Genomic DNA, 115,343 nt, shown 5'->3' on the forward strand with positions numbered 1-115,343 from the left:
GTCGCCGACCATGCGGCCAGGACGGGTTCGGGCACAAGCGCCTCGATGACGAGTAATTGTCAAGACCTGTGGATCGGTGGGTTACTGGGGTTGCCCCCGTTTGACGGACATCGATTAAGCGGCTTGGGCCGCGGTGGTGTTGCGGTGTTCGAAGGCTACCGGGCTGATGAATCCGAGGGCGCTGTGGCGCCGGCGGCGGTTGTACAGGGTCTCGATCCACTCGCTCACACCGCGGATCGCGGCGGCACGGGTGCCGAACTCGTGTCGGTTGAAATACTCGGTCTTCAGCGTGGCCCAGAAGCTCTCTTGTTGGGCGTTGTCCCAGCACACTCCGGTACGGCCGACCGATAGCCGCACGCCGAGCCCGGCGGCGGCGTCGTGCAGCTGCTGGGAGGTGTACTGGCAGCCCCGGTCAGCGTGCAGGATCACCCCACGGTCGAAGCCCTCGCGGAAGGTGACCGCGCGCCGCAGGGCTTGCTCGACGAGGTCGGTGTGCAGGTTGTTGCTGAAGGCGTAGCCCAACACGCGGCGCGAACAGCCGTCACGGACCGCGCACAAGTACAGCCACCCCTCACCAGTGGGCAAGTACGTGATGTCCGAGGTCCACACCTTGTTGAGTGCGCCGGTGTCGAAGCGCCGCCCGACCAGGTCCGGGATCGCGTGCGGTGAGGGACCACTGATCGTGGTCACCGGCGTCCACGGCCGCGGACTGACCCCTCGGATCCCTTCGGCGCGCATCGCTTTGGCCACCGTCTTCGTCGAGACCTTCTCGCCGGCGGCGCGTAGCTGCGCGGTGATCCGCGGGGCGCCGTAAACCCCGTCTGATTCCTCGTGCGCGGCAAGAACCAGGGCGCGGACCTGGCGCCAACGCCGCTCCCGCGGCCCCGGCTCGGTCCCATGCCGGGTGGCCCAGTCGTAATAGCCCGAACGGGACACACCCAGCAGCTCACACATCCGCGCCACGCTCGGACGCTGCGCGGCGGGCTGGGCCTTCTCCACGTGGATCAACGCGAACGCGGCGTCGGGTTCGACGCGTTCTCCGTCGCGAAGAAGGCCGCTGCTTTTTTCAAGAACTCCCGATCCATCCGCAACTGCGCATTCTCCGCACGCAGCCGCTCCAGCTCGGCCCGCTCGTTGATGTCTACCGCCGCCGGCGGGTCATCCACCCGGGCTCGCTCCGCAGCAACCCACCGGCCCAGCAGTTGCTCGCCCACCCCGATCTCCTGCGCGACCGCGCGGATCGTGCGGCCGGTGTCGATCACCAGATGCGCGGCATCACGCCGGTACTGCGGCGTGAACTTCTTCCTGGCTGCACCCATGACAGCATCCTCTCCCGCCAGGTCACCCTGACCAGTCCGGATGTCCGTCAAACGGGGTCAAGCCCACCACCAGATGCGCGGCATCACGCCGGTACTGCGGCGTGAACTTCTTCCTGGCTGCACCCATGACAGCATCCTCTCCCGCCAGGTCACCCTGACCAGTCCGGATGTCCGTCAAACGGGGTCAAGCCCACAGGGTGAAGACGCCTGTTTCGGCTGGGTGGGGGTAGCGCTCGGCGTCCGAGTCGTCGGTGCCGGCACACAGAAGCGCCGGGACCGATCGTGTCGGTCCCGGCGCTTCCGCTGGTCGAGTCGTCGTCAGTCGACCCGGCCCTCGGGTGCCAGGGACTCCGGAGGCACGTCCGGTGCGTCGGAGCTGCGGATCAGCGCGACGACCGAGACGGCCAGGCCGCCCCACACGAGGACGATGGCGAGGATGAGGAACGTGATGGCGATGGGGGTCATCGGTCGCCTTCCTTCTCGTGCTGGGTGCGGTCGTGGGCGCCGTGGCTTCCGTGGAAGCGCGGTGGGCGGGCGATCTCGGGGTCGGTGCCGGCGTGGTAGCCCTGGTCGGTGTGGGTGCCGAGCGGGTGGCCGTAGCGGTCCTCATCCGGCGGGAGCACCGAGTGCACGGGCAGGCCTTCGCCGCCGTCGTCGTACTCGGAGCGGGCGTCGACGTCGGTCTTCCACGGGATGAGCGCGAGCACGAACGCGAGCACGACCATGACCCCGACGGTTCCCCACCCGAACGTGTTGGTGAAGGAGGCCGGGTAGTCGCCGCCGCCGTAGCCCTCGGTGAGCAGCTCGCGCACGGTCGCGACGAGCATGACGACGAGCATGATCGGGGTGACGACGCCGACGAGCACCCGCCACCATGCGCCGATGGGGAGGCTCGAGATGCCGTTGAGGTGGCGTTCGAGCACCTTGAGCTTGCGCAGCACGTAGGTGACGAGCAGCGTCATGACGATCGCGGAGGTGACGATGCCGATCTCGTTGACCCACTTGTCGACGACGTCGAGCATGTTGAGGCCGTTGGTGGTCGAGAAGAACAGCACCGACAGCACCGTGGTGATGCCGCCGACGATCGCGACGGAGGCGTTACGGCTGAGGTCGAGCTTCTCCTGGAACGCGGCGGTGACGACCTCGAGCAGCGAGATGATCGAGGTGAGCCCGGCGAGGACGAGGGAGAGGAAGAACAGGACGCCGAAGATCTCGCCGCCGGGCATCTCGTTGATGAGCGCGGGGAACGTCATGAACGACAGGCCGACGCCCGTGATGCCCTCGAGTCTGTCGATGGTCGTGCCCTCGGCGTGGGCCATGAAGCCGAGGGTGGCGAACACGCCGATGCCGGCGAGGATTTCGAAGCTCGAGTTGGCGAACGCGGCGACGAGGCCGGTGCCGCCGAGGTTGGCGCGACGCGGCAGGTAGCTGGCGTAGGTGAGCATGATGCCGAACGCGATGGACAGCGAGAAGAAGATCTGGCTGTAGGCGGCGATCCACACGCCCGGGTCGCCCAGCGCCGTGAAGTCGGGGGTGAAGAACGCGTTGAGGCCCTCGACGGCGCCCGGCAGGGTGAGGCCGCGGATGACGAGTCCGACGAAGAGAACGACGAGCAGCGGCAGGAACACCTTGTTCGCCTTCTCCAGGCCCTTCTGCACGCCGCCGGCCATGATGATCAGCACGACGATCCACACGACCACCAGGGGCACGAGCACGCCGGGCACGAAGTCGAACGACACGGCCGGGGCGCCCACCTGCAGGTAGTCCTTGACGAGGAACGAGACCGGGTCGGCGCCCCACGCCTTGTTCACCGAGAAGTACACGTAGGAGGCGGCCCAGGCGATGATCGCGGCGTAGTAGATCGTGATGACGAACGCGATGAGCACCTGGAACCAGCCGAGGGCCTCGGCCTTGCGGTTGAGCCGGCGGAACACGGCGGGCGCGGAGCCGCGGTAGCGGTGCCCGAGCGCGTAGTCGAGGAACAGGATCGGGATACCCGCGGTCAGCAGTGCGACGAGGTACGGGATGAGGAACGCGCCGCCGCCGTTGCTGTACGCGACACCGGGAAAGCGCCAGATGTTGCCGAGGCCGACGGCGGAGCCGATGGCGGCGAGGAGGAATCCGAGCTGGCCGGACCACTGTTCGCGGGGCTTGCCGGCCGTGGGTGGGCTGGCTGGGGGGTTGCCTGGACTGCTCATGGAACCTTCTTTCGCGGGCCGAGGGCTCTTCGGGTGTGACGGCGTCGACGCGGGGTGGGTGCGTCGACGCGGTGGTCGGGGCCCGGCGGTGTCACCGTCGTGGCCTTGCGGCCCTCACCGTATGTGTGACGGGGGTCATGTGGGCGGATTTTGCACGGGACGATCCAGATCCGTTCGGTGAGCGGCACGTCCGGACGACGAACGGTCCCCACGTAGGATCGGCGTATGAAGGTGCTCTCTGCCGTCGCCTGGCCGTATGCCAACGGCCCTCGTCATATCGGTCACGTCGCGGGCTTCGGGGTGCCCTCCGACGTCTTCAGCCGGTACATGCGCATGGCGGGCCACGACGTGCTCATGGTGAGCGGCACCGACGAGCACGGCACCCCAATTCTCGTGGCGGCCGACGAGCGCGGCGTGACCCCGATGGAACTCGCCGACGAGAACAACCGCATCATCGTCGAGGACCTCGTGGGTCTGGGGCTCTCCTACGACCTGTTCACCCGCACGACCACGCGCAATCACTACGCGGTCGTGCAGGAGTTGTTCCGCGCCGTGCACGCCAACGGCTACATGATCGAGCAGACCACCCACGGCGCGATCTCTCCGTCGACGGGCCGCACGCTGCCCGACCGTTACATCGAGGGCACGTGCCCGATCTGCGGTGCGACCGACGCCCGCGGCGACCAGTGCGACACGTGCGGCAACCAGCTCGACCCCACCGACCTCATCGACCCGAGGTCGCGCATCAACGGCGAGACCCCGCAGTTCGTCGAGTCGCAGCACTTCTTCCTCGACCTGCCGGCGCTGGCCGACGCGCTGTCGGCGTGGCTCGGCGAGCGGGAGGCAACCGGCACGTGGCGCACCAACGTCATCCGGTTCAGCCGGGGCCTGCTCAAGGACATGCGGCCACGGGCGATGACGCGTGACATCGACTGGGGCATCCCGATCCCACTGGAGGGCTGGAGCGAGGAGCCCACCAAGCGCCTCTACGTGTGGTTCGACGCGGTCATCGGGTACCTGTCGGCGTCGATCGAGTGGGCGCGACGCACCGGGGAGCCGGAGCGCTGGCGGGAGTGGTGGAACGACCCGGAGGCGGTGTCGTACTACTTCCAGGGCAAGGACAACATCACGTTCCACTCCCAGATCTGGCCGGCCGAGCTGCTCGGTTCGATGGGGCGGGGTGACAAGGGGGGCGAACCCAGCGTCTTCGGGGAGCTCGACCTGCCCACCGAGGTCGTGGCCAGTGAGTTCATGACGATGGAGGGCAGGCAGTTCTCCTCCTCGCGGGGCGTGGTCATCTACGTGCGCGACATGCTCGAGCGCTATCAGCCCGATGCGCTGCGCTACTTCATCAGCGCGGCCGGGCCCGAGACGCAGGATTCCGACTTCACGTGGTCGGAGTTCGTCACGCGCACCAACTCCGAGCTGGTCGCGGGGTGGGGCAACCTCGTCAACCGCACGGCGGCGATGATCGCGAAGAACGTCGGCGAGATCCCTCCCCTGGGGCAGACCGAGCCCATCGACGACGAGATCCTCGCGGCGGTGCGCGACGGCTTCGGCACGGTCGGGAATCTCATCGAGCGGCACCGCCAGCGGCAAGCCCTCGGTGAGGCGATGCGGCTGGTCGGCGAGGTCAACGCGTACGTCTCGCGCACCGAGCCCTTCAAGCTCAAGGGCGACGACCAGCGCGAACGGCTCCTGACGATCCTCCACGTGCTCGCGCAGTGCGTCAGCGACCTCAACCTCATGCTCAGCCCGTTCCTGCCGCACGCGTCCAACCGCGTCGATGCGGTACTCGGTGGCGACGGCACGCTCACGCCGATGCCCCGCATCGAGGAGGTCGAGGACATCGACGCGGGCGACCTGCGTCTCGTCGGCGGTGAGGGAATGGTGCCGCCGGTGCGCAGCTACCCGATCATCACGGGGGAGTACTCCGACTTTCCGCGCTGGGAGTCGACCCCGGTGCGGGTCGGGACGCCCATCGCCAAGCCGGCCGGCGTGTTCACCAAGCTCGACCCCGAGCTCGTCGACCAGGAGCTGGCCCGGATGGCCGGCGGGTCGACCGACGCGTCATGAGCCCCACCGACCAGGGCAACAGATCGGCGCCCGCCCGACCCGATCCGTTGCCCCTGCCCGTCGTCGACAACCACGCGCACCTCGACATCCGCCGTGACGACGATCTGGCGAGCGACGGGCTCGACCTCGCCGCGCACGTCGAGCGGCTCGTCAAGGACGCGCGGGCCGTGGGCGTCGACCGCATCGTGCAGATCGGGTGCGACATCGAGAGCGCCGAACTCACCGCCGAACTCGTCGACGTGCATCCGGCCTTGTTGGGCGGAGTCGCGTTGCACCCCAACGAGGCTCCGCTGCACGCCGAGCGCGGCGACCTGGACGAGGCGTTCGCGGTCATCGAGCGTCTCGTGGAGCACCCGCGCATCCGGGTCGTGGGCGAGACGGGGCTCGACTACTACCGCACGGAGCCCGAGGGTCGCGGTGCGCAGCAGGACTCGTTCCGCCGCCACATCGACCTCGCCAAGCGCACCGGCAAGGTGCTGCAGATTCACGATCGCGACGCCCACGACGACGTGCTGCGCATCCTCGCCGAGGAGGGGGCTCCCGCCAAGACCGTCATGCACTGCTTCTCGGGTGACATGGCGATGGCCCGCGAATGCGTCGAGCGCGGCTACTACCTGAGCTTCGCCGGCACGGTCACGTTCAAGAGCGCCCGCGAACTGCGCAACGCACTGTCGGTGGTGCCGCCGTCGCAGCTCCTCGTCGAGACCGACACCCCCTACCTCACGCCCACTCCGTACCGCGGCGGCGTCAACGCCCCGATGCTGGTGGCGCTCACGGTGCGCACGATGGCCGACGTGCTCACGATGTCGGTCGCCGACCTGTGCCGCACGATCTCGGCGACGTCAGAGGACGTCTACGGGCCGTGGTGAGCGACGACACCGGCCCTGCGGACCCCACCGGCGCCGCGTCGATCGGTGCGGACCCTGGCGCGGATTCCAGTGCAGGGCAAGAGGATTCGAGGACCTGCCCGACCGGGCGCCTGCTCTCGGCGCGAGACGTGCGTGAGATCGGCGCCGTCCTCGGCCTGCGGCCCACCAAGCAGTGGGGGCAGAACTTCGTCGTCGACGCGAACACCGTGCGGCGCATCGTGCGGCTCGCGGGGGTCGGGCCGGAGGATGTCGTCGTCGAGGTGGGGCCAGGGCTGGGATCGTTGACGCTGGCGCTGCTGCCGAACGTGTCGCGGGTCGTCGCCGTCGAGGTCGACCCGCTGCTCGCGGCGCGCCTGCCGCAGACGGTGGTCGACTTCGCGCCCGCGCTCGCGGGCCGCCTCGAGGTCGTCCACGACGACGCGATGACGGTCACGTCGCTGCCCGGCCCGGCCCCGACCGCGCTGGTCGCGAACCTGCCGTACAACGTGTCGGTGCCGGTCATCCTGCGCTTTCTCGAGCTGTTCCCCAGCATCCGGCGGGTGCTCGTCATGGTGCAGCTCGAGGTCGCCGAACGGCTCTGTGCCGCACCCGGATCCAAGATCTACGGCGTGCCGAGCGTCAAGACGGCCTGGTACGGAACGGCGCGGCTCGTCGGCACCGTCGGCCGGTCGGTGTTCTGGCCGGCGCCCAACGTCGACTCCGGGCTCGTCGAGATCGTGCGCCACGACGAGCCGCGCAGCGACGACGCCTCTCGTCGGCGGGTTTTCGCCGTCGTCGACGCGGCGTTCGCCCAACGGCGCAAGACGTTGCGCGCCGCGCTCGCGGGCCTGGCCGGGGGCGCGCCGGCCGCCGAGGAGGCGCTCGTCGCGGCGGGCATCGACCCGCGGACGCGCGGCGAGCAGCTCGATGTGGACGCCTTCATCCGCATCGCCGCCCACCTCACGCCCGCCTGAGGTCGAGCGGCCCGATCGGGGCTCGAGTGCCCGAAACGGACTCGGACGGAGCCGGCCTGGCCCGATTCGACGGACGGCCATGAGCAGACCGGGTCGAACGACGATCTAGGGTGAGGCCATGATCTCCGCGTCCGAAGGCACGTCCGGCATCTCGGTGCGGGTGCCGGCGAAGATCAACCTCGAACTGCGGGTCGGCCCGCTTCGCCACGACGGCTACCACGACCTCGCGACGGTGTTCCATGCCGTCGACCTCGTCGACCACATCACGGTGCGGCCGGCGCAGGACTGGCGGATCACGGTCGAGGGCACCGACGCCCACCTCGTCCCCACCGACGACTCCAACCTCGCGCTCGCCGCGGCCAAGATGCTCGCGGGCACCCATGCGCAGCAGGCGTATCCGGTGCACGTGCACATCTGCAAGCAGATCCCCGTCGCCGGTGGCATGGCGGGCGGATCCGCCGACGCGGCCGGCGCGCTCGTCGCCTGCGATGCGTTGTGGGGGCTCGGGCTCGGGCTCGGGGTCGACGGTCTGCACGAGTACGCGGCCCGACTCGGCAGCGACGTCAACTTCGCGCTGGTCGGGGGTACGGCGATCGGCTCCGGGCGGGGGGAGAACGTCGTGCCGGCGCTCACCGCGGGACAGTACGAATGGGTCGTGGTCCAGGCCGAGGGCGGGTTGTCGACGCCCGCGGTGTTCCGCGAGCTCGACCGCCTGCGGGAGGACCGACCCGTCGACGCGCCGCAGCCGACCGCGGAGATGCTCGGCGCCCTGCGTGCCGGCGACATCGACTCCCTCGCGGCGTGCCTGAACAACGATCTCGAGGAGCCCGCGTTCTCCCTGCGCCCCGAACTCGCCGAGGTGCGCGACGCGGGCCTCATGCTCGGAGCGGCCGGGGGACTGGTCTCCGGCTCGGGCCCGACGATCGTCTTCCTCGCCCGAGACCGACACGCCGCGAACGATCTCGCGGCCGCCCTCGTCAACTCCGGTGCGGCCACCCGCGTGCACACGGCCACCGGGCCCGTGCCGGGGGCGCAGGTCGTGGAGTGGGAGGATCGCCCCTGACGCCGTGACTCTCCGGCGTCATGACGTGACGTGAAGGGGATCGATGGCGGCGCATCTGCTCGGGGCCGAGGGGCTGCACCTGGAGTATCCGACGAAGGTCGTGTTCGACGACCTCACCCTCGGGATCGAGGAGGGGGATCGGATCGGCATCGTCGGGCGCAACGGCGACGGCAAGTCGAGCCTGCTCGGCATGCTCTCGGGGCGCATCCAGCCCCAGGCCGGTCGGGTGACCCGTCGCAGCGGCGTGCGTGTCGGCGTGCTCGACCAGCGCGACGATCTCGATCCCGACGCCACGGTGGGCGCGGCGATCGTCGGGGAGCGCGCCGAGCACGAGTGGGCAGGTGACGCCCGCATCCGCGACGTCATCGACGGACTCGTCGCCGACGTGCCGTGGGACGCACGGATCGGCCAGCTCAGCGGTGGCCAGCGTCGACGCGTCGCCCTCGCCGCCCTGCTCGTCGAGGAGTGGGACATCGTCGCGCTCGACGAGCCCACCAACCACCTCGACGTCGAGGGCATCGCCTGGCTCGCGGAGCACGTCAAGCGACGCTGGCCCAAGAACGCCGGCGGGCTGCTCGTCATCACCCACGACCGGTGGTTCCTCGACGAGGTATGCACCGAGACGTGGGAGGTGCACGACGGCATCGTCGAGCCCTTCGAGGGTGGCTACGCCGCCTACGTGCTGCAGCGCGTCGAACGCGACCGCATCGCCGCCGCAACGGAATCCAAGCGCCAGAACCTCATGCGCAAGGAGCTCGCGTGGCTGCGCCGGGGTGCCCCGGCGCGTACGAGCAAGCCGAAGTTCCGCATCGAGGCCGCCAACCAGCTCATCGCCGACGTCCCGCCCGTGCGCAACCCCATCGAGCTCCAACGCATGGCGGTCGCGCGGTTGGGCAAGGACGTCGTCGACATCGAGAACGCGTCGGTGAGCTACGGCGACAAGGAGGTCCTGCGCGACATCACCTGGCGCATCGGCCCTGGTGAGCGCACGGGGATCCTCGGCGCGAACGGCGCGGGCAAGTCGACCCTGCTCGGCCTGGTGACCGGCGCGGTCGAGCCGAGCAGTGGCCGGGTCAAGCGCGGCAAGACCGTGCGCATCGGGATGCTCGACCAGCAGTTCTCCCAACTCGCGGACATCGGCGGCGAGCGGGTGCGTGAGGTGCTCGCGCGTGAGAAGGCGACGTTCACGATCGACGGCAAGGACCACACGCCCGCGCAGCTTCTCGAGCGCCTCGGGTTCGACCGCGCCCATCTGTCGGCTCGGGTCGACGATCTCTCCGGAGGCCAGAAGCGCCGCTTGCAGTTGCTCCTGCTGCTGCTCGCCGAGCCCAACGTGATCGTCCTCGACGAGCCGACCAACGACGTCGACGCCGACATGCTCGCCGCCACCGAGGACCTGCTCGACTCCTGGCCCGCGACCCTCATCGTCGTCTCCCACGATCGCTACCTGCTCGAACGCGTCACCGACCAGCAGTACGCGATCCTCGACGGCCGGCTCCGGCACGTGCCCGGCGGTGTCGAGGAGTATCTGCGGCTGCGCGCGGCGCAGCAGTCCAGGTCGTCGATGTCCGCCGCCCGCGCCGACGCCGATGCGGCGACCCCGGCCGAAGGTGGTGGTGTCTCCGCGGCCGAACGACGCGCGGCCCAGAAGGAGATGGGCGCCGTCGAACGACGGATGACGAAGGTCTCGGCGGCCATCGAGAAGCTGCATCAGCGCATGGCCGAGCACGATCAGAGCGATTTCGAAGGCCTGCGGACTTATTCAGAGGAGCTGCGGACGCTCGAGGACGAGCTCGCCGCGCTGGAGGAGCAGTGGCTGGAGCTCTCCGAACTCGTGGAGTGACCGGAGAGGCGGGACGTCGCAGATGAGCCGACATCTCGGCCGGCCGCGAAGCCGACTCCTCGGCCAGGCACCTCGGCGCAATACGGGCGCGTATTCCCGCCTATTGCAGGGTCGCTACGCGTTCGAGCGCATCGATGTCGAGAATCGTGACGTCACGACGTCCGCGGAGTTCGATGACACCGGATGTGGAGAGAGCGGCAAGGCGCCGGCTCAGTGTTTCCGGCGTGGTGCCCAGGTAGGCGGCGATCTCCTGCTTCGCGATCGGCAGCCGCACGGTCGGCACGCCGTCTCGCATGCTCGCGGGCAGGTCCAACAAGTACGCGGCGACGCGGGCGCTGACGTCGCTGGAGGTGATCGCGGCCAGCAGTCGCTCGACGGAGGAGAGCCGGTCGGACAGAGTCCGCAGAATCCGCATACTGATGTCGGGGTACTCGCGCAGCAGGGTGGCAAGATCGGCGTGATCGAAGACGCACATCTGACTGTCTTCGAGCGCGGTGACGAGCTCGCTGGGGCGATGGCCGGTGAGGAACGCCCGTTCTCCGACGACGTCGCCGTCGGTCACCGTGCGCAGAATCTGTTCTTGGCCGTTGGCGGCTGTGAGGCTCACCTTGAGCTGCCCGCTGTGCATGACCAGCAGACGCGACACCGAGTCCCCGGGGCCGTAGACGATCTCGCCCTTCTCCACACGCAGCGGGCGGACGAACTCCACGACGTGCAATTGCTGAGCCTGGGTGAGTCCTTGGAATATCGGGACGCGAGTGACACACAAATCGTCCTCGGGCATGCCGCCAGGCTACCGGAACCGGCAGCGACGGCACCGTGGATGACGCCGAGACAGGATTCTCGGCACTCGTGATCCGCACTTGACCTGCGTCAAGGAGTTCTGAGCGGCGCGAACCTAGCGTGAGGGTTGTCAAGAGGGAAAACCCATCACGAAAGGAAATTCACAATGACGACGTCCGCCACCACCCGCACTGTCCTGCGAGCCGAGGGATTCTCTTGCCCCTCCTGTGTGGCCAAGATCGAGAAGCAGGTCGGCCGCCTCAAGGGCGTCGAGAGCGTGAAGGTTCACTTCGCCTCCGCCCGCATCGAGGTCGACCACGACGCCGAACGCGTCTCCGCGGACGACCTTGTCGCCGCCGTCGCCAAGGCCGGCTATAAGGCCGCCCCCTCGGCGTTCTGAAAACAACGCCACACCCCGGCCATGGCGTTCCCCAATTAGCGCCACGGCCGGGGCGTATTCCATCTCGCCCCACGGCGTCGGTCCACCGACACGAATCCCAGAAAGGTCGTCATCGGAAATGAAGAAACTCCCAAGATGGATTCATGGGAACTGGCCGGTTCCCGTCTTATCGGGCGTGCTCATCGCCATCTCGTTCGCCATCCAGTGGCTGGGCGCAGGGGCGGCCGACATCAGCGTCGGCCCTCGATGGTGGGTCGACGCCGGCGATCACGCCACCCACACCGGCGGTGCCTTCACCCTCGGAGACGCCTTCATGCTGGCTGCCGCCGTCGTGGCCGGTTACGGGATCGCGGTGAAGGCCGTTCGAGCGCTGATCGTCAGGGTCATCGGTATCGACCTGCTCGTGTCTGTCGCCGCGATCGGCGCGATCGTCATCGGCAACTTCTGGGAGGCCGCCGCGGTGACGTTCCTGTTCGCGATCGGGCACGCGCTGGAAGCCGCCACCCTGAACAAGACACGCTCGGCACTGGCCGAGCTCGTCGCCGTGGCCCCGGACTCCGCGATCGTCGTTCGCGACGGCGGGCAACAGGAGATCCCTGCCTCTCAGGTGAGGATGGGCGAGATCGTCCTGGTGAAGAACGGCGCGAAGGTGCCGGTCGACGGCCAGGTCGTCGCCGGCACCGGGGCCCTCGACGAAGCCTCCATCACCGGTGAATCGATCCCGGTGGAGAAGACCGAGGGGAGCCAGGTTTTCGCCGGGACGGTCTCCCGCGGCGGTTTCCTGCAGGTGTCGGCCACCGGCATCGGCGCGGACACCACCCTGGCCCGCATCATCCACCGCGTGGAGGAGGCCCAGGACGCCAAGGCGAAGACTCAGGCCTTCATGGACCGCTTCTCCCGCTGGTACACACCGGCCGTGATGGTGCTGGCACTCGTGGCCGGGCTGGTCACCGGTGACGTGGTCCTGGCCCTGACCTTGCTGGTCATCGGCTGTCCTGGCGCCATGGTGATCTCCATTCCGGTCGCGATCGTGGCCGGTATCGGGCGCGCGGCCCGCAACGGCATCCTCATCAAGGGCGGGGAGTTCCTCGAGACCTCGGCGAAGATATCCGCTGTTGCCGTGGACAAGACCGGCACCCTCACCGAGGGTCGGCCCCGCCTGACGGATGTCGTGGTCCTGGACCCCGCGCTGGAACGGACCGAGGTGCTGCGCTGGGCAGCGGCCGCCGAGGCCGGCTCCGAGCACCCGCTGGCCCGTCCCATCCTGGAGACGGCCGAAGCCGAGGGAGTCGGCCCGCGGGGTGTCCCCGGCACCGTCACGCCGGTCCCTGGCAAGGGCATCGTGTCCGAGGTCGGTGGCCGTCTCGTGCTGATCGGCAACCCGCCGCTGCTGGAGCAGTACGGCATTGCCGAGGCCGCCGCCGAAGCGGCCCAGGCGGCTGAGGATCTGGCCGCCGAGGGCAAGACGCCCATGATCGTCGCGGTCGACCAGAGGGTCATCGGTGTCGTCGCCGTCGCCGATCAGACCCGCCGGGATGCGCCCGAGATGGTCGCCCGCCTGCATCGGGCAGGCGTCGAGAAGGTGGTCATGCTCACCGGCGACACCCGGCTGGTGGCCGAGGCCGTCGGAAAGGCCACCGGGATCGATGAGATCCACGCCTCCCTGCTGCCCGAGGACAAGCTGGACGCGGTCACCCGTCTCCAGCGTCAGGGTCACACGATTGCCATGGTGGGCGACGGCGTCAACGACGCCCCGGCTCTGGCCACCGCGGACATCGGCGTGGCGATGGGCGCGGCCGGTTCTGCCGTGGCCGTGGAGACCGCGGACATCGCCCTCATGGGAGACAACCTCCTCAAACTGCCGGAGGGCATCGGCCTGGCCAAGCGGACCGTGTCGGTGATGCGACAGAACATCTCGATCGCCCTGATCACCGTGGTTCTGCTGCTTGCAGGGGTCTTCGCCGGCGGAGTCACCATGTCGATCGGCATGCTCGTCCACGAAGCCTCCGTGCTGGTGGTGATCGCCAACGCGATGCGACTGCTGCGCAACACCTCAGACTCCACAGCCATGCCGAGGGCGGGGCGGACCATCGCACCGACAACCGAGCCGGTGCCCGTCTGACCTCACCGAATGACAGCGGGGCCGCGGCCCTGGCTGATTCGAAGAACGCCGACCATCGAGATCACGACACGAACCGAGGCCGATCATGAGCGGAAGGAATCGGCCTCGGTCTCGTGCGAGGGGTCGTTCGCGAGGGTCAGCCGGACTCGAGGGGAATGAGCAGATGACGCAGGGCGTCGGCCAGGCCGGCACGCTCGCCCGTCTCGACGTGGGCGAGGATCTGCTGCTCGTGGCTCATCAGCGCGCGCAGGGCGTCGTCGACGGCGGCCGCGCCCGGCTCGAGCAGGCGCACCTTGACCCCGCGGCGGTCGTGCGGATCCGGGCGGCGTTCGACGAAGCCCCGCGCAGCCAGACGGTCGATGCGGTTGGTCATCGTGCCGCTGGTCGAGAGCGTCTGTTGGACGAGTGCGCCGGGGGAGAGTTCGTACGGCTGCCCGGCGCGGCGCAGCGCGGAGAGGACGTCGAACTCCCAACCCTCGAGCCCGCGGGTCGAGAACGCCTCGGCGCGGGCGCGTTCCAGGTGGCGCGCGAGACGCGTGACCCGTGAGAGCACCTGCATCGGCGCGACGTCGAGCTCGGGAAGTTCCCGACCCCACGCGGCGACGATGCGGTCGACCTCGTCATCGGACGCCGGTGGCACGCGTGGTCCTTCCTTCCAGACCGTCGGGTTGCCCCAGCAGTCTACGGGCGAGGCCCGCGTCTCGAACCGACGACACGAAGGGAGAACCGGACAGACGAAAGGCCCGGGTCCGATCGGATCGGACCCGGGCCTTCCAGGGGGCGGCGTCAGTCGTGCGCGGTGACGCCGGCGTCCATGCGGTAGTCCTTGGACTCCACCATGAGGTAGCAGCAGATCACCGAGATCGTCGAGAGCACGGCGAGCATGATGCCGACGTTGATGCTCTGCCCCTCGGCGACGAACCGGGCCGCGATCAGCGGCGGGATCGCGCCGCCGAGCACGCCCGCGAGGTTGTAGCCGAGGCCCGCGCCGGTGTAGCGGTAGCGGGCCTTGAACATCTCCGGCAGTGCGGCGCCCGCGGGACCGTACGCGACGCCGAAGATGACCAGCGTGCCGAGGAGCCCGACCACGTAGAGCGCGGTGATGCCCGAGTCGAGCATGGGGAACAGCAGCAGCGACCAGATCACCGCCATCGCGCAGGAGATCATGATGACGCGCCGACGGCCGATGCGGTCCGACCACATCGCCGACGCCGCGATCGACAGGCCGAAGAGGATCGCCGAGAGCGCACCCATCGTCAGCACGAACGGCATCGAGTAGCCGAGCTGCTTGGTGGCGTAGCTCGTGAGGAACGACGTGCCCATGTAGAACAGCGAGAACAGCGAGGCGAGGGCGCCGCCGGCGATGAGGATCTGCTTCCACTGGTCGCGGATCGCGTCGAGGAACGGCAGCTTGCGATCCGGGTCCTGCCCGAGGTTCTGCTCGGCCTGCTTGAAGACCGGCGTCTCGTCGACGGCGAGGCGGATCCACAGGCCGATGATGACGAGCAGGGCCGACATGAGGAACGGGATGCGCCAGCCGATCGTCATGAAGAAGCTGTCGACATCCGCCTTGTTCCCCTGCGTGAACAGCAGGAACGTCAGCGAGGAGAGGAAGAACGCGAACGCCGGGCCGAGCTGCGGCCACATCGCCATCATGCCGCGCTTGCCCGCGGGGGCGTATTCCGCGGTGAGCAGGGTCGCGCCGGCCCATTCGCCGCCGACGGCGAATCCCTGGAAGAAGCGGGCGGCCACGAGCAGCGTCGGCGCCCAGATGCCGATCCCGTTCGGGACCATCCCGAACACGCCCGTGGAGTAGCCGGGCAGAAGGCCGATGCCGACCGTCGCGATACCCATGATGAGCAGCGTCCATACCAGAGTGCGCTTGCGGCCGATGCGGTCACCGTAGTGGCCGAAGACGATCGCACCGACCGGCCGTGCGAAGAACGCGACCGCGAACGTCGCGAACGACTGCAGTGTCGCGGTGTTCGGGTCCGACTTGGCGAAGAAGATCGTGGGGAACACCAGCGCCGCTGCCGTTCCGAAGATGAAGAAGTCGTAGAACTCGATCGTCGTACCGATGGAGCTCGCCGCCGCCACGCGCTTGAGCGAGACCTTTCGCTCGGGAACAGGAGCCGCGTCCTTCTCCCAGTCGAATAGTTCGTTCGGGTTCTCCGCCCCGAGCACCGATTCAGACACCGCTGTCGCATCCCTTCTCTGGAGTGCTCGCGACGTCGTTGTCGCGACCGGCCGCCGTCGCCGCCCGGGTGCACCTGATGTCCACAACGATCAGCGAGAACGCGAACGGCGGGTAGAGGGCTGTCTTCCACCGGCACGTTTGGTGCGACGGCCAGATCGCCGGTTCGAGGAACGGTCGCCCGGTGACGACGAACGGTCGTCCGAGACCGCGTGGTCGCGCGCTACGGCGGCTCCAAGCTTCACGGCCGCGTCGATGAGGACGACGTCGGCAGTGCGCCGCTGGCGTCGAATCCGGGAAACGGCGGCTGTCTCGGCGGCTCGGGAGCGGAGGTGACGGGGGTCAGTCGGTCTTCGTCCCCAGGGTGGGCCGGGGCTCGATGCCCGTGAGGCCGTTCCACGCGAGGTTGACGAGGTGGGAGGCGACCTCGTCCTTCTTGAACTTCGGGGAGTCGAGCCACCACTGCCCGGTGAGCGCCACCATGCCGACGAGCATCTGCGCGTAGATCGGCGCGGTCTTGGGGTCGAGCCCGGAGGCCTTGAACTGGGCGGCGAGGATGTGCTCGACCTGGCTCGCGACGTCGCTGATGAGCGAGGCGAACGAGCCGGTCGACTGCCCGGTGGGCGAATCACGCACGAGGATGCGGAACCCCTCGCTGGAGTTCTCCACGTAATCCAGCAGCGCGAGCGCGGCGCGTTCGACCAGGGCCCGGGCGTGCGTGCGTTCGTCGAGGGCTCCGGTGATCGCGTCGAGCAGCGTGCGGATCTCACGGTCGACGACGACCGCGTACAACCCCTCCTTGCCGCCGAAGTGCTCGTACACGACCGGCTTGGAGACTCCGGCGCGGGCAGCGATCTCCTCGACGGTGGTGGCCTCGAACCCCTTGTCGGCGAACAGGGTGCGCCCGATGACGATGAGCTGCTCGCGCCGCTGCTTGCCTGTCATGCGGGTGCGGGTGCTCCCGCTCGTCCTGCTGCTGCTCACTGACGTCTCTCCTCACCCGCGTGCCCCGACGGCGGCCGGCCTCGAATCCGCCGGCCGCTCGGCCCCCATCATGCCGTGTCCGATGGAACGGACCGGCGACCTCCCGAGACTCGCTGACGCGCCGGCACACGCCGCGATGGTTTCGAGACGGCCGCAGGCCTCCATGCTCGACCGAGGATCGGGTGAGTACGTCTCCCGTGGGTCGAGGAGACGCTGCGCACCGAAGCGGGCCCTGCGGTGTCGCGAAACCACCACTCCCAGGCCGCTTGCTGCTCGCCCTCGCTCAGGGGAGGGCCACGTCGATGCCCATGCGGTCGCGCAGTTCCTCGGGGGTGGTGCCGAAGGTCTCGCGGATCCTCGCACGCCCGTTCTCGATGAGGAACACACCGTCGGCGGTGTAGACGCGGCTCACGCACGCCAGGCCGGTGGGCGGGAAGGTGAGTTCGGGGACGATCTTGCAGCTGCCGTCCTTGGCGAACAGCGTCATCATCACCCACGTCTGGCGGGCTCCGATGGCGAGGTCCATGGCGCCGCCGACGGCGGGAATCGCGTCCGGTGCGCCGGTGGACCAGTTGGCGAGATCGCCGCCGGTGGACACCTGGAAGGCGCCCATGACGCAGACGTCGAGGTGACCGCCACGCATCATCCCGAAGGAGTCGCCGTGGTGGAAGTAGGAGGCCCCGGGGAGTTCGGTGACGGGGATTTTGCCCGCGTTGATGAGGTCCACGTCGATCTCGTCACCCTTGGCCTCGGGGCCCATGCCGAGCATGCCGTTCTCGGTGTGCAGGGTGACGTCCTGCTCGCGGCGCAGGTAGTTGGATACCGAGGTCGGTTGCCCGATACCGAGATTGACGAACGAGCCGGGCTCGATGTCGCCGGCGACCAGCCGCGCGAGCTCGGCTTTGGACAACGGGGCGTTCATGGCGGGGGTTGCCATGGCTCAGGCCTCCTTCGGCGTGGCCGGGGCGGGGATCTCCACGACGGTGTCGACGAAGATGCCGGGGGTGATGACGGCCTCGGGGTCGATGGCGCCGGTCTCGACGACCTCGGTGACCTGCACGACGGCGTGTTCGGCGGCCGTGCACATGATGGGGCCGAAGTTGCGGGCCGTCTTGCGGTACAGAAGGTTTCCGCGCCGATCCGACCGCAGCGCCTTGACCAGGGCGACGTCGCCGACGATGGGGGACTCCAGTACGTAGCCTCGGCCCTCGATGATGCGGGTCTCCTTGCCCTCGGCGAGTGGCGTGCCATAGGCGGTGGGGGTGAAGAACCCACCGATGCCCGCGCCGCCGGCTCGGATCCGCTCGGCCAGTGTGCCTTGGGGCACCACCTCGAGCTCGACCTTGCCCGCGCGGTAGGCCGCGTCGAAGTGGTGGCTGTCGTGCTGGCGCGGAAAGCTGCAGATCATCTTGGCGACCTTGCCGGCGGCGATGAGCGCGGCGAGACCCTCGTCACCGTTGCCGGCGTTGTTGTTGACGACGGTGAGGCCGGACACGTCACGCGCGAGGAGGGCCTCGATCAGCTCGACGGGCTGGCCCGCCTTGCCGAAGCCACCGATGAGGACGGTGTCACCGTCCTTGACGAGCGCAACCGCCTCCGCGGCGGATTCGGCGAACTTCGGGCTCATGCGGATGCCTCCTGCCGGGGCGTGGTGGATGCGACGTTCTCGAGGACGACGGCCAGGCCTTGCCCGACGCCGATGCAGATGGCGGCCACACCCCACCGCCCGCCCTCGGCGACGAGTCGACGCGCCAGGGTGCCCAGCACGCGGGCCCCGGAGGCACCGAGGGGGTGGCCGATGGCGACCGCGCCGCCCCAGGCGTTGACGCGGTCCGGGTCGACGTCCCAGGCGTCGATGCACGCCAGGGACTGGGCCGCGAAGGCCTCGTTGAGTTCGACGGCATCGACGTCGGACCACGTGATCCCGGCCCGGCGCACGGCCGTGTTCGCGGCCTCCACGGGGGCGTAACCGAAGTACTGGGGTTCGTTCGCCGCCGCGCCCCGGCCGGCGATCCGGGCGAGGGGCGCCACCCCGAGGCGCTGCGCACCGCGCTCACTTCCGAGCCAGGCGGCGCTCGCTCCGTCGGACAGCGGCGAGGCGTTTCCTGCGGTGACGGTGCCGTCGGGACGGAAGACGGGTCTGAGACCGGCGAGCGTCTCCGGTGTGCTGTCGGCGCGGACGCCCTCGTCGCGTGTCAGCGGTTCGCCCTTGCGGGGTGCCGGGCCGGCGACGACGAGATCGTCGTAGCGGCCTTGCGACCAGGCCTGCGCGGCGAGCCGGTGGGACCGGGCGGCGAACTCGTCCTGCCGTTCACGACTCACGCCGTACTTCTCGGCGAGCTGTTCGGTGGCTTCGCCGAGCGAGACGGTCCACTCCTTCGGCATGTGCTCGTTCACCAGACGCCACCCGAGGGCGGTGTTGACGGCCTCGAGGTTGGCGGCGGGGTAGGGGCGCTCGGTCTTGGGCAGCACCCAGGGCGCGCGGCTCATCGACTCCACACCACCGACGAGGACGAGGTCCGCGTCGCCGCAAGCGATCTGGCGCGAGGCGATCATCGAGGCGTCGAGGCTGGACCCGCACAGACGGTTCACCGTGGTGCCCGAGATCTCCACGGGCAGGCCGGCGAGGAGGGTGGCCATGCGGGCCACGTTGCGGTTCTCCTCGCCGGCGCCGTTGGCGTTGCCGAAGATCACCTCGTCGATGTGGCGGGGGTCGAGATCGCCCGCGCGTCGCACGGATTCGCGCACGATGTGGGCTGCGAGGTCGTCGGGGCGAATGCTCGCCAGCGATCCACCGAACTTGCCGAACGGGATCCGGACGGCGTCGAGCACATAGGCCTCGGTCATCGGTCTTCCTTCCGTGCTTCGAGGGGGTCGGAGGCACCCGCGCGAGCGATGAGCTCGCGCAGGACGCGGGCGGTCGCCAGGGGGGCCTCGGTCGGCGCCAGGTGGGCGACACCGGGGAGGGTGACGCTGCGAGCGTTCGGAGCGGCCCGCGCGATGGTGTCGGCCATCTCGGGCGGGGCGACCTGGTCGTGTTCGCCCGCCACCGCGACCGTGGTGGTGACGATGTCGCCCAGCCGGTCGGTCACGTCGTGCGCGGCGAGCGCCTCACAGCATCGGGCGTAGGACTCGTCGTCGACCTCGAGGAGGTCCGCGAGGAGGGCGTCGGCGACCTCGGATCGGGACTCGGTGAAACCGGGGGCGAACCATCGCTGCCGCGACCCGTCGACGACGGCGCCGGTCCCCTCGCGCCGGATGAGCTCCGCGCGCTCGCGCCAGCCCTGCGGTGTGCCGAGCTTGGCGCCCGAGCAGAACACCGCGAGGGCGGAGAACTCGCGCGGGTGGCGCAGGCCGATCTCCAGGCTCGTCGCCCCACCCAGGGACACCCCGGCGTGATAGGCGCCTGCCGTGGTTCCGCCGAGCTCTCGCGTGGTGTGTTCGGTGAGCTCGACGACGGCGTCGGCCAGGTCGCCCACGGTGAAGGCCTCGGTCGTGGCCGGCGAGCGACCGTGGCCGGGCAGATCCCACGTCACGAGGTACGCGACATCGGACAGGAGGGGGACCACGGGCGACCACAGACGCTCGGCGCGCGTGCCGAGCGACGGCCCGAGCATGAGCAGGGGGAAGGCGCCGTGGCCGGTCGGCGTGGCCGATGTGGCGGGGGTGGCGAGGACGGTGGCGGTCAGGGTCGGCGACATCGGCATCTTCCTGGAGGGACGTGGACGGCGGCAGGGGTGTCGGGGGATGGGCAGCGGTGACCCGACACGGGCAGGTCGGTCGCGCGGGCACCGGTCGACTAACCTGGGTTGGCGCGCGCCTGCGAGGGCGGCGATCCCCGGTTGGTCTGCTGGCAGGGCCCGCCTGACTTTGAATCAGGACAAGCGACGTAGGTTCGATTCCTACCCGGGGAGCCTCATCGAGCCGGATCAGCCCTGGTCGGCGTGGATGTCGCTGGGGTGGGTGGCCAGCGGGGTGATGTCCATGGTCATGAAGGGGAACAGCGGCAGGTTCCACAGGATCTCGTGAAGACGCTCGTTGTCCTTCACATCGAAGATCGAGATGTTGGAGTACTTGCCGGCGCAGCGCCAGATGCTGACCCACTCACCCGCTCGCTGCAGCTCCTGGGAGTAGGCCTTCTCCTTGGCGAGGGTCTCGGCCTTGCGGTCGGGATCCATGTCGTGGGGAAGGGCGACGTCCATCTTGACGGCGAACAACACGGGGGTACCTGCACTTTCGGGTATCGGGTCGCGAGTCGTGGCGGGAGGTGCCGACCGGGCCCACGCCAGGGGGCGACGGACCCGGTCGGGGTGGATCAGGAGGCGGGGTCGAGCACGAAGTCGTAGTCGACGACTTTGCCCGCGCTGCCGTCGGCCGGTTTCGGGTCGAGCATGAGCTCGGGCTTGACCGCCGAGGCGATGTCGTCGCCGTTGTGCGGGTCGCCCGGGAAGTACAGCTGGGCGGTGAGCTGCTCGTGGCCCTGTGCACCCACCTTGAGGTGCAGGTGGGCCGGACGCCAGGCGTGCCATCCGGCGGCGGCGATGAGCTTGCCGCAGGCGCCGTCGGTCGGGATCTGGTAGGGGGCGGGCAGTACCGTGTCGATCTGGAAGCGGCCCTCCTCGTCGGCCGTGAAGGTGCCGCGCAGGTTCCACTCCGGTAGGCCCGGGGCGTACTGGCTGTAGAAGCCGTCGGCGTCCGCGTGCCACAGCTCGACCTTGGCGCCGCCGAGCGGGGAGCCGTCGGTGGAGCGAACCTGGCCCTGGAAGCGAAGGGCCTCGCCCTTCTCGTCCGCACGCATGGAGATCGTCGCGTGCGAGCCCATCTCGGGGGAGTCCGGCACGTAGTAGGGACCTTCGATGGTGCCCTTGTTGCCGGTGCGGTGAGAGGTGTTGATCTCCTCGATGACGTGCTCGAACCACACGTCGAGGAAGAGCGGCCACTCGCCGTCCTCACCCACGCTGATCAGCCAGTCCTTGAGGATGCGGTACTCGTCGTAGGTCATCTTGTGCCGGCGGGCGACCTCGTGGATCGCCTGCAGCGCCTCGTTGGCCATCGCACTGACGCGCTCCGGCGGCACCTGGAGGGCCGAACCCTGGCGGGTCTTGCGGAAGGCGGCGGTGGCGTTGGCGCCCGAGTCGGCCGCGCGGGCTGCGAGCTTCTCGTTCTGGACGGTCATGTCTCCTCCTTCCGGTCGCGACGGTGCGACCGGTCGATGGGTGCGGCGTGGTCGCCGCCCGGTGCGGATGACCCCAGCGGATGCTGTGGTCGGTCGGATCAGATGTCGATGCGGTAGTGGGCGAGCTTGTCCTCGTCGATGACGAGCCCGAGTCCGGGCCCGGTGCGGACGGGCAGGACGCCGCCGGAGATGGTGAGCGGTTCGGCCAACAGGTCGTCGCTCATGTCGAGGAAGTTGCTGAGTTCTCCTGCGCGACGGCTGGTGTGTTCGTGCGCGGCTCCGAAGGTGACGGAGCACGCCGTGCCGATCTGGCCGTCGATCTGGTTGCCCATGACGACCTCCACCCCCATGCCCTCGCACTGGTGGAGGATCCGCTGGGAGGTGGTGAAACCGGTGCGTGCGGTCTTGATGCTGATGGCGTCGGCCGACCCACCGAGCAGTTCGCGGGTCACCTCGCCGGGGGTGGTCGCGCTCTCGTCGGCGATGACCGGCACGGGGCTGGTGCGGGTATGCCGCCGTCGGCCGAGGACGTCGTCGGCCGGACACAGTTCCTCGGCGAACAGCAGGTCCAGGTCGGCCATCTGGCGCATGGCCCGTTCGGCGTCGGCCGGGCTCCAGCCGCGGTTGCCGTCGACGTAGAGCTCGACCTCGTCGGAGAACGCCTCGCGCAGGGCGCGACAGACGGCGACGTCCAGGGTGAAGGGGGCGCGGCCGACCTTGATCTTGAAGGTCGAGATGCCGTAGGTCTCCCGCATGCGGGTTGCCTCGGCCACCATGGCCTGTGGTTCGTCGAACCCGAGCATGTGGCTGACGCGCATGCCCGTGCCGTATCCACCGAGGAGTTCGGTGACCGACACGCCGAGACGCTGCCCGATGGCGTCCCACAAGGCCATGTCGATGGCCGCTTTCGCCGCAGGGTTGCCCACGGTGCGGTGGAGGCGGGCGTGGATGGCTTCGCGGGCGAGGGCCGAGGTGCCGATGATCTGGTCGGCGAAGATGCCGTCGACGACCGCGATGATCGAGCCCTGGGTCTCGCCGTAGGTGAACGGCCGGGGCGGGGCCTCCGCCGTCCCGACGATGCCGCCGGCGGTGTGCACGCGCACCAGCACATGGTCGGCGACGTGCACCGCGCCGCTGGCGAATGCGAGGGGCTTGGCGTAGGGGATCGAGAAGGGGATCGCCTCGATCGCGATGATCTCGAGGTCACCCGCGACGTCACGACGCTCGTCGCGATCGCCGTCGGTGAGGGACTGCGCGGCCCCGGGACTCTCGGCGGTGGTGCCATGGAGGGCGGTCACGGCGTCTCCTTCGGTCGGGGGTCGGGTGTGCCGAGGAGACGTGTTCGTCCTCGAACACGTGCCACGCTAATCGCGCTGATTGATACGAACAAATACTTATTCTGAGTGAATTGATCGCAGCAACGTCTGAATCTATGGCGCGTCGGACGCGTCTCCGGCGACGAGTGCGGTGATCCGATCGACGACCCGCTGGGTGGAGGCGGAGGCGCCCGGGCGCCACGCCACGGCGAGTTCGACCGTCGGCGCCTTCGCGATCTCGCGGAACTCCACGCCTTCGAGCCGCAGTCGCCGCGAGGAGGCGGGCAGCGCGGTCACGCCGATGCCGGCGGCCACGAACACGAGCAGCGTCGAGGTCTGCGCGACCTGGGCGACCTGCCGGGGGCTGAACCCTCGGGCCTGGCACGCGGTGAGCACCGTGTCGTACAGGACCGAGCGGTGCTGGGAGGGGTAGGTGACGAAGGGTTCGTCTCGGAGGTCTTCGAGGTCGATGACGTCGTCGGCGGTGAGCGGGTGGGCCGCCGGGAGGGCCGCGATCAGGGGCTCGCTGCGCAAGGCTCGGGCGAGCAGGCCGCGGGTGTCGGCGGGGGTGCGCATGAGGGCGATGTCGACGGTGCCGTCGCGCAGCGACGTCATGAGATCGGGGGTCAGCATCTCGCCGGTGAACTCGAAATCGATGTCGGGGAACTCCTCGCGCAGGCGACGGGCCAGCGACGGCAGGAGCGCGTACGTCACCGAGCCCACGACGCCGAGCACCACTCGGCCCACCTCGCCGGCCGCGACCCGGGTGGCCTCGCGGTTGGCCGCTTCGACGTCGGCGAGGATGGCGTGGGCCCGCTCGAGATACCGCTCGCCGGCCGGGGTGAGCGCCACCCGGCGGGTGGTGCGTTCGAGCAGTTCGACGCCGAGGTCCTCTTCGAGCCGGCGGATGGCCTGGCTGAGCGGAGGTTGGGCCATGTGCAGGCGCTGGGCCGCCCGCCCGAAATGGCATTCCTCGGCCACGGCGACGAAGTAGCGCAGCTGTCGCAGATCCATACCGTAAGCGTATTGCTTGCCGCCTGGTCACGTCTTATTGCTCGTCAAAGCGGCTGATTGAGACCTGTAGCGTCTCAAGACGGCGGGATGAATCTACTGAAAATCTTGCACCCTGGGTCATCGCTAGGCATTTGCCCAGTGTGGCGGAGGGCGTCTGCCTGGCAGGGTCGGGGCAACTCGACCGCTTCACCGCACTCGGGCCGAACACAGAACGCACTCAACGAGGAGTCGCCATGACCGGCACGCTGGATGTCGCACGCAAGGTTCTCGCCGACGCCGTCGTCGACGACAAGGACGCGGGGGTGTACCGGACGAACCGCCGCATCTTCACGGACGAAGAGATCTTCGAACTCGAGATGAAGTACATCTTCGAGGGCAACTGGATCTACCTGGCCCACGAGAGCCAGATGGCCAACCCCGGGGACTATTTCACGACCTACATCGGCCGGCAGCCGATCGTCATCACCCGGGACAAGGACGGCGAGCTGCACTGCCTCATCAACGCCTGCGCCCACCGCGGCGCGATGATCTGCCGCCGCAAGACCGACAACCGGTCCACCCTCACCTGCCCCTTCCACGGCTGGACGTTCCGCAACGACGGCACTCTGCTCAAGGTCAAGGACCCCGAGGGGGCGGGCTATCCCGACAGCTTCGACGTGGACGGCTCGCACAACCTCACCAAGGTCGCGAAGTTCGCCAACTACCGCGGGTTCCTCTTCGGCAGCCTCAACCCGGACTCGCCCGAGCTCGAGGAACACCTCGGCGACACGACGAAGGTCATCGACATGCTCGTCGACCAGTCACCCGAGGGCCTGGAGGTGCTGCGCGGCTCCTCGACCTACACCTACGACGGCAACTGGAAGGTGCAGGCCGAGAACGGCGCCGACGGTTATCACGTGACCGCCACGCACTGGAACTACGCGGCGACCACCTCGCGCCGGAACACCGGCGAGTCCAAGAACACGACCAAGACGGTCGACGCGGGCACCTGGGGCAAGTCCGGCGGTGGCTACTGGAGCTACCCCAACGGGCACCTCTGCCTGTGGACGTGGGCCGGCAACCCGCAGGACCGCCCGCTCTGGGACCAGATGGACCGCCTCAAGGACAAGTACGGTGACGCCAAGGGCGAGTTCATGGTCAAGGGGTCGCGCAACCTGTGCCTCTACCCGAACGTCTACCTGATGGACCAGTTCAGCACGCAGATCCGGCACTTCCGCCCGATCGCGCCGGACAAGACCGAGGTGACGATCTACTGCATCGCCCCCAAGGGCGAGTCCGACGAGTCGCGTGCGTGGCGCATCCGCCAGTACGAGGACTTCTTCAACGCCTCCGGCATGGCGACCCCCGACGACCTGGAGGAGTTCCGCTCCTGCCAGCTCACCTTCCGTGCTCAGGCCGCGCCGTGGAACGACATGTCCCGTGGCGCCGAGCACTGGTTGACCGGCCCCGACGAGGTGGCCAGGTCCCTCGACATGGAGAACGTCATCTCCGCCGGCGCCAAGAACGAGGACGAGGGCCTCTATCCCGTCCAGCACGGCTACTGGCTCGAGACCATGCGCAAGGCCGTGGAGGCCGAGGAGGCCCATCGGGCCGATCAGCCCGGTGACCTGACCGCCGACGCGAGCGCATGAGGAGGAGGACCACATCATGACGACCACCACCGAACGTCCCGCCGCCTCCACGGCCGGCAACGCCACGATCGACCAGCACACCATCGAGCAGTTCCTCTACCGAGAGGCGCGCTACCTCGACGACCGCGAGTTCGAGAAGTGGCTGACCTGCTACGCCGACGACGTCGTGTTCTGGATGCCGTGCTGGACCGACGACGACCAGCTCACCCAGGACCCGCAGCGGGAGATGTCGCTCATCTACTACCCGAACAAGGGTGGCCTCGAGGACCGCGTCTTCCGTATTCGCACCGAGCGCAGCTCGGCGACCTCGATCCCCGAGCCGCGGACGAGCCACAACATCACCAACGTGGAGGTCATCGAGCGCAGCGGCGACATCGTCAGCGTGCGGTTCAACTGGCACACGATGTACTTCCGCTACAACACGGTCGATCCCTACTACGGCACGTCGTTCTACACGATCGACTTCTCCGGGGAATCCCCGCTGATCCGGCGCAAGACCGTCGTCCTCAAGAACGACTACATCCACCACGTCGTCGACGTGTACCACATCTGAGGACCCCCTCGCGTCAGGAGTGATCATGAGTCATCAGGTCGCCCTGTCCTTCGAGGACGGGGTCACGAAGTTCATCACCTGTGCGGAGGGCCAGACCGTCGCGGACGCGTCCTACCGCTCGCGCATCAACATCCCGCTGGACTGCCGCGACGGGGCCTGCGGAACGTGCAAGGCGTTCTGCGAGGCGGGCGAGTACGACCCCGGGTTCTACATCGAGGACGCCCTCACCGAGGACGAGGCGGAGTCGGGCTACTGCCTGCCGTGTCAGATGAAACCGACCAGCGATCTCGTGCTGCAGATCGCCTCGACGTCGGCGGTGGCCAAGACACGCGCCGCCACGTTCACCGGCACTCTCACGGGGCTGGAGAGGCTGTCGCCGACGACGTTCGCGCTCACGGTGACCACGCCCGACCGCGACGAGCTCGCGTTCCTGCCGGGCCAGTACATCAACTTCTCGGTGCCCGGCACCCAGGAGACCCGCTCGTACTCGTTCAGCAACGGGCCGGACGAGGATGAGCTCACTTTTCTCGTGAAGATCACCCCTGGTGGGGTGATGTCGACGTACCTGACCGAGCGGGCGGCCGAGGGGGACGAGGTCACGTTCACCGGCCCGAACGGTAGCTTCTTCCTGCGCGAGGGCGAGCGGCCGTTGCTGCTGCTCGCCGGCGGGACCGGTCTGGCGCCGATCCTGTCCATCCTGCGGCGTCTGGTCTCGCAGGAGAGCACCCGCCCGGTGCACCTCATCTACGGCGCGACCACCGACGACGACGTCATCGAGCTGGAGACCATTGAGGAGCTCGGCTCGAAGCTCGAGTCGTTCACGTGGGACTACTGCGTCGCTGACAAGGGGAGCTCGGCGCGGAACATCGGCTACGTCACGGCCCTCATCGCGTCCGAGCACCTGCACGACGGTCAGGGCACGGTGTACCTGTGCGGCCCCCCGGCGATGGTCGAGGCGGTGCGCACGCACTTCTCCGACAACGGCATGGAGCCGGGCGGCTTCTACTACGAGAAGTTCGCGCTCTCCGGGGCCGCCGCTTCGACGTCCACCTCGGTCACCGCGGACGAGCAGGCGGCTGTCGACGACACGGACACCGTCGAGAGTGCCGGCGCGGAGCAGCAGGCCGACCAGGTGACGTCGCAGGCGCCGGATTCGTCGGCGCCGATCGTCCGAGCCGGGGGCGAGTCAGAGCTGACGGTGTTCGAGCGCGCCTCGGGCATCGCGGGTCAGGACCTCTTCGGAGAGATCGACATGGAGCCGCTGGGCGCTCCGGCCGGTGACGCCGAGCTCGAGACGGCCGACACCGCCTCCCGTATCGCCGGCCAGGCGTTCGGCGAGCGGTTCGATGCCGAGAGCGACGACGTCGTGGGGCGCGGCTCGGTGCCCGGTGGCACTGCGTTGCTCCTGCACGACGACGGCACCTCCGTGACCGGGCAGGTGTTCGCGGTACCCACCGCGGACGTCGACCCGCTCGTCGAGCCCTCGCCCCGGGTCGCGGCGGCGCCCACGCCGGTGAGCGGACGTCCTGCGGCGATCGGCGCGGGCGGCTACGAGATCGGCGAGGAGCACCCGGACATCACCAAGTCCGACGCGGTGTTCGACGCCCGCCAGGCGCTGGAACTCGGTGCCGTCGAGCTGACCGTCGGACGCCTGTCGTCGTCCCAGCTCGCTGGGTACCGGCTGCTCGCCGACGCGACCCTGCCCTACGTCGAGGGCGAGCGCTTCGTCGACCCCGCCGCCTACACCGAGACCAACGCCGCGTTCCACGAGTACCTGTTCACACTCACCGGCAACGAACACCTGCTGCAGGCCTACCAGGCGCTCGGGGTCAAGGGGCACATGGCCGAGGTGCTGCGCAACGCGACGTGGTGCGACCCCGAGGTCGCCCACGACCACGTCAAGATCGTCGAGGCGTTCGAGGGCGGTGACCGCGAGCGGGTTCGCGCTCTCGTCATCGAGCATGCGCAGCGCAGCAAGACGACGATGCGCCGCGCGATGGCCGATGCCGGTCTCCGGGTGACGCCCGCGTTCATCACGCCCGGTCGGTTCGAGGGCAAGGTCGTCCTCGTCACCGGTGCCGCTCAGGGGATCGGCGAGGTCACGGCGCGACGCATCAGCGCCGAAGGTGGCCGCGTCGTCCTCGCCGACCGCAGCGAGCTCGTGGACGGCCTGGCCGAAGAACTGCGCAGCGCGGCCCGGCAAGCGACGTCCGTCGTCGGCGACCTCGAGACCTACGAGGGGGCGCAGGCGGCCGTGGCCGCCGCCGTCGATCAGTTCGGGCGGCTCGACGTGGCCATCCACACCGTGGGTGGGACGATCTGGGCCAAGCCGTTCCACGAGTACCCCGCCGATCAGATCGAGGCGGAGATCAACCGGTCCCTGTACCCGACGCTGTGGGGCTGCCGCGCCGCCTCCGAGCAGATGGTCAAGCAGGGCCAGGGCGTCATCGTCAACGTGTCATCGGTGGCCACCCGCGGTGTGCACCGGGTGCCGTACTCGGCCGCCAAGGGCGGGGTCAACGCGATCACGGCGTCGCTGGCGCTGGAACTCGCACCGCACGGGATCCGCGTGGTCGCCACGGCTCCCGGCGGCACCGACGCGCCCGCGCGGCGCATCCCGCGCGGGCCCGCCCCCGAGGGAGAGCAGGAACTCGACTGGTACCAGGCGATCGTCGACCAGACCGTGTCGTCCTCGCTGCTCAAGCGTTACGGCACGCTCGACGAGCAGGCCTCTGCCCTGTGCTTCGTCGCCTCCGACGAGGCCAGCTACATCACCGGCACGGTGCTCCCGGTCGCCGGTGGAGATCTCGGCTGACGAGACCCCGTCCTCGGCTCGGGTCACCTCGATCCGGTCCCTTCCGCTCCGGCTTCGGTGACGAGTCGCGGCGGCGCCCGCCACGGGCACACCACCTCCCTCGCCCCATTCCCTCACAGAGGCGGCGGCCCGCACCCTCCGGCGGCGGCCTCATCAGCTCACAACCCTTCTCCCGACAAGGAATCCCGCATGTCCTCTTCGCCCGCCCGGGGCAGCGTCGCCCCGGACGACCGCACACGGGCCTCAACGGTCCGGTGGGTGGTCACCATCTGCGCCCTCGCCATGCTCTTCGACGGTTACGACCTGGTGGTGTACGGCACCGTCGTGCCCCTCTTCCTGCGCGATCCGAGCCAACTCGGCCGGGTCACGCCCGAACTCGCCGGCCAGCTCGGCAGCTATGCGCTCGTCGGGGTGCTGGTGGGTGCGCTGATCGCCGGCGCCGTCTCCGACATCATCGGCCGCCGCCGGCTCATGATCGTGAACATCGCCTGGTTCTCGATCGGCATGGGGCTCACGACCTTCGCGACGAGCGCCCTGGCCTTCGGCATCCTGCGGTTCCTCACCGGCATCGGCGTCGGTGCCCTCGTGGCCACGGCCGGGGCCATCGTGGCCGAGTTCGCTCCGCCGGGCCGCCGCCACGTGTACAACGCGATCGTCTACTGCGGCGTGCCGGCCGGTGGTGTCATGGCGTCGCTGCTGGCTCTGGCCGTCCGCGACCAGTTCGGGTGGCGTCCGCTGTTCTGGTTCGGTGCGCTGCCGTTCCTGTTCCTGCTGCCGATGGCGATCGCCAAGCTGCCGGAGTCGCCGCTGTGGCTGCAGTCCCGCGGTCGCGTCGAGGAGGCCCGTGCCGCCGCGCAGCGCACCGGTGTCCCGTTGGTCGAGCACGCTCAGGCCGGCGTCTCGGCGGGCCCGGGCGAGCGCGCCGGGTTCGGTGCCCTCGTCGGCAAGCAGTACTTCCTGCCCACCGTCTTCCTCGGGCTCATGAGCTTCTCGGGGTTGCTGCTCACCTACGGACTCAACACCTGGCTGCCGGAGATCATGGGCCAGAACGGCTTCGGCCCGAGCTACTCGTTGGTGTTCCTCCTCGTGCTCAACCTCGGAGCGATCGTCGGCGCGGTGAGCGCGTCGAGCTTCGCCGAGCGCGTCGGTCCGCAGTGGGTGATCTCGGGGACCTTCGTCATGGCCGCCGTCGCCCTCGTCGCGCTGCCGCTCGGCTTCCCGTTTCCCGTCCTGCTCGCCCTGGTCGCAGTGGCCGGTGTCGGCACGATCGGCACGCAGGTGCTCGTGTACGGCTTCGTCGCCAACTTCTACGAGTCCCGGGCGCGGGGTGCCGGTGTGGCGTGGTGCGCCGGGTTCGGTCGCCTGGGCGGCATCGTCGGCCCGCTCGTGGGTGGAATGCTCATGGGTGCCGGCATCGGGATCGGCCAGGCGTTCCAGCTCTTCGCGGTCGCTGCCGTGTTCGGTGCGATCGTCACCGCGCTGCCCCGGCCGGCACGCCGGGCCGAGCAGTCCGCCGTGGTCGACCCGGACGCCGGAGCCGTCCCGCTGGGGCCGGCGGGCGAGCAGCCCGCGCTCGAGATGCCGGCTGACAGGCTCGCGCCGACCTCGACCACCGTGGGCATGACCGACCCGGGCGCTACCGTGACGCGATGATCTTCGATGTCGCCGAGACCCTCATCGGCCGGCGTCGCGAACTCGACGACATCGTCGCTCGGCTCGTCGACCCCTGCGGTCCCTCGGTCGTCCTGATCGAGGGGCCGCAGGGCGCGGGCAAGACGGCGCTGGTGAACACGGCGCTGAGGATGATCACCGGCGCCACACCGGAGGGGATCGTCAAGGTGGTCGGGCAAGACGTCGATCTCGCACACCCCCACTCGGTGCTCGCGCGATGGCTGCCCGATCTCGACCCCGACGCGAGCGTGGACACCGTCGCCCGTGCGCTCGTGGAGGCGTGGGGCCGGCCGCAGCCTCGCGTCGTCCTCGTCGAGGCCGGGCACTCCGTGCATCCGACGACGCTCGCCGCGGTCCAGGCCGCGGCACTGCTCACTCCCACCACCCGGGTCGTCGTCGCCGCGCGGCCCGAGCCGCGGATCGACCTCCCCGACGTCCACCGCATCGGCCTCGAAGGCCTGTCGGTGGCGCACACCGGCGACCTGGTCCGCGCCCATGTCGCGTGGGCCGGTGAGACGGCCGTCCGGGCTGCGCACACTCTCACCGGGGGTGTGCCCGGTGACGTCCTCGACCTGATCCGTGAATCGCCTCGGCCGGTGTGGAGAGACCGTCACCCGGCCTTCCGACCCACCCGGCGGCACCGCGACCGGATCGCCGGAGTGCGGGACACCGTCCGACCCGAGGCGTGGGCGCTCCTGCAGGCGGTGGCCGTCCTCGGGGAGCGTGCGGACCTCTCGCAGGCGGCGCACCTCGCCGGCGTGGATCCGGCCGCGATCGACGACCTCATCCTCGCCGGGGCCGTCACGGCCGGCAGTGTCCGCGGACGCACGACGGTCGCGTTCACCCACCCCATGTACGGCCTGGCGGTCACCGACCTCACGGGCCCGACGGGTGTCCGCGAGCAGCACCGCCGAGCCGCCGGGCACGTCACCGACCCCGGTGCGCGTCTGCGTCACCTCGTGGAGGCGAGCCTCCGTCCCGACGCCGGCCTGGCCGTGGAGTTGGCCGCGCATGCGAAGGCGCGAGGAGCGGTCGGTGAATGGGATCAGGCGGCGCAGGCCTACGCCGACGCCGCGCGAGTGGCGGTGGGCAGCGACCGCGCCCGGCATCTCACCTCGGCCGTCGACGCGTTCGTGGGCGCCGGCCGCCTGCCGGAGGCGGAGGAGTTGGTGGCCGAGCTGGAGAGTTTTCCGCGGTCCGCGTGTACCGACGCCATCCTGGGCTACCTGTCGATCCTGCGCGGGCGGCGTCACGACGCCCGCACGTGGTTGTCGCGGGCCTGGACGGAGGTCGGCGAACCGCATTCCGGGGGCGCCGACCCGGACCTGGCCGCGCTGGTGTGCACTCGAATGGTCCTGCACAACCTCGCGCTCGGCGACGGTCGAGCCCTCCTCGACTGGGCCGATCGCTGTGCGGAACTCGCACCCGGGTCGGTGCACGCCACCGAGGCCGCCGCGATCCGAGGACTCGGCTACGGCGCGCTCGGTCGCTGGACGGAGGCCCTCACCGCCGTCGAGTCCGTGGCCAACCGAACCGACGCGATCGCCCAGGCCCAGCGCGTGACGATGGGGCACGGGTGGCTCGCCCTGGCCATGGACGACCCGCTCGCCGCGCGCACCGCCTTGGAGAGCGCGATGTCGAACGACTACTCCTTCGGGTCGGTGCGGATCACTCTGTGGGCGCAGGCGTGGCTGGCGCGCACCCTGTTCGTCCTGGGGAGATGGGACGAGTGCCTGGAGGTGACGCACCGGGCCGCCGGCACCGTGGAACGCACGGGCCACGAACTCCTCCGCCCGTTGGTGCACTGGCCGGCAGCCGTCGTGCACGCCTACCGCGGCGACGACGACCGGTCCCGCATGCACCTGGACGCCGGACTCGCCGCCGATCACGACTACACGGTCATGCTCCTGCCCTCGGCCCTGGCCCACGCCCAGGTCGCCGAATGTCGCGGTGACCACGCCGCCGTCACGCGCGCGTTGCAGCCGGTGGCGCACGCCTTCGCCGCCCATCCCGAGCGAGATCCCGGCTTCTGGCCGTGGGTCGACGTCTACGCCGACGCCCTGGTGATGACCGATCGCCCCGAGGAGGCCCGGGAGGTCCTCGAGGCGGCCCTGGAGGTCGCCACCCGGCAGGGCCGTCGGAGCGCGATCGCCCGCAGCGAGATCGTCCTCGGCCGACTCCACGGCATGCGGGGCGACATCGACGCCGCCGTCGATGCCTTCGCCCGCGCCGACACGCTGCTGCGCGCCCTGCCCATGCCCGTCGAACGGGCGCGCCTGCGGTTCGTCCACGGCCAGACCCTCCGGCGGGCCGGCAGACGACGAGAAGCCGAGGAGATGACGCGGGCAGCCCGCGACGCCTTCGCCGCGCTGGGCGCGCAGACGTACATCGCCCGCTGCGACCGCGAACTCAAGGCCGCTGGAACAGGCGCCACCGGGCCGGGACCGCGCGGCGCCGCCGCGAGCGGGCAGCTCACTCCCCAGGAGACGGCCGTCGTCGACCTCGTCGCCGCCGGGCGCACCAACAAGGAGGTCGCCGGTGAGCTGTACATCTCCGTCAAGACCGTCCAGTACCACCTGACCCGCGTCTACGGAAAGCTCGGCCTGCGCTCCCGCTCCGAGCTGGCCGCCCACGTCGCCGCCGAGCGCGCCGACGAGGGCGCGGGCGCCGACCCTTGCCCTGAGGGGGACTCGTGACCTCGACCCGCAGTTCGGAACAGCGATCACGCCTGCTCCCGGCCGCCGCGCACCTCGAACGGCCCGGTACGCGACCGGCGAGCCCGGCGGACCTGCGAAGCGACATCGGTCCGACGTACATCGCCAACGCCGTCGTCGCGCTCGTGTTCGCCGCCACCGGCCCACTCGCGGTCATCCTCGCGAGCAGTTCGGCCGGCAACCTCAGCCCGGCGCAACTGAGCTCGTGGATCTTCGCCGTCTTCTTCCTCAACGGCCTGCTCACCGTCGTGGCGAGCATCGTCTACCGGCAACCGCTGGGCTTCTTCTGGACGATCCCCGGCACCGTCGTCGTCGGCACCTCGCTGCGGCACCTGCCGTGGAGCGACGTGCTCGGGGCGTTCGTCGTCACAGCCGTGTTCATCCTCCTGCTCGGCCTGACCGGCTGGGTGGGCAAGGTCATGCGCCTGCTCCCGATGCCCATCGTCATGGCGATGGTGGCGGGCGTGTTCCTCAGCTTCGGTCTGGGCCTGGTCGATTCGATCCAGAGCGCGCCGTGGGTCGCGCTGCCGATGGTGCTGGCGTTCGTCGCCCTGAGCGTCCCCGGGCCGCTGGGTCGCTTTCTGCCGCCGGTCCTCGGCACGCTCGTCGTCGGGGTGGCGGCGGTGTTGCTCACCGGAGGGCTCAGCACCGAGATCACCCCTGGGCTCGCGCAACCGGTGCTGCAGACGCCGACGTTCTCCCTGGCCGCGCTCACCGAACTCGTCCTGCCCCTGGCGATCACGGTCATCGTCGTGCAGAACGGTCAGGGCGTGGCGGTGCTCACCAACGCCGGCCACCGCCCCCCGGTCAACGTCGCCACCGTGCTGTGCGGCCTCGTCTCGCTGCCGGCCGCCGCTCTCGGTGCCGTCTCCACCTGCCTGACCGGGCCGACCAACGCCCTTCTCGTCGCCTCGGGGGAGCGCCGACGCCAGTACACGGCGGCCGTGACGTGCGGCGTGCTCGCGATGGTCGTCGGCCTCGCCGCCCCCACCCTGGTGACGTTCATGCTGGCGATGCCGCCGGCGTGGATCGCCGTCCTCGGTGGGGTGGCCATGCTCAAGGCACTGCAGGGTGCCTTCGTCGCGGCCTTCGCCGCACGGCACACCCTGGGCGCCCTCGTGGCGTTCCTCGTCACCGTCGCCGACCTCACGGTGTTCGGGATCGGGGGAGCGTTCTGGGGCGTGATCACCGGCTACCTCGTCTCCCGCGTCCTCGAGCCCGGCGACTTCGAGACCGCTCCGGCCGACCGATGACGATCGGCGACGATCGTGGCGCGCGTCGCCGGACGGCCGGTCGACGGCGTGTGCGGCCGGGGCCAGGTGGCGGGCTAGCATGGCACCCGGTCGCCGGGATCCGCCGCGATCGCCGTTGACGAGCATCTCTCTGGGAGTTTGCGTGAGTCCCACCCGCCCCGCCGCCGTCGTCGTCCTCGCTGCGGGCGCCGGAACCCGGATGAAGTCCGACCTGCCCAAGGTCCTGCATCCGCTGGCCGGCCGTTCCCTGCTCGCACACGCGCTCGTCGCGGCCCAGGCGTGTGATCCTGCGCACCTCGCCGTGGTCGTCCGCCACCAGCGTCAGGCCGTCGCCTCCCACGTCGAACAGCACTTTCCGCAGGCGGTCGTCGCCGACCAGGACGACATCCCCGGCACCGGCCGCGCCACCGAGTGCGGTCTCGACGCGCTGCCGAGCGACCTGGCGGGCACGGTGCTCGTCACGTACGGCGACGTGCCGATGCTCACCGGCGAGACGCTGCAGGCGATCGTCGCCGCGCACGACGCCGGCGGCAACGGGGTCACGGTCATGACGGCGCGCGTCGACGACCCGACGGGCTACGGCCGCATCCTGCGCGACGAGAGCGGTGACGTCGTCGGCATCGTCGAGCAGAAGGACGCCACCGACCAGCAGCGCGCGATCCGCGAGATCAACTCCGGCATCTACGCCTTCGACGGCGTGCTGTTGCGCGAGTCCCTCGCCGAGGTCGGCACCGACAACCGGCAGGGCGAGAAGTACCTCACCGACGTGCTCGGCATCGCGCGCCGGAAGGGTCGCCGCGTCGCCGCCTACGTGTGTGACGACCTCTGGCAGACCGAGGGCGTCAACGACCGCGTGCAGCTCGCGCGCATGGGGGAGGAGATGAACCGCCGCATCCTCGAGCGCTGGATGCGCGAGGGCGTCACGGTCGTCGACCCGGCGACCACGCAGGTCGACGCCGAGGTCTCCTTCGGCCGTGACTGCCGGCTGCTGCCCGGCACCCAGGTGCTCGGTGCCTCCACGATCGGCGCCAAGGTCGAGATCGGCCCCGACACCACGCTCGAGGACGTCGAGGTCGGCGACGACGTGCGCCTCGTGCGCACCCACGCGCGCCTCACCGAGGTCGGCGCCGGCGCAGACGTCGGCCCGTTCGTCCACCTGCGGCCCGGCTCCACGGTCGACGCGGCGGCCGACGTTCCCCCCTTCACCGACCTCGCCGCCACGGAGGACCTGCGATGACCGGTATCAAACGCACCACCGAGAAGAACCTCATGGTGCTCTCGGGCCGGGCCCACCCCGCGCTCGCCGAGGAGGTCGCCTCCGGGCTCGGCATCGGCCTCGTGCCCACGACCGCCTACGAGTTCGCCAACAGCGAGATCTACGTGCGCTTCGAGGAGTCGGTGCGTGGCTCCGACGCGTTCGTCATCCAGAGTCACACCGCTCCGATCAACGAGTGGATCATGGAGCACCTCATCATGGTCGACGCGCTCAAGCGGGCGTCGGCCAAGCGCATCACCGTGGTCTGCCCGTTCTACGGCTACGCCCGCCAGGACAAGAAGCACCGCGGCCGCGAACCGATCTCGGCCCGTCTCATGGCCGATCTGTTCAAGGCCGCCGGGGCCGACCGCCTCATCTGCGTCGATCTGCACACCGCCCAGATCCAGGGCTTCTTCGACGGGCCGGTCGATCACCTGCAGGCGCTGCCCATCCTCTCGGACTACGTCTCCGAGCACTACGGCGACGAGGACCTCGCGATCGTCTCGCCCGACGCGGGCCGCATCAAGGTGGCCGAGCAGTGGAGCAAGCGGCTCGACGACGCCCCGCTCGCGTTCATCCACAAGACCCGCGACATCAACGCACCCAACCAGAGCAAGGCCAACCGGGTCGTCGGCGAGGTCGCGGGCAAGACATGCATCCTCGTGGACGACATGATCGACTCCGGCGGCACGATCTGCCAGGCGGCAGACGCACTCATGGAGGACGGGGCGAACTCCGTCGTCATCGCCGCCACCCACCCGATCTTCTCGGGCCCGGCCATCGAACGGCTGCGCGACTCCTCGGCGCGTGAGGTCATCGTCACCAACACCCTGCCCATCCCCGAGGAGAAGCGGTTCGACAAGCTCACGGTGCTCTCGATCGCCCCCCTCATCAGCCAGGCCATCCACGAGGTCTTCGAGGACGGCTCGGTGACGAGTCTGTTCGAACCGTCGCACTGACGCGCCTCGCTCCTCACCTGGCCGAATCCGCCGGTCGCCTCTGGGCGGCCGGCGGATTTCTCTGGACCGTGCGTGTCTTTGTAGGATGAGGGCGTTGCCTCGGCGAGGGCCGTGACACGAGAGGATCCCCGACCGCTTGCGGTATCGGGCCGGTCGTCACTTTCGTCCACGTGCCGTGATCGACGCGGCGGCGCTCCGCGTTCACGCGTGTGCCGTCTCTTCGTGCCGCGCCCCGCGTCGAGGCCGCCGCATCCGTGACCCGCATCCCCGCTCTGCGGGATGCCCCGCCTCCCGAGGAGTTCTCGTGTCCGACAACGCCACGATCGCCGCCGCCATCCGCACCGAGTTCGGCAAGGGCGCCGCCCGCCGCATCCGCCGCGACCACAAGATCCCCGCCGTGCTCTACGGCTCGGGCACCGACCCCGTGCACCTCACCCTGCCGGGCCACGAGACGATGCTCGCGGTCAAGGTCAGCAACGCCCTTCTCGACCTCGAGATCGAGGGCGGCAAGCGGCAGCTCGCGCTCGTCAAGGACGTGCAGCGCGACCCGATCAAGCCGATCATCGAGCACGTCGACCTCGTCGTCGTGCGCCGCGGCGAGAAGGTGACCGTCGAGGTCGCCGTCACCGTCACCGGTGAGGCCGCACCCGAGACCGTCGTCACCACCGAGAACAGCGTTCTCGAGATCGAGGCCGAGGCCACGAACATCCCGGAGAACTTCGAGGTCTCCGTCGAGGGCGCCGCGGCCGGTACGCAGATCCTCGCCTCCGAGGTCACGCTGCCGGCGGGCGTCACGCTCGTCAGCGACCCGGAGCTGCTCGTCGTCAACGTCACGCAGGCCATCTCCGCCGAGGCCCTCGAGGCCGAGCTCGAGGCCGCCGAGGCCGACGCCGGCATCGAGAAGGAGGAGAGCGAGGAGGAGGTCGCCGAGGGCGCCGAGGCCGAGTCCGCCGAGGGCGAGGCCGCTCCCGCCGAGGGCGAGGAGGAGTCCTCCGACAAGGAGTGACGTCGCGCGCCCAGGCATCGCCCAGGCCTGGACCCATGACGGCGGGCCCGTTCCGGTTTCGGAGCGGGCCCGCCGTCGTCTGTGCACGCGGCCTCCCGTCCCGCTCGCACAGGCGTTTTCACCCTGGGATCGGAACGCCTGTCCGAGCGGGCCGAGGAGTCGCCCGTAGGCTGCGGGCATGGACACGTGGTTGCTGGTGGGGTTGGGAAACCCCGGGCCCTCCTACGCGGGCAATCGTCACAACGTCGGTGCGATGGTCGTCGACGAGCTCGCTCGCCGCGGGGGTGCGTCACTGTCGCGACACAAGACCAGGTCCCAGGTGGCGGAGTTCCGTCTCGGCATCCTCCCCGGTGGGATGCCGGGGCCCAAGGTGGTCGTCGCGGCGCCGCAGTCCTACATGAACGAGTCCGGCGGGCCGGTGAGCGCGCTGTTGCAGTACTACTCCCTCACGCCCGACCACCTCGTCGTCGTGCACGACGAGCTCGACATCCCGTTCGACGACGTGCGCCTCAAGAAGGGTGGGGGCGAGGGCGGCCACAACGGGCTGCGATCGATCACCAAGAGCATCGGCACGCGTGACTACCTGCGTGTTCGCGTGGGTGTCGGTCGGCCGCCCGGTCGGATGGATCCGGCCGACCACGTGCTGCGCGACTTCTCGGCCAGCGAACGCAAGGTGCTGCCGTTCGTCGTCGACACGGCGGCAGACGCGGCCGAGTCCGTCGTTCTCGACGGCCTTCTCGCAGCTCAGCAGCGTTTTCATTCCTGATCACGGGCCCACGACAAGGCTCCGGCCGTGGAGCGGTGGGCCTCTCATCCGGTCTCGATCGACCAGTATTTCCGCACTCTTCGCACCTCGGACATTTCTGCGCCGCAAATCGGATGAATCCGCACATACGTACTTGGACGGTTGGCCGATTCGCGTGTCGTCTGTAACAATTCGTGATGTGCGGGTTGTCGGCATCGGCTGGTGCGGTGCCCGTCGAGGGGGCCGGCGGGGGGCCGACGTTCCTTCTCGAGTGGCGACGACGTTCGACCGCACAGACCGACCGACGTCGTCCGGACCTCACCATCTCCCGACCTGTCGAAGGGATCCACAGTGACCTCCGAGTCGCGCGTTCGCGCCCAGCGAGTCCGACACGGCAAGCGTCCCGACCGAGTGTCGGTGCCGCCGAGTGATCTGCCGTTCGCTCCTACCCTCGGTGCCACCGCGGCGCGGGTGCCCTCGACTCCCTCCTGGGTCGCCAAGTACCTCGCGCGGGTGATCTCCTGCGACGTGGCGGTGGGCGTGTTGGCGGCGATCCTCGCCGCGACGCTGCGCTTCGGCGAGGCCGTGCAGTGGCAGTACCTGCTCGTCAGCCTTCTCGTTCCCCCGGTGTGGGTGTTGGCGCTCGCGATGTCGAACGCGTACGAACGCCGTTATCTCGGGGTGAGCGTGGAGGAGTACCGCGCCGTCACCCGTGCGGTCATCGGCATGCTCGCCGTGCTGGCGGTGTCGGCGTTCATCCTCAACGTGCTGCTCGCCCGCCTGTACGTGCTCATCCTGTTGCCGGTGCTGTTCGTCGGTGGTCTGCTCACCCGTTTCGTCATGCGCCGGTGGCTGACCGGGCGTCGCATGCGCGGCGATCTCATGCAGCGCACGGTCGTCGTCGGCCGCGCCGACGCGGTGGCCTCTCTCGTCCGCAGCATCAAGAGCGAGCCCGCACAGGGGCTCATGCCGGTCTCGGTGTGCGCGTCGGGTCTCGACGGGGACTGGAACATGGTGCCGTCCATCGAGGGCGTCGCGGTCGCGGGCCGGCCCCGTGATGCGGTGGCCGTCGCCGACCGTGCCGGCGCCGAGGTCGTCGCCGTCGCCTCCCACCCCGACCTCGCCGGCAAGTCGCTGCGGCGGCTCGCGTGGGCGCTGGAGGAGCGCGGCATCGAGCTCATCGTCAGCCCCGGTCTGCTCGACGTCGCTGGCCCGCGGCTGTCGATCCGGCCCTCGTCGGACCTCTCGCTGCTGCACATCGAGCGCCCGGCGGCCGGCACGCGCACCATCCTGTTCAAGCAGTTGATGGACCGTACCCTCGCCGCGCTACTCGTGCTCGCGCTCTCGCCGATCCTCATCGTGGCCGCGCTGGCGATCAAGCTCACCGATCCCGGCCCGGTGTTCTTCCGGCAGAAGCGGGTCGGCATCCGCGGCGAGGTGTTCGAGATCTACAAGTTCCGCACGATGGTCGTCGACGCCGAGGCGCGGTTGGCCGCGCTACAGGCGCGCAGCGACGGCAACGGCGTGCTGTTCAAGATGCAGAACGATCCGCGCGTCACCAAGGTCGGCGCGTTCCTGCGTCGGTACTCCATCGACGAACTGCCGCAGTTGTTCAACGTCATCAACGGCGACATGTCGCTCGTCGGTCCTCGCCCGCCGCTGCCGGCCGAGGTCGAGCAGTACGAGCCCGACGCCCTGCGCCGCCTGCACGTGCGCCCCGGCATGACGGGCCTGTGGCAGGTGAGCGGCCGCAGTGATCTGAGTTGGGAGGAGTCCCTGCGCCTCGACCTGCGCTACGTCGACAACTGGTCGCCCATCGGCGACCTGCGCATCCTTCTTCGCACCTTCCACGCCGTCATCCGTGGATCCGGGGCCTACTGACCCGTCGCGCCGGGCGGGGCTGGTTCAATGCTGCCCACGACACCGGTTCGCCGTCCGGATCAGCATGCCGGGGTGAACCGCAGGAGCGTCGAGGGGGGAGCGCGATGAGTGCGGGCCGATACGCCGGATCGGTCGAGGCCGCTGCGCGGTTGCGCGCCCTCGTGCCGGGCGGTGCTCACACCTACGCCAAGGGGCCCGACCAGTACCCGCTCGACTGTGCACCGATCATCGCTCGTGGGCGGGGCGCGCGGGTCTGGGACGTCGACGGCAACGAGTACATCGAGTACGGCTCGGGACTGCGCTCGGTCATCCTCGGCCACGCCCACCCCCGGGTCACCGAGGCGGTGTGCGAGCAGATCCGCCTCGGCACGAACTTCGTGCGTCCGGCCATGCTGGAACTCGAGGCCGCCGAGGCGTTCCTGGCGGCGGTGCCCACGATGGAGATGGTGAAGTTCGCGAAGAACGGCTCCGACGTGACGACCGCGGCGGTCAAGCTCGCGCGCGCCCAGACCGGTCGCGACGTCGTCGCGGTCTGCACCGACCAGCCGTTCTTCTCCACCGACGACTGGTTCATCGGCACGACGGCGATGGACGCAGGCATCCCGCGTGCGATCCGCGAGCTCACGGTCGGGTTTCCGTACGGCGATCTCGGCGCAGTGCGGGCGTTGTTCGAGGCGCATCCCGGCCGCATCGCATGTCTCGTGCTCGAGGCGGAGTCCGGTGCCCTCGTCCCGCCGGAGAACTACCTGCGCGATCTCGTCGACCTGGCCCACGAGCACGGCGCCCTGGTCGTCGTCGACGAGATGATCACCGGGTTCCGGTGGGCGCTCGAGGGCGCCCACGCCCTCGCCGGAGCCGTTCCAGACCTCTGCACGTTCGGCAAGGGCATCGGCAACGGCTACGCCGTCTCGGCACTCGCCGGACGCCGTGAGGTGATGGAACTCGGCGGGCTCGACACCGACGACGACCGCGTCTTCCTCCTGTCGACGACCCACGGCGCGGAGTCGGCCGGCCTCGCCGCGCTCATGGCGACGATCGAGGTGCACCGGGCCGAGGGAGTCTCCGAGCGCATCGCTGCCAACGGTCGCGCGTTGCGGGAGGCGTTGACACCGGTCATCGAGGACGCCGGACTCGCCGAGCACCTCAAGATCCTCGGTCGCGACTGCAACCTCGTGTTCGCCACCCTCGACGGCGACCATCTGCCCTCGCAGCCGTTCCGCACCCTGTTCATGCGGCAGCTCATCCTTCACGGCGTCGTGGGCCCGTCGTTCGTGTGCAGCGCGGCGCTCACGGAGGCCGACATCGCGCAGACGGTGGAGGCGGTCAGGGCCGCTGCGCCCGTCTACACCGCTGCCCTCGAACGTGGCGACGCGAGCGCCGACCTCGGAGGTCCGTCGGTCAAGCCGGTGTTTCGCAGGCGGGCGTGAGGCGGTGGCGAGGCGAGTCGTGGGTCGACCGACTCGTCGGAGCATGCGCCCGCCCTACGGCGGGTAAGAACGCGGCCGGAGGAGCGGAGTTGTGACGAGCGCGCGAGGGCGATGGCGAGCGATGGTCCCACCGGCGTGGGTGGTTCGGGCGCGCCGTTTTCGCGCCGTGGCCGCCTCCCGTCACGAGGAGTGGCTCGCGGAGGGACTCGGCTCGGGCCGAGGCGGCGAGGTCCTCGTTCGCCCGATCCGGCGTGAGGACGCCGAAGCGTGGATGCGGGCGATGCGCGCCAACCACGATCGGATGGGGCGGTGGTGGTCACTCGGATCCGATCCTGAGCGGGTGGCCGACCGCATCGCGTTCGAAGAGCACCTGCGGCAGTGGACGCTCCGGCTCCGTCGGGGCACGGGTGCGTGCCTCGCTCTGGTCGGACCCGCGGGACTCATCGGGGAGCTCCACCTCTGGCACCTACGACGTGGCGGCCGCACCTGCGAGATCGGGCTGTGGCTCGCACCGGACCAACCGCGGGAGGTGACGCGCGGCGCCGCCGCCGGCTTGGGGTTCGTCTTCGACCGGCTGTTCGACGTGCTCGATCTCGGGCGCATCGATGCGCCGGTGGCGGTCGCCAACCCGCTGCCACGACCGTTCCTGAGGTTGGGCGGGTTCGCGCACGACGCGACGATCCCGCAATGGCGCGAGGTGCAGGGAGAGCTGGTCGACTACGACCTCTTCGGTCTCACCGCGCAACGGTGGGCCGCAGCCCGTCCGGGGGCGTGGCGCACCATGGGCCCATGGCAGGCGCTGTGAGTTGAGCCGGCGACGCGCATGGGTTGTACCGAAACATCGGTCGGCGGTGGTGCCTCTTCAGCTCGAGCCCACGACACGCACGTGCGGCAGCGGCACGACGAACGTCGTCTCGAGACCGGAACGGCGCAGCTGTGCGATGACCTCGTCCGCGATGTCCCAGGTGAGGATGACGACCTCGTCCGGAGAACGGTCGACGAGATCCTGCGGGCCGACGATCGGCACCCCGACACCGGGGATGCGGCGGCCGTGCTTGGCGGGGGAGAGGTCGGCGGTGTACGGCAAGAGGTCGGGACCGATGCCGGTGGCGCCGAGCAACGTGCACGACTTCGAGCCCGCTCCGTACGCGGCAACTGTGTGGCCCGCGCCCTTCGCGTCCTCGAGGTGACGAACGAGCTCGGCGCGCACGCTCGCCGTCAGCTCTCGCAGGCGCTCGTACCCCTGTGGCGTGGTCGCGCCGGCGTCGATCTCGTCGTCGAGGATCTGCCGAACGGCGTCGTTCGGTGCGCCTCCCCGACGGGCGGCCACGAGGAGGCACCCGCCGAACACGTCCTCGGCCCACGCGTCCACGACGGTGAGGCCGTGCCGCTCGCAGGCCGCCGACCAGGAGTGCAGCGAGAAGTACAGCGGGTGCCCGTGGCGCACGGTGTCGAACTGCCCGCCCGTGAGTTGCCTTAGAGCGTGGTGGAACTCGATGACGAGCATCCCGCCGTCGGCGAGAGCGGCGACCCGCTCGGCGAGGTCGGCGTCAGGAGTCTCGGAGTGGATGATCGACTGGTTGTCGATGACGACGTCGGCCTCCCGCGTGACCTCCTGGGCGCCCCGCGCTGTCCACGCACCGATCCACGAGCCGCCGTGATGGCTGGAGAACTCCCGCACCCGGGGTCGTTCCGGCAGATCGAGCCGATCGAGGATGCGCTCGGTCACCTCGTGCGCGTGTCGGCGCAGGGTCTCGCTCTCGACAGCGCGGGCGACCTCTTCGGGTGGCGAGACGTGGTCGAGTTGGACGAGACGGCAGGCGCCGCACATCGTCAGCGCGAGCGGCCACCTCGCGTCGGGCTGCGGGTCGTCCGCCGGCGGAAAGTTGTCACAGGCAGCCTGAGCCCCGAGGTCGAGAACCTGCGTCAGCGCGGTCGAGCCACACATGCGGCACGAGGTGAGGGCCTCACCGGGGATCGGATCCATGAGTCCTCCTGGAACGGCCGACGATGAGCGATGTATCGGTACGGGCGTCGGGTGATGCATCAGAACAACGGCGAGCCGAGCAGGACCTTCTCGCAACGGAACGCCTCGGCGTATCGATGCCGACATTCCATGCCGCGCAGACGGGCGAGTGAGGAGAACGTCTCGGCATCCCACCAGTCCTTGCCCCGTTGGCTGACGTAGTGCTCGTCGAGAGCCGCCCACTTGGCAGCGACGGCCTGCTCGGTGAGTGGCTGGTAGACGTTGGCGCGTGAGGTGCCGAGATCGCCGTCCCATTTGGGGATCTCGAACTGCAGCACGAGGTGGTCCCGGAACGCGGTGGGTGCGAATTCTCCCAGGAGTCGGTGGTCCTGGTGCGCGTCGTGCCGCTGGTGGGTGACGACGACGTCCCAGGGTTCGCGGGAGAGCTCGGCGAGGATGTCCTTGACCGCGTCGTAGTCGGCCGGCAGCCGGGTGTCGCGCAGGTCGTGGACGACGACGTCCACACGAGCGGGAGCCATGAGCGCGGCCAGGCAGGCTCGGGATTCGGCGGCGCGTTCGGGGGTCGACGTCAGCACGACACAGGTGAACTCGGTGTCGGGGTTCGACCGGGCCCACGTGTGCAACGTGCCGCCGGCGCCGATCTCGATGTCGTCGCAGTGGGCGCCCACGGCGAGGACCCGGCGGGGCCCGGTGGATCGCTGGGCGATGAGTGGCAGCATCTCAGCGCCCCGAGAGGAGTGGCGCGGCGGCGGGTTGCGTGGGGGCGAGGGTGCCGTTGTCGCGCCACAACTGCCAGGGCGCGGCGCCGCTCGTGGCGAGCTGTTCGAGCACGGTGCGTTCCTTGACCGTGTCGGCCGGCATCCAGAACCCGTCGTAGGGATAGGCCGCCACCCGTCCCGCGGCCGAGAGTCGGGTGAGGGTGTCGCCGACGAGGTCGTGGCCGGGCTGCAACTCGTCGAGGATCTCCCGCCGCATGACGAAGTAGCCGCCGTTCTCGCGGATCGGCAGGTCGGAGACCGAGCTGATGCCGCGCACCGTGTTGCCCCCGTCGACATCGATGATGTGGAAGGCCGATTGTGGTGGCACCGCGAGCATCGAGGCGCACGCGTCGCCCGAGGCGAACTCGTCGATCATCGCGTCGAGTGGCGCGTCGGTGAGCACGTCGGCGTAGTTGGCGAGGAACATCTCGTCGTCGCCGACGTGGTGGGCGACGCGGTGCAGCCGTTCGCCGATCGGGGTGTCGATCCCGGTGTGGGCGAACGTGATCTTCCAGTCGGCCACGTCGGTCTGCAGGTAGCTCGTGCTGCCGCGGTCGATGACGAAGTCGTTGGAGTACGCCTCGCAGTAGTCGAGGAAGTACCGCGCGATGTGCTTGGCGCCGAATCCCATCGCGAGGATGAACTCGTGGTGGCCGAAATGGGCGTAGTAGCGCATCACGTGCCAGATGAGGGGCCGGTCGCCGACCATGGCCATGGGCTTGGGGATGTCTTCGGCGCCCTCGCGCATCCGCATGCCGAAGCCGCCGCAGAAGAGGACGACCTTCATCGCGCAACCTCCTGAATCACTGGCGCGACAGGACTCGTCGCGGCGACCGCGGTACTGGCTGGATCGACGATGTCGAGGGTGGGAACGGCGAAGACGAGCTTGCCGCCCCAGCTCGACACCGATGGCGCGAGTTGCCGCATGATCTCTTCCCGGAGGTTCCAGGGCAGCACCAGCACGTAGTCGGGCTGGGCTTCGTCGATGGCCGAGGGCGCCAGCACGGGGATGCGGCTGCCGGGGAGGAACTTGCCGTGCTTGTGCGGGTTCATGTCGACGGTGAAGGCGAGCAGGTCGCGGCCGATACCGCAGTGGTTGAGCATCGTGTTGCCCTTGCCCGGTGCGCCGTAGCCGGCGACGGTGAAGCCCTGCTCCTGCGCGTCGAGAAGGAACCGCAGCAGGTCGCGCTTGACCGAGTGCACGGCGGATTCGAATCCCGTGAGTCCCTCGAGGTCGTGGAGCCCGGCGGCCTTCTCGCGGGCGAGCAGGTCGATGACGGCGGCAGACGGCTCCGAGGCGTGCGCGTCGTGCTGGGCGTAGACGCGGAGCGACCCGCCGTGGGTGGGCAGCTCCTCGACGTCCGTGACGGCCAGACCGCCGAGGGCGAGGGCCCGGGCGATGGTCTGCAACGTGTAGTACTGGAAGTGCTCGTGGTAGATCGTGTCGTACTGGCGCAGCTCGATGAGTCTCATGAGGTGCGGCACCTCGATCGTCAACGTGCCGTCCTCGGCCAGCAGTGTCGCGAGTCCGCCGGTGAAGTCGTCGAGGTCGGGAACGTGCGCGTAGACGTTGTTCGCGACGACGAGATCGGCCCGGCCGTGGCGCTCGACGATGTCGGTCGCGCTTGATCGGCCGAGGAAGCAGACCTCGGTCTCGATGCCCCTCTCACGCGCCGCGGCGGCGGTGTTGGCGGTGGGCTCGACGCCGAGGCAGCGGAGGCCGGCCTGCGCGACGTGCTGAAGGAGGTAGCCGTCGTTGCTCGCGACCTCGACGACGAACGAATCCGAGGTCAGGCCGAGACGCTGGCGCATCGATTCGACGTAGCGTCGCGCGTGCTCGATCCAGGAGGTCGAGAACGACGAGAAGTACGGGTACTCGTCGGTGAAGATCTCATCGGCCGGGAGCACCTCGGGCAGTTGCACGAGCAGACACTCGGTGCAGACCCGCACGTGCAACGGATAGGCGACCTCGCCCTGCTCCGCCGCCTCAGGGCTGAGGATCGCCTCGCACGGCGGCGCAGACCCCAGATCCACGAACGTGCGGGTCAACGACGCCCGGCAGACACGACACGATAGTTCGGAACCTGCGTTCACATGCATCCCCCTGTACGGCACCGGTGTCTCGGCCCCTGACCCTGAGCTCGAGACATCGCCGGGCGAGGCCCGACCCGGTGGGTCACCGACCATGTTAGTCGGACGTCCGAATGTTTGGTCGACGTTGCATCCCTTGGGCCCCGGATGCACCCTCTGCATGACTAGGGTGCTGTGATGCGGGTCTTCGTCGAACTGTCGCAAGATGTCGACGCCGCGTCCTGGGGGGCGAGGCATGCGGCGGGGCTCGCCGCCGATTCGACTCCGTACGGGCTCCACCACCTCGAGGACCACGGACATCGGGTGCGGTTCTCCCATGCCCTGGCGGACGGCCCGGTGCGTCGCGTGTCCGAGATCGCCGCGGGACGGTTGTGGGGTCTGCAGCCGGTCGCCGCCCTCACACGTTCGTGGGAGGGCGCTCGCCGTGGCGCCGAGGTCGTCCTCTGCATGGACGAGCGCAACGGAGTTCCGGCCGCGTTGATGCCCACCCGCGCCCCCGTCGTCACGGGTATCGCCTGGATGGAGGATCCGGCCGCCATGAGCGCCGTCCATCGAGCGGTGGCGAAGGTGGCCCTCGATCGGGCCGCCGGCGTGTTCGTGGAATGTGCCGCCATGTTCGAGCCCCTGGTCCACGACTTTCGGGTGCCTGCGGAGAAGGTCCACTTCGTCACGCTCGGAATCGACGAGCAGCACTTCACGCCTTCTGCGCACGCCGCGGTTCCCGATCGCGTGTTCTCCGTCGGGGACGACCGCATGCGCGACTACGACACCCTGACCACCGCACTGCGCCGTGTGCATGAACAGCGCCCCGGGACGACCGCCGAGATCGCCACGACCCTCCCGGTGGAGCTGCCCGCGGAGTGGACGACCATCCACCGTCGCCGCATGGATCACGCCGTCAAGGAGTGCTACCAGCGAGCAACGGTCGTGGCCTTGGCGCTCGCACCGACGCGACAGGGGTCGGGCCTCACCGTGATCCTCGAGGCGATGGCTTCGGCGCGGCCGCTCGTGGTGACGGACAACCCCGGGCTGTCCGATTACGTCGAGCACGGTGTGACCGGTCTGCTCGTACCGGCTCAGGACTCCGGCGCGATGGCCGCGGCGATCGCCGAGTTGCTCGCCGAGCCCGATCGTGCGGCCGCGATGGGGCGTGAGGGGCGGCGCCGGGTCGAGGAGCGCTTCACGACCCGGCACATGGCCGCCGACCTCGACAGGGTGATCCGAGCCTGTGTGAGCCGTTGAGGGACAGCAGCACTCGAGGCATGCGGCTTTTTGCGGCGATCAACGCCGACGGGTCGATGTGGTCGTGCGGGATGCGTTAGGTTTCAGTCGCGCCCGCGCGGTGCCCGCCCGCGGCCAGGACCGTCGTTCGTGCAGAAAGGGGAGCGTGGCGTGCCTCACTCCCCCCTTCTCGCGCCTCCGCGGGTAGCCGTCGTCTGTGAGGGTGACCCGTCGAACCCGGAGGAATGGTCGGGCACCCCGTACGGCCTCGTCGGCGGTCTTCGGGCCGAGGGGATCGACGTGGTCACGATCGCCGGCGCAGCCAGAGGCCGGGTCGCTCGGGTGGCTCGCGATGTCGTGGCCCTCATGTCCGCGCGCCCGGCCGCGCCCACTGTCGAGGCCGTCAAGGAGTCCCTGCGTCAGTCGCGACGCGCCGCCCCGTTCACCGCCGAGTTCGGATCCACGGGGACCCTCTACGCCCGCAGCGGCCTGCTCGCCCATCGCGGGGTGGACGCGGTGGTGCAGATGGGGAGCGCGTACACGATCCGCCACCCGCGCGTGGCGACGTTCGAGGACATGACGGTGCGCCAAGCCGTCGAGCACGACCAGTACCAGTGGGGCGAGCTCACCGAACGGCAGGTCTCCCGACGCGTCGAACGCCAACGATCGGTCTACCGGCGGGCCACGGCCGTGCTGTCGGCGACACCGTGGGCCGCGGAGTCCATGCGGCGCGACTACGGAGTGTCGGCAGCGAAGGTGCGAGCGATCGGCCTGGGCTGCAATCACGAGGCGTCGCCCGACGGCCGGGACTGGTCGGTGCCGCGATTCCTCTTCGTCGGCAACGACTGGGCCCGCAAGAACGGCGACCTGGTCGTTCGTGCCTTTCGAGTCATCCGCGAAACGGCTCCCGAGGCGACGCTCGATCTCGTCGGCGGGCATCCACGCGTCGACGAGCCCGGCGTCACCGGTCATGGCCGGCTACGGCTGTCGGATGCCGCCGAGTCGGCGCGGCTCGATGCTCTCTTCGGCGCGAGCACGTGCCTGGTCGTTCCGTCACGGTTCGAGGCTGCGGGGATCGTCTATCTCGAGGCGGCCGCCGCCGGCATGGCGACCATCGGCGGCAGGGCCGGCGGCGCACCGCACCTCATCGGTGGGGGCGGGATGACCGTCGCTCCGACCGATGCAGCCGGGCTCGTCGACGCCATGCGGCGGATGTGCGATCCGCAGGTCGCGCGCGCCTTCGGTGAGTCGGGGCGAGCCCGTTCGGCCGAGTTCACCTGGCCCGCCGTCGCGAGGCGGGTGCTGACCGCCCTCGGCCTCCGCTGCGAATCGACACCGGTCACATGGTGATTCGACACGCCGGCTGCGACCGCACCGCCCCTCTGCAACCACCGATCGGCGAGAGGATCGAATCGACATGACCAGCTCTGGAGGGCACACCGCCGTCGTGGTCGTGAACTACGGGCCGACCGGTCTGCTCGAGCGCAACCTCGTGCCGTTGGCGGCGGCACGACCGGACGTGCGGGTCGTCGTCGTCGACAACCGGACGACTGGTGAGAACGCGGACGACGTGGCCCGCATCTGTGCTGCCCACGGGTGGCGGGCGGTGCTGAGCCCGACCAACCTCGGTTTCGGCGGCGGGATGAACGCGGGCGTCTCGACCGCGCTCGACGACGGTGCGGGGCGTGTGCTGCTGCTCAACCCGGATGCGGTGGTGGACGATTCGGCACTGGCAGCGTTGGAGCGGGCCGTCGAGAACTCGCCGATGACCGCGGTGTCACCGCGGGTCGTCACGACGAGCGGGGCGGTGTGGTTCGCCGGAGCGGGCCTGGACGTGCGCGACGGAACGATGGTCGGGCCCGAACGGCTCGGGGAGGCGGGGATCGAGCCGTGGCTGAGCGGCGCCTGTCTCATGTTGTCGGCGACGCTCTGGCGTGCGGTGGGCGGGTTCGACGACAGTTACTTCCTGTACTGGGAGGACGTCGACCTGTCCCGCCGTATTCGCGAGGCGGGCGGTGCGCTGCGCGTGCTGGAGGACGTGACCGCCGTGCACGACGAGGGATCGACGCACGGCGAGGGCGGTGCCCGGGCCAAGTCGGACCTCTATTACTACTACAACGTGCGTAACCGGCTTCGATACGCGCAGGCGCACCTCACCCCGGCGGCGCGGCGACGCTGGCAGGCGGGTTCGCTCTTGCAGGCGCGGGAGGTTCTCCTGCGGGGTGGTCGGCGGCAGTTCGTCCGATCACGCAGCGGACTGTGGGCGGCTCTTGCGGGGGTGCGGGACGGGCTGTCACGTCGGTGGGGGCCGCGAGGGGCGCCCGGCGTATCCGCGTCGTCCGCCGGAACCGAGGGGCCGCTGCGGGTGCTGATGACGTACATCGAGCCGTTGCCGTTCCACAACCCCTACGTGAAGCTGCACGATCGCTCGCTGGAGGAGACCGGCGAGGTGCGTGTCCTGCACTTCACGTGGCGTACGGCGTTGCGCGGCGACTACGACGTCGTTCACTCGCATTGGCCGGAGGACGTGTTCGCCGCGACGACGCCGCTCAAAGCCGCGGGAAAGCGAGTGGCGGCGGCGGCCTGGCTGGCGGTGCTCGCGGCGAAGCGCATCCCGATCGTGCGCACGGTTCACAACCTCGCGTTGCCGAGCGGCATGGATCCGGTGAAGAAGGCGCTCATCCTCGCGATGGACCGCATGACGACCTCACGTGTGCTCATCAGCGCGACCACTCCGACACCGGAGGGGCCCCACTCGACCGTCCTGCACGGGCACTACCGCGACTGGTTCGGTGTGCTGCCCGTCGAGGAGAGCGTGCCCGGTCGCATCGCCTACTTCGGCATGGTGCGCCGGTACAAGAACGTCGAGGCGCTCGCCTCGGCTTTCGCCGAGACCCGCGACACCCATCCCGAGTGGACGCTGGAGATCGCCGGCAAGGCGTCGTCGCCCGAGTTGGAGGATGACATCACGCGAATCCTCGACCACGACGTGAGGGCGAGGACGACGTTTCGCTACCTCGACGACGAGGAGGTCGTGCGGGTGTGCACGCAGGCCGCTCTCGTCGTGCTGCCCTACAAGGAGATGCACAATTCGGGTTCGCTGCTCACCGCGTTGAGTCTGGGCCGGCCCGCTCTCGTGCCGCGCAACGAGGCCAACGAGGCAGTCGCCGCCGAGGTCGGGCCCGCGTGGGTGCAGATGTACGAGGGCGAGCTCGACGCCGACGATCTGGTGCGAGCGATGGCCGCGGTCGCAGACCTGCCCGGGACCATGCCCGATCTGCGGGGACGTGACTGGGACGTCTCTGCCGCGGGCCACCTCGCGGCCTATCGGGATGCGCTCTCCCGTCGCCACCGGCGCGTGCCGGGGCGGGCGTACTCGTCGTAGACCCAGTCCCAGGCGCCGGCGACGATCCCCGCCCCCCGGGAGGCGCGGTGAACACCGAGGCCGAGACGCCCGTGTGAGCGGCGGGCCGCGGCGTCGACCATGGTTCCCAGACCGGCCACGACGCGGGCGGCTCCGACGCCCGTCGTGGCGAGACGCCGCGTGAGCGAGTGCGGCGCGCCGCGACCCGCCTCGCGCGAGGTGAGGACGGCCGCCCACGTCAACCCGTTGCCGAGGGAACGTGTGGTCACCCACCTGGCGGTCGCGCGGTCGGTGGGCACGGTCTCAGTGACGACGGCGGCCTCGCACCAGCGGATGATCGCGCCGGCGTCGGTCAGGGCGTGGGTGAAGTAGCTGTCCTCACCACCGCGTGTGCCGATCTGCGGGAACTCTGCACCGACCCGCTCGACGACGCGACGGTCGAGCAGCAGGTTTCCGCTCGCGGCGTGGCTCATGCGGGCGCCATCCGGCAACGATGGAGCATCGTGGAAGGGGCCGAGACGAATCCAGTCGGCCGTCTGCGTGGTGTAGACGGGGCGTACCGGCCCGGCGACGGCGTCCGCGTCGGATGACTTCCAGGCCTTGACGAGCGTGACGAGCCAGTCGGGGGAGGGGGTCTCATCGTCGTCGATGAAGACGAGGAGGTCCGACGAACGGGACTCCGCGAGAGCGCGGTTGCGCGCCGCCGCGATGCCGGGCGTGCTCTCGTGCACGTAGCGCAGATCGAGAGCCTGCCCGCCCCCGGTGCCTGCGGATCGCCACCTTTCCACGGTGTCTCGCGCGGAGCCGTCTGGATCGTTGTCGACGACGACCACCGAGGGTCTCCACCCTGCCCTCGCAGCAGAGTCGAGTTGCGGCACGAGGTCGGTGAGCAGATGAGTGAGGCCGGCGGGCCGCCGGTACGTCAGGACGGCGACGCAGATCGTGGTCACGTACGGCTCCAGAGGTGATCTGGCGGGTCTGTACGGTGCAGACCAGCATCCCCATGGCTACGGCATGATGAGTCTATGGCAGTGACAGGACGTCGCCTCGCACGGCCAGGGCGTGAGCGGTCGCGACCGAACGCTCCTCGCACCGCTCTCGTCGTCTCGGGTAGCGCCGAGTTGTACGGCTCGGACCGGGTGCTCGCGGAGGTGGTCACGGCACTCGTGGACGCAGGCACGCGCGTGGTCGTGGCTGCCGGGGCGGACGGCCCGTTGCTCACCCGAGCACGTGAATCCGGAGCGCGGACCATGGTCGTCCCCTCTCCGGTCCTTCGACGCAGTTACCTGTCGCCGGCAGGGCTGGTGAGATTCGGGGCGGTCGCCATTCGGACTCTGCCCCGCATGGTCTCGCTCCTCCGGCAGGTGCGACCCGCCCTCGTCTACGTCAACACGTCGACGCTCGTGGCCTGGAGCGTGCTGGGGCGCCTTGCCCGCGTCCCCGTCGTCGTACATGTCCACGAAGCGGAGGCAGGTAGGGCGGCGGCTTTGCGTCGAGTTCTGGCGACCGCCATGCGTGCGGCCACTTTCATCGTCTGCAACAGCGAGACCTCCCGGCGGCTCGCAGCATCGGATGCGATCGGACCCCTGCCGCCCTCCACGGTGATCCTCAATCCTGTGCCGCCCCCACGAGTGACCGCCGAAACCCGCCCGCATCTCGTCGGCCCGGTTCGGCTGATCTACGTGGGGCGGGTATCGGAACGCAAAGGCGTCGACCTCGCGATCGAGGCCGTCGGGAGCCTCGTCGCCGGTGGCCTCGACGTGACATTGGACGTCGTGGGGGACGTCTTCCCCGGGTATGAACCCTTCTTCGAACGGATCCGCGCACGATCGACGGCATTGGGCCTGGCCGATCGCGTGCGGTTTCGCGGTTTCCACGAGGACGTCGGGCCCTTTCTGGCGGCCGCGGACCTCTGCCTCATCCCATCGCGATGGGACGAGTCCTTCGGCAACGTCCTGGTGGAGGCCGTGTCCGCCGGACGACCGGTCATCGCCGCAGCCCAACAGGGTCTACGTGAAGCCGGGAAGGGCCTGGACTCGGTCACCTACGTGCCCGCCGGCGACGTGGGGGCCCTCGCCGATGCCGTCCGTGACATCGTCGAACGGTGGGAAGACGCACGCGCAGCCGCGGCCCGGGACTCGAGGATCAGCGTCGAGAGGCATGAACCCCGTGCCTTCCGGCGCACCCTCTCGCAAGCCCTCTCTGCGCTCTGGTGACGAGGACGGGCGCCTCCGTGACCGTCACATGAGGCACGGCGGTCCGGGACGTGCGGCAGCCCGGACGTAAGGTGGAGACCGCTGAGCGTGAGGAACAGGTGGAATGGCGTCACGACCCGAGAAGTCCCATGGGGGCGGACTCCTCAGGGGATTGTCGAACCTCGTCGGCGCCAGAGGTCTGGGCATCCTCTTCACCCTCGTACAGGTCAAGATCTCCACGAACTACTTGGGCACCGAGGGCTACGGCGTCCTCAGTGCGGCGTTGGTACTGATCGGCACTTTCGAGGCGTTCACCGAACTGGGGATCGGGACGATAGTCGTCCGACGAGTCGCCGCGGGTGCGGATCTGCACCGAACGGTGGGAATCGCTCAGGCCTTGTCGTTCTGCTTGTCCGTCGTCCTCGTCCTAGGCGCGATCCTCGCAGGCTGGTTCGGCTATCGAGGAACGGGCGCGTTCGAAGGGATCCTCATCCTCTCGGTAGGGCTGTTCGGTACGGCCTGGGCGGCGACCTACAACGCGGTCGCGCAGACCCGTGACGACTTCGCGGGCATCTCGTGGGCGGACATCTCGGGCCGCGTCCTCTCCCTGCTCATCGTGGTGATCGCGGTGTCGAGCGGCGCGGGCATCGAACTGTTCTTCGTGGCTCAGCTCGCCGCTCCCCTGACGCGCGGACTCGTCTCACACCTGTGGGGCCGACGACACGGGCCGTTTCGGCGCGTGTGGAGCCGCCGCGAGATGACGGGTCTTCTTCGTGAGGCGTTGCCGCTCACGTACATCACCGTCATCGCCGGACTGTACTTCCAGATCGACGGTGTGATGATCGTGCAGCTCAGCACGGTCGTCCAGGCGGGTGCCTACAACTTCGCCTATCGCATTGCCATGAACGTGACCGTGATCGGTCTTGCACTCACCTCGGTGCTGGTCGCGAGGTTTGCCACGGCTGCAGCGACATCGGACGAGAGCTATCGACGAGTCCTGCGCATCTCGATGGCCGTCATCCTCTCTCTGTGTCTTCCGATCGCCTTCCTGTTGTGGCCGTTCAACGCCGACGTCATCCGTCTGCTCGGCTCGGAGGATTTCGTCGAGATCTCATCGCTGCCGCTGACCCTTCTCTGGGTGTCGACCGCGACATCGATGGCGGGCATGCTCGTCTCGACGGCCCTGGTGGCCGGTCATACGCAGAGGTTCCTCGCGTACCTCAACACCTGCACGCTGGCCCTCAACATCGCGCTCAACGCGCTCTTCATTCCGCGCTGGGCTGCGAGCGGCGCGGCGGCGGCCCTTGCCGTCACCGAAGTGCTCGGGCTGACGCTCGCGCTGATCCGGTTGGGTCGTCGCTGCCCCGGGTTCTGGCCCTGGCGTGACTTCCTTGTCCTCATCGGAGCCCTGGCCTTGGCGCTCGGCGTCGAGTACGTGACGGCTCCCGTGCTTCCGTGGGTGGTCCGTGGGGTAGTCGTCGCGGCGACGTTCTTCCTCGTGGCCTACCTCAGCGGGGTCGTCACGCCCACGAAACTGCGTGAGCTGTCCGAAGGGCCGTCACATCCCTGACGGCAGCGGGCAGGCGCCTTCATGTGCGCTCAGCGGCCACCCTCAGCCGGTGAAAGAACCTATCGCGCGCATGCCCACCGGTGCGCCGTAGGTTGAGCTCTGGCTTTGCGACACGGGCACTGCCAGCGGGTTCCAGCGGGCCTCGGTCATTCCTTCGCCGAACCCGGTGACCGACAGGCTCAGGTTCGAGGCCGGCCGACCCTTCGCTTTCTGGAACTGCTCGACGGAGTCATAGTCGGTCGTTGTTCGATCGGCGTTCCCCCAGGCGATGGCGAGGGGATCGCGTGATTGGCGCCTGGGCGTGAACGCGTTTCCCGTGAAATTGATGTTCATCTCGTCCGCGCTTCGGCCCGTATTCCGATCCACGACGTATACCTGGAAGTTCGACTTCTGATCACCGTCACCGCCGAAGAGGTTGTTGTTGACTGTGATGTCGCGAAGGATCCAGGTGTTCGTCGTGTCGCCGGCCGCATACCGAGAGTCATGCCCGATGGTGTTCACGACGGACTGGCGTCGCCAATCCTGCACCATGTGGAGATCCGACATCGAGTTGTAGCCCAGAGTGTTGTTCTCCACGCGAGTGCGCTCGGTGTTGTAGAGGATGATGCCTTGTTGATGGCCGACGACATGGTTGCTGCCGACCAGGCCGTCCGAGGAAAGCTCTGCTGCGATGCCGGTGCAGCCATTCCCGCCCACCTGATTACGAACGATCTTGAAGCCCACGACGGACTCGTCCATCCAGATCCCGGTCGCTCCGTAGGAGTCCGACACACGATTGTTGTCGATGGTGACACCGCGGCTCTGGCCGATCTTGATGCCCGCCGCCGTCGGCAGGTTGTTGAAGCGTTCGAAGTTGGAATTCTTGATGACGCTGTTCGCGATGACTGCCCCGTCGGCCCACCGGCCGTGGACGCCCAGCATGCCTGCGCGGTCGACTGTGACGTGGTCCAGTCGTCCCGAACCCGTCGCCCCGTCACTATCCAGCGTAATCCCCGTCGTGGCGACGTCCTGGACGACGACGTTCTGGACCAGTGTGCGCGGACGAGCGATATAGACCGCCCCGTACGTCGTGACCGAATTGCCGAAGCGTCGGACGCCGAAGCCGCGAAGTGTGACGTCCGGGCTTCCGACGACCAGAGCCTGCTGCCTGGTGGTGACCCGGACGTCCTTGCCGGCCGGGTCGAAGCCGAGAATGAGTTTGCCGGTGGATTCGTTCACCGCGAACTGCTCGCCACTCGGCTTCGAGGCGACTTGAGTGATCCTGCGTCCGTTGACGAAGACCATCTGAGGCCATGCCGCCATGGAGTTCTGAGGACCGACGAAGGCGTCGCTGCCGCCGGGGGTCGTGTGGTCGAACCTGACGGAGTAGCGCGTCTCCCAGCGCCCGTCGACCTGGCGCCAGCCGCTCGTCTTGTCGCTGCCGTCAAACCAGACTGTTTCGCCGGGGTAAGGCTGGAGGGTCACGGGCCGGCCGATGAACACCCGTTCGCGATATTCACCTCCGCGCAGAACGATGGTGCCGCCCGCGCGGACCACGTCGACGGCACGCGAGATAGTGCGCAAGGGGGTTGCCTGCGTGCCGGAGCCCGCGTCGTTACCGCGTGCCGGATCGACGAACACGGCGCCCGCAGGCACGGGGTACGTCGCGGACCCCACGGGTAGCGAACCCCGCGTCGGGGGCGCTGTGACGCCAGAGATCGCGGCCACGGTCTCAGGGGCGGCTTGCGCGGCCTGCGCCGGCCCTGCGCAGGTGAAGGACAGAGCGATGGACAGGGCCAACGAGGGTGCAGCGAAGACGAAGCGAATCGACATGGGGGTTCCCCTTGAGGGCGTGGCAGGAAGAGCGGCAGGGGCCAAGTGCACGTTCGCGAGACGGGAACGAGAGGGATGCGCTCGACGCGTATATCCATCGGCCACGATGGAGTCACTCTGAGCGGTGCCCGGCGGTGTGTGGAGGCATCGCCGCGATGTCACGATCTCCTGCCGCGGGGCTTTCCTTGGCCGGTCTTCGAACTCGGGCTTCGGTAACGGCGCACAAGAAATTCTGGTACCACGGCGGCGGAAGCGGTACGCCCCTGCGAACTGGACGACCGATCATGTCCGTGTCGTACAGTGCTATGGCGGCGGGGGGCCTCGGGTCCTCGGAGATGACCTCGATGCAGGGAGCGTATATGCAAGCGATGCAGGGTCGGCGCGGTCGCTTGATCGCGGTGGTCGTCGTCGCGAGCGTCGTGTGTGCTCTGTTGGGGGCCGTCGCGGTGGCGATGCGGCCGGCTAGCTATACGACGACGGCCTCGACGAGCGTCACTGCCGACCCGAAGACGACCGACCCGACTGTTCTCCAGGGCTTGACGGCAACCATCTTCATGATGATGCCCGCCTATGCCGAAGAGGCGAAGAGCCAGCAGATCGTCGACAAGGCGGCTGGGGCATCGGGATTGACTCCCGAGCAGGTCCAGGCTGGCCTGACAGTAGAACGCAGTATCGACTCGTCCGTGCTCTCTTGGTCGTTCTCGGCTCCGAATCCACGTGCAGCTACGGCCGCCCTCGAGGCGGCGATCGATGAATTCGCCTCCCAGTTGCCCAAAGCCGGGCCGCATGCGAGCCAAGGGCGTCCACTCCTGACCGTTGTGCCCAACGGTCAGCCCACCCCGCCCACGACGAGTCCGATCACCCCGGCGGTGGGAGCATTGGCGGGCGCGGCTATCGGTTTGCTGGGGTCGCTTGCGGTTCTTTTCCTGATGAAGCGCGGGGCCGAATTCGTGGAAGCGGATTGGGACGAGCTCGAAAACACCTTCCGCGTGCCCGTGGCGGCGGACCTTGTCGGTCGCGCTTCACATCGCGCACGACAATGGCAATACGCCGCCGACCGATTGCGTCCCGGTTTGTCGCATGGGCCTATCGGCCTCGTCGGGTTGACCGACTCGGTATCTCACGAGGATGCCGAAAGTCTCCAGCGGGCGCTGGGAGACGGCTCGCGGGAAGTCGTGCCGATGGGGCCCGTTGCTGCTGCCGACGGAGTAGAGCTGGGCGGCTTGGCGGGGGCTGTGGTCATGATCGCTCCGGAACAAGCACATAGGCCGACCGTGGCGAGTGACTGCCGTTCAGTGGTCAGCGGCATCACAGGGCCGGTCGTCGCGGTGGTCGACCGACGCCGGCCTCGTCGCTGACGATGTCCGCGCCAGGGGGGATTGAGGACGTCGAGGCGCCGGCGGGACAGGTCCGCGCTCGAATCGGCGACCAGTACTGGTTCGTCGGCACGATCTGTGCGCTGGGAGTGGGTGCGTTCACGTCGTTGGCCCTCGCATCACCGCTGCCCTTCATCGGGCTGGCGGCTCTCCTGTTTCTCGCCGCATGCGCCGTCCACCCCCGCGTGGCGTCGGTGTCGGCGCTGTTCCTCTGGGCAGGCCCGTTCGCGACCATAGGCGCGTCCAGGCGCGTGGCCGGGTTTCAGGTCGATCTCGCAGACGTGATCGTGTTCTTGGCGGTGCTCGGACATATGGTGCGCTGTCGGCGAAGGGGCAGACCGATGATCGACCTGAGGGCGAGCTCGCTGTTCGTCGTGCCTCTGGTCGTTTTTCTCGGTGTGGCCGTCTTCGGTGTGGTTCGTGGTCTCGCGTTGGGCAACGCCCGAGGTACGGCGTCCGATGCGTTGCTCGCGCTGTCCGCGCTGTCCGCGTACGTGCTGTTCCGCATCACGTACGGGCGCCGACTGCGGACTTTCGCTCACGACATCGTCTACGTTGCTGCCGCCGGCAGCCTCATTCTCGTGGTGGCGGCTGCGGCCGGATACGCTCCTCAGCTCGGTGTGGTCGTCGACACCTATTTCACCCGGGGTGTCAAAGACACCTCCTTGCGGATCGATGCGCCGGTCCAACGTCTCTCGATTCTGGGAATACTCCTGGTGGTGATGGGCTTCATCCCTTACCGCAACGGCTCGAGGTGGAGGGCGCTCGCTCTGCTGATCCCGATGGTTGCCGGAATCGGTGCCTCGCTGACGCGAAGTACGTGGTTGCCTCTCATCGCTGCGGTCATCTTCCTGCCCGCATTCATGCGCTCAGGTCGTGCCATTCCGTGGGCACTGGCCAGACGGGGTGCAGCCGCGGCCCTTGCTCTGGTTGCGGCATTGACGCTCGGTGCGTCAGGGCTGCTCGGTGATTACGCGAGGAGTCTGGCCGCTCGGTTCTTGAGTGCAGGCGACTCCGATGTCCTGCAGGACGATAGTTACCAGCAGCGGCTGGTCGAAAATGTGAAGGCATTATCACGTATCGCCGAGAATCCCGTGTGGGGGATCGGATTTCCGCGCCCCTATGGAGCGTTCGTTCCCTGGTTCCCCGAGAATCTGAACATCGAAGTTTTTGCGATCCGCTACTACATCCACAACTCCTACTTGGGGTTGGTCATGTACTTCGGCTTGCCAGGAGTCTTCAGTCTCTTGATTCTCGGCCTGTCCATTCTCGTGCTGGCGCGCGATACGGTCGAGGCAAAGCCATCGCACCGAGCAGTTCCACTCGCCTGTCTGGGCACGCTCGCCGTACTGGCCCTCACCTCGTCCTTTCAGACGCAGCTGGGGTATGAGCCGTTCTATTTGCTGATGGCCACGGTTCTCGCGTTGGCCGAGGTCTGGCGGAATCGAGAGCGCGATCCATTGAGGCTCAGTTCGACGAGCCACCGTCGTGCGCGTTACAGGGCTTAGGCGAAGAGGTGGCAGATGCCACCACGTTGGCCCGTTCGCCGGTGGCGGAGGGTAGGTCCCCGGGCCCGGCGACATCGCGGGTTCTCTGCTGATCACCGGTACCCCACTGCGCCACTGTCGTGCCTCCGCCCACGACGAACGTCGTGCCGCTCACGCTGATCCCCATATGGTCGGCGGGAATGCCGGTGGCAAGATCGACGGCGCGCAGCCGGGTCTGCGCGGGCCCGGGGCCAAGCACATTGCAGCGAATGCGCACGTTCTGCACCAGCCAAGGATTCGTCGTGTCACCGGGCGGAAAGCGTGGATCGTGGCCGTTGGCGCGGGGGTCGTTCTGTCGACGGTGATCCTGCCGCAGATCGAGATCGATACCGGTGTTGTCGCTGATGGAGTTGCCGAGGACGTCGATGTCGCCGGAGCTGTACAGAACGACGCCGAACTCGTGGTCCCGGACGATGTTGTCGGCGATGCGGCCGTGGGAGGAGAGTTCGGCGCTGATCCCGGTGATGCCGTTGCTGACCACCCGGTTGCGGTCGACGCCGAACCCCACCACGGATTCGTCGAGCCAGATCCCCGTCGTATCGAACGAGTTGCGCACGGTGGTGTCCTGGATGATGACGCCCCTGCTGCTCGTGACCTTGATTCCTGCCGAGTTGGGCGTGGCGTTGAAGCGTTCGGAGTTGGCTTCCTCGACGAGTGCACCCGAGATACGGAGGTGGTCGGCCTGGCTTCCTCCGATGCCCATAAGGCCCGCGCGTCGGACGGTGACGTGGCGCGCTGTGCCCGTGCCTTCATTCCCTTCGCTGTAGAACGTCAGGCCGGTCGTCGCCACGTCTTCGATGACGACGTCCTCGACAAGGTCACCGCGGCGAGCCAAGTAGACGGCCCCCTGCGTGCGAACGGAGTTGCCGTAACGCCGGATTCCGATCCCTCGAATGGTGACATCGGGAGAGGAGACGACGATCGCCTGAGCCAGTGCAGCGGTACGCCATCGATGCCCCTGTGGCGAACCACCGATGTAGAGGCGTTTTCGCCGACGATCCGCCATGAACGAGTCTTCGCCGAGGGCGTCGCGTGACAGGACCTGGCGCAACTGCGTGTCGTCGCGGAAGAGCATCTCGGGTTCGGCAGCGGCGGGGTGACTCGCGGAGACGTAGGGATCGCCGTTGTCGGGGCCGATCTCGCGGTCCAGAACGGCCGGCATCGGCGTCGACCAGCCGTCCGCGTCTTGCGTCCACTCGAGAGCTTCTCGGGACCCGTCGAGCCACACGGCCTCACCAGGCGCGTTCTGGATCACGACGGCCGTATTGGCGTAGATGGTCTCGTGGTACTCCCCCTCACGGACCACGACCGTCTGGCCGTTCTGCGCTCGGTCGAGGGCGCCCTGAATGGTGCGGAACGGGTGCTTCGAGTCTCCAGAGGAGCTGTCCCTGCCACGCACCGCGTCGACGAACAGGGCGCCCTCAGGTACCGGATAGCCTGCCTGTCCCACCTGTAACGATCCGACACGGCTTGAGGGATCGCCGACCGGAGGGGGTTGCGAGATAGTGGGGGGCGGTGTTCCGCCGCCCGGGCCAGCCGGGCTGCAGGACGTGACGAGCGCGATGACGGCCGCCATGCCGGCCAGCATCACATCGACCCGTCTGGCTCTGAGCAGCGCAGTCACGATGGGCGGGCTACACGTTCGTCGGCTGCGACGTCGTCCGACTGCCGACATCGGAGAGGCTCGGTCGAGGGCCCACCGCACGCGTCTCAGGCACCTCGATCACCGGAGTGCGGCCGCGGCGCCAGGGTGAGGTGGGGGAGCGGTGGCCGGTGTAGAGACCGCGTTGGCTGGCGCCGTCGGCGAGGCGGGCGCACAGGCGGGCGTAGTCGTCGGCGACGGCATCCCACTGGTAGAGGGATTCGGCGCGTCGTTTGAGTGCCCGGCCGGCGGCTGTGGCGCGCTGACGATCGGCCTCGGCTGCGGCGACGGCCTTCGCGACGCCGGCGACGTCGGTGACGTAGTCGGCGTCGGGCCCGGCGACCTCGCGGTTGAACACCACGTCATAGGCGATGGTGTGAGCGCCCGCACCCATCGCACGCAACAACGACGGGTTGGTGCCACCCACCGAATGGCCGTGGAGGTACGTGAGGGAGTTGGCGTACAGCTGGTCGAGAAGCGCTTGATCCCACACCCCGCCGACGAGATGCACCTTGTCGGACCTCGCGGCGAGCGCCTCCAACCTCGCGACGTAGGTATCGCTGTACGGCGAAGAGCCGACGACGACGAGCGGATCCTCGGCCCCGCTCTCGAGGTAGCCCTCGATCATGAGGTGGACGTGGTTCTCGGGTTCGAACCGGGCGACGACGAGGTGATAGCGGCGGGGTTTCAGGTCGAACTCGGCCAGTTTGTCGGAGCCCGGATCGAGAATCGGCGCCCCATAGGCGATGCCGTCGGTGATCGCACCGAACTCGTCGTGGTAATAGCACTGGATGCCGAAGGCGTCGGCGATGAGGGCGTCGGCCCATCGCACCGACAGTGACTCCGCGATGCGGTAGTACCGCTGGCCGACAGGCCCCCACTTCGACCGGCGCCACTCCAGCCCGTCGACGTGCACCGCGATCGGCGTGCCCTTGAGGCGCAGCAGCGGAAGGACGGGTGAATTGGCCGCGTTGCAGAGAACGTAGGCGTCGTAACGGCGCTGGAAAAGCAGGTGCAGAGCCGTGAAGAAGGTGTGGCTCAGTGTTTCCAGCGAGGACTTCCTCACCGCTGGCAGATGCACCAGCTTCATGCCGAGGTGCTCCGCAGGCTCGGGAGTCTGGCTCGAATTGCCGGTTCTGCAGTACACCGTCACGTCATGACCCGCTTCGACGAGGCGCCGACCCACCTCTTCCACCGCCGTTTCGAAGCCGCCGTACCGCGCGGGGACTCCCCGCGTTCCCAGCAGTGCGACACGTAGGGACGACGTGGGCCGCTTGCGGTGTCGCCCCCGAATCAAGGTGAGCGGCATGGTGACTCCTGGTGTGCTCGGCTGTTCGCGCCCCCGACGCAGCGCCGTGGCCGTGTTGGGCGAGCGTCCTGGACGAGCGTATGCGATAACTCCCGGTGAGCAACCTGAAAATGCACACAACGGGGTCACATTTTGAGAACGGCTCTCTGCAAGGGTCGGCGGCGGGGAGCTTCAGCGCGCGAGGAACCGGGTGAGGCGTTCCCTTGCATCCGCCGGAGCGAACCCCATCGCGGTGATCTTCGCGAGGTCCAACGTGCTGTGCCGTGGGCGCGGAGCCATGTGCTTGCCGGCGCCGTACTCCTCGGTGCTCACGCGGCCGACGTCGTCGCGGGAGCGTCCGCAGAGTTCGAACACGTCGGCGGCGATGTCGGCCCACGTCTTGGTGGGTCCCGAGTTCGTGAGGTCGTACGTGCCGTAGGGGGCGCGGGTGCGCAGGAGGTGGACGATGCCCGCGGCGATGTCCTCGGTGAAGCTCAGACGGCCGTGCTGGTCGTCGACGACCGAGGGGGAGATGCCCTTCTCCGCCAGCATCCTCATGGTCGCGACGAAGTTCTTTCCGTCGCCGACGACCCAGCTCGTGCGCACGATGTAGTGCTGTTCCCACGTGGCGACCAGGGCGTCTCCGGCTGCCTTCGTCTGCCCGTAGACGCCGAGCGGGGAGAACGGTTCGTCCTCGTCGTGCACCTCACGAACACCGTCGAAGACATAGTCGGACGAGACGTGCACGAGCGGGATGCGGTGACGGCGGGCGAGTTCGACCAGATGAAGGACCCCCGTGACGTTCGTGGCCCACGCCTCGCGTCGGCCTTCCTCGGTCTCCGCGGCGTCGACGGCCGTGTAGGCCGCGGCGTTGACGACGGCATCGACATCGCGCCAGTCGATCGCGTCGAGGGTCTCCGGTTTCGCGAGGTCGGCCTCGGCGCGGGGGAGGGCGATCGCGTCGGGCATCGCTTGCGCGAGCGCCGTGCCGAGCTGACCACCGGCGCCGAGGATCAGGGTGCGCCGCGGCCGGGCCGGTCGCGACTCCGCCAGCACGGGGTGGTTCTGGTCGGCCTCGGACAGCGTGGCCCGCTCGAGGGGTATCGGCCATTCGATGCCGAGCGCCGGGTCGCCGAGCTGCACGAACGTGTACTGCTCCTTGGCCTCGGGGCTCCAGTGGTCGTTGACGAGGTAGGCGTAGGCGGTGTTCGGGGCGAGGGTCTGATAGGCGTTTCCGACGCCCCGGGGCACGAACACCGCCTTCTCCGGACCCATCTCGACCGTCACGACCCGGCCGCGGCTCTCGCCCTTACGGAGGTCGACCCACGCGCCGAAGATGCGCCCGGTCGCGACCGAGACGAACTTGTCCCACGGCTCGGCGTGGATGCCTCGCGTCACGCCGACCTCGTCGTTGAACGAGACGTTCTGTTGGACGGGCCCGAAGTCGGGCAGGCCGAGCGCGGTCATCTTCGCGCGCTGCCAGTTCTCCTTGAACCAGCCGCGGTTGTCGCCGTGAACGGGCAGGTCGACGATCAGCAGGCCGGGGATCTCGGTGGCACGCACGGCGAGGTCGCTCACGTCGGGTTCTCCTCGTGGGCTCGGAGGGCGGATGTTCTGTTGGCGAAATGCGTCAGTCACTGACCGGCCGCGGCGTATCGGGCCTCGGTGCGCGCCTTCTGCGGCCGCCACCACGACTCGTTGGCCTGGTACCAGGCGATCGTGTCGGCGAGGCCGGCGCGAAAGTTCGAGAACCGCGGGGCCCATCCGAGTTCGGTGCGCAGGCGCGTGGCGTCGATCGCGTAGCGCAGGTCGTGCCCGGCGCGGTCGGTGACGTGGTCGTAGGCGTCCCGCGACTGCCCCATGAGCTCGAGGATGAGCTCGACGACGTCCTTGTTGTTCTGCTCGCCGTCGGCACCGATGAGATAGGTCTCGCCGGCGCGGCCGGCCTCGATGATGCGCAGCACCGCGGAGTTGTGGTCGTCGACGTGGATCCAGTCGCGCACGTTCTCGCCGGCGCCGTAGAGCTTGGGCCGGCCGCCGTCGATGACGTTGGTGATCTGACGCGGGATGAACTTCTCGACGTGCTGGTAGGGGCCGTAGTTGTTCGAGCAGTTGCTCAGCGTGGCCTGCACCCCGAAGGAACGCACCCAGGCGCGCACCAGGAGGTCGGAGCCCGCCTTCGTCGAGGAGTAGGGGCTCGAGGGGTTGTACGGCGTCGTCTCGGTGAATCGCGCCGGATCGTCGAGCTCGAGGTCGCCGTAGACCTCGTCGGTCGAGATGTGGTGGTACCGCTTCTCGTGCCGCCGCACGGCCTCGAGCAACTCGAACGTGCCCACGAGATTCGTCCGGACGAACGGCGAAGGATCGCGCAGGGAGTTGTCGTTGTGCGACTCCGCCGCGAAGTGGACGACGAGATCGTGGCCGGAGACGAGTCCGTCGACGAGGCCGGCGTCGGCGATGTCACCCTGGACGAGACGGACGCGATTCTCCGGGAGCCCGCCAAGCGTGCGGGGGTCGCCCGCATAGGTGAGCTTGTCGAGGACGGTCACCTCGTCATCGGTGTTTTCGACGACGTACCGCACGAAGTTGGAGCCGATGAAGCCGGCACCTCCGGTCACGAGAACTCTCGCCATGGCCGCCATCGTACGGGGCCCCGTACGGGGGCGCAGGGTCATGTCGGCTGCCCGCTGAACAGGCCGAAAACACCTGGTGGACAGGGCGATCGATCGCAACGCCGGGGCGTCAGGTGGTGAGCGACCAGCGGGTCGACGGCGCCTTGGACGTGCGTCAAGATGGCCTCATGCGCGGCATCATCCTTGCCGGGGGGACCGGCTCTCGTCTGCATCCGATCACTCAGGGCATCAGCAAACAGCTCGTGCCCGTCTACGACAAGCCGATGGTCTACTACCCGCTGACGACGCTCATCCTCTCGGGCATTCGCGAGATCCTCGTCATCACGACCCCGCACGAGGCAGAAGGTTTTCGCCGGTTGCTCGGCGACGGCTCGCAGTTCGGCATCGCGATCACCTACGCGCAGCAGCCGTCGCCCGATGGTCTCGCGCAGGCCTTCACCATCGGAGCCGAGTTCATCGGCGACGAGGAGGTCTGCCTCGTCCTCGGCGACAACGTCTTCTACGGCCACGGTCTCGGCACCCAACTCGCGCGCATGCGCGGCCTCACCGGTGGCATGGTCTTCGCGTACTGGGTCGCCGACCCGAGCGCCTACGGCGTCGTCGAGTTCGACGGCGACGGCAAGGTGCTCGGCATCGAGGAGAAGCCCGCCAAACCCAAGTCGCACTACGCCGTTCCCGGGCTCTACTACTACGACAACGACGTCGTCGAGATCGCACGCGGACTCACACCGTCGGCGCGCGGCGAATACGAGATCACCGACGTCAACAAGGCCTACCTCGACCGCGGTGACCTGCGCGTGGAGGTGCTGCCCCGCGGCACCGCGTGGCTCGATACCGGCACGTTCGACGCCCTCAACGACGCGAGCAACTTCGTGCGCACGATGCAGGCGAGGCAGGGCCTGCAGGTCGGCTGCCCCGAGGAATCTGCCTGGCGCATGGGCTTTCTCGACGACGACGACCTGCTCGCCCGCGCCGACGCGCTCGCCAAGTCGGGCTACGGCGACTATCTGCGAGGGCTCGTCGAAGAAGGGCGCTGAGGATCTCACCCGCACCTCAGCCCTGACCCAACACCCCGAGCGACGCGGCGAAGGTGAGCAGCTCGGACTCGGCCTCGCTGCACGTGCCGGCCGCGCGGATCGCGTCGATGCGCGTGCGCAGGGCGGCGCGATCGACGAGGTCGTCCGGGCAGCCGAGGGCGAAGCCGGCGAGTCGATCGAATTGCTCCGGCTCGCGCACGACGAACGCGACGTCGACACGGAACGCGGCCTTCGCGAAGCCCAGACCCGCGAGGGCCGGCCGCTGCTGCGCGAGGCGGGGGAGGAGCGCCCGGATCGGGGTCTTGCCCTCGGAGATCCGCACGAACTCGCGTACGTCGCGCGACAGTGCCCAGTCGGCCACGGGGGAGGCGAGATACGGCGGCCGGAGCTCGACACGCTCCTCCATCCACGCGTGATCGCCCTGCACCGTGAGCAGATACCCACCGAGCAGATGTGCGAGATCGACCTGGCGACGGGCCTCCAGCGGGTCCGCCGCCGGCGAATGTTCGTCGGGTCGGGTCGGTGCCGCTCCGAGCACGGCGTCGCGTAGCGGTGAGCGCAGCAGATCGTTGACGGGTCGCAGGATGTCGAGCCGCCGCGAGCCCGCGCTCGCCGAGAACGAGACGAGCCCGCGCCAGTACGACCGCGCCCACACCGCGCCACGACCTGCACCGAATTCCGGGACACCGAACTGCGCCCACGGCAGCCGCCGGGGATCGCCGAAGCGGCCCTCGCGGGCGGCGAGAATCCGGTAGGAGTCGTAGCCGGCGAACAGCTCGTCCGCGCCCTCACCCGAGAGAACGCCGCTGATCCCTTCGGCTCTGGCCCGCCGTGCGAGCGCCGTCATGCCGACCGGACCGAGCCGCACGAGCGGCATCCGTCGTGTGCGCACGTACGCCTCGAAGGTGTCGACGACCTCGCGGGGAACGAGCTGGTGTTGGACCAAGTCGATGCCGAGCGCCTCGGCGACCTCCCGCTGCCGCCCGGCGACGAGATCGTCCCCTTCGAGAGCCAGCGCGAGCCCCAGAGAAGCGCCTTCATCGCGGGCGATCGCGCCGATGATCGTCGAGTCGATGCCTCCCGAGAGCAGGCACGCGACGCGACCGGTCGACCGCATCCGCGCCCGCACGGATTCCCGCACCGCGGCCTCGAGCTGGACGATCTCGTCCTCCGACGGCGAGGCAGACGCCGAGGGCTTGAGGGCCGACACCGGTGTCGGCGCCCACCGCTCGTCGGAGACGACCCGCGGTGTCCCGGCGTCCGTCGCGACGGTGACGATGTGACCCGGGCGGACCTGGTGCACCCCGGCGTACGGCGTCAGCGAACCCGTCGGCGCCCAGTCGGCGAGAATCGAGACGAGGCCGTCGTGATCGAAGCGCGTCCCCGTGCCCGATCGCGGATCGCCGCGTAACGCCGGCACGGCCGGGAGGTTGGACCCCGCCGCGACGCCGGTCGCCGTCGGCGCCCAGTACAGCGGCGCGATGCCGAAGCGATCGCGCGCCAGCAGCACGGGGCCGCCTGCCGAACACCGTGCGACGAGCGCGAACTGGCCGTCGACGCGACGCAGGAACCCGGGGCCGTGCTCACACAGACCCGCGAGCAGTACCTCCACCTCCGAGGCGCCGGGGCGGCCGACCTCCCCCTGCAACTCGCCGAGGTTGAACACCACGCCATCGAACGCCGCGGCCGCCCCATCGGGTTCGACGTACGGCTGCCCCGGTGCACCCTCGTCCCCGTGTGCGAGGCGGGAACAGACGAGCAGCAGCGTGTCGTCGGCCCACCTCGTCACCCCGTTCGGACCTCGTCGAGTCAGGGCTCTCGCAGTTGTATCGATACAAGAGTTGTCGACGGCGTCGACTTGGGTCGCACTGCGGTCTGCGGGCGGCGCACCGACGAAGGCCGCCACCCCGCCCACGTCAGGCCCGCTCGTAGAGGGCGCGGATCGTGGCGAGGTTGCGGAAGTCGCCGGCCTCGGCCGACTCGAACGCCTCCTCGTCGTCGGTCGCGTCGATCAGCGTCTCGAGAATGGCGACGATCGACAGCGAGTCGAGCATTCCCTCCTTCGCGAGATCCTCGGATGCGCGGACCTTCTCCGCGTCGTGCACGTAGAAGACGTTGTCGAGCAGATCGCTCTCGACCTCGCTCCATGCAGGCTTGTCACTCATGTTCGTTTCCCCCTGTGGTGTGTGTCGGATGCGCGTGTGCGCGGTTGGCGAGATCGGCGCCCGCCGAGCGGTGAGGCTCGACGACGGCTCGGTGAAGGTGGTCAGTGCTGCCCGGCGACGGCCGGCTCGGAGCCGGGCCGCAGGCTGCGGGTGCGCTGGTAGCGCAGGGTGGCGAGCAGGCCGTTCGCGACCTGACGCAGCGCCCGCTCGCTCCAGCCGGGGCAGTCGGCGAGGAACGGCGCGAGGTCGAGCTCGTCCAGCCCGGAGACGTCGGCGGCGAGCACGAGTCGACGCAGCACGTCGGCCGGAAGGGCGTAGTAGTAGTCCTCCTGGGTCTGCTTGAGCGCGTACGTGTCGGTCGTCGGCGGCCGGGCGATGATCTCCTGCGGCACCCCGAGCTCGCGGGCGAACTCGTAGACGACCGGCTTGGGCAGGTCACCGATCGCGCAGAGGTCGGCAGCATCGTCGCCGTACTTGACGACGAACCCCGTGTCGAGCTCGCTGCCGTTGCTCGCGCCGACGACGGCGAGGTTGTCCTTCTCGGCCTCGGCGTAGGCGAAGAGCATGCGGGTGCGCTGCTTGCGGTTCTGATAGGCGATGACCGCGCGCAGGTCGTCGACCGACGTCGACAGCGTCGTCGTCGGCTCGCCGTGCCGCGGCCCGATCGAGATGCGGTAGACGAGGGTGCCGAGGCGCTTGGCCAGCGACGGCACCGCGTTGACGGCATAGGCGTCCGTCGCCGGGTCGTAGTCGGGTGCGTACCGGCGGATGATCTCGGTGATCTGCGCGAGCGGCTGCTGCGCCTCGATGGCCGCACCGATGGGCCGCTCGACCAGGCGCACCCCCGCGTTGTCCACGGCCGCATCGACGAAACCGCGGGTCTCCTCGCCCGTGCTCGCCTCGTCGGGCAGGTAGAGCGCCGTGACGTTCTCGGCTCCGAGCGCCCTGGCGCACAGGTGCACGACCACGGTCGAATCGATGCCCCCCGAGAGCTGCACGAGCGCCCCCTTCTTGCCCAGCCCGTGCACGTGATCGGCGATCCAGGCGCAGCGCGCCTCGACCTGTTCTCTGACGTCGGTGATGTCCTGACCTGTCATTTTCCGCTTTCCCCCACTTCGAGTCGGTCGACGATTCTGATGTCGCACAGGGCCGCCACCGAGCCGATCTCGGCGTGCAGCACCCTGCGCACGGCACCCGAGCGCACCGCGTCGGCGCCCGGGACGATCTGGATGACGGGCACGGTGTCGCCGCCCACCCGCGCCGCCCGGGCATCGACCCGCACGACGAGCGGCGCGAACGTGCGCTCGATGAGCGCTCGCACGAGCTGGGCGTCGATCTTGGTGCCCGCGACGTTGAGCATGTGGTCGGCACGGCCGTGGTGGCGCAACGTGCCGTCGGGCAACAGCTCCCCGCGGTCCCGGGTGGCGACGAACTCCCCGCGCGGGCCGGGACGGACCTCGTCGTACGGCGCTGTGATGTATCGGTACATCGAGTGCGGAGTACGTGCATGGATCTCGCCCTCGACGATGCGCACGTCGACGCCCGGCATCGGTCGTCCGATCGTGCCCTCGGCGAAGTCCCGCATCGGCCCGCGCCACGTCGTCAGCCGCGGGCCGAGCTCGGCCTGCCCGTACATGTTCGTCAACTGCGCGCCCGGAAACCGGTCCGCGAGAGACTGCGCGGCCGAACCCGAGAGGCGTCCGCCCGCGACGATGACGTGCCGCACCGCCGAGGCGGCGAGTCCGGAGGAGAGCAGCAGCGGCGCGTGCTGCGGCAGTGCGTAGATCGCGAGCGGCACGTCACCGAGAGCGTCGAGTTCGGTCAGGCCCCACTGCGCGTCGACGAAGCGCACCGGCACACCCGAGACATGGTGGCTGTGCACGATGCTCAGGCCGTACGCGTAACCGGGCGGTGGCAGCGCGACGTACGCACAGTCGTGCCCGAGCTCGAGGCGTGCGGCGATGGCGCGAGCATGGGCGTTGACGATGCTGCGGCGGTAGACGACGCACTTGGGCCGACCGGTCGACCCGGAGGTGTGGAACGCGAGCAACGGCTCGTCGATGCGTCGATCTTCGGGTGCGCGCGGATCGCCGCCCTTCTCGCTCACCTCGAACCGCTGCGACGTCCCGCGCAGATCGGTGACGAGCAGCGGACGGCTGGAGAGACGGGCGACGTGCCCGACGACCACATCGAGGCCGTCGAAGGCCGTGACGGGCCGCACAAGTACCGAGTCACCGGCGTCGACGGCCGCCGCATAGGCGGTGAGCGCGTCCGTCGAAAGGCCGGCCACCTGGGTCACGACCACGCCCCCGACGTGAGCCGGTCTACGAGTAATTGCACGGTGCGCTCGCGACCGGCTCGCGAGAAGAGGCTGTGATCGACGACGGGGTCGTGCTCGACGGTGATGTCGAGACCGCGCCTGCGCGCCGCCGCGACCGCCCGCCGACCGCCCTTGCCGGCGAAGATGTCGTACTCCTCGGTGCCGAAGAGCAGGTGCACCGACAATGGTGCGTGCAGCGGGCGCATGAGCATGCCGACGAGATCGAGCGGCACGTCGGGCCGCAGGAACGAACGCACTCGCGGGTGGTGGATGGCGAGGTGTTTGCTCGTCGTCGCGACAAGCCTGCGGGCCCGGAGTTCGAGCGATGCCCATTCCCTCTCGAGGTGCAAACGGTCGGCGAGCCCGCCGAACCCCTGCGCACGCGGCGGCACGGAGGAACTCGACGGCCCGCTCGGACCGGTCGGCGCCGCCGGTGCCGAATCGGCGTGGTAATACGCGTAGAACGCCTCGTCGAAGACGCCGGAGTCGGGGTTCCAGTGCACGGAGTTGACGGCGACGACCCCGTCGAGACGTCCCTGCGCGGCCGCGCGCAGCAGCGACCAGGCGCCCGCACACACGCCGACACCGACGACCGGCAGACCGAGACTGCGGACGTGGTCGGCGATCACGGCCACGTCGCTCACGTTCTCGTCGGTGTACGGCCGCGGCTCGTCGACCTCGGCCGGGCCGGTGTCGTCACCGAGACGAGAGCGGTCGGCTCGCACCGAATAGACGCCCAGGGGAGCGAGCCGGCGCGCCGCGTCCGCCCAGGCCCGGCCCGGCCCTGCCTTGATCTCCGAGCCCATCGCCGTGAACGTCGCACCGACGTGGGGTGTGACCCCGGGACTGGTCGTGACGACGACCGGCAGGCCATCGATCGTCGTCAGGGTCTCGATGACGCCGGTCCCGTCGGGCAGCGTCAGCTCCGTCGTCGTCGGACCGTCCCACGCGGCCAGGTTGCGAGCCGGGCCCCGTTCGAGCCCGTCGACGATGCGACGGATCGAGTCGAGGGGGACATGCGCGAAGTAGGGAGCGCCGAGGGTCATCCGGAGCGCGGCACGACGGTCGGCCTCCACGACGATCTCCGGACCACGCCTCGGGGCGCGCAGCCGTGAGAGCGAGGCGACCTGGGCGTCGCTCAACCAGAGCCCCTCGAGCTCGGTGCCGTCGTCGTCCACGGGGACGGGCACGGAGTCGCGGCGGATGATCGCGTGGTTGCGCACGAAGCTCCGACCGGAGACCGGCTCCCACAACACGCGTGCCCCCGGCCCGGTGAGCGGGAGGGAGTCGACGACGCAGGCTCCGACCCGCAGACCGACGACGTGAACGGGCAGGTCACGGCCGACATGGGCGCGGGCCTGCGCGACGACGGCGCCGAGGTCGGCGATCCAGGCCTCTGCGAGGTCGTCGTCGGGGCCCAGGTCCGCCGAGTCTCCCTCCCCGGAGAACGAGAAGGAGAACGCGACGAACCCGGCCGACGCGGCGGCGAGCGCGAGCGCGGCCGTCGTGCGCATTCCGACCACGGCCTCCCGACCGATGGGCGGCGCGACGACGAGGGCGCCGCGAGTCATGGCCCGCGGGTGATCGACGTGGACGGCCAACGGGCGTCCCTGCGAGGTGACCCATCCGAGCCGCCGCAGCCGTCGTCGATCGGCCTCGTTCGGCCGAGCTCCGGCCGTGAACGTGGGCGCCTGAGCGCTCTTGCCCGGCGCGATAGGCGCCCACCAGGCGCCTGCCGTCTTCTCTGCGTAGCCGAGAGACATGCTTCCCCCTCTACGACCCCCGACCCCGGGGCCGAAATCGGCCGCCGATCGCATCCCCGGTGGGGCCCCAAGCCCACGCGATCGTGCGGCATGAACGATGCTACCCACGATCTGGACGAGTGTCCGGTTCGCAACCGGATCGTTGCGTGGGGGCGGGTCGAGGCGGCAGCCAGATCGGTTGTCAGGGCGGGACGCTGAGCCCCGCCGACCGCAGCCGCGTCGGGAGGAGCGCCGCAGGTCACGGCGCTGACGGCGCCGGTGACGAGCCCCGTGGGCGGCGGGACCGGAATGGGTGTCGGAGACGGGTTCTACGCTGGTTGCCGGGTGATGAACGCGTCCCTGCAGTCGTGACCCACCCGTTCCGCCTGCCCTCAGCCAGAGAGATCCCGCCATGAGCCTTGCCCGTCTCGTCGACGTGGTGCGCACCGATCCCGGGGTGGCCCGTGCCCTGCAGCTCGCCGACGAGGGCGGCCCCGACAGCGCGCTCGTCGACGTCACGGTGGCCTCCGGCCTGCGCCCTCTGCTCGTCGCCGCGCTCGCGGGGGCGGGGGGTGACGCTCCGATCGGAGACGCCAACGCCGAGGGGTCGACCTCCGGCACGATCCTGGCGGTGACGGCGACCGGCCGGGAGGCCGAGGATCTCGTCGCGGCCTTGTCGTGTTTCATGTCGCCCGATCGCGTCGCGGATTTTCCGAGCTGGGAGACCCTCCCGCACGAGCGGCTGAGCCCGCGCAGTGACACCGTCGGTCGGCGTCTCGCCGTGCTGCGACGCCTCGCGCATCCCGACACCGCCGACCACGGGCCGCTCGACGTCGTCGTCGCGCCGGTGCGTGCGCTGCTGCAACCCCTTGCGGCCGGGCTCGGTGACCTCGTGCCGGTGCAGGCGGTCGCGGGTCAGGAGTACCCCCTCGAGCGCATGGTCGAGGACCTGGCGGCCGCGGCGTACACCCGCACCGACCTCGTCGAACGGCGCGGCGAATTCGCGGTGCGCGGGGGCGTACTCGACGTCTTCCCTCCCACCGAGCAGCACCCGCTGCGTCTGGAGTTCTTCGGCGACGAGATCGAGGAGATCCGCAGCTTCGCCGTGGCCGACCAGCGCAGTCTCGACGTCGTCGAGAGCGGGCTGTGGGCACCGCCGTGTCGCGAGCTCCTGCTCACCCCCGAGGTGCGAAAGCGGGCCGCCGAGTTGGCCGCCAACCTGCCCGGCGTCGCCGACCTGCTCGGCAAGGTCGCCGAGGGTATCGCGGTCGAAGGCATGGAGTCGTTCACCCCCGCTCTCGTCGACGGCATGGAGACCCTGCTCGACGTCGTCCCGGCCGGCTCCCGCGTGGTCCTGCTCGACCCCGAACGCATCCGCTCTCGCGCCCACGACCTCGTCGCCACCAGCGAGGAGTTCCTCGAGGCGAGCTGGTCGAACGCCGCCGCGGGCAACCAGGTGCCGGTCGACCTGCGGGGCGTGCTCGACCAGGCCAGCTACCTCACCCTCGCCCAGACCCGCGCGTCGGCCCTCACCCACGAGCTGCCGTGGTGGACGCTGTCGAGCTTCGCCGCGGCGCCCCTCGACCAGCCGGGGAGCGCAGATGTGCGACCTGGCGGCGTCGATCCCGCCACGGGCGAGGTGCGCGACCCGAGCCTCGGGCCCGTCGAGGCGGCCGGCGCCGACGTCGACGATCTCGTACTCACGATCCGTGTCGACAGCGCCGACATCGACGGATACCGCGGAGACTCCGAACGAACCGTGGCCGACCTGCGCCGGTGGGCCGTGGAGGAGAAGCGGCGCGTCGTCGTCGCCACCGAGGGCAAGGGATTCGGGCGCCGCCTCGCCGAGCACCTCGCCGAGGCCGAGGTGCCGCACCGTCTCGTCCGCGAGGGGCAGCTCAGCGACGAGGGCGGCATCGTCCAGATCGTCGTCGGCTCCCTCTCCCACGGGGCGATCGCCCCCGGGGCCGACCTCGTGCTCCTCACCGAGACCGACCTCGTCGGCAACACCGGGGCCGGAGCAGGCGGGTCGACGCGTGACATGCGCCGGATGCCCTCGCGCCGACGCAACCAGGTGGATCCGCTCTCACTGCGCCCCGGCGACCACGTCGTGCACGAACAGCACGGTGTGGGCCGGTTCGTCGAGATGATGCAACGCACCGTGCAGGGCGCCACTCGCGAATACGTCGTCATCGAGTACGCGAGCTCCAAGCGCGGGCAGCCCGGCGACCGGCTCTACGTGCCCACCGACCAACTCGACCAGATCACCCGCTACGTCGGCGGCGAGGCCCCCACGCTCAACAAGCTGGGAGGCTCCGACTGGAGTCGCACCAAGTCGCGCGCCCGCAAGCACGTGCGGCAGATCGCGGGCGAGCTCATCCGCCTCTACAGCGCTCGCATGGCCACCAGCGGCCACGCCTTCGGGCCCGACACCCCCTGGCAGCGCGAACTCGAGGACGCCTTCGCCTACGTCGAGACCCCCGACCAGCTCAGCAGCATCGAGGAGGTCAAGGCCGACATGGAGAAGACGGTCCCCATGGACCGTCTCATCTGCGGCGACGTCGGCTACGGCAAGACCGAGATCGCCGTGCGCGCCGCCTTCAAGGCCATTCAGGACGGCAAGCAGGTCGCCGTGCTCGTGCCCACGACTCTGCTGGTACAGCAGCACTTCCAGACCTTCTCGGAGCGGTACGCCCAGTTCCCGGTCACGGTCAAGGCGCTCTCGCGGTTCCAGGGAGCCAAGGAGACCGAGGCCGTTCTCGAGGGACTGCGTGACGGCAGCGTCGACATCGTCATCGGCACCCACGCCCTGCTCACGTCCAAGGTGCGGTTCAAGGATCTCGGTCTCGTCATCATCGACGAGGAGCAGCGGTTCGGCGTCGAGCACAAGGAGCAGCTCAAGGCCCTGCGCACCAACGTCGACGTCCTGGCCATGTCGGCCACGCCGATCCCGCGCACGCTCGAGATGGCCGTGACCGGCATCCGCGAGATGAGCACGCTGGCCACGCCCCCGGAGGAACGCCACCCCGTGCTGACGTTCGTCGGCCCGTACGACGAGAAGCAGATCGCCGCCGCGATCCGGCGCGAGCTCCTGCGTGAAGGCCAACTCTTCTTCGTGCACAACCGGGTGAGCGACATCGAGAAGGTCGCCGCCCGCCTGCGTGAGCTCGTGCCCGAGGCGCGCGTGGCCACCGCGCACGGCCAGATGGGGGAGGCCCGCCTCGAACAGGTCGTCGTCGACTTCTGGGAGAAGCGATTCGACGTGCTCGTCTGCACGACGATCATCGAGACCGGCCTCGACATCTCCAACGCCAACACGCTCATCCTCGACCGCGCCGACACCTACGGGCTCTCCCAGCTCCACCAGTTGCGTGGACGCGTCGGCCGCGGACGCGAACGCGCCTACGCCTACTTCCTCTACCCCCGCGAGAAGCCGCTGACCGACACGGCTCACGACCGGCTCGCGACCATCGCCAGCCACACCGACCTCGGTGCCGGTATGCAGGTCGCGATGAAGGACCTCGAGATCCGCGGCGCCGGCAACCTGCTCGGCGGCGAGCAGTCGGGGCACATCGAAGGCGTCGGGTTCGACCTCTACGTGCGGCTCGTCGGTGAGGCGGTCGCCGACTTCCGCGACGGTGGCGAACAGCAGCGTCCCGCCGAGATCAAGATCGAGCTGCCCGTCGACGCCCACCTGCCCCACGACTACGTGCCGGGGGAGCGGCTGCGCCTCGAGGCGTACAAGAAGCTCGCCGCCGTCGAGGACGCCGACGAGCTCGCGGCCATCGAGGCCGAACTGCGCGACCGTTACGGCGACTTCCCCGAGCCGGTGAGCAACCTCATCGAGGTGGCCCGGTTGCGCACGGTCGCGCGGCGGGCCGGGGTCGGTGACATCGGCGTCCAGGGCAACCACGTGCGGTTCGCCCCGCTCGAGCTCACCGAGAGCCAGACCCTGCGGTTGCAGCGGCTCTACAAGGGCTCGCTCGTCAAACCCGCGACCCGCACCGTGCTCGTCCCACGGCCCAAGACCCGTCCCGTCGGAGGAACTCCGCTGCGCGACAAGGAGGTCCTGTCGTGGGCCTCCCAGGTGCTCGAACAGGTCGTTCTCGACGCCCCCGGGGCGCCGGTGCGAGCATCGGCGGGGTGACGGGTCACAATGGGGGCATCGCCGCGCTCGAGACGTCGTGCACGTCACGTCGAAAGGACACGTTCGTGAAGTCCCACCGCCGCCGCGCCGTCACGGCCGGAGCCGCCCTGGTGCTCTCGCTCACCCTCGCCGGATGCGGAGGGGTCGATCCGCAGGCCGCCGCCCGATACGGCGACCGGGTCGTGTCCGAATCCGACGTCGCCACCGCGGTCGCCCAGCTCAACGAGCTCCAACTGCCGCAGCCCGCCGACGCCCGGGCCGTCACCCAGTACCTCGCGCTGGGGCCGGTGCTTCTCGACGACATGCAGCAGGCCGGGTTCCCCATCACCGAGGCGGCGGCCCGGCAGGGGTTGCAGGACAAGCGCGCCCGTCTCGCGCCGCCGACGGTCGACGTGTTGCGCACGATGACCGCCGTTCAGCTCATGCAGCAGGCCGGCACGGTCGCGCAGCAGCCCGGCCAGAGCAAGGAGCAGCAGGCCGAACTCCAACGCCTCTTCCAGGCCAACGAGCAGTTCTCGCAAGAGGTGCAGAAGGCCATCGACGACGGCAGCTTCGTCGTCAACCCCAAGTACGGCAAGCAGCAGGTGAACTGGATCTCCCAGGACGCCGAGACGCAGATGCCCGAGGGCCACGGTGAGCAGCAGCCGGAGGGGCAGGACCAGGCGCCGCCGGAGGCTCCCGAGCAGCAGCAGTCGCCCACGCAGTGATCACGCCCGACTCGACGCGCGAGGAGCCGGCCGGCACGCCGGCTCCGCAGGCCCCCTCGACCCCCGCTGCGGCGCGCCGCGGAGAGCGGGTGCTCGAACTCGTCGAGGTCATGGACCGGTTGCGCTCGCCGGGCGGATGCCCGTGGGACGCCGAGCAGACCCACGCCTCGCTCGCCCCGTACGCGGTGGAGGAGGCCTACGAGCTCGCCGACGCCATCGAGCACGGCACGACGACCGACGTCGTCGACGAGCTCGGCGATGTGCTGCTCCAGGTCGTCTTTCACGCCCGGGTCGGGGAGGAGGGCGAACAGCCCTTCGACATCGACGACGTCGCCACCGCGATCGTCACCAAGCTGCGCCGCCGCCACCCGCACGTCTTCGCCGGCCTCGTCGTCGACGGAGCCGCCGACGTCGTCACCAACTGGGACGCGATCAAGGCTGCGGAAAAGCCCGAGCGGGTGGGTCCGCTCGACGGCATTCCCGCCGGGATGCCCCCGCTGGAGCGCGCGACCAAGGTCGTCTCCCGGCTCGACCGGGCGGGGCTCCTGACCGACCGGCCGCAACCGGCAGCAGCCACCCTCGGAGACCGGCTGCTCGACCTCGTGGTCGAAGCCCGTCGTTCGGGGGTCGATCTCGCCGCAGAGCTCCGCGCCGCCACCGCGCGACTCGAGGCCGCGGCCGTCACGGATGCGAAGGCGACGGCGCGGCCCGAGAGTGAGTGACGACCGGATGTCGAGGCCTCGCCTCTCGCCGTTCGACGCCCCCGCGAAGACCGCCCGGCGAAGGTCCTGCCCGGGTTCGTCGTGCGAGGTGAGCCATTAGGCTGGGCGTGTACTCAGGTCCCACCGTCAACTCCACCACTAGCAAGGAGATATTCGTGGCAAGCATCGAGCACATCGAGGCCCGAGAGATCCTGGATTCCCGCGGCAACCCGACGGTCGAGGTCGAGGTCCTCCTGGAGGACGGAACGGTCTCCCGCGCTGCCGTTCCCAGTGGCGCCTCCACCGGGCAGTTCGAGGCCGTCGAGCGCCGTGACGGCGACAAGGGCCGGTACCTCGGCAAGGGCGTCGAGCAGGCCGTCGACGCCGTCATCGACGAGATCACGCCGCGTCTGGTCGGGTACGACGCCAGTGACCAGCGCGAGATCGACCTGGAGATGCTGGCCCTCGACGGTACCGACAACAAGGGCAAGCTCGGTGCCAACGCGATCCTCGGTGTCTCCCTCGCCGTCGCCCGCGCCGCCGCGGACTCGGCCGGTCTGCCGCTCTTCCGCTACGTCGGCGGCCCGAACGCCCACGTGCTGCCCGTGCCGATGATGAACATCCTCAACGGCGGCTCCCACGCCGACACCAACGTCGACATCCAGGAGTTCATGATCGCGCCGATCGGCGCCCCGACCTTCCGTGAGGCGCTGCGGATGGGCGCCGAGGTATACCACACCCTCAAGAAGGTGCTCAAGGACAAGGGCCTGGCCACCGGCCTCGGCGACGAGGGCGGCTTCGCGCCCAACCTGGGCAGCAACCGCGAGGCGCTCGACGTCATCATGGAGGCCATCCAGGCCGCCGGGTACACCCCGGGCGAGGACATCGCGCTCGCGCTCGACGTCGCGGCCTCGGAGTTCCACGAGAACGGCGCCTACCAGTGGGAGGGCAGCCAGAAGTCGTCCGCCGAGATGATCGACTTCTACGCCGAGCTCGTCGACGCCTACCCGCTCGTCTCCATCGAGGACCCCCTGGACGAGGAGGACTGGGACGGCTGGAAGCAGATCACCGACCGCCTCGGCGACCGCGTGCAGCTCGTCGGCGACGACCTGTTCGTCACCAACCCCGAGCGTCTGCAGCGCGGCATCGACACCGGCACCGCCAACGGCCTGCTCGTCAAGGTCAACCAGATCGGCTCGCTCACCGAGACCCTCGACGCGGTCACCCTGGCGCAGACCAACGGCTACCGCTGCATGATGAGCCACCGTTCCGGTGAGACCGAGGACACGACGATCGCCGACCTCGCCGTCGCCACCAACTGCGGCCAGATCAAGACCGGTGCCCCGGCCCGCTCCGAGCGCGTCGCCAAGTACAACCAGCTGCTGCGCATCGAGGAACTCCTCGACGAGGCCGCCGAGTACGCGGGCGCCACGGCCTTCCCGCGCTTCGCGCGCTGACCTTGGCCACCACCGGACCCCGCCGCCGCTCACCTCAGGGATCGTCGGGCAACCCCCGTCGCTCCCCGAGGACGCGATGCGCGACCACCGGACGCGGTGCGTCCGGCGATCGGTCGCGCCCGGCGGGGTCCGCGCCTCGGCCCGCGGCCAGACGCACCACCGGTGGCGCACGCCGAGTGACCATGCCGGGCGCGTTCGCCCGGCGCTCGACCCGCCGGCTCGCGATGCTCGGCGGGGTTTTCGTCCTGCTCGCCGTCATGCTCGTCCCGCCCCTGCGCGCCTACCTCGTGCAGCAGCAGGAGTACCGCGACCTGCAGACCTCCGTCGCCCAGCAGCAGGCCACCGTCGCCGAACTCGCCAAGCGCAAGGCCCAGTGGAACGATCCGGCCTACGTCGAACAACAGAGTCGCCGCCGGCTGCGTTATGTCCGCCCCGGTGAGACGGCCTACGTCGTCGTCGGCGCCGACTCGCTGCGCGACCACCGCCCCCATGGCAGCCTCTCGGTCCTCGACCCGACCCGCAGCACCGGCCCGCAGGCCTGGTACGCGAAGGTCTGGGAGTCGATCCACACCGGCGACACCATGGGCACCGATCCCGAGGGCGCGCCCGTCAGCCGCCTCGACGGCGACACTGCCGAACATCCCTCCGACGTGACGACCGGCGCACCCGTCGCGCCGTCGACGCTCCCCTGAGAAGGTCATGACCGAATCACCCGAGGCCTCCCCGGAGGCCGGCCCCGCCGAGCCCTCCGAATCTCGCGCGCACGTCGACGCCGCCGACCTCGCGGCGATCGCCCGACAGCTCGGCCGAGAACCCCGTGGCGTCGTCGCGGTCGCCCACCGGTGCGCGTGCGGTGACCCCGACGTGGTCGCCACCGCCCCGCGCCTGCCCGACGGAACCCCCTTCCCGACGACGTTCTACGCGACGTGCCCCCGCCTCACCGGCGCGACGAGCACGCTGGAGTCCTCCGGGCTGATGAGGCAGATGAGCGAGCGGCTCGCCGGCGACCCCGAGCTCGCTGCCGCCTATCGCGGGGCGCACGAGGATTATCTGCGGCGCCGCGCCGCCCTCGGCGAGGTTCCCGAGATCGCCGGCATCTCCGCCGGTGGGATGCCCGACCGGGTCAAGTGCCTCCACGTGCTCGCCGCTCACGCCCTCGCCGCCGGTCCCGGCGTCAACCCCCTCGGCGACGAGACGCTCGCCGCCCTCCCGGCGTGGGGAGAGGACGGGCCGTGCATGGTGGCCTCCGACGGTGAGACGCCACGGACGGACCGACGAGAGTCGGCCGGTGCCGCCACCGACGCGGCGCAGGGCGGCCGTTGATGCGGGTCGGGGTCGTCGACTGCGGTACGAACTCCCTGCGTCTGCTCGTGGCCGACGTCGAGGGAGCCCGGTTGCGGGAGGTGAGCCGCCACAACGAGATCGTGCGGCTCGGGCAAGGGGTCGACGCGACCGGCCGCATCAACGCCGACGCGATGACCAGGGCGTTCGCCGTTCTCGACGGGTACGCCGACGTATGCCGGGACGCCGGGGTCGAGCGCATGCGGTTCGCCGCCACCTCCGCCTCCCGGGACGCGGCCAATGCCGCGGTGTTCTTCGAGGGCGTGCGCGCCCGACTGGCCGGGGTCGAGCCCGAGGTGATCACCGGACTGGAGGAGGCGGATCTGTCGTTCGTCGGCGCGACCTCCGCGCTCGTGGGCGCTGGCGCCCGCCCCTCTGATGCCGGTGGCACGCACGCAGGGGTGGAGACCCCCGGTCTCGGCCGTACGATCGTCGCCGACCTCGGCGGGGGCTCGACGGAGTTCGTTCTCGGTCGGGCGGATCCGGCCGAGATCGCGGCGGAGTCGTCGATCAGCGTCGACCTCGGTTCGGTGCGTCTCACCGAGCGTCTGCTGCACGGCGACCCGCCCGACCACGACACGATCGCTCTCGCAGCGAGAGAGGTCGACGCGCGTCTGGACGAGGCGGAGAGTGCCGTGCCGTTCACCGGTGTCGACACGCTCGTCGGGGTCGCAGGCACGGTGACGACGCTCACCGCCCACGCGTTGCGGCTCGACTCCTACGACCGGACCCGCATCGACGGGGCCCGGGTCGACGTGGGCGTCATGCTCGGTGCCTGCGACGACATGCTCTACGCGCCGACCTCCCGGCGGGAGCGCATGCCCTACCTGCACCCCGGCCGGATCGACGTCATCGGGGCCGGGGCGCTCATCTGGTCGCGGATCGTCCGGCGCCTGGTGATCGCCTCACCCGACGTCGTGCTGCGGACCTCCGAGAGCGACATCCTCGACGGCATGGCACTGAGGCTGGCATGAGAGCGCATCCGATCACCGGGCAGGAGTTCGACTCGCCAGTGCCCCCGGGTCTGGGATGGCCGGGCGACCCCGCCGACGCCTCGACCCCCGTCGCCCACGACGGCGCCGACGTCGAACGGCTCGCCGCGACCGCGTCGTTGGCGGAGATCGACGCCCGCAGCTCGGTGTGCCGGGCCTGCCCGCGTCTGGTGGCCTGGCGCGAGCTCGTCGCCGAGGAGAAGCGCGCCGCGTTCCTCACCGAGCCGTACTGGGGTCGGCCGGTCGCCTCGCTCGGCGACCCCGAACCGCGGCTGCTCGTCGTGGGTCTCGCGCCCGCCGCACACGGCGCCAACCGCACCGGCCGCATGTTCACCGGCGACCGCAGCGGCGACTGGATCCACGCCGCGCTCTACCGGGCCGGGTTCTCGACACAGCCGCACAGCGTGCACGCCGGCGACGGCCTCGAACTCAGCGGCGTCCGTATCGTCGCGCCGGTGCGGTGTGCGCCGCCCGCGAACGCCCCCACCACCGAGGAGAAGCACACGTGCGCACCCTGGCTCGACCGTGAACTCGAACTCGTCGCGCCCTCGCTCACGGGCATCCTCGCGCTCGGCGGGATCGGGTGGGCGGCCACGCTCGTCGCGGCCAGACGCGTGGGCTGGGAGGTTCCGCGGCGTCCGACGCCGAAGTTCGGGCACGGCGCGGAGGCGCAGCTCGGCACCCCGCACGGCCCGGTCCGCCTCGTCGGCTCCTACCACGTGAGCCAGCAGAACACCTTCACCGGCAAGCTCACCGAGCCCATGCTCGACGCCGCCCTCGCCCGCGCCGCCGGCATCGACGAGCCGGGCTCCGACGGCTGACAGCGCCCGCCGTCAGACGCCGAACGCGATCGGATCGCCGTCTACGCTGGTGGCGCCCCCGTAGCCCAATGGCAGAGGCAAGCCACTTAAAATGGCCCGAGTGCGGGTTCGAATCCCGTCGGGGGCACATCCGCGCGCTTTCGTCCGCCGAGACAGCCGACGTCTCCGGCGCTCGACCGGGCCCGGCCCGCTGACCGGCCCCGGGCGCCGCAAGTCACGGCTGTCTCGATGGACAGGGAACACCGGGGCGTTCACGATCGTTGACGACACCGACACGTCTCTCCACCGGAAGGCATTCCGACATGAGCAACCCGGTCTTCAACCGGATCGACCAGGAGTCCCGTCGCGGCTACGCCGGGTTCGGTGACGGCCGGCCGACCCAGTCCTACGGACAGCCCTACGGCGCCCCGCAGGGCTACCAGACCCAGCGTGGCCCCGTCGACATGAACGCGAGCCAGCTCGACGACCTCTACAACGCCCCCTCGGCCGGCCCGGTTCAGAGCCGCCGACTCACCCTCGACGACGTGCTCATGAAGTCGGGGCTGCTGTTCGGCATCATGCTCCTCGTCGCGGGCGGCACCTGGGCCGCCACCATGGCGACGATGTCGACGGCGGGTTACGGCCTCGCCTCGTTGGCCACGCTCACCGGCGCCATCGTGACGCTCGTGCTCGGCCTGATCGTCGCGTTCAGCAAGAAGATCCGCCCGGCGCTCATCGTCACCTTCGCGGTGTTCGAAGGGCTCATGGTCGGCGGCATCAGCACCGTGTTCGCCCAGGCGTACGACGGTGTGGTGACCACGGCGATCGTGGCGACCCTCTCGGTGTTCGTCGCGATGTTCCTCGGCTGGAAGACCAACCTCATCCGGGTCACCTCGCGCAGCCGCCGCATCTTCGGCATGGCGATCTTCGGCTACTTCATCTTCATGCTCGTCAACTTCGGCTTCGCCCTCTTCGGCGCGAACAGCGGCTGGGGCATCTTTGCCGGCGGTTCGACCCTCGGCATCCTCGTCTCGGTCTTCGCCGTGGGCCTCGCCTCCTACTCTCTCGCCATCGACTTCGACTCGATCGACCGGGCCGTGCGCGCGGGCGCGCCGGAGAAGTACTCGTGGCTCCTGGCGCACGGCCTGCTCGTCACGGTCGTGTGGCTGTACATCGAGATGCTGCGCCTGCTCGGCCACCTGCAGCAGCGCTGATGAGCCGCGCGCACGATCCCGTCGGGGAGTCGGCGCGCGTCGAACTCGACCGACTGGCCCACCGGTGGCACACGCTGCCGGTGGGCCAGGCGCGTTCTGCGGCCGAGTCGGCGCGGGCACTGGCCGGCGAGTTCCTCGACGCCGAGCTCGACGACCTCGGCCCGGCGACGGCACTCGACCAACTGCGGGTCGGCGTCTACGAGGCCGCCCGCGCCGGCGTGTCGGACGACGACCTGGGGACGCGCCTCGCCGACCTCCGCCGAGCCATCAACGCCGAGTAGGCCCCGAGCGACGAGGGAGAACGCCGAGACAGCCGTCGTTTCCGGTTCGGACGGGTGCGCGGGTGGACGCCGGGGGAGTACGCGCCGGAAACGACGGCTGTCTCGGCGTGCTGTGTGCGGGCTCAGGGGGTGGAGTCGGAGCCTTCGTCGTCGGTGTCGTCGGTGTCGTCGATGTCGTCGATGTCGTCGTGTTCGGGTGGGCCGTCGGGACGGCGGCGGCGGAGAAGGACGGCGAGACCGCGGCGGCCTCGGCCGGTGCCCTTCTCGGAATCCGCGCTCTTGACCTCCGTGCCGGGGCGGCGGGCGGCGTGGGCGGCGGTCTCCTCGACGGTTCCGACGCGTTCGCCCCGCAGGCGGTCGGGGCCGCGGCTCGCCTCGCCGGCCCAGAGCCCGAGCGCCGCGCACAGGGTGGGCAGCAACGCGGCCGCCGCCCGGGCGTACCCCGCGGGGGAGGGGTGGAACCGGTCCACGCTGAACATGTGCTCCGGGGCGGAGAGGAAGTCGGGACGCAGCAGGTCGCCGAGCGAGACCGTGCGACCGCCGGCCTCGACGACGGCCACCGTCTGGGCGGTGGCGAGATCGCGACTCCAGCGCTTGGTGAGCGTGCGCAGCGGTTGGGGAAGCGGCTCGATGGTGCCGAGATCGGGGCAGGTTCCGACGACGACCTCGGCCCCGGTCTTGCGAAGCTCGAGCACGGCGTGCCGCAGATGGCTCACCGAGACCGCGGTGGGTATGCGGTGGGTGACGTCGTTGCCGCCGATGCTGATGAGCACGACGTCGGGCCGGGGTACGGCCTCGATCGCGCGCTGGACCTGGCCGTTCAGCCACGGGCTCTCGGCCCCGACCTCCGCGACGTTCGTGAGCTGCACGGGACGTCCGGCCAGCGCCGAGATGCCCGTCGCGAGAACGCCACCCATGGTCTGGAAGCGAGAATCCGCACCGAGCCCGGCAGCGAGGCTGTCACCGAGCACGACGAGCTGGATGGGGGCGCCGAGACCCGCGCCGTAGATGTTCGTGTCGTCGGGGGAGGCGTCGAAGGGCTTGCCGATCGTGCGTCGCGCGAGCTTGGCCTCGACCTTGAGTAGGCCGTAGCTCACCAGGCCGGCCGTGCCGAGGCCGGCGAGGCCTGCACCGCCACCGATGGCGGCACTCGCGAGCATCGTGCGTGCCCGGCTCATGCGGTTCCCTCCGTCTGCTGCCCGCGGTCTGCCTGCGACCCACGGTACCGGCGGCACCCCTGACGGGCGCCTCCTGACCAGGGTTGAACGAACGACTCGTGGCGAGGGTTTCGATGCCTGCGTCGACAGGGGTGACCCCATCGCCGTGCGCGCGAGCCGGTCTCGTCCGCTCGATCGTCAGCAGGGTGCTCGGGGTGCTTCCGGCGCGCCGGGTCACCCCCGCGTTCGATGCCCCTCGCCGATCCCTGAGGTCCTCAAGGCGAGGAGCCTGCCGCCGAAAGGGACGAGGAGGAGACGGCTCGTCTCCCGCGGCCAGGACGGCCGCCCCTGCGACTCACGGATGAGTGTCATGACGACGATGCCCGACCTGCCCGCCCCCGGCCTGGGCGTGGCCGTGCCGGTCACCGGCACCCCGACGACCCGTTCGACGACGCCGGCTCGGCCCGTGGAAGCACCGCGGCTCGAGCCCGAGGTGATCGACACCGCCGCCAGCCGCGCGGAGAGCCGTCGCCTCGCCGCCGAACGTTCCGAGCTCGAGACGCGGGCCCGCACCGCCGAGGGTCTCAAGGACGCCCTGAACCAGACGGAACGCGAGGTGAAGCCGCAGGTTGCGGACCTGCGCCGCCTGTACGACGAGCCCCCTCGCACCCGGGCCGAGGAGAACCGGGTGCTCGAGGAGGAGAAGTTGGCCGCAGCCGCCAACGCGGCCACGCGCACCCGCCAGGCCGCCGCCCGCCTCACGGCCATGCGCATCGCGCAGCAGGAGAAGGCTGCTCGTACGGCCGAGGACGTCCGTTCCGACGCCGCCCAGCTCGCGGACCTCAACCGCGAGGCGCTCACGGCCCCGACCGCATCGCGCCGCACCGTTCTCGAGGCACAGCGGCTGGCCGACGACCTCGTCGCCGCGACCGGCGGCACGGCCACCGAGAACCCCGACGGCACGGTGGACGTCGTGGTCGGAGGACGGCCGCTCGTCGACGGGGTCGATGTCGACACGTTGGAAGTCGTGGGGGAACCCGCGCCAGGGAAGGCGCCGGAGACCCCGGCGCCGGATGCACGCCCGGTCGCTGCGAGCCCGGCGGCGCCGACACCCGACCGGACCACGTCCCCGCTCGAGACCACCCCCGACTCGCCGATCGTCACCCCGCCCGCGGTCCGCGACTCCGCACCCACCCGACAGACGCCCGATCCCGCATCTTCGACGCCCGCTCGACCCGGCGACTCCGCGGCGGACCTCGACGCGGTGTCCGCAGACGCCCCCTCTCGAGCGGTCACCACGAACCTGCCCGAGCTGCAGGTGAGATGGAGCGACGGCACGCCGGCCGCGGTCGGCGGGACGCTCGGCGGGTACGTCACCGCCGACCGCACGTTGCTGCGCCCGGCGGCCGAGGGCCTGGACCGGATGGCCGTCGCGATCCGCCACTCGGTGAGCGCCGCGCAGGCTGCCGGACGCACGTCGGCCGGCCTCCCGGGGCCGGCACTGCTCGCGGGTGACTCCGCGTGGGATCTGCGCCTGGCCGATGGCATCGGCACCGTCGATGTCGCCGCGGGCGCCGGCATGCCCGTCACCGAGACCACGACCGAGGTCGCCGCGTCGGTCGACCCGGCTCCGGACTCTCCGGAGGCGGCGCTGCTCGACGTGCAGGCACAGCTCGCGACGGCCACCACCTCGTTGAACCGTCGTGCGGGGGTGACGAGCGCGTTCGACGTCGCGCTCGGCCTGGCCTCGGCGCGGATCGGCCAGAACGTGTCGATCGCCCTGGGGGCGGTCGGTGACGTGGCCCGCAACGATGTCGTCGCCGCGTTGCACCAGGCCAACGCGGCGATGGTGTTCGCCGGCGCGGCGGCGCGACAGGCGGTCGCGACCGGGATCCCGCTGATCGTCGGGTCGAGCGATCCCTCGGTGGCGACGGCCTCGGGGATCGCCCCGGTCGCGGGTCCCGCCGGTGGTGTGCTCAACATGACCGTCGTGTCGGTGGCCGGCGCAACGGCGCCGCTCACGGACTCGCTTCCAGCATCGGTCGCATCGGCCGCGCCGATGGCGCCGGCCGCGTCACCCGGCCCGGGTCAGGCGCCGGGGACGCCGGAAGAGGGCCTGACGGTCGGTTTGCCCGGCCCCGCCGATCAGATCGGAGCCGGGCTTCCGGTCGGTGGCACGCCGAGCACGGGCGTGCCTGTGGGCGTGCCGGTCGACGGGCAGCCGTTCCCCGCCGCGACGCCGGAGGCCTCCGCCGGGCCCGGCGCGTCCGACCCGGCCGCGGGAGTGGGCGTCGTGCCCGGTGTCTCACCCGGGCAGTCCTCGCTCGCGTCGATTCCGCCGGCCGGCGACGCGACGGTCCTCCCGGCAGTTCCGGCTCCCGGCTCGCCGTTGCCGCAGGCAGCCACCGACGCAGCGGCGCTTCGGACCTTCGCTCGCATCGGCGAGGAGGAGTTCTCCTCACCGACCGGCACGCTGATCGGCGTGCGTCCCGGCCTCGACGTCGCCGTGCGTGCCCCCGGTCAGGTGGTTCTCGCGGCGACGCCCGATCCCGGGCCGGCGCTCGCCCGGGTACAGACGCTCGTCGACGCGGTCGGCACGGTCACCGCGGCCGCCGGCGCCGCCGCGGCTCCCGCACAGGTGGCCGCGCGGCCGGGCTCGAACTCGTCGATGTCCGCCCTCGCTTCGATGTGGTCGTCGGTCTCGTCGTTCGCCTCGTCCTTCTCCTCGAGCGCGCCGGTGCCGAGTGGTCACGTCTCCGAAGTGCTCTCCGCGGTCGCCGCTCCACTCGCGTCGACGATCGCCGAGGCGTTCGTCGACCCCTCGGGACGCCCGGTCGTTCCTGGCACCTCGATCCATAAGGGTCGTGTCGCGCTCGATCGCGAGGCTTTCGCTCACGAGTACGTCAAGGACGCCGTGGGCGTCGAGGGCGCGATCGCCGCCGTCGCACGCTCGGTGGCCGCGACCTCGGAGGCGGCCTCGGATCCGAAGGTCGGGGCGCTGGCTGTGCGCATCCAGTCGGAGATCGCCCCGCAGGGGGAGTACTCGATCGACGAGGCCGCGACCGATCAGCGCCTCGACGCCCGCCGCAACGACCTCGACCGCAAGGCCGGGGCGCTGCAGTCGCTGCTCGAACACCTCGAGGATCAGTCCGGATGGTTGGGAGCGCACCTGCGCTGACCTGCGACGACCAGGGCGTCTGAGTCGAGGGTGGGCACAGAGTCGGTGCTGCCGGTCAGTCCGGCTCTTCCCCGAGCATCGTGCGCAGCCCTCCGGTGGAGGCGAGGGTGACGCGGCCGTCGTCGCCTTCCACCGTGAGCACGTCGACCTTGCCGTCCTGCCAGAAGTAGAGCTCGGGGCTCACGGGCCCGGCGCCCTCGTCGAACGCGGTGCCGGCGAATCGGCGCAGAGTGCGCACGACCCCCGGGACGACGGCGGCGTCTCGCGGCAGGTGGTAGACGATCTGCTGGGCGGTCGGCACGGCGAAGACGACGCCCCGGGAGAGGTCGGCCTCGGTGTCGACCCGGCGCACGACGTCGGGGAGGAACAGGGCGAACGTCGCAGTGAACCCGGACTCTGCGAACACGGCCCGCACGGTCGTGTCACCTTCGCCGAGCGTCTGACTCGCGAGCTCGGAACGGTCGAACAGGGCGCGGGTGTTGCGTTCGGCTGCCGCCTGCAGATCGGCCGACCCCGGGTGGTCGGTGACGGCGTCGGCCGGGAGGGCGGTCACCGACGTCTCGGTCTCGACGACGAGGTGACGCACGATCCCCGGCGCGAACGGCTCGATGCCGGCGGGGCGGGTGGGCATGCCGCGGACGTAGGCCTCCTCGGCGAGCCGCACGCGCACGGCGGCGAGCAGATCCTCGGCCGTCATGTCCGCCGGCGTCCGCGGCTCGGAGACCGTGAGCAGGCCCGTGACGTGCTCGGTGACGAGCGCCGGCCACGCCTCGCGCTCCGCGGCTCCGCAGACGGTGGCGATGTTCCACAGGCCGAACCCGGCGCCGTCGGCGGCCTCGACGGTGCCGTCGGTGATCGTCGCCTCGATGCCGTGCTCGGCGAGGGTCGTGAGGACGAGATCGCGCAGGTGGTCGGCCTCTTCGACCGTCATGAACGTGAGGTCCGGATCCATCGGGTCGTGGCGGCGCCTGCTGAACAGTCCCATGGAGTCATCCTGCCAGCGGCACGTCACACCTCAGGCGCCCGGGCACGACAGCGGCCCGGCACCACGCGAACATCGCGCGGGCACCGGGCCGTCGGGGCGAATCGACCTACTTCGGAGGCAGGACGTCGGTCTGGGCCGGGGCATCGACCAGGCCCACGGGGCAGGTGTAACCGTGCGGCCCGTGGTTGCAGTACCCGTTCGGGTTGCGGTGGAGGTACTGCTGGTGGAAGTCCTCGGCGTAGTAGAACGGGCCCGTGTCGTCGGCCATGCGGATCTCGGTGGTGATCGCACCGTGACCCGCCTTGGTGAGCACCTTCTGAAAGGCCTCGCGAGCCGCGAGAGCGATGCGCTCCTGCTGCGGTGTGGTGCAGTAGATGGCCGAGCGGTACTGGGTGCCGACATCGTTGCCCTGGCGGTTCGGCGTCGTCGGGTCGTGGTTCTCGAAGAACGTCGCGACGATGCGGTCGGTGTCGATCTTCTGCGGGTCGTAGGCGACCATCACCGCCTCGGCGTGACCGGTGCGGCCCGTGCAGGCCTCCTCGTACGTGGGGTTGGGCGTGAACCCGCCCATGTACCCCGCAGCCGTGGAGACCACCCCGTCCACGCGCCAGAAGATCCGCTCGATGCCCCAGAAGCACCCGCCGGCCAGGTAGATGACCTCGATGCCCTCACCGAACGGCGGCTTGAGGGGCGTGCCGAGGACGAGGTGCTTCTCGGGCACCCCGGCCATCGGCGTCGAACGCCCGGGCAGGGCCTCGCTCTCGGCGACCATCACCGGTGCCGGACGGGAGAACATCACGCCGCGTACGGCTTCGCGGCCGTGATCTTGACCGTGATGTTCTTGCCGTTGGGCGCGGCGTACGTGGCCTCCTGGCCGACCTTCTTGCCGTTGATGGCCTCGCCGAGCGGCGACTTCTCCGAGTACACGTCGATGTCGTCGTTGTCGCCCTTGATCTCACGGCTGCCCAGCAGGAACGTGAGGTCGTCACCGAACATGTCGACCGTGACCACCATGCCGGGCTCCACCACACCGTCGTCGGGCGGGGTCTCGCCCACGACCGCCGTCTGCAGCAGCTGCGTGAGCTGGCGGATGCGGGCCTCCATCTTGCCCTGCTCCTCCTTGGCGGCGTGGTAGCCACCGTTCTCACGAAGGTCACCCTCGTCGCGAGCCGCCTCGATGCGCTTGCTGATGTCGGAGCGGCCCTCGCTCGAGAGGTACTGGAGCTCTGCCTCGAGTCGGTCGTAGGCCTCCTGGGTGAGGTAACTGGCCTGCGTGGTGGTGTCGGACACGTCAGTGCTCCTTGCTCATCGGTCACCCGGGCACGGGCGAGGATCGGCGGTGGGTCGGTTGGGCCTGCCCGGAGAGACTGCGGTCGCAAACCCCCGGTAGACCGAACGGCCCGCCGGAGGGGCAGGCCGTGAATAAGTCATCCATCCTAACGCGCGACGCGAGGATTGACGATTCCTTACCTCACACCACCCCGCCCACAGGCGAGGCGTGCGTCACATCAGGCGCGGGTACGGAGCGACGGTGCGCTCACTGTGCGCGACACTGGCGCACCTCGCCCATGACCGCCTTGCTCGTCGTGCGGACCTCGACATCGCGCACCAGGCGCGGCTCACCCCCGGGCGGGATGACGTCGTCGACGCGGCCGACCGTCGCGTGGTTCATGTCCTTGGCGAACACCGAGCACACGACCGTGCGGTCGGTGGGGCGCGTGAGTTGGTAGGTGACGACCGTGTGTCGTGCGTCGCGCACGTCGTACCCGAGATTTCCCCAGACCGGCTTGCCGATGCTCGCGGCCAGACCGAACCAGACGGCGAGGCCGATTCCCACGAGGATCGCGATCGGCCCGACGACCCACAACACCCGCTGATGACGAGGAAGGGTGCGGTAGCGCGTGAGGACGGACACGGCCCCAGGTTACGTGGCCGCCGTCGTCGCCCGGGGCCGGGTCACGCCACCCGTCGACGGGGCCCGAGCCGCCCGCACGCGACGGTGCGACAATGCTGCGAGAACGATGCGCGGCGCGGACCTCGTTCCGGCGCCCGCCCGACCCGAGCATTCCCGAGGACTTTCGTGACCGAACCCTTCCGTCTACTGGCCGTGCACGCCCATCCCGACGACGAGTCGAGCAAGGGCGCAGCGACCATGGCCCGGTACCGCGCCCGCGGAGATCGCGTGCGCGTCGTCTCCTGCACCGGCGGTGAACGTGGCGACATCCTCAACCCGCGCCTCGCCGACGACCCCGACGTGCTGCGCGACCTGCCGGCCTTCCGTCGTCGTGAGATGAAGCGTGCGCAGGAGATCCTCGACGTCGAGCACACGTGGCTGGGCTTCGTCGACTCCGGCCTGCCCGAGGGCGACCCCAAGCCGGCCCTGCCGGCGGGCTGTTTTGCCCTCGAGCCCGTCTCGATCACCGCCGAGGCCCTCGTGCGCGTCATCCGGGAGTTCCGGCCCCACGTCATGACGACGTACGACGAGGTCGGCGGCTACCCACATCCGGATCACATCATGACCCACGTCGTCTCCGTCGAGGCCTTTCGCGCGGCCGGCGACCCGAAGGCCTACCCACACGCCGGTGAGCCGTGGCAGCCGCTCAAGCTCTACTACAACCAGACCATCGGCGTGGAGCGCATCCGCGCCTTCCACGCGGCGATGACCGAGCGCGGCATGGAGTCGCCGTTCGCCGAGTGGATGGAGCGCTGGGCCGACCGGCCGGTGCGTCCGGTCACGACCCGTATCCCGGTCGGGGAGTTCTTCGAGCAGCGCAACGCCGCTCTGCTCGCCCACGCCACCCAGATCGACCCCGACTCGTGGTGGTTCGGCATCCCGCTCGAGCTCGAGCGCGAGGTCTGGCCCACCGAGGACTTCGAGCTCGCGGCTTCCTACGTGCCTCATGAGGAGGGGGAGTCCGACCTGTTCGCCGGGCTCACCTCCCCGCACGAGGCCGACCGCCTCTCCCGCCGTGCCGTGGCGGGCGAGGCCTCGCTGGTCCTCGACGACATCGTCGTCGATGACGAGATCCTGCAGACCCTGAAGGGGGAGTGATGGGCGGAGCAAACCAGGCGATCTCCGCGGGCGTCGGCGGATTCCTCGCGTTCTTCCTGCTCGCCGTCGCACTGTGGCTGCTCATGCGCAACATGAGCACCCGGCTGCGCAACGTGCGCTTCGCCGAGGAGCAGGAGGACGCACGTCGCGCCGCCGAAGCCGGCGACGACGTCGTCGTACGACCCGCCCGGCGTCAGGTCTTCCTTCCCGTCCGCGACGATGTGGTCCCCACGTCGGCCTCCTCGGATTCGAGCGGGAACGCCGTCTCGAGCTCCGATGCGAAGGAGCGGGGTCGCGACGACGCTTCCTCCCCGCCTGCCGCCTCCCCGCCCAACGCCTCCGAGGGATGATCCGGTCGCTCGAACAGGCGTGTCGAGCCCGCGAAGGCGGTGAAAACGCCTGTTCGAGCGTGAAGGAGCGGGTGAAAGCGCCTGTTCGAGCGTGAGGGGGCGGGTGGAAACGCCTGTTCGAGCGTGAGGGGCGGATGGAAGGGCCTGTTCGGGCGTGAGGGAGCGGGTGGTCAGGCCGCGCTCGGGCTCGCCAGGGCCATGGCGACCGCGACGGCGTGAGTACCGAAGGCCGCGATCGTGAACGCGTGGAAGACCTCGTGGAAACCGAACCATCGCGGTGAGGGGTCGGGACGCTTGAGGCCGTAGACGAGCGCGCCGACGGTGTAGAGCACGCCGCCGGCCGCGATGAGCGCGACGATCACCGGCCCGCCGCCCGCGTAGAGCGGTCCCAGGTAGAACACGGCCACCCAGCCGAGCGCGACGTAGATCGCGGTGGTGAGCCAGCGCGGCGCGCCGAGCCACACGACACGCAGGAACACCCCGGCCGCGGCTCCGATCCAGATGGTCCAGAGCAGGGTTCGAGCCTGCCCCTCGGGCAGGAGGCTGAGGGCGAACGCGGTGTAGGTGCCCGCGATGGCGATGAAGATGTTGGCGTGATCCAACCGGCCCAGCAGCCGCTTGACCGGCGGGGACCATCGGCCCCGGTGGTAGAGCGCCGAGATGCCGAAGAGCAGGGCCGCCGCGGCGACGAACACCGCCGCGCCCGTGCGCGCCCGCAGACCGGGGGTGAGGGTCACCAGCGTCAGTCCACCGAGGATGACCAGGGGGAACGCGCCGGCATGGAGCCACCCTCGCAGTCGCGGGGGAACGAACTCGCCCAGGTCGGCCAGGCTCTCGCGCAACGGGTGCCGGTCCTGCCCGTCCTGCCTGCTCTGTTCGTCCTGCCTGTCCAGTCGCGTAGGGCTCCGGTCGGGTTCGACACGCCGGGCACCGGAGTGCGCCGCCGAGCCCGCGACCAGGTGTTCCGCACGCGGCGTCTCCGGCGGGCGCGGTGTGGGTTCCGACATGTGACCTCCTCCGAATCGCGAACCTACGCAAACGTAGGTTACGGCATCGTAGCCACGGATCCGACCCGGCCGCCGCGCCTCGGGACGCTACCTTTGGTGCGTACCCGATCGACTGGAGCCGCTGTGGACGTGAGTGATCTGCTCTACGGGGCGTACGAGCGCAAACTCGTCGCGCAGCTGCCGACGGAGCGCCTGCCCAGACACGTCGCGGTGATGCTCGACGGCAACCGCCGCTGGGCCCGTCTCAAGGGTGCCGACACGGCCGACGGTCACCGGGCCGGTGCCGACAACGTCGTCCCCTTCCTCACGTGGAGTGAGGAGGTGGGCATCGAGGTCGTCACGCTGTGGCTGCTCTCGACCGACAACCTCAAGCGGGACCAGGCCGAGCTCGCCCCGCTGCTGCAGATCATCGAGGACGTCGTCGGTGAGATCGCGACGACGCATCGCTGGCGGGTCAACCCCGTCGGGGCGCTCGACCTGCTCCCCTCTGGCACTCGCGCGAAGCTCGAGGATGCGGCGGTGAGCACGGCCGACATCGACGGCATGGTCGTCAACGTGGCCGTGGGGTACGGCGGCCGTCAGGAGATCGCCGACGCCGTCCGCGACCTGCTCAAGGAGGCCGCGGCCCAGGGGCGCACCATCGAGGACGTCATCGAGACACTCGACGTCGAGTCCATCGCACGTCACCTGTACACCAAGGGCCAACCCGATCCCGATCTTGTCATCCGCACGTCGGGCGAGCAGCGCATCGGCGGGTTCCTGCTGTGGCAGAGCACGCACAGCGAGTTCTACTTCTGCGAGGCGTACTGGCCCGACTTCCGTCGCGTCGACTTCCTGCGTGCACTGCGGGCGTTCGCCGAACGGGAACGGCGGTTCGGGTCCTGATCAGCGGGCCTTCCGATGGGCCGCGACCGGGCGTCGTAGGGCGCGGGCGTCGGGTCGGATCGAGTGACTTTCAGGAACTTCACAGGGGCCGCTGCCACGCTGGCCACTTGTGTTCGTGTCGGATCGACCGACGAAACGAATCTGCGGGACAATCGTCCTGAACGCCGGGTCCGCCCGGGCCCGTGACGAGGCGAGGGGAGCCGTGATGACGACGGCGCGTGAGCGGATCGGTGTCGACGCACCGAACGATTCCGTCATCCGCGCGACCCTCGCTCACGCCCGTGCTCTTCTCGCGGAGGCTCGCGCCGACCTCGCCGAGGCCTGGGCCTGGCCGCTGGTGCGTCAGGGCCTCCTCGCGATGGCCCTCATCGCGTTCGGAGCCTTCTCTCCGGCGTTCGTCGCCGCCGACGCGCCGTTGTACGAGAACGGTTTCTTCGCCCGTCTCCTCAGCGAGCCTGCCCGTTTCGCCGCCACGGCGATCGTGCTCGTCGGGCTCCTTCGGCTCTTCGACGTGTGGTTGGGGCTGAGGCCCACCGAGGGCGTGCCCACGGCGCCGGTCGCCGCGTGGGCCTGGTGGAGCCTGCCGGTCGCGTTCGTGCCCCCGCTGTTCAGCCGGGACGCGTACAGCTACGCCGCCCAGGGGCTCGTCGTCACCCGTGGCATGGACCCGTACCAGACCGGCCCCATCGCGGTGCCGGGCCCGTACGCCGACCAGGTCGATCCCATCTGGCTCTACACCCCCGCCCCATACGGTCCGATCGCGCTGCAGGTGCAGCGGACGGTCGTCGACCTCACCGGTGGGGACGCCATGCTCGCCGCCATCGCCATGCGCCTGCCCGCGCTCCTCGCGGTCGGGGTCATCGCCTACGCGCTGCCCCGTCTCGCCGAGCGCATGGGGGTCTCTCGCGACCAGGCGGTCTGGCTCGGTGTGCTCAACCCGCTCGTGCTCATGCACCTCGTCGGCGGCATGCACAACGACGCGATGATGCTCGCCCTCGTCGTCGTCGGCCTGCTGCTCGCCTCCGACGGCAGGTGGGTCACCGCGTCGGTGGCGGTCGCCGCGGGAGCGGGGTTCAAGCAGACCGCCGTTCTCGCTCTCGTCGGCGTCGCCGGTCTCGCCTACCGCCACGCGCGCGGCGAGCGGGGGGAGGCGCGGCTCGTCTCCGCGGTCGACCAGTGGGCCTACGTACGCGTCGCGGCGCGGGTGGGGGTCGTCGCGCTCGCGGCGTTCACCGGGTTCACGGTGCTCACGGGCATGGGCTGGGGCTGGGTCGCCAACCTCGGTGTGCCCGGCTCTGTGCTCTCGTTGCTCTCGCCGGTCTCCATGGCCGGGGCAGGAGTTGCGGGGGCCCTCGCGCTCATCGGAGTACCGGGGGAGTGGACCGGCGGCATCGTCCCCGGATTCCAGGCCCTCGGTCTTCTCGCCGTGCTCGCGGCCCTCGCGTGGATCACGTGGGTGCTCGCGCCGCGTCGTCCGGTGGCGGCGGCCGCGTGGGCGCTCCTTGTCTTCACGGTCGGCGGACCGACCGTCTACCCCTGGTACGTCGTGTGGGGAGTCCTCCTCCTCGGCGCCACGTACACCGACAGGCGCGTCGTGCAGGCGCTCTGCTGGGTGACCGGCTGGCTCGTCGCGTACTCCATGCTCGACGTCGCCGTGGTGAACGGCGCCTCGATGGTCGGCATCGCCGCGGTGACCTGGGGTGGATGGAGCCTCTGGCGTCGGCGTGGCGAGCTGGATGTGCCGCTGCCCGCGGTGACGCCCGGTGACAGCGCGCAGACCGACACGGCTCCGGCCCGAGGGAGCCTCACCGCCCTGCTCGCGCGGGTCTGAGATGCGCCCGGCCGAGACTCGCGGAGGCGGGTTGCCGCCGGGTGAACAGTGGGCGATCCGGCCACGTGGGCCAGGACATCCAGCCTCGACCCACGTAGCGTCGACACGAACGGACGGCAGCCGGCCGTCCACCGACCCCGGGAGTGGCCCGTGAGCGATTCACGCCGGACGTACGTGTTGGACACCTCGGTCCTCCTCTCCGATCCCGGAGCGTTGCACCGGTTCGGAGAACACGAGATCGTCCTGCCGGTCGTCGTCATCACGGAGCTCGAGGCCAAACGCCACCATCCCGAGATCGGCTACTTCGCCCGCAAGGCGCTGCGCACGCTCGACGAGATCCGGGTGCGTCACGGCCGCCTCGACGTGCCTGTTCCGGTGGGCGACGAGGGTGGCACCATCCACTGCGAGCTCAACCACGTCGACCTGGCCAACCTCCCGCCGGTCTTCCGTCTCGGCGACAACGACACGCGCATCCTCGCGGTGGCCAAGAACCTCGCCGACGAGGGGCGCCATGTCACGGTCGTCAGCAAGGACCTCCCCATGCGTATCAAGGCGAGCGCCATGGGTGTGGAGGCCGAGGAGTACCGCGCCGAGATGGCTCCCGTCGACTCGGGGTGGACGGGACTGGCCGAGCTCGACCTCACGACCGAGCAGATGGACGAGCTCTACGACTCCGGCCGCCTCGAACACGAGGGGGCCCGGGACCTGCCCTGCCACACCGGCCTCGTGCTGCACTCGCCCCGCGGCAGCGGGCTCGGGCGCGTGGGGGTCGACTCCTCGATCCGGCACGTCCGCGGTGACCGCGACGCGTTCGGGGTGCACGGCCGTAGCGCCGAACAGCGCATCGCCCTCGACCTGCTGCTCGACCCCGACATCGGCATCGTCAGCCTCGGTGGCCGCGCCGGCACCGGCAAGAGCGCACTCGCGATGTGCGCCGGCCTGGAGACCGTGCTCGAACGTCGCCAGCACCGCCGGGTCATCATCTTCCGCCCGCTCTACGCCGTCGGCGGCCAGGATCTCGGCTACCTGCCCGGCACCGAGGCCGAGAAGATGGGGCCGTGGGGGCAGGCCGTGTTCGACACGCTCGGTGCGCTCGTGTCGAGCGAGGTCGTCGAGGAGATCCTCGATCGCGGGATGCTCGAAGTGCTTCCGCTCACGCACATCCGCGGGCGCTCTCTGCACGACGCGTTCGTCATCGTCGACGAGGCCCAGTCGCTGGAACGCAACGTGCTGCTCACCGTGCTCTCGCGCATCGGGCAGAACTCCCGCGTCGTGCTCACCCACGACGTCGCCCAGCGCGACAACCTCCGCGTCGGTCGGTTCGACGGCGTGGCCGCCGTCATCGAGATCCTCAAGGGCAATCCGCTCTTCGCCCACATGACCCTCAACCGCAGCGAACGCAGCCCCATCGCCGCGCTGGTCACCGACCTGCTGGAGGGTCCCGGCCTCTGAGGCGTCCTGCGCCGAGACAGCCGGCGTTTCCGGCCTCGGTGGGCTGCGCGCCGGGACGAGGGTGAGTCGAGGCCGGAAACGGCGGTTGTCTCGGCGCTGCAGCAGTGGCGTCGCTGCATGACTGCACCTCCGGCCTGCCGTGACGCCCCTGATGTGATGCCCGGGCCGCGATTGCGAGGAGTTGCGTCGGCGCTGTCCGTCTCCGGGGCGTCCCAGGCCGACGGGCGCCCACCGGGCTCTGGGCGGTGCGCGAGGGACGAGGTGGCGAGGATCGGGTGACGAGACGGTGACGCCCGGCGTGTCGAGTTGCGGATTCGGTCGGGATTTGATCGGACGTCCGACCAGTGGCATCGTACGGTCACGAAATCGTCAAGATGAGGTCAATGAACGATCTCGGAAGTGGGTTCATCCCGTGCCACAACCACTGCCCGTGACCCGCCGGCTCCTGCGCTTCTCCGGAGTTCTCGGCGCTGCCGTCGCACTTCTCGGCTCCACCCTTCCGGCAGCAGCCGCTCCGGCCCCCGGTGCGCCGGCCGGCCAGGCCGCGAGCGTGCCGGCGATGGCGACTCTGGCGGCCCGGGGCGCGCACCTCGGCTCGGTCGCCTCCGTCGCCGCGGCGCACATGATCCCGGGGGTGTCGATGACCGCGTTCGCCGTCGCGCCGCGGGTCGTGCAGTCGGCCCAGCAGGCGGCGCTCGCCCGCCCGGCCGTCGCCACGAAGCGCGCCACGACCGCACGGGCGTCCCGGGCCAAGGCTCGGGTGTCGGGCTCGCCTCGCGACATCGGCCGCGCACTGTCGTCGGCGCGCGGGTGGGGCGGCCGGCAGTTCGCGTGCCTCGACGCGTTGTGGAGCAAGGAATCCGACTGGCTCGTGACCGCCGACAACCCCACGTCGAGCGCGTACGGCATCCCGCAGGCGCTGCCGGGCAGGAAGATGCGCACGCATGGCGACGACTGGCGCACGAATCCCGCCACGCAGATCCGCTGGGGCCTCGACTACATCGACGACGTCTACGGCACCCCGTGCAAGGCGTGGTCACACTCCCGCGCCCACAACTGGTACTGATCCACCCCGCCCGAACCGCTCGAACAGGCGTCTTCACCGGCCGAGTCCGCTCGAACAGGCGTTCTGAGGGGGCGTGGTTGGGTGAAAGGGCCTGTTTGAGCGTTCTGGGGGTGTGGCGACTCCGGCGGAGTCGGGCGTTCGGGCGTTCGGGCGTTCGGGCGTTCGGGCGTGCGGGGGTCAGAGCTTGCGGAGCCGGATCCGACGCACGTCGTGGTCGGGGCCCTTGGTGAGGACGAGGGTGGCGCGGCCGCGGGTGGTCTCGACGTTCTCGCGCAGGTTGGGCTCGTTGATCGTGCGCCAGATGTGGTCGGCCGTGGCGCGTGCCTCGTCGTCGGACAGAGAGGCGTACCGGTGGAAGTAGGACTCGGGGTGGGCGAACGCCGTCTTGCGCAGACGCAGGAACCGTTCGACGTACCAGCGGTGGATGAGGTCGACGTGCGCGTCGACGTAGACGGAGAAGTCGAAGAAGTCGCTGAGCGCCAGACCGACCCGGCCGTCGGCCCGCATCCGCGGCGGCTGCAGCACGTTGAGGCCCTCGACGATGAGCACGTCGGGGCGGCGGACGACGATCTGCTCGCCGGGAACGATGTCGTAGGTCAGGTGGCTGTAGACGGGGGAGCGGACCTCGTCGGCCCCGCCCTTGACGTCGGCGACGAAGCGCAGCAGTGAGCGTTGGTCGTAGGACTCCGGAAATCCCTTGCGGTGCAGGATGCCTCGACGTTCGAGCACGGCGTTGGGGTAGAGGAACCCGTCGGTCGTGACGAGTTCGACCTTGGGGGTGTGCGGCCAGCGCGCCATGAGCTCGCGCAGGATGCGGGCCGTCGTGGACTTGCCCACCGCGACCGAACCCGCGATGCCGATGACGAACGGAGTGCGCTCCGGGCGTTCGCCGAGGAACCCCGAGGTGAGCCGGTGCAGGTGCGTCGCGCCTTCCACGTAGAAGCTCAGCAGTCGCGACAGCGGCAGGTAGACCTGCTCGACCTCGACGAGGTCGAGGCGCTCCCCGACACCCCGCAGCCGTTCGACGTCGTGATCGCTGAGGCTCAGCGGATGTGTGCGGCGCAACCGTGCCCAGTCCTCGCGATCGAGGTGGACGTACGGCGAGGGGTGCGCGCGCGACGGTGAGGACACGGCGCCCATTGTTGCCCACGGCACGCCCACGAGGTGCGACACGGCAGGTCCGATGCGAAGAGCACGGATTTCCGGCGTACGGGGTTGCGGCCGACCGTCGAGTAATCTGGGCCGCATGTGTGGAATCGTGGGATACGTCGGGCCGGACTCCAACCAGCGGGCGCTCGACGTCATCGTGGAGGGCCTCTCTCGCCTGGAGTACCGGGGATATGACTCGGCGGGCGTCGCGCTCGTCGCCGACGGTGAGATCGCGTGGCGCAAGAAGGCCGGCAAGCTCGCCAACCTGCGTTCGGACATCGAGGCCCACCCCATGCCGCCGTCGACCACCGGCATCGGACACACGCGGTGGGCCACCCACGGCGGACCGACCGATCAGAACGCCCACCCCCACCTCGGTGGCGAGGACGACAAGGTCGCCCTCATCCACAACGGCATCGTCGAGAACTTCCACGTGCTCAAGACCGAGCTGCTCGCCGAGGGCGTGACGTTCCGCTCGGAGACCGACACCGAGGTGGCCGCCCAGCTGCTCGCCCGTGCCTACGGCGAGACCGGTGATCTGACCGAGGCGATGCGGGTCGTCTGCAACCGTCTCGAGGGCGCGTTCACGCTGCTCGCGGTGCACGCCGACCTGCCGGGCACCGTGGTGGCGGCCCGCCGCAACTCGCCGCTGGTCATCGGCCTCGGCGACGGCGAGAACTTCCTCGGCTCCGACGTGGCGGCGTTCATCGGCCACACCAAGTCGGCGATGGAGGTCGACCAGGACCAGATCGTCACGATCACCAAGGACTCCGTCGACGTCGTGGGCTTCGACGGCACCCCGGCCGAGGGCAAGCGCTTCGAGGTGACGTGGGATGCCGCGCAGGCCGAGAAGGGCGGGCACAGCTCGTTCATGGTCAAGGAGATCCTCGAGCAGCCCGCCGCCATCAACGACACGTTGCTCGGTCGCACCAACGAGGCCGGTGAGCTCGTGCTCGACGAGATGCGCATCGACCCCGCGCGGCTCGCCGCCATCGACGAGATCGTCATCGTCGCCTGCGGCACGGCGTTCTACTCGGGGCTCACCGCCAAGTACGCGATCGAGCACTGGACCCGCATCCCGTGCGCCGTCGAGCTCGCGCACGAGTTCCGGTACTGCGACCCCGTCGTCGACGAGCGCACCCTCGTGGTCTCGATCAGCCAGTCGGGCGAGACGATGGACACGCTCATGGCCGTCAAGCACGCCCGGGAGCTCGGGGCGCTGACGATCTCGATCTGCAACACGCACGGCGCGACGATCCCGCGGGAGTCCGACGCGGCGCTCTACACGCACGCCGGTCCCGAGATCGCCGTCGCCTCGACCAAGGCGTTCACCGCTCAGATCGCCGCCTGCTACGTGCTGGGCCTCTACCTCGCGCAACTGCGCGGTGGCTCCCAGGCCGAGGCGGCCCAGCAGGTCATGCGCGAGCTGCACGAGGTGCCGGCCAAGGTCGACACGCTGCTCGGTTCGATGGACCGGGTGCGCGAGATCGCCCGGTTCATGGCCGACACCCGTTCCGTGCTGTTCCTCGGTCGCCACGTCGGTTACCCGATCGCGCTCGAGGGCGCGCTCAAGCTCAAGGAGATCGCGTACATCCACGCCGAGGGCTTCGCCGCCGGCGAACTCAAGCACGGTCCCATCGCGCTCATCGAGCCGGGGCAGCCGGTGTTCATCGTCGTGCCCTCGCCGAGCACGCCGCACAACCTGCACGACAAGGTGGTCTCCAACATCCAGGAGATCCGCGCCCGCGGCGCCCGCACGCTCGTCATCGCCGAGGAGGGTGACGAGTCGGTCGTGCCGTTCGCCGACGAGGTCATCCGTGTTCCGGCGACCTCCCCGCTGCTCGCGCCGCTGTTGACGATCGTCCCCCTTCAGGTCTTCGCGGCCGAGCTCGCCGCCGCCAAGGGGTTGGATGTGGATCAGCCGAGGAACCTCGCGAAGAGCGTCACGGTCGAGTGACGACGAAGGCGTGAGGACACGAGGGAGCGAAGCGAGTGAGGCCCGGAGCGCCGAGGAGTCACGACCATCGGATTCGAGTGACGACGAGAGCGTGAGGACACGAGGGAGCGAAGCGAGTGAGGCCCGGAGCGTCGAGGAGTCACGACCATCGGACTCGAGTGAAACCGTGATCGTCGGGATCGGGATCGACGTGGTCGACGTCGAGCGGTTCGCGGCGGTGTTGTCGCGGACTCCGGCGTTGCGGCAGCGGTTGTTCACCGAGGCCGAGCGTGAGTTGTCGGCGGAGTCGCTCGCGGGGCGGTTCGCGGTGAAGGAGGCGCTCGCCAAGGCGCTCGGTGCGCCCGGTGGTCTGGCGTGGACGGACGCGGAGGTGCTGCGCGGGGAGCACGGTGCGCCGCGACTGGTCGTCAGCGGTACTGTCGCGGAGTGTGCGGCTCGGCGTGGGGCGGACGATCTGCTCGTGTCGATCTCCCACGACGGGGGGATCGCGACGGCGATCGTCCTGGCCCAGTCGTCGGGCGCGTGACCGGCGGGCCCGGGGGCCTGCACACCAGAGACGAGCAAGGAGCACGAGCGTGATCGCAGCCTGGAGTGTCGCCGATGTGCGTGCCGCGGAGGAGCGGGCGATGAGCGAGCTGCCCGACGGCGAGCTCATGGCGCGGGCCTCGAAGGGGCTGGCCAAGGTGGTGGCGGCGCGGATCGACGACATCGATCATCCGCGGGTCGTCGGCATCGTCGGCTCCGGTGGCAACGGGGGCGACACGCTGTTCGCGCTGGCGAGGCTGGCGCGGCTCGACGAGCGGCGGGGTGGGGTGGCCGGCCTCGCGGCCGTGCTGGTCTCCGATCACGGAGCGCACGAGGCGGGTCTGGCCGCGGCACGCAAGGTCGGGGTGACGATCGTCGACCTCGCGTCCGCCGGAACGGGTGACGAAGGTGCGAGTGACCAAGACACGAGCGGCGACGACGCGAACGACGAAGGCGCGAACGGCGACGACACGAACGGCGACGCGACGAACAGTGAAGAAGCGCTCGCCCACGCGTGCGACCTGGTCGCTGAGGCCGACGTCCTCCTCGACGGGATCACGGGCATCGGCGGATCGCCGGGGTGGAGCGGCTCGTCTGCCGCGCGTTGCCGGGTGTTGCTCGATGCGGTCGACGACGACGCGTATGTCATCGCGGTCGATCTGCCGAGCGGCGCGGACCCGGCGGGGATCGTCCTGGACTCCGAGGGCGTGTGGGCCGACGAGACCGTGACGTTCGGGGTGGCCAAGCCCGTGCATCTGCTCGGTACCGCCGCGCGCTGCGGCCTGCTCACGCTCGTCGACATCGGCCTGGAGATGACGACCGCTCCCGTGGTCGAACGTCTCGACCACGACGACGTCGCCGCGTTGTGGCCGGTGCCCGGCCCCGACGACGACAAGTACTCCCGAGGTGTACTGGGAGTCGTCGCGGGCGGCGAATCCTTCACGGGCGCACCGATTCTCACGGTGACCGCGGCAGTGAGCGCAGGGGTCGGCATGGTGCGCTACCTCGGTCCGCCGACGCCGACGTCGCTCGTGCGGGCGGCGGTGCCCGAGGCGGTCCACGGTCTCGGCCGGGTCCAGGCCTGGGTCGTCGGCCCCGGTCTCGACACGAGCGTCGAGAACGACGACGGCGACGACACCGACGCGAACGCCGACGACGTCGCGCAGGTGACGACCGCGCGCGAGGCGCTGGACTCCGGTCAGCCGTGTCTCGTCGACGCCGGTGGTCTCGACCTGCTCGACGGCCGGCGCCCGCGTGCGGGCGCCCGCACGCTGCTCACCCCGCACGCGGGCGAGCTGGCCCGGCTGCTCTCCCGGGTCGAGGACGAGGACGTGACGCGCGAGGCGGTGGAGGCCGATCCGGTCGGGCACGCTCGCCGCGCGGCCAATCTGCTGCACGCGACCGTGCTGCTCAAGGGGTCGACGACGTACGTCGTGCCGCCGGAGGTGAGCGGGATTCCCGTGCGCGCCTGCGCCGACGCCCCGACGTGGATGGGCACCGCCGGCTCCGGCGATGTGCTCGCCGGTCTCGCCGGCACGCTGCTCGCGAGCGGTCTCGACCCGTACGACGCGGGCAGCGTCGCGGCCGTGGTGCACGGGCTCGCCGGCCACGAGGCCAACCCCGGCGGGCCGGTGCGTGCGCTCGACGTCGCGCACGCCATCCCGCGCGTCGTCGCCGGGCTGCTGCGCCACGCCGCGGCGTGAGAAGAGCCCTGGCGTGAGAGAAGCTGGAACGACGGGCGAAAGGACCCCTTGGGCGTGTGAGCGTGCCGCGCGGGTCCACGTGTGGCCCGCGGGAGGAGGTCCGAGATGACGACGTCTCCCCGTGGCGTGCCCCGACTGCCCGAGGTCTCCGGTCGTAGCGGGGTCTCGCTCGGCCGGTCCGCGCTCGGTGTCGGTCTGGGGCTCGCGGCCGCGGGTATCACGGCCGCCGCGGGAATGGCCGCCGACCGGCTCAGCCGCGACCGGCGGACCGCCGTGGCCCTCGACGCCGGCGTGGCCGACCCGCGCTACCACGAGACTCCGGACTCCGAGCTCGTCGTCACCGCCACCGACGGGGTCGAGCTCCACGTCGAGATCGACGAGCCGCGCCGCGAGGCGAACGACGACGGGAACGACGACGCGGCGACCCGACCCACCGTCGTGCTCTCGCACGGTTACTGCCTCAACCTCACGTCGTGGGTGTTCCAGCGTCGGGCGTTGCGCGAGGCCGGCTACCGGGTCGTGCTCTGGGACCAGCGTGGCCACGGGCTCTCGGGGATGGGGGACAGGGAGTCGATCTCGATCGAGCAGCTCGGTGACGACCTGTACCGGGTGGTCGAGGAGGTCGTGCCGGAGGGGCCGATCGTGCTCGTCGGGCACTCGATGGGCGGCATGTCGATGATGGCGCTCGCTCTCGAGCACGAGGATTTCGTCAAGAAGCGGGTGGTCGGGGCGGCGTTCGTCGCGACCAGCCCGGGCAACCTCTCCGGTGTCTCCTACGGGCTCGGTCGTCTCGGTGGCCACCTCGTCCGGCGGCTCACGCCCTGGACCTCATCGGTGCTCGCCCCTCGTCAGAACCTCGTCGACCGAGGCCTGCGCCAGGCCCGCGACGTCGTCGACTTCTTCGTCGACTTCGGCTCGTTCGGCTCCCCGGTGCCGCTCTCGATCGCGCAGCTGACGACCGACATGATCTTCGGCACCCGCATGGAGGTCATCTCCGCGTTCTTCCCCTTGTTCGACCAGCACGACAAGCGTGAGGCGCTCGCCGCGTTCGACGGGGTCGAGACGCTCGTCATCAGCGGTACCGCCGACCGCCTCACGCCACCCGAGCACAGCGAGGAGATCGTGCGGCTCATCCCCGGCGCCGAGCACGTGCTCGTCGAGGACGCCGGGCACGTCATCATGCTCGAGCACCCCGAGATCCTCGACGAGTACCTGCTCGAGCTCGTCGCCCGATCCTGCCGTGCCGGCGACGGGCGCAGACCCGTGCGGGTGCGACGGCAGGTGAAGGACGTCGCCGGACGCCGCGCCGCGCGTCGAGCCCGACGCCCGAAGGAGAATCGTGACGCCGCCTCAGCCTGACGTCCTGCTCGAGACCGACCTCGCCACCGCTGACGACACCCGCCGGGCGGGGCGCGTACTCGGCGGGCAACTCCGGGCCGGTGACGTGCTCGTGCTCGTCGGCGAGCTCGGCGCGGGCAAGACGACGTTCACCCAGGGCCTCGCCGACGGGCTGGGCGTCCGCGGCCCGATCACGTCGCCGACGTTCGTCATCTCCCGGGTGCACCCGTCGGAGGTCGGCGGTCCCGCGCTCGTCCACGTCGACGCCTACCGCCTCGGCGACGCCGCGGAACTGGAGGACATCGACCTCGACCTCACCCTCGACACGTCGGTCACGGTCGTCGAGTGGGGCGCCGGGATGGCCGAGCAGCTCAGCGACTCCTATCTCGTCGTCGATCTCGTTCGTGGCGCGGGCCTGGAGGCGGCGGCCGACGGCGGAGTCCGCGACAGCGACGATGACGGGGGCGACGAGCACGACGACCCCCGGGCGATCCGTATCGTCGGCGTCGGTCCGCGGTGGACCGGGGCCGAACGCCTGCAGCTCTGAGGCGGGCGTACTCGGTCGTCGTCGGCCAGGTCCCGCGATGGGGCGCACGCCGAGCAGCGGCGTCAGGGGTTGTCGGAGGGCTGGAATACCCTGGTTCGGTGCTGCTGCTCGCCCTCGACACCTCCACCTCCGCCTGCTCGGTCGCCCTCTGGGACGACTCGGGGCAGCTCGCGACCTCCCACGTCGTCGACCCGCAGGCACACGGCGAGCTCCTCGCACCCGGCATCGAGGCCGTCTTCACCCAGGCCGGAAGACGCCCGGCCGAGCTCACGCACATCGTCGTCGGCGTGGGGCCGGGTCCGTTCACGGGATTGCGGGTCGGCATCGTCAGCGCGCTCACCCTCGGTTATGTCGTCGGTGTCACCGCACAGGGCCTGAGCAGCCTCGACGCGCTCGCCGAGCGGGCGTGGACCTCGGGGGTGCGCGGGCGCATCCTCGTCGCCACCGATGCCCGCCGCAAGGAGGTCTACTGGGCCACCTACGCCCTCGACGGCACCGGCATCCACGCCGAGGACGGGCCGGCGGTGTCCCGTGCGGCCGATCTTCCCGAGGACGTGCGCGCCCTGCCCAACGTCGGTCGCGGTGGGTTGCTGTACGCCGCCGACCTGCCCAACCGCGTTCTCGTCTGTGAGGACGCGATCGACGTCGACGCCGGTGACCTCGCCGATCTCGCGATCCGTCGGCTCGCCGCCGGGGAATCGCTGCTGCCCGCCCAACCGCTCTACCTGCGCCGCCCCGACGCGGTGCCTTCGGCGAGCGTCAAGTCGGTGCTGCCGCGGTGACGGTCGACGAGGCCGGCGTCGTGCGTGCGGTGTCGAGCGGAGCGTCGGCGCAGGTGGGCGCAGGCGCGCGCCTGCGTGAGATGGCGTGGACCGACATCCCCAGGCTCGTCGAGCTCGAGCGCGAGCTGTTCGCCGACGACGCCTGGTCGGAGCAGTCGTGGTGGGCGGAGCTCGCGGGCCGTCCGCGGCGCGAGTACGTCGTCGTGGTCGATGAGGGGAGCGGTGCCGGCGACGACCGAGTGGAGGACTTGCTCGGATACGCCGGGCTCGACCACGGCGGAGAGGTGGCCGACGTCATGACCATCGCCGTCGCGCCGTCGGGCCGCCGACGTGGACTGGGCACGCTGCTGCTCGACGCGCTCGCCGACCTCGCGCGAGCCCGTGGGGAGCAACACCTGCTGCTCGAGGTCCGCGCCGACAACGCCGCCGCTCTCGCCCTCTACGAACGCGCCGGGTTCCGCACCCTGTCCACCCGCCGCCGCTACTACCCCGGAGACGTCGACGCCCACGTCATGCGTCTCACCCTGGAAGGACCCCGCCCGTGACCAGCAGCGACACCGCCCCGCAGACCGTCCCCGCCACCACCGCCGCCATCGTCGCCGACGCCCCGCTCGTCCTCGGCATCGAGTCCTCGTGCGACGAGACGGGTGTCGCGATCGTGCGCGGTCACGAGCTCATCGGTGACGTCGTCGCGAGCAGCGTCGACGAACACGCCCGGTTCGGGGGCGTCATCCCCGAGATCGCCTCGCGGGCCCACCTCGAGGCGATGGTCCCGACCCTCGACGCGGCGTGCGAGCAGGCGGGAATCCGCCTCACCGACCTCGACGCGATCGCGGTGACGAGCGGACCGGGTCTCGCGGGCGCGCTGCTCGTCGGCGTCGCCGCCGCGAAGACCCTCGCGTTCGCGCTCGACAAGCCGCTGTACGGCATCAACCACCTCGTCGCCCACGTCGGCGTCGACGTCCTCGACCACGGCACGCTGCCCACGCCGATGGTCGCGTTGCTCGTCTCGGGCGGGCACACCAACCTGCTGCTCGTCCGCGACATCGGCAGCGACGTCGTCTCGCTGGGGCAGACGATCGACGACGCGGCCGGGGAGGCCTACGACAAGGTCGCGCGCCTGCTCGATCTGCCCTACCCGGGCGGCCCGCACATCGATCGTCTTGCCCAACAGGGCGATCCGCGCGCCATCGCGTTTCCGCGCGGTCTCACCTCGGGTCGGGACATGCAGCGTCACCGGTTCGACTTCTCGTTCTCGGGGCTCAAGACGGCCGTCGCTCGCTGGGTCGAGACCCGCCGCGCGGCCGGCGAGCCGATTCCCGTCGCCGACGTCGCAGCGAGCTTTCAGGAGGCCGTCGCCGACGTGCTCACCCGCAAGGCGGTTCTCGCCTGCCAGGAGCACGGCGCGACCCACCTGCTCATCGGCGGCGGCGTCGCGGCCAACCGGCGGCTGCGCGAACTCGCCGAGGAACGGTGTGCCGCAGCCGGAATCACGCTGCGGGTTCCGCGGCCGCGGTTGTGCACCGACAACGGCGCCATGGTCGCGGCCCTCGGCGCCCAACTCGTCATGGCCGGCGCCGAGCCCTCGGCCCTCGACCTGCCCACCGACTCCTCGATGCCGGTCGAACGCGTTCACGTCTGACGGCGCGTGCTGTCGCATCGTGGAGGTGGCGGCCGTTGCGGTCGTCGGGGTCTTCACGGACGTGGTGAGGCGCGCCGGCGACGCACTGGCCTACCGTGGAACGAACCACCTCCCGCGGGGGCGCCGGGAACATGGCCACTCGTTCGTCCCGACCGTCTTCGTCCCGACCGTGTTCATCCCGACTGTGTTCAGGAGACCCCGATGACCCCACGCACACGACGACCCGCGCGGCGTCCGGTCGTCACCTCATTGGTCACGGTTGGCGCGCTCGCGCTCACCGGCTGCGCGTCGGATGCCGGGCGTGACGCCGGCTCCGCCGACACGTCGACCTCGCCCGATGGGGCTGCCGCCGTGAGCGAGAAGAGCGGGGCGACCGGCGCGAACGCCGCCTCCACCACGGCGGAGACGGCCAGGGAGACCGCCCGGGCACGCGCCGAGGTGAAGAAGCTCGGCACGAGAAGGCTCGCGGCACAACTCGTCGTGCCGGATTCCGGATCGGTCGACGCGGGCGTGCGGGGCATCAGCGGCGGGTACGGCGGCGTGGTCGTCATGCGCTCGGCCCTCACTCGGGGCTCTTCGGTCGCGAGCGACGCCAAGAAGGCCAACGGCCGCTACTCCGCCGCGATGCGTTCGAGCGGGCGCGCCTGGCCGGCGTTCATCGCGATCGATCAGGAGGGCGGCCCCGTCACGCGTATCGACGCTCCGCTGACCCGGTTCCCCGCGGCGATGGCACTCGGAGCGGTCAAGGATTCGGGACTGGCCACGCACGTCGGCCGCGCCTCGGGGGCCGAACTGGCCGGGTTGGGCTTCACGGTCGTCATGGCGCCGGACGCCGACGTGACCACGCCAGGCGACCCGACCATCGGGGTGCGCTCGCCCGGCTCCGACCCCGCTCGGGTCGCGCGTACCGCTCTCGCCTACGTGGCGGGGTACCGCCAGGCCGGAATCGTGCCGGTCGTCAAGCACTTTCCCGGTCACGGCGCCGTCGCCGCCGACACCCACAAGGGCACGGCGGTGCTCACGGCGAGCAAGGCGGCGCTCGAGAAGCGGGATCTCGTGCCGTTCCGCGAGGCCGCAGCGGCGAAGGTGCCGGCGGTGATGACCGCGCACATCGTCACCAAGGCCGTCGACCGGACGCGTCCGGCGTCGCAGTCGCGCGCCGTCACCACCGGGTTGTTGCGCCGGCAGCTGGGGTTCTCGGGGCTGATCGTCACCGACGCCCTCAACATGGGGGCGGCCACGGCCGGTCTGCGGCCCGGCGAGGAGACCGTGCGAGCGATCGAGGCAGGGGCCGACGTCGCGCTCATGCCCCCCGATCCGGCCGCCGCGGTCACCGCGCTCGAGAAGGCGGTGTCGTCGGGGCGTCTGTCGCGTGGGCGGCTCGAGGAATCCGCGGTGCGCATGATCGTCGCCCTGCGTGCGCGCAAGCCCGCCGTTCCCGCGGCGGCACCGGGCTCGAACCACGCCGTCGCTCGCCGGGTCGCGGCTGCGTCGATCACGCAGATCGGTGGCACGTGCGGAGGCCGGCTCGTCGGTAAGGCCGTCACCGTCAGTGGCGGCACTCCCGCCGACCGCGCCGAGTTCACCCGCGCCGTCCGCTCACGCGGAGTGCGGGTGGGCGGCGCCGGAGCGACCCGCGTCGCGCTGCTGGGAGGCGGCGCATACCGGGCCGGCTCGGGCAGCGCCTCGGGTCGGCGCACCGGCACGGGTGACGTGCTCGTCGCGCTCGACGTTCCCTACGGGTTGGCGTCGGGTACCGCGAAGGCCCGCCTCGCCACGTACGGACGGACTCCGGCGACGTTCGACGCCCTGGCCGACGTGCTCGTCGGCAAGGCCAAGGCGCCCGGGCGGCTGCCGGTTGCCGTCGGGTCGTCGAAGATCGGCGCCGGGTGTGGCTGAGGCGCGAGTTCTCGTCGCGGGCGCGATCCTGCGGCGGCGCGTGCTGACGATGACCTCCAGCGCTCCGGGCTGTCGCCTCGCGGTCGAGAGCCGTGACGAGCTCGGCGGAGCCGGTGCGCTCGCTGCGCTCGCGGCCGCCGAGGCGAGGACGGACGCCCCCAACGCGGTCACCCTCGTGGGCCGGGTGGGGGAGGACCCCGCGGGCCACCGCTGCCGAGCCGACCTCGATCGTCCGAGGCTCGAGACGGCCCTCACCTGGCGCGGCGGCACCGACGAATTGCTCGTCCTCGACCCGAGCGACGGCGCGTCCGAGCTGGTCTGGGTGCAGCGGGACGAAGGCGCCCACGGCGCTGAGGTGATCTCGGGTGGAGCAGGCGCCGGTCCCCGGCCGACCGATTCACGGGATGAGCTGGAGGTCTCTCTCGAGCAGCTCGCGCGGTGCCGTCCTGGCGACGTGCTGCTGCTCGACGCGCTCGCCCTCGGGCGGTGTCGCGGACTCGTGCAGGCGGCGTACGACGCCGACGTGCAGGTCGTGCTGGATCTCGACCCGTCGTTCTCCGTGAACCACGAGGAGATGGCGCTGGTCGACGTGGCCGTGGTCGACGGGGCGGGCGCCATAGCCATCGCCGATGCCGCGTGGGCGCCACGATCCCTCGCCGTCCACGCCGGGTCGCTCGGCGTGTGGTGGGACGAGTTTCGGGTCGAGGGTGCCGGCGTCGACGAGGCACGCGATGCGGAGGGCGGTACCGAGAACGGTGTCGCGGGCAGGGCAGGTCGGCACCACGATGCGGTGCACCGCTTCGCCGGCACACTCGCGGCCGCGCTCGCCACCGGCATGGATCGCCCGGAGGCCTTCGACCTCGCCGCTCAGGCCTCCCGGCCCTGACCCACACGCGCCGAGACAGCCGCCGTTTCCGGCATCCCCCTCCGCCGTTCGACCGTCACGCTCACCTCGGCCGGAAACGGCGGCTGTCTCGGCGTTCGAGGCGACCGGGCAGAATCGAGGGATGAATCCCCAGCAGGCGCTCGCGGAGGTCGTCGTCGACGAACTCGTCCGGCTCGGTGTGCGCGAGGTGGTCCTCGCACCCGGTTCGCGCTCGGCGCCCCTGGCATACGCGCTGCACGACGCCGACTCGGCGGGACGGCTGCGGCTGCACGTGCGGGTCGACGAGCGGTCGGCGGCGTTCCTCGCGCTGGGGCTGGCCAAGGCCACCGGGATCCCGGCACCCGTGGTGACGACCTCGGGCACCGCGGTGGCCAACCTCACGCCGGCCGTGCTCGAGGCACACGAGTCCGGAGTCCCGATGCTGCTGCTCACGGCCGATCGCCCGCCCGAACTGCGCGGCACCCGCGCGAACCAGACCACCGATCAGCTCGCGTTCTTCGGCCGCAACGTGCGCTGGTTCCACGATCTCGGTGTGCCCGAGCCGCGCCCCGGGGCAGCGTGGCGCACCGCGATCGACCGTGCCGTCGCCGCGACCACGGGCGCGACGGGGGGCGATCCGGGACCGGTGCACGTCAACGTCCCGCTGCGCGACCCGCTCGTGCCGGACCTTTGCTCGGCGCACCCTCATGGCCACGAGGGCCGCGAGACTCACGAGGCCCACGCCGCCTCCGACGGCCACGACGACCTCGAGCCCGGCGCGTGGGTCCGATCGTTGGCGGGCAGGACGGACGGGGCGCCGTGGACGTCGATTTCACGCCGCACCGCGTCCTGGGGTTCACCGCCGTTGCGCGAGATCCCCCGGACTCTCGTCGTGCTCGGTGACGCGCCGACGCCGTTGCTCGCGACCGCCGTCGAGTGGGCGGCGCGTCGGTGCCATCCGGTCATCGGGGAGCCGTTCGGGCCGGCGTCGTGCGGTGGCGCCGTCGGGCGCCTGCCGCACGGAGTCCGCCTGGCCGGGTACGCGGAGGAGGCCGAGCTCAGGCCAGACCGCATCATCGTCGTCGGCCGCCTCACGTTGTCGCGCAGCCTCGCTCGGCTCCTACGGCTGCCGGACGTGCGGGTCGACCTCGTGACGGGCGACCGGAGTTGGGCCGACCCAGGGCACGTCGTCACCGCGGTCCACGATCCCGGCGCGTTCGGCGCGGCACACCTGCACCTCGGGGCGGGTCTCGCGGGGACGAGCGCGCTCGAGCACACCGCGAGGACATCGACGGGGGGTGCCGATGAGCACCCCTCGCAGACCACGTCCGGTGCGGCCACCGTCGCGGCGACGGAGGACGGGGACCCGGCCGGCAGCAGCGCAGGACTGCACGACGCAGACCCGCAGGGCGCGACGCTGGGAGGCTCCGACGGCTCACCGCGCGGTGGCAGCGTCTCGGAGGAGGCGCAGACGCATCGGGCGGCGTGGACCCGCGCGGCCGCGGAGATCTCGGCCGAGATCGAGGCCTCCCTGAGATGGCCGAGCGGCCCGGCATTGGCGTCGACGCTGCTCGACGCGGTGCCCGAGGGCGCGGTGGTCTTCCTCGGGTCGAGCAACGGGGTGCGCCACGTCGACCTCGTCCGCGGCCTCCACGGCTCCGACCACGCCGAGGTCGTCGCGAGCCGCGGCCTCGCCGGGATCGATGGCTGCGTCTCGACGGCCGTCGGAATCGCGCTCGGCAGCGGCCGGCCCACGTACGCGCTGCTCGGCGATCTGACCTTCCTCCACGACGCGAACGGCCTCCTCATCGGGCCGGATGAACCGATCCCCGACCTCACGATCGTCGTGGGCAACGACGACGGCGGTGCGATCTTCGGCGATCTCGAATACGGGCGGGCCGAGGTCCGCGAGGCGCTCCCCGGCAGCTACGAGCGACTCTTTCGCACGCCGACCGCCACCCGACTCGACGCGCTCTGCGCCGCGCACGGGGTGCGGCACGTCCTCGCGCGGAGTCCCGAAGCGCTCGTCGCCGTTCTCGCCGAACGGCCGTCGGGACTCACCGTCGTCGAGGTGACGTTGCCGGCCGCCTGACGCGCCGGCGCGAAATCGCGTTGACGCGAGGACGAGGCTCCCGAGAGGGTGGGCCGGTGATCACGATCCGCCAGTTGACCTCGGCCGATGCCGAGGCGGCCGACACCCTCGACACCTACGCCTTCGTCGGCGACCCTTCGCTGGAGACCGCGGAGCACAACACCTCCGAGCTCGACTGGGACCGGACGTTCGGTGCCGAACATCCCGACCTGCCGGGGCGTCTCGCGGGCCTCTACACGTCCTACGATCTGCGGGTCCGCGTACCGGGCGCGTCCTGTGACGGCGGCACCCGCGCGGTCCCCGTCGACGGCCTGAGCTGGGTGGCGGTGCATCCCGACGTGCGCCGACGCGGAGTGCTCGCCGCGATGATCCGCCGCCACCTGGAGACGGCGCGGGAGCGCGGAGCGGCGATCGCCGGCCTGCACGCGTCGGAATCCGGGATCTACGGCCGCTTCGGGTACGGCGTCGCGAGCCACGACATCTCCTACACCCTCGGCCGCGGTACGGAGTTCTCCGTGCCGGAGTCGGTCTCCGCCGAGGCCGATCGCACGACCACGCACCTGCTTCTCGACGTCGACGACGACGAGATCGCCCGGCGCGCCTGCGACGTCGACGCGGCGTCCTCGATGCTGGGCGAGGTCGCCCTGCCCTACCGGCTCGCGCGCCGGTACCTCCGCGACACCCCCGAGGGCCGCAGAGGCCGGGAGCCGATGCGCGGCCTCGTCGCCGTCCGTGACGGTCGTGACGTGGGGATGACGTTCTTCAGCCGCAAGACGTCGTGGGGGGATGACGCCGGCCCCGGCGGCACCGTCACCGTTCACCACCTGTGCGCCGTCGACCCCGCGGCGATGCTCGCCCTCGGGCGCCGCCTCGTCGACATGGACCTCATGGCCCGCACCGAGTTCGCCGGCCGCGGACTCGACGACCTGCTGCTCGTGTGGGCGGGCTCGGTCCGCTCGCGCAAGGTCCGGGTCAGGGACGCGCTGTGGCTGCGCCCGGTCGACGTCGGGTCGATGCTCGCCGCGCGCGGGTACGCCGCCGCGCTCGACGTCGTGCTCGAGGTGACCGACCCGACGTGCGAATGGAACCGCGGCGCATGGCGCCTCGTCGTCGACGAACACGGGGAGGCGACGTGCGAACGCACCCGGCGGGAGGCGGGCGTGCACCTCGACGTCGACGTGCTCGGAGAGATGTTCCTCGGCCTGCGCGGCCCGGCCGCTCTCGCCGCGTCCGGCCGCCTGCGCGAACACACGCTCGGCGCCGTCGCCGCCAT

Annotated in this window: 94 protein-coding genes and 2 tRNA genes (1 of these 96 cut by a window edge); 59 read left to right on the forward strand and 37 right to left on the reverse strand. The window is 70.2% G+C overall.

The features are described from left to right. Positions 1-114 precede the first annotated feature (114 nt). The 3 genes from BN1197_RS11790 to BN1197_RS11800 form a co-directional block, all read right to left on the reverse strand. A protein-coding gene (locus tag BN1197_RS11790) for an IS3 family transposase (RefSeq protein WP_095999898.1) occupies positions 115-1,319 on the reverse strand; the annotation gives its coding sequence in 2 pieces (ribosomal slippage) (positions 115-1,067 and positions 1,067-1,319; 1,206 coding nt in all). Between the two features lie 318 nt (positions 1,320-1,637). Continuing rightward, complete coding sequence (locus tag BN1197_RS11795; RefSeq protein ID WP_082043849.1) at positions 1,638-1,784, reverse strand: methionine/alanine import family NSS transporter small subunit; 147 nt, start codon at positions 1,782-1,784, stop codon at positions 1,638-1,640. Continuing rightward, on the reverse strand, positions 1,781-3,517 hold the full coding sequence (locus BN1197_RS11800; protein WP_040159932.1) for a sodium-dependent transporter: 1,737 nt from the start codon (positions 3,515-3,517) through the stop codon (positions 1,781-1,783). Before BN1197_RS11800 ends, BN1197_RS11795 begins: the two co-directional genes overlap by 4 nt. A 225-nt stretch (positions 3,518-3,742) precedes the next feature. On the opposite strand from BN1197_RS11800, the gene metG reads away from it, so the two are divergent. The 5 genes from metG to BN1197_RS11825 all read left to right on the forward strand — a co-directional run bounded on the left by metG (position 3,743) and on the right by BN1197_RS11825 (position 10,321). After that, positions 3,743-5,593, forward strand: coding sequence for a methionine--tRNA ligase (gene metG, locus BN1197_RS11805; protein WP_040159935.1), 1,851 nt, complete (start codon positions 3,743-3,745; stop codon positions 5,591-5,593). Next, positions 5,590-6,462, forward strand: coding sequence for a TatD family hydrolase (locus BN1197_RS11810; RefSeq protein WP_040159937.1), 873 nt, complete (start codon positions 5,590-5,592; stop codon positions 6,460-6,462). Before metG ends, BN1197_RS11810 begins: the two co-directional genes overlap by 4 nt. A 128-nt stretch (positions 6,463-6,590) precedes the next feature. Continuing rightward, positions 6,591-7,415, forward strand: a complete 825-nt coding sequence (gene rsmA, locus BN1197_RS11815; protein ID WP_245851908.1) for a 16S rRNA (adenine(1518)-N(6)/adenine(1519)-N(6))-dimethyltransferase RsmA — start codon at positions 6,591-6,593, stop codon at positions 7,413-7,415. A 118-nt stretch (positions 7,416-7,533) separates the two neighbouring features. Continuing rightward, positions 7,534-8,478, forward strand: a complete 945-nt coding sequence (locus BN1197_RS11820) for a 4-(cytidine 5'-diphospho)-2-C-methyl-D-erythritol kinase (protein ID WP_040159940.1) — start codon at positions 7,534-7,536, stop codon at positions 8,476-8,478. A gap of 43 nt (positions 8,479-8,521) precedes the next feature. Next, entirely contained in the window at positions 8,522-10,321 is a 1,800-nt protein-coding gene (locus BN1197_RS11825; protein WP_040159942.1) for an ABC-F family ATP-binding cassette domain-containing protein, read from the forward strand. A 100-nt stretch (positions 10,322-10,421) separates the two neighbouring features. On the opposite strand, the gene BN1197_RS11830 is transcribed toward BN1197_RS11825, so the two are convergent. Next, the gene (locus BN1197_RS11830; RefSeq protein ID WP_040159944.1) at positions 10,422-11,105 is read right to left on the reverse strand and encodes a Crp/Fnr family transcriptional regulator; all 684 of its coding nucleotides are present in this window, start codon (positions 11,103-11,105) and stop codon (positions 10,422-10,424) included. A gap of 165 nt (positions 11,106-11,270) precedes the next feature. On the opposite strand from BN1197_RS11830, the gene BN1197_RS11835 reads away from it, so the two are divergent. Together BN1197_RS11835 and BN1197_RS11840 are read left to right on the forward strand one after the other, a co-directional pair. After that, entirely contained in the window at positions 11,271-11,504 is a 234-nt protein-coding gene (locus BN1197_RS11835; protein ID WP_040159946.1) for a heavy-metal-associated domain-containing protein, read from the forward strand. A 118-nt stretch (positions 11,505-11,622) separates the two neighbouring features. After that, on the forward strand, positions 11,623-13,626 hold the full coding sequence (locus BN1197_RS11840; protein WP_040159948.1) for a heavy metal translocating P-type ATPase: 2,004 nt from the start codon (positions 11,623-11,625) through the stop codon (positions 13,624-13,626). Positions 13,627-13,762: 136 nt separating this feature from the next. Here BN1197_RS11840 and BN1197_RS11845 read toward each other — a convergent pair whose 3' ends face one another. From BN1197_RS11845 to BN1197_RS11875, 7 genes are all read right to left on the reverse strand, one after another. Further along, on the reverse strand, positions 13,763-14,266 hold the full coding sequence (locus tag BN1197_RS11845) for a MarR family winged helix-turn-helix transcriptional regulator (RefSeq protein WP_040159950.1): 504 nt from the start codon (positions 14,264-14,266) through the stop codon (positions 13,763-13,765). Positions 14,267-14,412: 146 nt separating this feature from the next. Next, positions 14,413-15,822 (reverse strand): MFS transporter, encoded by a 1,410-nt coding sequence (locus BN1197_RS11850; protein WP_245851910.1) that lies wholly within the window; start codon positions 15,820-15,822, stop codon positions 14,413-14,415. 340 nt (positions 15,823-16,162) lie between these two features. Beyond that, positions 16,163-16,765 carry a TetR/AcrR family transcriptional regulator gene (locus BN1197_RS11855; RefSeq protein ID WP_040159952.1) on the reverse strand — a complete coding sequence of 201 codons (603 nt, stop codon included), beginning with the start codon at positions 16,763-16,765 and terminating at the stop codon, positions 16,163-16,165. Positions 16,766-17,087: 322 nt separating this feature from the next. Continuing rightward, positions 17,088-17,741 carry a CoA-transferase gene (locus BN1197_RS11860; protein ID WP_040159955.1) on the reverse strand — a complete coding sequence of 218 codons (654 nt, stop codon included), beginning with the start codon at positions 17,739-17,741 and terminating at the stop codon, positions 17,088-17,090. A gap of 3 nt (positions 17,742-17,744) precedes the next feature. Further along, the gene (locus BN1197_RS11865) at positions 17,745-18,431 is read right to left on the reverse strand and encodes a 3-oxoacid CoA-transferase subunit A (RefSeq protein WP_040159957.1); all 687 of its coding nucleotides are present in this window, start codon (positions 18,429-18,431) and stop codon (positions 17,745-17,747) included. After that, positions 18,428-19,651, reverse strand: a complete 1,224-nt coding sequence (locus BN1197_RS11870) for a thiolase family protein (RefSeq protein ID WP_040159959.1) — start codon at positions 19,649-19,651, stop codon at positions 18,428-18,430. Before BN1197_RS11870 ends, BN1197_RS11865 begins: the two co-directional genes overlap by 4 nt. Continuing rightward, positions 19,648-20,505, reverse strand: a complete 858-nt coding sequence (locus BN1197_RS11875) for an alpha/beta fold hydrolase (protein WP_082043850.1) — start codon at positions 20,503-20,505, stop codon at positions 19,648-19,650. Before BN1197_RS11875 ends, BN1197_RS11870 begins: the two co-directional genes overlap by 4 nt. 134 nt (positions 20,506-20,639) lie before the next feature. On the opposite strand from BN1197_RS11875, the gene BN1197_RS11880 reads away from it, so the two are divergent. After that, positions 20,640-20,718: transfer RNA gene (locus BN1197_RS11880), tRNA-Gln, on the forward strand. A 15-nt stretch (positions 20,719-20,733) separates the two neighbouring features. Here the strand turns inward: BN1197_RS11880 and catC are convergent. The 4 genes from catC to BN1197_RS11900 all read right to left on the reverse strand — a co-directional run bounded on the left by catC (position 20,734) and on the right by BN1197_RS11900 (position 24,310). After that, entirely contained in the window at positions 20,734-21,024 is a 291-nt protein-coding gene (catC, locus tag BN1197_RS11885) for a muconolactone Delta-isomerase (protein WP_040159961.1), read from the reverse strand. Positions 21,025-21,119: 95 nt separating this feature from the next. Continuing rightward, complete coding sequence (gene catA, locus BN1197_RS11890) at positions 21,120-21,980, reverse strand: catechol 1,2-dioxygenase (protein WP_040159963.1); 861 nt, start codon at positions 21,978-21,980, stop codon at positions 21,120-21,122. Positions 21,981-22,078: 98 nt separating this feature from the next. Beyond that, entirely contained in the window at positions 22,079-23,278 is a 1,200-nt protein-coding gene (locus BN1197_RS11895) for a mandelate racemase/muconate lactonizing enzyme family protein (RefSeq protein ID WP_082043851.1), read from the reverse strand. Positions 23,279-23,410: 132 nt separating this feature from the next. Continuing rightward, positions 23,411-24,310, reverse strand: a complete 900-nt coding sequence (locus BN1197_RS11900) for a LysR family transcriptional regulator (RefSeq protein ID WP_040159965.1) — start codon at positions 24,308-24,310, stop codon at positions 23,411-23,413. A 233-nt stretch (positions 24,311-24,543) separates the two neighbouring features. Between BN1197_RS11900 and benA the strand changes: the two genes are divergently transcribed. The 13 genes from benA (at position 24,544) to BN1197_RS11965 (ending at position 43,025) form a co-directional block, all read left to right on the forward strand. After that, a complete protein-coding gene (gene benA / locus BN1197_RS11905; protein ID WP_052466636.1) occupies positions 24,544-25,941 on the forward strand; it encodes a benzoate 1,2-dioxygenase large subunit in 1,398 nt (465 codons plus the stop codon). Positions 25,942-25,957: 16 nt separating this feature from the next. Beyond that, positions 25,958-26,494, forward strand: a complete 537-nt coding sequence (benB, locus tag BN1197_RS11910; protein WP_040159967.1) for a benzoate 1,2-dioxygenase small subunit — start codon at positions 25,958-25,960, stop codon at positions 26,492-26,494. A 25-nt stretch (positions 26,495-26,519) separates the two neighbouring features. Further along, positions 26,520-29,309 (forward strand): benzoate 1,2-dioxygenase electron transfer component BenC, encoded by a 2,790-nt coding sequence (gene benC / locus BN1197_RS11915; protein ID WP_040160275.1) that lies wholly within the window; start codon positions 26,520-26,522, stop codon positions 29,307-29,309. Between the two features lie 258 nt (positions 29,310-29,567). After that, positions 29,568-30,962, forward strand: a complete 1,395-nt coding sequence (locus tag BN1197_RS11920) for an MFS transporter (RefSeq protein ID WP_245851912.1) — start codon at positions 29,568-29,570, stop codon at positions 30,960-30,962. Beyond that, positions 30,959-33,676 carry a LuxR family transcriptional regulator gene (locus BN1197_RS11925; protein ID WP_052466638.1) on the forward strand — a complete coding sequence of 906 codons (2,718 nt, stop codon included), beginning with the start codon at positions 30,959-30,961 and terminating at the stop codon, positions 33,674-33,676. Before BN1197_RS11920 ends, BN1197_RS11925 begins: the two co-directional genes overlap by 4 nt. Next, on the forward strand, positions 33,673-34,947 hold the full coding sequence (locus BN1197_RS11930) for a benzoate/H(+) symporter BenE family transporter (protein WP_052466639.1): 1,275 nt from the start codon (positions 33,673-33,675) through the stop codon (positions 34,945-34,947). The genes BN1197_RS11925 and BN1197_RS11930 overlap by 4 nt, the downstream gene beginning before the upstream one ends. Positions 34,948-35,089: 142 nt before the next feature. Then, a complete protein-coding gene (locus BN1197_RS11935) occupies positions 35,090-36,184 on the forward strand; it encodes a bifunctional UDP-N-acetylglucosamine diphosphorylase/glucosamine-1-phosphate N-acetyltransferase GlmU (protein WP_052466643.1) in 1,095 nt (364 codons plus the stop codon). Beyond that, positions 36,181-37,161, forward strand: coding sequence for a ribose-phosphate diphosphokinase (locus tag BN1197_RS11940; RefSeq protein ID WP_040159969.1), 981 nt, complete (start codon positions 36,181-36,183; stop codon positions 37,159-37,161). The genes BN1197_RS11935 and BN1197_RS11940 overlap by 4 nt, the downstream gene beginning before the upstream one ends. Positions 37,162-37,465: 304 nt before the next feature. Next, positions 37,466-38,167, forward strand: coding sequence for a 50S ribosomal protein L25/general stress protein Ctc (locus tag BN1197_RS11945; RefSeq protein WP_040159972.1), 702 nt, complete (start codon positions 37,466-37,468; stop codon positions 38,165-38,167). 178 nt (positions 38,168-38,345) lie between these two features. Then, positions 38,346-38,933: an aminoacyl-tRNA hydrolase gene (pth, locus tag BN1197_RS11950; protein WP_040159974.1), complete on the forward strand. Its 588-nt coding sequence runs from the start codon at positions 38,346-38,348 to the stop codon at positions 38,931-38,933. Positions 38,934-39,263: 330 nt separating this feature from the next. After that, entirely contained in the window at positions 39,264-40,793 is a 1,530-nt protein-coding gene (locus BN1197_RS11955) for a sugar transferase (protein WP_040159976.1), read from the forward strand. A gap of 104 nt (positions 40,794-40,897) precedes the next feature. After that, entirely contained in the window at positions 40,898-42,220 is a 1,323-nt protein-coding gene (locus BN1197_RS11960; protein ID WP_040159978.1) for a glutamate-1-semialdehyde 2,1-aminomutase, read from the forward strand. A 166-nt stretch (positions 42,221-42,386) separates the two neighbouring features. Further along, a complete protein-coding gene (locus BN1197_RS11965) occupies positions 42,387-43,025 on the forward strand; it encodes a GNAT family N-acetyltransferase (protein ID WP_217991195.1) in 639 nt (212 codons plus the stop codon). A gap of 57 nt (positions 43,026-43,082) precedes the next feature. Here BN1197_RS11965 and BN1197_RS11970 read toward each other — a convergent pair whose 3' ends face one another. The 4 genes from BN1197_RS11970 to BN1197_RS11985 are packed head-to-tail and all read right to left on the reverse strand — an operon-like array spanning position 43,083 to position 47,065. Next, on the reverse strand, positions 43,083-44,207 hold the full coding sequence (locus BN1197_RS11970) for a class I SAM-dependent methyltransferase (protein WP_040159983.1): 1,125 nt from the start codon (positions 44,205-44,207) through the stop codon (positions 43,083-43,085). A 59-nt stretch (positions 44,208-44,266) separates the two neighbouring features. Next, the gene (locus BN1197_RS11975; RefSeq protein ID WP_040159985.1) at positions 44,267-44,926 is read right to left on the reverse strand and encodes a PIG-L deacetylase family protein; all 660 of its coding nucleotides are present in this window, start codon (positions 44,924-44,926) and stop codon (positions 44,267-44,269) included. Between the two features lies 1 nt (position 44,927). Further along, positions 44,928-45,752: a glycosyltransferase family protein gene (locus BN1197_RS11980; RefSeq protein WP_040159986.1), complete on the reverse strand. Its 825-nt coding sequence runs from the start codon at positions 45,750-45,752 to the stop codon at positions 44,928-44,930. Continuing rightward, on the reverse strand, positions 45,749-47,065 hold the full coding sequence (locus BN1197_RS11985) for a class I SAM-dependent methyltransferase (protein ID WP_052466645.1): 1,317 nt from the start codon (positions 47,063-47,065) through the stop codon (positions 45,749-45,751). Before BN1197_RS11985 ends, BN1197_RS11980 begins: the two co-directional genes overlap by 4 nt. A gap of 168 nt (positions 47,066-47,233) precedes the next feature. Here BN1197_RS11985 and BN1197_RS11990 point away from each other — a divergent pair, with 168 nt between their 5' ends. From BN1197_RS11990 to BN1197_RS12000, 3 genes are all read left to right on the forward strand, one after another. Then, the gene (locus BN1197_RS11990) at positions 47,234-48,298 is read left to right on the forward strand and encodes a glycosyltransferase family 4 protein (RefSeq protein ID WP_040160284.1); all 1,065 of its coding nucleotides are present in this window, start codon (positions 47,234-47,236) and stop codon (positions 48,296-48,298) included. Positions 48,299-48,448: 150 nt separating this feature from the next. Further along, positions 48,449-49,627: a glycosyltransferase family 4 protein gene (locus BN1197_RS11995; RefSeq protein ID WP_040159988.1), complete on the forward strand. Its 1,179-nt coding sequence runs from the start codon at positions 48,449-48,451 to the stop codon at positions 49,625-49,627. 67 nt (positions 49,628-49,694) lie between these two features. Then, entirely contained in the window at positions 49,695-51,662 is a 1,968-nt protein-coding gene (locus tag BN1197_RS12000; RefSeq protein WP_082043853.1) for a glycosyltransferase, read from the forward strand. On the opposite strand, the gene BN1197_RS12005 is transcribed toward BN1197_RS12000, so the two are convergent. Continuing rightward, the gene (locus BN1197_RS12005; protein WP_052466648.1) at positions 51,602-52,591 is read right to left on the reverse strand and encodes a glycosyltransferase family 2 protein; all 990 of its coding nucleotides are present in this window, start codon (positions 52,589-52,591) and stop codon (positions 51,602-51,604) included. The genes BN1197_RS12000 and BN1197_RS12005 overlap by 61 nt on opposite strands. Before the next feature lie 75 nt (positions 52,592-52,666). Between BN1197_RS12005 and BN1197_RS12010 the strand changes: the two genes are divergently transcribed. Continuing rightward, positions 52,667-53,857: a glycosyltransferase family 4 protein gene (locus BN1197_RS12010; RefSeq protein ID WP_082043855.1), complete on the forward strand. Its 1,191-nt coding sequence runs from the start codon at positions 52,667-52,669 to the stop codon at positions 53,855-53,857. 103 nt (positions 53,858-53,960) lie between these two features. Then, complete coding sequence (locus tag BN1197_RS12015; RefSeq protein WP_082043856.1) at positions 53,961-55,406, forward strand: flippase; 1,446 nt, start codon at positions 53,961-53,963, stop codon at positions 55,404-55,406. A 42-nt stretch (positions 55,407-55,448) separates the two neighbouring features. On the opposite strand, the gene BN1197_RS12020 is transcribed toward BN1197_RS12015, so the two are convergent. Further along, the gene (locus tag BN1197_RS12020) at positions 55,449-57,218 is read right to left on the reverse strand and encodes a right-handed parallel beta-helix repeat-containing protein (protein ID WP_082043857.1); all 1,770 of its coding nucleotides are present in this window, start codon (positions 57,216-57,218) and stop codon (positions 55,449-55,451) included. Between the two features lie 359 nt (positions 57,219-57,577). On the opposite strand from BN1197_RS12020, the gene BN1197_RS12025 reads away from it, so the two are divergent. Next, the gene (locus BN1197_RS12025; protein ID WP_141397279.1) at positions 57,578-58,576 is read left to right on the forward strand and encodes a hypothetical protein; all 999 of its coding nucleotides are present in this window, start codon (positions 57,578-57,580) and stop codon (positions 58,574-58,576) included. A 2-nt stretch (positions 58,577-58,578) separates the two neighbouring features. Next, a complete protein-coding gene (locus BN1197_RS12030) occupies positions 58,579-60,102 on the forward strand; it encodes an O-antigen ligase family protein (RefSeq protein WP_040160000.1) in 1,524 nt (507 codons plus the stop codon). Here BN1197_RS12030 and BN1197_RS12035 read toward each other — a convergent pair. The 4 genes from BN1197_RS12035 to rfbB all read right to left on the reverse strand — a co-directional run bounded on the left by BN1197_RS12035 (position 60,062) and on the right by rfbB (position 65,704). Then, complete coding sequence (locus BN1197_RS12035) at positions 60,062-61,765, reverse strand: right-handed parallel beta-helix repeat-containing protein (protein ID WP_176489752.1); 1,704 nt, start codon at positions 61,763-61,765, stop codon at positions 60,062-60,064. The two genes, BN1197_RS12030 and BN1197_RS12035, sit on opposite strands and share 41 nt — an antisense overlap. Positions 61,766-61,775: 10 nt before the next feature. Continuing rightward, on the reverse strand, positions 61,776-63,092 hold the full coding sequence (locus tag BN1197_RS12040) for a DUF1972 domain-containing protein (RefSeq protein ID WP_052466651.1): 1,317 nt from the start codon (positions 63,090-63,092) through the stop codon (positions 61,776-61,778). 171 nt (positions 63,093-63,263) lie between these two features. Next, a complete protein-coding gene (locus BN1197_RS12045; RefSeq protein ID WP_040160004.1) occupies positions 63,264-64,649 on the reverse strand; it encodes a sugar nucleotide-binding protein in 1,386 nt (461 codons plus the stop codon). Positions 64,650-64,705: 56 nt separating this feature from the next. Beyond that, on the reverse strand, positions 64,706-65,704 hold the full coding sequence (rfbB, locus tag BN1197_RS12050; RefSeq protein WP_040160295.1) for a dTDP-glucose 4,6-dehydratase: 999 nt from the start codon (positions 65,702-65,704) through the stop codon (positions 64,706-64,708). Between the two features lie 167 nt (positions 65,705-65,871). Here rfbB and rfbA point away from each other — a divergent pair, with 167 nt between their 5' ends. After that, a complete protein-coding gene (gene rfbA / locus BN1197_RS12055) occupies positions 65,872-66,741 on the forward strand; it encodes a glucose-1-phosphate thymidylyltransferase RfbA (protein WP_040160298.1) in 870 nt (289 codons plus the stop codon). Positions 66,742-66,757: 16 nt separating this feature from the next. On the opposite strand, the gene BN1197_RS12060 is transcribed toward rfbA, so the two are convergent. The 5 genes from BN1197_RS12060 to BN1197_RS17405 all read right to left on the reverse strand — a co-directional run bounded on the left by BN1197_RS12060 (position 66,758) and on the right by BN1197_RS17405 (position 72,989). Then, entirely contained in the window at positions 66,758-68,530 is a 1,773-nt protein-coding gene (locus tag BN1197_RS12060; RefSeq protein ID WP_040160006.1) for an asparagine synthetase B family protein, read from the reverse strand. 127 nt (positions 68,531-68,657) lie between these two features. Continuing rightward, positions 68,658-68,906, reverse strand: coding sequence for a hypothetical protein (locus BN1197_RS12065; RefSeq protein WP_040160008.1), 249 nt, complete (start codon positions 68,904-68,906; stop codon positions 68,658-68,660). A gap of 101 nt (positions 68,907-69,007) precedes the next feature. After that, positions 69,008-70,003 (reverse strand): NAD(+) synthase, encoded by a 996-nt coding sequence (nadE, locus tag BN1197_RS12070; RefSeq protein WP_040160010.1) that lies wholly within the window; start codon positions 70,001-70,003, stop codon positions 69,008-69,010. Then, on the reverse strand, positions 70,000-71,211 hold the full coding sequence (locus BN1197_RS12075; protein WP_040160012.1) for an AMP-binding protein: 1,212 nt from the start codon (positions 71,209-71,211) through the stop codon (positions 70,000-70,002). The genes nadE and BN1197_RS12075 overlap by 4 nt, the downstream gene beginning before the upstream one ends. Further along, positions 71,202-72,989: a hypothetical protein gene (locus tag BN1197_RS17405; protein ID WP_040160014.1), complete on the reverse strand. Its 1,788-nt coding sequence runs from the start codon at positions 72,987-72,989 to the stop codon at positions 71,202-71,204. Before BN1197_RS17405 ends, BN1197_RS12075 begins: the two co-directional genes overlap by 10 nt. 391 nt (positions 72,990-73,380) lie before the next feature. Between BN1197_RS17405 and mfd the strand changes: the two genes are divergently transcribed. The 11 genes from mfd to BN1197_RS12130 all read left to right on the forward strand — a co-directional run bounded on the left by mfd (position 73,381) and on the right by BN1197_RS12130 (position 84,608). Next, positions 73,381-77,115: a transcription-repair coupling factor gene (gene mfd, locus BN1197_RS12080; protein ID WP_040160017.1), complete on the forward strand. Its 3,735-nt coding sequence runs from the start codon at positions 73,381-73,383 to the stop codon at positions 77,113-77,115. A 65-nt stretch (positions 77,116-77,180) separates the two neighbouring features. Beyond that, complete coding sequence (locus BN1197_RS12085) at positions 77,181-77,822, forward strand: hypothetical protein (protein WP_141397281.1); 642 nt, start codon at positions 77,181-77,183, stop codon at positions 77,820-77,822. After that, the gene (locus tag BN1197_RS12090) at positions 77,819-78,544 is read left to right on the forward strand and encodes a MazG family protein (protein WP_245851915.1); all 726 of its coding nucleotides are present in this window, start codon (positions 77,819-77,821) and stop codon (positions 78,542-78,544) included. The genes BN1197_RS12085 and BN1197_RS12090 overlap by 4 nt, the downstream gene beginning before the upstream one ends. A gap of 155 nt (positions 78,545-78,699) precedes the next feature. Continuing rightward, positions 78,700-79,980, forward strand: a complete 1,281-nt coding sequence (gene eno, locus BN1197_RS12095) for a phosphopyruvate hydratase (RefSeq protein WP_040160021.1) — start codon at positions 78,700-78,702, stop codon at positions 79,978-79,980. A gap of 182 nt (positions 79,981-80,162) precedes the next feature. Further along, positions 80,163-80,672, forward strand: a complete 510-nt coding sequence (locus tag BN1197_RS12100; protein WP_052466655.1) for an FtsB family cell division protein — start codon at positions 80,163-80,165, stop codon at positions 80,670-80,672. A 7-nt stretch (positions 80,673-80,679) separates the two neighbouring features. After that, positions 80,680-81,303 (forward strand): DUF501 domain-containing protein, encoded by a 624-nt coding sequence (locus tag BN1197_RS12105; RefSeq protein ID WP_052466657.1) that lies wholly within the window; start codon positions 80,680-80,682, stop codon positions 81,301-81,303. After that, on the forward strand, positions 81,303-82,295 hold the full coding sequence (locus BN1197_RS12110) for a Ppx/GppA phosphatase family protein (RefSeq protein ID WP_040160023.1): 993 nt from the start codon (positions 81,303-81,305) through the stop codon (positions 82,293-82,295). Before BN1197_RS12105 ends, BN1197_RS12110 begins: the two co-directional genes overlap by 1 nt. Continuing rightward, positions 82,292-83,134, forward strand: coding sequence for a uracil-DNA glycosylase (locus BN1197_RS12115; RefSeq protein ID WP_040160026.1), 843 nt, complete (start codon positions 82,292-82,294; stop codon positions 83,132-83,134). The genes BN1197_RS12110 and BN1197_RS12115 overlap by 4 nt, the downstream gene beginning before the upstream one ends. A gap of 54 nt (positions 83,135-83,188) precedes the next feature. Continuing rightward, a tRNA-Leu gene (locus BN1197_RS12120) sits at positions 83,189-83,261 on the forward strand. 175 nt (positions 83,262-83,436) lie between these two features. After that, on the forward strand, positions 83,437-84,327 hold the full coding sequence (locus BN1197_RS12125) for a Bax inhibitor-1/YccA family protein (RefSeq protein WP_040160029.1): 891 nt from the start codon (positions 83,437-83,439) through the stop codon (positions 84,325-84,327). Continuing rightward, on the forward strand, positions 84,327-84,608 hold the full coding sequence (locus tag BN1197_RS12130) for a hypothetical protein (RefSeq protein WP_040160031.1): 282 nt from the start codon (positions 84,327-84,329) through the stop codon (positions 84,606-84,608). The genes BN1197_RS12125 and BN1197_RS12130 overlap by 1 nt, the downstream gene beginning before the upstream one ends. Positions 84,609-84,730: 122 nt before the next feature. Here BN1197_RS12130 and BN1197_RS12135 read toward each other — a convergent pair whose 3' ends face one another. Continuing rightward, complete coding sequence (locus tag BN1197_RS12135; protein ID WP_245851917.1) at positions 84,731-85,786, reverse strand: SGNH/GDSL hydrolase family protein; 1,056 nt, start codon at positions 85,784-85,786, stop codon at positions 84,731-84,733. A 349-nt stretch (positions 85,787-86,135) separates the two neighbouring features. Between BN1197_RS12135 and BN1197_RS12145 the strand changes: the two genes are divergently transcribed. Then, positions 86,136-88,943: a FlgK family flagellar hook-associated protein gene (locus tag BN1197_RS12145; RefSeq protein WP_082043861.1), complete on the forward strand. Its 2,808-nt coding sequence runs from the start codon at positions 86,136-86,138 to the stop codon at positions 88,941-88,943. 55 nt (positions 88,944-88,998) lie between these two features. Here the strand turns inward: BN1197_RS12145 and BN1197_RS12150 are convergent, their stop codons facing one another. The 4 genes from BN1197_RS12150 to BN1197_RS12165 all read right to left on the reverse strand — a co-directional run bounded on the left by BN1197_RS12150 (position 88,999) and on the right by BN1197_RS12165 (position 91,843). Continuing rightward, positions 88,999-89,928: a hypothetical protein gene (locus BN1197_RS12150; protein WP_040160038.1), complete on the reverse strand. Its 930-nt coding sequence runs from the start codon at positions 89,926-89,928 to the stop codon at positions 88,999-89,001. 106 nt (positions 89,929-90,034) lie between these two features. Beyond that, a complete protein-coding gene (gene msrA / locus BN1197_RS12155; protein ID WP_052466707.1) occupies positions 90,035-90,724 on the reverse strand; it encodes a peptide-methionine (S)-S-oxide reductase MsrA in 690 nt (229 codons plus the stop codon). Then, complete coding sequence (greA, locus tag BN1197_RS12160; RefSeq protein ID WP_040160040.1) at positions 90,724-91,218, reverse strand: transcription elongation factor GreA; 495 nt, start codon at positions 91,216-91,218, stop codon at positions 90,724-90,726. Before greA ends, msrA begins: the two co-directional genes overlap by 1 nt. A 247-nt stretch (positions 91,219-91,465) precedes the next feature. Continuing rightward, on the reverse strand, positions 91,466-91,843 hold the full coding sequence (locus BN1197_RS12165; protein WP_052466661.1) for a DUF4307 domain-containing protein: 378 nt from the start codon (positions 91,841-91,843) through the stop codon (positions 91,466-91,468). Between the two features lie 165 nt (positions 91,844-92,008). Here BN1197_RS12165 and mca point away from each other — a divergent pair, with 165 nt between their 5' ends. Together mca and BN1197_RS12175 are read left to right on the forward strand one after the other, a co-directional pair. Then, positions 92,009-92,980, forward strand: a complete 972-nt coding sequence (gene mca / locus BN1197_RS12170; RefSeq protein ID WP_040160042.1) for a mycothiol conjugate amidase Mca — start codon at positions 92,009-92,011, stop codon at positions 92,978-92,980. Further along, entirely contained in the window at positions 92,980-93,330 is a 351-nt protein-coding gene (locus BN1197_RS12175; protein WP_040160045.1) for a hypothetical protein, read from the forward strand. Before mca ends, BN1197_RS12175 begins: the two co-directional genes overlap by 1 nt. A gap of 170 nt (positions 93,331-93,500) precedes the next feature. Here the strand turns inward: BN1197_RS12175 and trhA are convergent, their stop codons facing one another. After that, positions 93,501-94,337, reverse strand: a complete 837-nt coding sequence (gene trhA, locus BN1197_RS12180) for a PAQR family membrane homeostasis protein TrhA (RefSeq protein ID WP_082043862.1) — start codon at positions 94,335-94,337, stop codon at positions 93,501-93,503. Between the two features lie 123 nt (positions 94,338-94,460). Between trhA and BN1197_RS12185 the strand changes: the two genes are divergently transcribed. The 4 genes from BN1197_RS12185 (at position 94,461) to BN1197_RS18040 (ending at position 99,571) form a co-directional block, all read left to right on the forward strand. Next, positions 94,461-95,222 (forward strand): isoprenyl transferase, encoded by a 762-nt coding sequence (locus BN1197_RS12185; RefSeq protein ID WP_040160047.1) that lies wholly within the window; start codon positions 94,461-94,463, stop codon positions 95,220-95,222. 205 nt (positions 95,223-95,427) lie between these two features. Further along, positions 95,428-97,053 carry a polyprenol phosphomannose-dependent alpha 1,6 mannosyltransferase MptB gene (gene mptB / locus BN1197_RS12190; protein ID WP_052466663.1) on the forward strand — a complete coding sequence of 542 codons (1,626 nt, stop codon included), beginning with the start codon at positions 95,428-95,430 and terminating at the stop codon, positions 97,051-97,053. 150 nt (positions 97,054-97,203) lie between these two features. Next, a complete protein-coding gene (phoH2, locus tag BN1197_RS12195; RefSeq protein WP_040160049.1) occupies positions 97,204-98,505 on the forward strand; it encodes an RNA 5'-3' helicase PhoH2 in 1,302 nt (433 codons plus the stop codon). 430 nt (positions 98,506-98,935) lie between these two features. Continuing rightward, positions 98,936-99,571, forward strand: coding sequence for an aggregation-promoting factor C-terminal-like domain-containing protein (locus BN1197_RS18040; protein ID WP_141397282.1), 636 nt, complete (start codon positions 98,936-98,938; stop codon positions 99,569-99,571). Positions 99,572-99,748: 177 nt separating this feature from the next. Here the strand turns inward: BN1197_RS18040 and coaA are convergent, their stop codons facing one another. After that, entirely contained in the window at positions 99,749-100,711 is a 963-nt protein-coding gene (gene coaA / locus BN1197_RS12205; RefSeq protein ID WP_040160050.1) for a type I pantothenate kinase, read from the reverse strand. Positions 100,712-100,817: 106 nt separating this feature from the next. On the opposite strand from coaA, the gene glmS reads away from it, so the two are divergent. From glmS to BN1197_RS12265, 12 genes are all read left to right on the forward strand, one after another. Further along, positions 100,818-102,677: a glutamine--fructose-6-phosphate transaminase (isomerizing) gene (gene glmS / locus BN1197_RS12210; RefSeq protein WP_040160053.1), complete on the forward strand. Its 1,860-nt coding sequence runs from the start codon at positions 100,818-100,820 to the stop codon at positions 102,675-102,677. A 166-nt stretch (positions 102,678-102,843) separates the two neighbouring features. Beyond that, positions 102,844-103,203, forward strand: coding sequence for a holo-ACP synthase (locus BN1197_RS12215; protein WP_040160056.1), 360 nt, complete (start codon positions 102,844-102,846; stop codon positions 103,201-103,203). 49 nt (positions 103,204-103,252) lie between these two features. After that, entirely contained in the window at positions 103,253-104,905 is a 1,653-nt protein-coding gene (locus tag BN1197_RS12220; protein ID WP_040160058.1) for a bifunctional ADP-dependent NAD(P)H-hydrate dehydratase/NAD(P)H-hydrate epimerase, read from the forward strand. Positions 104,906-105,010: 105 nt separating this feature from the next. After that, complete coding sequence (locus BN1197_RS12225; RefSeq protein ID WP_040160060.1) at positions 105,011-106,264, forward strand: alpha/beta fold hydrolase; 1,254 nt, start codon at positions 105,011-105,013, stop codon at positions 106,262-106,264. Continuing rightward, the gene (tsaE, locus tag BN1197_RS12230; protein WP_217991196.1) at positions 106,245-106,790 is read left to right on the forward strand and encodes a tRNA (adenosine(37)-N6)-threonylcarbamoyltransferase complex ATPase subunit type 1 TsaE; all 546 of its coding nucleotides are present in this window, start codon (positions 106,245-106,247) and stop codon (positions 106,788-106,790) included. Before BN1197_RS12225 ends, tsaE begins: the two co-directional genes overlap by 20 nt. Before the next feature lie 98 nt (positions 106,791-106,888). Beyond that, positions 106,889-107,572, forward strand: coding sequence for a tRNA (adenosine(37)-N6)-threonylcarbamoyltransferase complex dimerization subunit type 1 TsaB (tsaB, locus tag BN1197_RS12235; RefSeq protein ID WP_040160062.1), 684 nt, complete (start codon positions 106,889-106,891; stop codon positions 107,570-107,572). Then, complete coding sequence (gene rimI / locus BN1197_RS12240; protein ID WP_390622718.1) at positions 107,569-108,117, forward strand: ribosomal protein S18-alanine N-acetyltransferase; 549 nt, start codon at positions 107,569-107,571, stop codon at positions 108,115-108,117. Before tsaB ends, rimI begins: the two co-directional genes overlap by 4 nt. Further along, entirely contained in the window at positions 108,114-109,214 is a 1,101-nt protein-coding gene (gene tsaD / locus BN1197_RS12245; protein ID WP_390622719.1) for a tRNA (adenosine(37)-N6)-threonylcarbamoyltransferase complex transferase subunit TsaD, read from the forward strand. Before rimI ends, tsaD begins: the two co-directional genes overlap by 4 nt. Positions 109,215-109,415: 201 nt before the next feature. Then, the gene (locus tag BN1197_RS12255; protein WP_082043864.1) at positions 109,416-111,113 is read left to right on the forward strand and encodes a glycoside hydrolase family 3 N-terminal domain-containing protein; all 1,698 of its coding nucleotides are present in this window, start codon (positions 109,416-109,418) and stop codon (positions 111,111-111,113) included. After that, the gene (locus tag BN1197_RS17410) at positions 111,106-111,999 is read left to right on the forward strand and encodes a hypothetical protein (RefSeq protein ID WP_040160069.1); all 894 of its coding nucleotides are present in this window, start codon (positions 111,106-111,108) and stop codon (positions 111,997-111,999) included. Before BN1197_RS12255 ends, BN1197_RS17410 begins: the two co-directional genes overlap by 8 nt. Before the next feature lie 121 nt (positions 112,000-112,120). Further along, positions 112,121-114,070 carry a 2-succinyl-5-enolpyruvyl-6-hydroxy-3-cyclohexene-1-carboxylic-acid synthase gene (gene menD, locus BN1197_RS12260; RefSeq protein WP_176489753.1) on the forward strand — a complete coding sequence of 650 codons (1,950 nt, stop codon included), beginning with the start codon at positions 112,121-112,123 and terminating at the stop codon, positions 114,068-114,070. A gap of 56 nt (positions 114,071-114,126) precedes the next feature. Next, on the forward strand, positions 114,127-115,343 hold the 5' portion of the coding sequence (locus tag BN1197_RS12265) for a GNAT family N-acetyltransferase (RefSeq protein WP_052466666.1). It continues 52 nt past the right edge of the window; the window shows 1,217 of its 1,269 coding nt (coding positions 1-1,217); it begins with the start codon at positions 114,127-114,129; its stop codon lies off the right edge, out of view.

This window comes from Mobilicoccus massiliensis (assembly GCF_000826525.2).
Classification (GTDB): domain Bacteria; phylum Actinomycetota; class Actinomycetes; order Actinomycetales; family Dermatophilaceae; genus Mobilicoccus; species Mobilicoccus massiliensis.

Excerpts from the sequence above, each read along its gene's own strand:
- BN1197_RS11985 (WP_052466645.1), bottom strand. The coding sequence starts at position 47,065 with ATGCATGTGAACGCAGGTTCCGAACTATCGTGTCGTGTCTGCCGGGCG.
- BN1197_RS12020 (WP_082043857.1), bottom strand. The coding sequence starts at position 57,218 with ATGTCGATTCGCTTCGTCTTCGCTGCACCCTCGTTGGCCCTGTCCATC.
- metG (WP_040159935.1), top strand. The coding sequence starts at position 3,743 with ATGAAGGTGCTCTCTGCCGTCGCCTGGCCGTATGCCAACGGCCCTCGT.
- BN1197_RS12010 (WP_082043855.1), top strand. The coding sequence starts at position 52,667 with ATGGCAGTGACAGGACGTCGCCTCGCACGGCCAGGGCGTGAGCGGTCG.
- BN1197_RS11860 (WP_040159955.1), bottom strand. The coding sequence starts at position 17,741 with ATGGCAACCCCCGCCATGAACGCCCCGTTGTCCAAAGCCGAGCTCGCG.
- BN1197_RS12115 (WP_040160026.1), top strand. The coding sequence starts at position 82,292 with ATGAGAGCGCATCCGATCACCGGGCAGGAGTTCGACTCGCCAGTGCCC.
- BN1197_RS11925 (WP_052466638.1), top strand. The coding sequence starts at position 30,959 with ATGATCTTCGATGTCGCCGAGACCCTCATCGGCCGGCGTCGCGAACTC.
- pth (WP_040159974.1), top strand. The coding sequence starts at position 38,346 with ATGGACACGTGGTTGCTGGTGGGGTTGGGAAACCCCGGGCCCTCCTAC.
- rfbA (WP_040160298.1), top strand. The coding sequence starts at position 65,872 with ATGCGCGGCATCATCCTTGCCGGGGGGACCGGCTCTCGTCTGCATCCG.
- mptB (WP_052466663.1), top strand. The coding sequence starts at position 95,428 with ATGACGACGGCGCGTGAGCGGATCGGTGTCGACGCACCGAACGATTCC.
- BN1197_RS11980 (WP_040159986.1), bottom strand. The coding sequence starts at position 45,752 with ATGAAGGTCGTCCTCTTCTGCGGCGGCTTCGGCATGCGGATGCGCGAG.
- BN1197_RS11990 (WP_040160284.1), top strand. The coding sequence starts at position 47,234 with ATGCGGGTCTTCGTCGAACTGTCGCAAGATGTCGACGCCGCGTCCTGG.
- BN1197_RS11940 (WP_040159969.1), top strand. The coding sequence starts at position 36,181 with ATGACCGGTATCAAACGCACCACCGAGAAGAACCTCATGGTGCTCTCG.
- msrA (WP_052466707.1), bottom strand. The coding sequence starts at position 90,724 with ATGTTCTCCCGTCCGGCACCGGTGATGGTCGCCGAGAGCGAGGCCCTG.
- benB (WP_040159967.1), top strand. The coding sequence starts at position 25,958 with ATGACGACCACCACCGAACGTCCCGCCGCCTCCACGGCCGGCAACGCC.
- BN1197_RS11825 (WP_040159942.1), top strand. The coding sequence starts at position 8,522 with ATGGCGGCGCATCTGCTCGGGGCCGAGGGGCTGCACCTGGAGTATCCG.
- benC (WP_040160275.1), top strand. The coding sequence starts at position 26,520 with ATGAGTCATCAGGTCGCCCTGTCCTTCGAGGACGGGGTCACGAAGTTC.
- BN1197_RS12255 (WP_082043864.1), top strand. The coding sequence starts at position 109,416 with ATGACCCCACGCACACGACGACCCGCGCGGCGTCCGGTCGTCACCTCA.
- BN1197_RS11970 (WP_040159983.1), bottom strand. The coding sequence starts at position 44,207 with ATGGATCCGATCCCCGGTGAGGCCCTCACCTCGTGCCGCATGTGTGGC.
- BN1197_RS12110 (WP_040160023.1), top strand. The coding sequence starts at position 81,303 with ATGCGGGTCGGGGTCGTCGACTGCGGTACGAACTCCCTGCGTCTGCTC.
- BN1197_RS12225 (WP_040160060.1), top strand. The coding sequence starts at position 105,011 with ATGACGACGTCTCCCCGTGGCGTGCCCCGACTGCCCGAGGTCTCCGGT.
- coaA (WP_040160050.1), bottom strand. The coding sequence starts at position 100,711 with ATGGGCGCCGTGTCCTCACCGTCGCGCGCGCACCCCTCGCCGTACGTC.
- BN1197_RS12025 (WP_141397279.1), top strand. The coding sequence starts at position 57,578 with ATGCAAGCGATGCAGGGTCGGCGCGGTCGCTTGATCGCGGTGGTCGTC.
- BN1197_RS12130 (WP_040160031.1), top strand. The coding sequence starts at position 84,327 with ATGAGCCGCGCGCACGATCCCGTCGGGGAGTCGGCGCGCGTCGAACTC.
- rfbB (WP_040160295.1), bottom strand. The coding sequence starts at position 65,704 with ATGGCGAGAGTTCTCGTGACCGGAGGTGCCGGCTTCATCGGCTCCAAC.
- BN1197_RS12135 (WP_245851917.1), bottom strand. The coding sequence starts at position 85,786 with ATGAGCCGGGCACGCACGATGCTCGCGAGTGCCGCCATCGGTGGCGGT.
- BN1197_RS12105 (WP_052466657.1), top strand. The coding sequence starts at position 80,680 with ATGACCGAATCACCCGAGGCCTCCCCGGAGGCCGGCCCCGCCGAGCCC.
- BN1197_RS12145 (WP_082043861.1), top strand. The coding sequence starts at position 86,136 with ATGACGACGATGCCCGACCTGCCCGCCCCCGGCCTGGGCGTGGCCGTG.
- BN1197_RS11800 (WP_040159932.1), bottom strand. The coding sequence starts at position 3,517 with ATGAGCAGTCCAGGCAACCCCCCAGCCAGCCCACCCACGGCCGGCAAG.
- BN1197_RS11865 (WP_040159957.1), bottom strand. The coding sequence starts at position 18,431 with ATGAGCCCGAAGTTCGCCGAATCCGCCGCGGAGGCGGTTGCGCTCGTC.
- benA (WP_052466636.1), top strand. The coding sequence starts at position 24,544 with ATGACCGGCACGCTGGATGTCGCACGCAAGGTTCTCGCCGACGCCGTC.
- BN1197_RS12125 (WP_040160029.1), top strand. The coding sequence starts at position 83,437 with ATGAGCAACCCGGTCTTCAACCGGATCGACCAGGAGTCCCGTCGCGGC.
- BN1197_RS11810 (WP_040159937.1), top strand. The coding sequence starts at position 5,590 with ATGAGCCCCACCGACCAGGGCAACAGATCGGCGCCCGCCCGACCCGAT.
- catA (WP_040159963.1), bottom strand. The coding sequence starts at position 21,980 with ATGACCGTCCAGAACGAGAAGCTCGCAGCCCGCGCGGCCGACTCGGGC.
- BN1197_RS11960 (WP_040159978.1), top strand. The coding sequence starts at position 40,898 with ATGAGTGCGGGCCGATACGCCGGATCGGTCGAGGCCGCTGCGCGGTTG.
- BN1197_RS12000 (WP_082043853.1), top strand. The coding sequence starts at position 49,695 with ATGACCAGCTCTGGAGGGCACACCGCCGTCGTGGTCGTGAACTACGGG.
- nadE (WP_040160010.1), bottom strand. The coding sequence starts at position 70,003 with ATGACAGGTCAGGACATCACCGACGTCAGAGAACAGGTCGAGGCGCGC.
- BN1197_RS12150 (WP_040160038.1), bottom strand. The coding sequence starts at position 89,928 with ATGGGACTGTTCAGCAGGCGCCGCCACGACCCGATGGATCCGGACCTC.
- glmS (WP_040160053.1), top strand. The coding sequence starts at position 100,818 with ATGTGTGGAATCGTGGGATACGTCGGGCCGGACTCCAACCAGCGGGCG.
- BN1197_RS11840 (WP_040159948.1), top strand. The coding sequence starts at position 11,623 with ATGAAGAAACTCCCAAGATGGATTCATGGGAACTGGCCGGTTCCCGTC.
- BN1197_RS12015 (WP_082043856.1), top strand. The coding sequence starts at position 53,961 with ATGGCGTCACGACCCGAGAAGTCCCATGGGGGCGGACTCCTCAGGGGA.
- BN1197_RS17405 (WP_040160014.1), bottom strand. The coding sequence starts at position 72,989 with ATGTCTCTCGGCTACGCAGAGAAGACGGCAGGCGCCTGGTGGGCGCCT.
- BN1197_RS11795 (WP_082043849.1), bottom strand. The coding sequence starts at position 1,784 with ATGACCCCCATCGCCATCACGTTCCTCATCCTCGCCATCGTCCTCGTG.
- BN1197_RS11870 (WP_040159959.1), bottom strand. The coding sequence starts at position 19,651 with ATGACCGAGGCCTATGTGCTCGACGCCGTCCGGATCCCGTTCGGCAAG.
- BN1197_RS11830 (WP_040159944.1), bottom strand. The coding sequence starts at position 11,105 with ATGCCCGAGGACGATTTGTGTGTCACTCGCGTCCCGATATTCCAAGGA.
- BN1197_RS11900 (WP_040159965.1), bottom strand. The coding sequence starts at position 24,310 with ATGGATCTGCGACAGCTGCGCTACTTCGTCGCCGTGGCCGAGGAATGC.
- BN1197_RS12040 (WP_052466651.1), bottom strand. The coding sequence starts at position 63,092 with ATGCCGCTCACCTTGATTCGGGGGCGACACCGCAAGCGGCCCACGTCG.
- BN1197_RS12100 (WP_052466655.1), top strand. The coding sequence starts at position 80,163 with ATGCCGGGCGCGTTCGCCCGGCGCTCGACCCGCCGGCTCGCGATGCTC.
- BN1197_RS11855 (WP_040159952.1), bottom strand. The coding sequence starts at position 16,765 with ATGACAGGCAAGCAGCGGCGCGAGCAGCTCATCGTCATCGGGCGCACC.
- BN1197_RS11975 (WP_040159985.1), bottom strand. The coding sequence starts at position 44,926 with ATGCTGCCACTCATCGCCCAGCGATCCACCGGGCCCCGCCGGGTCCTC.
- BN1197_RS12175 (WP_040160045.1), top strand. The coding sequence starts at position 92,980 with ATGGGCGGAGCAAACCAGGCGATCTCCGCGGGCGTCGGCGGATTCCTC.
- menD (WP_176489753.1), top strand. The coding sequence starts at position 112,121 with ATGAATCCCCAGCAGGCGCTCGCGGAGGTCGTCGTCGACGAACTCGTC.
- BN1197_RS12065 (WP_040160008.1), bottom strand. The coding sequence starts at position 68,906 with ATGAGTGACAAGCCTGCATGGAGCGAGGTCGAGAGCGATCTGCTCGAC.
- trhA (WP_082043862.1), bottom strand. The coding sequence starts at position 94,337 with ATGTCGGAACCCACACCGCGCCCGCCGGAGACGCCGCGTGCGGAACAC.
- BN1197_RS11875 (WP_082043850.1), bottom strand. The coding sequence starts at position 20,505 with ATGTCGCCGACCCTGACCGCCACCGTCCTCGCCACCCCCGCCACATCG.
- BN1197_RS11820 (WP_040159940.1), top strand. The coding sequence starts at position 7,534 with ATGATCTCCGCGTCCGAAGGCACGTCCGGCATCTCGGTGCGGGTGCCG.
- BN1197_RS11835 (WP_040159946.1), top strand. The coding sequence starts at position 11,271 with ATGACGACGTCCGCCACCACCCGCACTGTCCTGCGAGCCGAGGGATTC.
- BN1197_RS12030 (WP_040160000.1), top strand. The coding sequence starts at position 58,579 with ATGTCCGCGCCAGGGGGGATTGAGGACGTCGAGGCGCCGGCGGGACAG.
- mfd (WP_040160017.1), top strand. The coding sequence starts at position 73,381 with ATGAGCCTTGCCCGTCTCGTCGACGTGGTGCGCACCGATCCCGGGGTG.